Below are 115,343 nucleotides of genomic sequence, written 5' to 3' on the forward strand. Positions count from 1 at the left end.
GCGACTGCAACGCCGCTTGCAGGGTGTGCGCATCCAGCGGCGTGGTGTCGAAGCTGTCGCTGAGCAGATAGCGATACGGCAGCAGGCGCTCGGGGATCGCATCCAGCCCCGCAGTGCCGCCATTGCCGACCAGCTCGAACAGCTGCGGTTGTGCGGCCAGGGCCTGCTGCAGTGCCTGCGACTGCGCGGCCAGCGTGGCCGGGTCGCTGTTGGACAACGCCATCAGCAACAGGCGCGAGCCGGGGCCTTCGCCCAGTTCTTCGATCAGCAGTTTTTGCGCCGGCGTGCGCGGGGCGGGCATGAATTTGCGCAGATCACCGGTGACCTTGAGCGTCTCGCTCAACCAGAACCCGGCCACCGCCAGTAACGCCAGCCACAGCAGCGCCAGGCCGATGCGGCGGTTTGCGTTCAACTTAAACGCCATGCGCAAGCCTCGCTATGCCAGCGGAACGTCCACCGGCCGCGCGCGCGGCATCGGGCTGTGCGGGCGCCTTTGCGTTGCTGCGGGCGGGCATGAATTTGCGCAGATCGCCGGTGACCTTGAGCGTCTCGCTCAACCAGAACCCGGCCACCGCCAGCAACACCAGCCACAGTAGCGCCAGGCCGATGCGGCGGTTTGCGTTCAACTTAAACGCCATGCGCAAGCCTCGCTGGGCCAGCGGAACGTCCACCGGCCGCGCGCGCGGCATGGGATCGTGCGAGCGGCTTGCTTGCGCCGTGGGCGCCGCGTCACGCGCCCGATCCGTGGCATAGCGTGGTCAGCGCGGCCGCATCGGTCACGCTTGCGGCCGCGCGCGCCGCACCGGCCAGCAGCGTGCGTTGCACGTCGCCCTTGGCCGGCTGGCTCTCGATGCAGCGCAACTCGTCATTGCGCCCGTACAGCCGCAACTCGCGCACCTGCTTGGCCACGGCAGCGTCCTTGGGCTGCAGCGTCAGTTGCCAGGCCTGCGGCTGGCCCTGCCCGCTGATGCGGTAGTGCTGCTCCAGCAGCGCACGGTCGCCGGCCAGCAACGCGCCGAAGCCGGACTTCAGGCCGGCCAGCTCGGGCACCCGGCTCAGCGAAAAACGCCGCGGCGATTTGCCTTCGCGTTCCAGCACGCCCTCGTCGCCCTGCAACGTGGTGGTCTCGCGATACGGCGCGCTGACCTCGCGCACCAGGGTTTGCGCGTCCGGGCGACGGTAATGGCCCTGCACGCGCAGCGGCGTCTTCAGCAGCGCCGAGCCACGCAGTTCGACGAACTCGGTACTGACCGGTGCAGGGCGTGCCAGGCGCTGCAGCACCTGGCCGACGTCCAGCGTCTCAGGCGGTGCGGCGCATAGCGGTGCGGCGCTGAACAGCAGTATCAGCATCCACGGCAGGGTGCGGCACATCGGCATGGTGGGTGTTCCAGAAATCGTAGAAGTTGAACCAGTTGTACGGCGCATAGCGTGTGTAATGTTCCAGCCTGGCCGCGTAATCGCGCATGAGTACCGCCAGCACCGGTGCGCGCTGGCGACGCGGCACGTCCAGGCCCTCGCTGAAGGTCTCGAACGCCAGCTCGTAATGATTGCCGCCGCGGTACAGGCCGAACGCCAGCACCACCGGCACCTTCAGCGCTGCGGCGATCAGCCACGGCGAGGTCGGGAACATCGCGTTGCGGCCGAGGAACGTCGCCGGCAACGCCGGGTCGCCCTCGCGCGGGCGATCGATCAGCAGCGCCACCAGCGCACCGGCGTCGGTGGCGTCCTTGATCGCCATGACGATCGAGGTGGCGTCCATGCCGGCGTCGATGATGTTGGCGGCCAGCTGCGGATTCAGCGCGCCCAGCAGCTCGGTCATGGCGCGGTTGTGGGCCTTGTCCAGCACCACCTTGACCTGCACGTCCGGCCGCTCGGTGGCCAGCACGCGCAGCGCATCGAAGCTGCCCAGGTGCGAGCCGAAGATCAGCACGCCGCGGCCGCGATCCATCTGCGCATGCAGCTGGTCCAGCCCGGTGATGTCGACCCGGAAGCGCTGCATCTGCCCACACAGCATGTACACGCGGTCCAGAATCGTCGAAGCGAAGGTGTGGATATGCCGCGCCACATCGCGCAGCGTGGCCGGGTGCTCCAGCACGCGCGTCAGATAGGCACGCGAGGCGCTGCGCTCGGGCGCACGCACCAGCAGGAAGTACAGCGTGATCGGGTACAGCAGCGCGCGTCCCACCGCACGCCCGGCATGCTGGGCGATGCCGCGGATCAGCCACAGCGCGAAACGTCCGCCGCCTTCCGGGCGTTGCTTCCACTGACTGCTCATTGCGCCGCCTCCGCCACCAGTTCGCCGCTGACCAGCAGCTCGTCGGCGCGCTGCACGCGAAAGCGCCAGCGTGGGCCGGCGCCGTCCAGCATGACCGATGCCGTCTGCCCGGGCAGCAACGGCTGCACGAACTTCACCTGCGGCAGGCGTGCCGCCGCGCGTGGGCCATGTGCGGCCTCCACTGCCTGCAGCACATGGTCGAGCACGACCACGCCAGGCACCACGGGGCGCCCCGGAAAGTGCCCGGGCAGGCAGGGATGATCATGCGGCACGACGAAATCCATAAGCGGGCAACTCAAATCCTGGGTTGGAGCATCGCAGCCACGGCGTCATGTGCCTGCTTGGTCAATTGCTGGCGGTCCGGCGCATCCGGCCCGGTCACCGGGATCGGATCGCCGATACGTACCCGGATGATGCCCGGGCGCACCCTGAACACACCCTCCACCGGCAGCACCTTGCCGCAGCCATCCACTGCCACCGGCACCACCGGCACACCAGCATCGATAGCGGCCTGCAACAGCCCGGCCTTGAACGGCAATAATGCGCCGCTGCGGCTACGGGTGCCTTCGGGAAACAGACACAACTGCTTACCCTCGCGCAGCAGCGCGGCGGCCTGCCGGCGCACCATCGCCCCGGCACGCCGGCTGTCGCGGTCCAGGAACAGCATGCCGGTGGCCCGTGCATACCAGTTCACGAACGGCACCTTGAGCATTTCGTCCTTGAGCAGGAACCGCAGCGGCACCGGCAAGGCGTAGAACAACGCACAGATATCGATGATGGACTGGTGGTTGCTGACGAACAGGTAGTTCCTGGACCAGTCCACGCGCTCGCGGCCTTCCACGATCACCGTGGCGCCGGCACCGCGAAACAGCACCGGCGACCACATCCACGCGCCCATACGCAGCAGGCGGTCGGTGTCGCGCGTGATCGCCAGCAACGCCAGGCCATAGGCGATTCCGCCCGCGGTAAACGTCAGCGTGAAGGCCAGTTGCAGCAGATTGAACACGGCCCACGCCAGGCGCGACGGCATCCTTGCCAGCGGCATCTTTGTCTTGTCCCCGAAAATGTGCACGTACGTCGCTGCCCCTGGCCACGCACTCAGCGCAGCAGATCGCGCCAGAATTCCGGCCCGAGCCGCGCCATCTGGCGCAAGAAGTCTGGCAGATTACGATAGGGGCGCTGTGGAAACCAGCGGCCGCGCAATAGATATTCGCCTACAAAGAACCCGCCAACCACCCCGTACGCCAGCAGATTGGCGAACAACGATGCGCGCGCGTCGCTGATCGGCAGCGGCGAGGCATAGCCCAGTTGCGTCAGCACGCCACTGGGTTCGGCGCACAGGCCCAGCACCAGGTTGACCAGGGTCAGCGCGCACAGCAGCAGCGCCCAGGCCAGGGTGAGGCGGCGCGTGTAGCGGTACTGCTCCGGAGTGATCGGCATGCCGGCCTGGCGATACAGCCCCTCGACGATGCGCGTGATCAACGGCATGCGCCCACGGCGCAGGCTGCGACCGAAGAACCAGGCGACCCAGCCGGTGAACACCACCGGCGGCGCGGCCAGCACCAGCATCGCGTACGGCGAGTGCCACAACGCACTCAGGCCCAGCAAGGTCAGCACGGCCAGCGCCCAAGCCCAGGCACGGCGCGCGACCATCGGTTCGATCAGCACCATCAGCACCAGCAAGCCACCGGCGATGACGGCCAGCTCCGGGCGATGGCTGGCGTTGGCCCAGTGCGCCAGCGGCGAATACGCCACCGCCAGCAACACGCCCAGCCCCAGCACCCACGGGGGCGCATCGCCGGGCGCGGCGGTCGGGACCTCAGACGGTCTTGTTGGCTTCGACATGCGCCGACAATGCGCGCAGCGACGCGAAGATGCGACGATTCTCGTCATTGTCCGAGCGCAGCTGGAAGCCATAGCGCTTGCTGATCGCCAGCGCCAGTTCCAGCGCGTCGATCGAATCCAGTCCCAGCCCGGTATTGAACAACGGCGCCTCCGGGTCGATGTCGGCGGGCTGTACGTCTTCCAGGTTCAGGCTTTCGACCAGGAGTTCGGCCAGTTCACGTTCGGCAGCGGTTTGCGAGGACATCCAGAGAGCTTCCAGGTGAGGGTCGGGCGACAGATTCACAACGAAATTGCAGAACAACCACAGCGGCGCAGACAACCGTCAGGCCGGCATCGGCGATGCTGCAGGGCACAGACAGTGTACGTTGCCGTGCCGGCCGATTCCGAGCGCCCGCCGCACCGGCGTTGCGGCCGCATTGGCGAGGGTGTCGATCGGTCTGCAACAGCGAGTCGGCGGCCGGCATACCTGTCCGGGCCGCCGGTCAGGCTATCATGACTGCATGACGCTCGCCCGCTGCAGGTTCGTTCCAGGATGACTTCCACCGCTGTTGGCCCTACCCCGACCGCCAAGCCGGCAGCCGGGCCGGCCCCCGGACCCGAGTGTCCGGATGTCCTGATCATCGGCGGCGGGCCGGCGGGCTGCGCGGCGGCCATCGTCCTGGCCCAGCAGGGCTGGCAGGTGACCTTGCTGGAGAAGGCGCAGCATCCGCGCTTCCATATCGGCGAGTCGCTGCTGCCGATGAACATGCCGATTCTCGAACGCCTGGGCGTGTTGGAAGAGGTGCGCAGCATCGGTGTGCTCAAGCGCGGTGCAGACTTTCCCAACGACAGCGGCGGCTACAACACCTTCCGCTTCGCGCATGCGCTGGAGGCCAAGGCCGATTTCGCCTTCCAGGTACCGCGTGCGCAGTTCGACCAGGTGCTGTTCGAGCGCGCGCGGGCGGTGGGCGTGGATGCGCGCGACCAGGTCAAGGTCGAAGCGGTGGAGTTCGACGGGCAGCAGCCGGTACTGCAGGCGCAGGGCGTGGCGGGTGCGCAGCAGTTCCGCCCGCGCTATCTGCTCGATGCCAGCGGCCGCGACACCTTCCTGGGCAACCGCCTCAAGCTCAAGCGCGCCAATGCCAGGCATCAATCGGCCGCATTGTTCAGCCATTTCCGCGGCGTGACGCGCCGACCGGGCGAGGATGCCGGCAACATCAGCATCTATCGCCATGCGCATGGCTGGATGTGGCTGATCCCGTTGCCGGACGACATCATGAGCGTGGGTGCGGTCTGCTACCCGGAATACATGAAGACCCGCAAAGGCGACAGCGAGGGCTTTTTCATGCGCACGCTTGCGCTCAACACCGAGCTCAGCGCGCGCATGCTCGGCGCCGAACGCGTGGCCCCGGTGCATGCCACCGGCAATTACGCCTACGAATGCACGCGCATGTCCGGCCCGCGCTGGTTGATGCTGGGCGATGCCTACACCTTCGTCGACCCGATGTTTTCGTCCGGCGTGTTCCTGGCCATGCACAGCGCCGAGCGCGGTGCGGCGATGGTGGACCAGGCCCTGCGCATGCCGCAGCACGAGGCGAAACTGCAGCGCGCCTTGCAGCGCGAACTCAAGCGCGGCGTGGACGAGTTCAAGTGGTTCATCTACCGCTTCACCTCGCCGACCATGCGCGCCCTGTTCGCACAACCGCAGAACACCTGGCAGATCGAGGAAGCGGTGGTGGCGATGCTGGCCGGCGACGTGTTCGACAGCCCCAGGGTGCGCCTGCGTCTGCGCGCGTTCCGCGCCATCTATGCACTGACCACCTTGTCGATGATGCCGCGCGCCTGGCAGTCCTGGCGCCAACGCCGACGTCAGGCCACGCTCGGCTTCGATGGCGACACCTTGCAACGCGACACGCAACAACGAGACACACGATGACCGTTTCCCCGGCCCAGACCACGCACACCGTGCGCCATCCCCGCCTGCAGGTCGACTATGTCGATCAGACCGACCCGTCTGCACTGCTGGCCGACCCGCAGGTGCTGGCCGTGTTCGGCTTCGGCACGGCGGCGCCGCGCCTGGACGACCCCCGCTACCTGCGCGTGCCGCTGCAGCCGTACCACGCCGACGTACTGGAAGTGTGGCGGACCGACGCGGCGGTGCACAGCGGCCGCGATGGCAACATCGCCTGGGCCAGCGACGGCCGCCTGCAGTTCGGCGTGATCGAAATCGACGAGCAGGATGTCGATATCGAAGCCGCCGCCGCCAAGGCCTATGCGGAAATCACCGCCTTCGTCACCCGCAGCCAGACCCCGCGCCTGCTGCGTATCTGGAACTATCTGGACGCCATCACCCTGGGCAGTGGCGACCGCGAACGCTACCGGCAGTTCTGCGTGGGCCGTGCGCGCGGCCTGGGCGCCTTCGACAATGCGCAATTGCCGGCCGCCACCGCGGTGGGACGCTGCGATGCCGAGCGCATCATCCAGATCTACTGGCTGGCCGCCAGCGACGCCGGCACCCCGCTGGAAAACCCGCGCCAGGTCAGCGCCTACAACTACCCGCGCCAATACGGCCCGCAGCCGCCGAGTTTCGCGCGCGCCATGCTGCCGCCGGCCGGCAGCGACATGCCGCTGCTGCTGTCAGGCACCGCCGCGGTGGTCGGGCATGCCTCGATGCACACCGGCCAGTTGCTGGCGCAGCTGGAAGAGACCTTCGCCAACTTCGACGCCCTGCTGGGTGCCGCCCGCCAGCATGCGCCCGCCCTGCCCACGCAGTTCGGCGCCGGCACCCGCCTGAAGGTCTACGTGCGCGAGCAGGACGATCTACCCAGGGTGGCGCAGGCGCTGGACGCCCGCTTCGGCGATGCGGTGCCGCGTCTGCTGCTGCACGCGGTGATCTGCCGCGACGAGCTGGCGGTGGAGATCGATGGGGTGCATGGGTGAGCGATTGCGGGCATGAGTACTGATGCCCGCTGCAGCCACGCAGCAGCAATGCTCCGTGGCGAGGCCTGCGCTCAGCCGTTGAGCAAACCCAGCACCACATCGCGCGGCAGCTTGCCGGTTTCGTTGCGTGGCAGGGCGGCGAGTTTGCGCAGGCGGCGCGGCAGGAACACCGGGTCGACGCTGACGCGCAGGGCGGCGAGGATCTGCGCTTCGTCCAGGGTCGGGGCGACCACCAATGCGGCGATGCGGCCGACCGCCTGACCGGGCTCGGGTGCGAGCTGCACGATGGTGCCGTCGACGACGCCCGGGATGGCCAGCAGGCGACGGGTCAGATCGGCCAGCGAGGCGCGTTTGCCGGCGATTTCCAGCAGATCGGCCTGCCGGCCGCGCACCTGGAAGGTGCCGTCGGCAGCCACGTCCATCATGTCGGCCAGCAGCACCGGCGTGGCCAGATGCGGTGCGTGCACCAAGGTGCCTGCCGCCTGCGTTTCCAGGCGCACACCGGGCAGCGGTGTCCACGCCGCCTCCAGCGCGGTGCGGCGCACCGCGAACACGCAGGTTTCGGTAGAACCGAACATTTCGCGTACCTCGCCGCCAAACCGCGCTTCGGCGGCTGCGGCCACGTCCTGCGCCAACGGCGCGGTGGCCGAGACGATGCCGACCAGCGGCGGCAACGCCACGCCGGATTCGACCAGCGCGCGCAGGTGCACCGGCGTGGTCACCAGCACGCGCGGGGCAGGAATGTCCGACAGCGCGCGCGCCACATCGTCCGGAAAGAACGGGCGGCCCGCATGCACCGCAAGCTCGGTCACCATCGGCAGCAGCACCGACAGTTCCATGCCGTACATATGTTGCGGCGGCACCGTGGCGACCACATGCGGCACCGCATCGGTGTGCGCCCACAGGCTTTCCAGCGCGACCAGATCCTGACGCGTACTGGTCAGGAAGCTGCCCCAGGTCTTGGGGTTGGGCTGCGGGCTGCCGGTGCTGCCGGAAGTGAAGCCGATGGCCACCAGGGCATCGTCGGCCAGCTGCGGAATCGGGCCCGCGGCCTGCGGCAACTCGGCCGGCAGCTGCCAATAGCGCGGCGGTGCCAGCTCCAGTGCCAGATCGCCCAGGCAGTAGGCATCGGCATGCCGCGCCTGCACTTCGCCGACCACGGCCGGCGCGCGCGAGGACGGCAGCAGCGACACCTGACCGCGCAATGCGCACGCATAGAACGCGACCATGAAGCGATAGCGGTCTTCGCACAGATTCACCGCGTGGCGACCGTCCGGCAGTTGCTGCGCCAGGCCATGCACGTGTGCAATGAAGGTGGCCAGATCGACCGACTGCCCCGCGCGCCAGGCCAGCGGCCGGCCGGGCGCGCCGACGGCCATCGGGTGGGAAACGGCAGGAACAGGCAGGCTGGACATGAGAACCGGCAATCGCAAAAGCGCGCTAGCTTGGCCGCCACCTGCCCTGCTGGCAAGTCGGGAGGTTTCCGGCTGCGCCACGAGGGCTGCGGTCGGGAACCTTGGCAAGGCCCGTCCGCGAAGCACATTCCAACTCATTGCAGCTGGAGTGCATTGGCCGTCAAGCGCGTACGCCCGTGCGAGCCAACGCGCGCATAACCGCTTGTGGTCGCGTCCGCCACTCGTCCATGCCTTGCCTGTTCGATGACGCACTCGCCCCACCGCGCACATGACCTGTGGCCCAAGCCCCCGGCGGAAGCGAGCTGCTAGGCTTGTCCGCTCCTCGTTGCGTCCAGTTGTTACCGATGCCCAGATTGTTGCCGCTGTCCTTGTTGTTGCTGGCTGTCACCGCGCATGCGCAATCCGTTACACCGCTCACCATCGAACAGGTGATGGCCGATCCGGACTGGATCGGGCCGTCGGTGGATCAGGCCTGGTGGCAGTGGGACGGCAAACAGGTGCAATACCTGCTCAAACGTAACGGTTCCCCGGTGCGAGACACCTATCGCCAGGGCGCCGGCGGCGGCAGCGCCGAACGCGTGGCCGACAACGCACGCGCCGGCCTGGATGCGGATAACCCGAGCTACGACGCGACCCGCCAGCGCATGCTGTTCGCGCGCAATGGCGACATCTTCCTGCGCGATTTGCGTTCCGGCGCACTGACCCAGCTGACCCGCAGCAACGAGGTCGAATCGCGGCCGCAATTTGCCAGCGATGGCGGCGCGATCTGGCGCGCGGGCAACAACTGGTACCACTGGCGCGCCGACGGCGGCACGGCGCAGGTTGCAGTGGTCAAGGCCGAGCGCGATCCCAACGCTGCGCCCAAGGCCGATGTGTTGCGCGAGCAGCAGCTGGCCACGCTGGCCACGCTGCGGCGCGACCGTGAGCAGCGCGATGCGTTACGCACCCAGGAAGACGCCTGGCGCCGCGCCGATGCCACGCGTGCGGCAGCGCCGGTGTACCTGGGCGATGAGGTGGAGATCGTCGACAGCGCGTTGTCGCCGGACGGCCGCCACCTGCTGGTGGTCACCCAGGCCAAGGGTGCCGAAGAGGGCCAGGCCGGCAAGATGCCCAAGTACGTGACCGAATCCGGTTACGAGGAATTCCAGGAAGTGCGCACCCGCGTTGGTCGCAACGCACCGGTGGCGCATGCGCTGTGGCTGGTCGATGTCAGCGCCGGCACTGCAAGGCCGCTGTCCTTCGACACCCTGCCGGGTATCGCCACCGACCCGCTGGCCGCGCTGCGCAAGGCCGCCAAGCGCGACGCGCTCAAGGGCAACCGCGCCGTCCGTGTGGAAAGCGACGGCGACGGCAGCGGGCCGGCGGTGCACTGGAGTGACGACGGGCGCAACGTGGCGGTGGAGATTCGCGCGGTGGACAACAAGGACCGCTGGATCGCCAGCGTGGACCTGGCCAACGCCACGTTGCAGCCGCGGCACCGCCTGAGCGACAGCGCCTGGATCAACTGGGACTTCAACGATTTCGGCTGGCTGCCCGACAACCGCACGCTGTGGCTGCTGTCGGAAGAATCCGGCTATTCGCAGCTGTACACGGTGGAAGGCAACGGCAAGCCACGCCAGCGCACGCGCGGCAAGTGGGAAGTGTCGATGCCGGTGCCCAGTGCCGACGGCAGCAGCATGTTCTTCCTGTGCAACCAGAAATGGCCGGGCGATTACGAGGTGTGCAAGCTGGATCTGCGCAGCGACCAGCTCAGCGAAGTCACTGCGTTGAATGGCGTGGAAGGCTTCAGCCTGTCGCCGAACGGGCAGCAACTGCTGGTGCGTTACTCAGGCAGCTACCTGCCACCGCAGCTGGCGGTGGTGCCGGCCGCAGGCGGCCAGGCCACGCTGCTGACCGACACCCGCACGCCCGCCTTCAAGGCGCAGCCGTGGATCGCACCGCAGTATGTGCAGGTACCGTCCAGGCATGGCGCCGGCACGGTCTGGGGCAAGTACTACGGGCCGCAGAACCCCGAGCCCGGCAAGCAGTATCCGATCGTGATGTTCGTGCACGGCGCGGGCTATCTGCAGAACGTCTCGCAGCGCTACACGCCGTATTTCCGCGAGCAGATGTTCCACAACCTGCTGGTGCAGCAGGGCTACATCGTGCTGGACCTGGACTACCGCGCCTCGGAAGGCTACGGCCGCGACTGGCGCACCGCGATCTACCGCAACATGGGCCACCCGGAGCTGGAAGACTATCTGGACGGGCTGGAGTGGCTGGTGACGCAGAAGCAGGGCGACCGCGCGCGTGCGGGCATCTACGGCGGCTCGTACGGCGGCTTCATGACCTACATGGCGCTGTTCCGCAGCCCCGGCACCTTCAAGGCCGGCGCGGCGCTGCGTCCGGTCGGCGACTGGATGCAGTACAACCACGAGTACACCTCCAACATCCTCAACACGCCCGAGCTCGATCCCGAGGCCTATAAGACCTCATCGCCGATCAACTACGCCGACGGACTGCGCGACCATCTGCTGATCGCGCACGGCATGATCGACGACAACGTGTTCTTCAAGGACTCGGTCGACATGACCCAGAAGTTGATGGAGCTGCACAAGGACAACTGGCAGGTGGCGCCGTATCCGCTGGAACGCCACGGCTTTACGCGTGCCGATTCGTGGCTGGACGAATACAAGCGCATCCTCAAGCTGTTCAATGAGCAGGTGAAGCCGTAAGCCATGCCGCTGCGGCCGGGCGATGCGTGCTGCATCGCCCGGTCGATGACATCGCGCGTAGCGCCGGCATCCCCATGCTGCAGCAAGCGACAGATCGCCCAGGTTGCACGCGTGGTGCGCTGCCACGTTAGCCATCGCCATGCGTCACCCTGCGCGGCACTCACCTGCACGTACGCAACTGGCCCTAAGCTTGGCGCAGGATCGGCAGACCGCTGGCGCATTGCGCTCCCCTTTGCCGGCCCGCCGCCCGACCGGAGCGCCGCCGGCACCGCAGCGGTTTCCGATTCGCGGCGCGCAGAAGGTAATCGCGATGGGCCTGTGGGACCGTTTGTTTGGACGCAAGACCCCGGTGGCGAAGACGCCCCGAGCCGAACCGACCGCAGCGCCGGCAGCTGCAGCCGATGACACCGATACCGAGGTCCAGATCGACCCGGCACTGCAGTCCGCACTGAGCCTGTTCCAGCGCGGCGATCAGCTGGGCGCCTACAACGCTGCGCAAGCGCAGCTGCACCTGGGTGCCGACGCGCAACGTCTTTGCGCACTGGCATTGAGCGCGCTGGACCGCTATCGCGAGGCGTACCCGCACTGGCTGGCGCTGTACGAACTGGAGCCCACCGCGCACAACGCATTGCAGTTGGCGACCACCTCGGTGATGTGCAACGAGATCGATCGTGGCGAACAGTGGTTGCTGACCTTCGACGATCTGAATGCGCAGGAGCGCTCCACCTCGCCGGCCACCGCGCGCACCAGTTTCCTCACCGCGCTGACCCGCGCCGGCCACGGCGCGCACGCGTTGCCGCATCTGGAGTGGTTGCGCGAGGCCTACGCCGGCATGTCGATCACCGACAGCCACTTCCTCTACGTGCGCGGGCTGCCCTTCTTCGAAGCCTTCCTGGAGCGCAGCACACCGTTGTTGCGCCAGTGCCTGCCGGCCGACGCGCTGCCCGGTTGGTACGCGCAACTGCAGCCGGCCCTGGATCCGGCTGGCCAGGCCGCCGTGGCCGCCCATATCGCAGCGCTGCAATGAGCGCGCCGACACCGCGCCCTCGACCGCGCGGCGGCTTCGTCACGCCGCTGGCGTGGGTGTCCCTGCTGCTGGGTGTCGTCAGTGCGATGTCCAACCTGCTGCAGATCGCGATGATCGTACTGATGCCCGACGCGGCGGCGCTGGGCTTGCCCGAAGGGATCAGCCTGCCCACCTCGTTGCAGTGGTTGATCGATCATGGGTTGTCATTGTCCGTCGTAGGCGTGGTGCTGTCGGTGGCATTTGCATGGTTGAGCTGGGCCTTGCTGCAGCGACGCGAGTGGGCGCGGGTCGGGTTCGTGGCGGTGTTGCTGGTGACCGCACTGCTCAATGTCGGTGGCCTGGCGTTGATCGGGCCGCTGTTCGAGGGCGTGCAGGCAATGCTGCCTGCCGATGTCGTGCACAGCCCCGAGTGGCCGCAGCTGCAGGCGCGCCTGCAGGCAACCCGCCAGGCGGCGTTGCTGCTGACAGGCCTGGGCGTGCTGGCAATCGGCTGTCTCCACGCAGCACTGGCATGGCGGTTGTGCACGCCCGCAGTGCGCGCCGAATTTGCCGCCTCGCGCGGGCGCAACGCATGAGGGAATCTAGACGTCGAGCCGTGGCGACGGTTAGACACGGCACGAGGCTTGAATCACAAGCCCGGTGAGTCGAGGGCGCATGCCCTCAGCACTTCCGGAACACGCCGTGAATCCGTCTGTGGAGGCTTTCTGGCAGCATCCATGCCGCCGAGGGTCCCGGAACCGGTAAGGACACCACACCGGTTACCGGTTGCTCTGTCGAAACCATGCACACCCACCATCTCGACGGGTCCTTGTCCGCCCACCGTCGCGGGACCTTACGCGGCATGGATGCCGCGTAAGAGCCTACACGGACGTACTTGCGGCGTGTCCTGCGAGGGTGGGCGGGCAAGGGCCGTGCAGCCAGACCGCCGATCGCATGCCCTGCTTCTGCTTCTGCTTCTGCTTCTGCTTCCTCTTCCGCTTCTGCTGCTTCTGCCTCGCCCACACTGCCCGGTCCCAACTAGAAAACAGCCGGCATATGAATCCTGGCGTGGGACGACCCGGTAAAGCCCGGCTGGCCAAGCACCCGTTGCCTACACACCGCAGCGCCTCGCCCTGCGACAAACGGGCGCGTTTGCCCGACTGCATGAAGCGCGATGCACCGCTTAGAATCGTGGCATGAACGAATTCGACCGTGTACGCGATTATTTGACCGGCCTGCAGGACCGTATCTGCGCTGCCGTGGAAGCCATCGATGGCAGCGCGCGTTTTGCCGAAGACCTGTGGCAGCGCGAGGAGGGCGGTGGCGGGCGCACCCGCATCCTGCGCGATGGCGCGGTGTTCGAGCAGGCCGGCATCGGGTTTTCGGACGTGTCCGGCTCGCGCCTGCCGCCTTCGGCCAGTGCGCACCGGCCAGAACTGGCAGGGGCGACGTGGCGCGCCTGCGGCGTGTCGCTGGTGTTCCACCCGCACAACCCGCACATCCCCACCACCCACGCCAATGTGCGCTACTTCCGTGCCGAGCGCGATGGCGAGGTGGTGGCGGCCTGGTTCGGTGGCGGCTTCGATCTGACCCCGTTCTATCCGGTGGACGAGGACGTGCTGCACTGGCACCGCACCGCGCAGGCACTGTGCGCGCCATTCGGCGAGGAGCGCTATGCCGCGCACAAGCGCTGGTGCGACGAGTACTTCTTCCTGCGTCACCGCAACGAGACGCGTGGCGTGGGCGGGCTGTTCTTCGACGACCTGGGGCAGGATTTCGAACGCGACTTCGCCTACCAGCGCGCGGTTGGCGACGGCTTCCTGGATGCCTACCTGCCGATCGTCGAGCGCCGCAAGGACACGCCCTACGGCGAGCGTGAGCGCGAGTTCCAGCTCTACCGCCGCGGCCGCTACGTGGAATTCAACCTGGTCTACGACCGCGGCACCTTGTTCGGCCTGCAAAGTGGCGGGCGGGCCGAAAGCATCCTGATGAGCCTGCCCCCACGGGTGCGCTGGGAATACGGCTTTACGCCAGAACCGGGCAGCGCCGAGGCGCGGCTGATGGACTATCTGGTCCCGCGCGACTGGCTCGGTTGAATCGTCAATTAAAAAACGCAGCGCTAATGAAACGCTGTGTTGATCGATTGAGTTAATTCAACCCATTTAAATTTGTGATTTCCAGCGACGCCGGTGAAGCATGCAACACGATGAACCGGTTATGTTGCGTAGCAAAATAATTGCAGGCCGGAAATAAAAAGCCCCGCAGACCAGGGGGAGGTCGGCGGGGCCAGGGAACGGAAACTTGGGGAGTAGTTTCCGCTCCGAGATCTGCTCCAGGGGATGGGAGAGATCTGCCGACAGGCGTTGCGCCCGTCGAGGGATATAACACCATTTTCTACATTGATGGATCGTGAAGATAACTGTTAAAAATATGTAGAATTTAGCGGTTATTCATTCCATCGGCGCAGGCTCGATTCGTATTATGTCTGGTCTGCGCATTCAGCATATCTGCCTTATCTGCTGCGTCAGTGCGCCTCATCCCAGTTATCGCCAACGCCGGAATCGACCACCAGCGGCACGCGTAATTCGGCCGCGGCCGACATGCGCGTGGTCACTTCGCTCAGCAGCGTGTCGACGAAATCGGTCTCGGCTTCGAATACCAGTTCGTCGTGCACCTGCAGGATCATCAGCGCGCGCTCGGCGTGGTCGGCGATCCAGCCGTCCACGCTGACCATGGCGCGCTTGATGATGTCGGCCGCGGTGCCCTGCATCGGTGCGTTGATGGCGGCGCGCTCGGCGCCGGCACGCTGGCCCTGGCTGCCGGCGTTGATGAAGTCCAGATACAGCCGGCGGCCGAACACCGTCTCCACGTAGCCCTTGTCACGTGCCTGCTGACGGGTGGTTTCCATGAAGTCGCGTACGCCCGGGTAACGGCTGAAGTACAGCGCGATGTAGTCCTGCGCCTCGCCGCGGCCGATGCCGAGCTGCCGGGCAAGACCAAACGCGCTCATGCCGTACATCAGGCCGAAGTTGATCGCCTTGGCGGCGCGGCGCTCGTCAGCGCTGACGGTGTCGATGGTGCGGCCGAACACCTCGGCGGCGGTGGCGCGGTGCACGTCGGCGCCGGACTCGAACGCACCGACCAGGCCGGGGTCGCCGGACAGGTGCGCCATGATGCGCAGCTCGATCTGCGAGTAATCGCAGGCGATCAGCTTGCGCCCGGCCGGGGCGACGAAGGCGCGGCGGATGCGGCGGCCGTCTTCGGTGCGGATCGGGATGTTCTGCAGGTTGGGATCGGACGAGGACAGCCGCCCGGTGGCCGCGCCGGCCTGGTGGTAGCTGGTGTGCACGCGCCCGGACTGCGGGTGGATCATTTCCGGCAGCTTGTCGGTGTAAGTGCTGCGCAGCTTGGTCAGGCCGCGGTATTCCAGGATCACCCGCGGCAGCTCGTGCTGGTCGGCGATGGCTTCCAGCGCCTCTTCGTTGGTCGAAGGCTGGCCCTTGGGCGTCTTGACCACGGCGGGCAGCTTGAGCTCGTCGAACAGCAGCGCCTGCAGCTGTTTGGGCGAATCCAGGTTGAAGCTGCGCCCGGCCAGCTCGGTGGCCTTCTGCTGGGCGGCGAGCATGCGCTTGGACAGGTCCGCGCTCTGGCGGCGCAGTTCGGCCGCGTCCACGCACACGCCGTTGGCTTCGATGCGTGCCAGCACCTCCACCAGCGGCATCTCGATGTCGCGGTAGACCTGCTCCAGGCCCGGCTCGGCGGCCAGCCTGGGGCCGAGCACCTGGTGCAGGCGCAGGGTGATGTCGGCATCTTCGGCGGCGTAGCGGGTGGCGTCGTCCAGGCTGATCTGGGCGAACGGGATCTGCTTGGCGCCCTTGCCGCAGACGTCCTCGTACTTGACCGTGTCGTAGCCCAGATAGCGCTTGGCTAGGCTGTCCATATCATGGCGGGCGCTGCCGGAATTGAGCACGAAGCTCTCCAGCAGGGTGTCGTCGCTGTAGCCGGCCAGGGCGATGCCGTGGCGGCGCATCACGTGCAGGTCGTACTTGCCGTGCTGGCCGAGCTTGCGCACCGCAGGGTCGGTGAGCAACGGCGCCAGCTGCGCCAGCGCCTGGGCACGGTCGAGCTGGGCCGGGGCGCCGGGGAAGTTGTGGCCGAACGGCAGATACGCCGCCTGGCCGGGCTCGGCGGCCACGCTCAGGCCGATCAGGTCGGCCTGCAGCGGGTCCAGGCTGTCGGTTTCGGTATCGAAGGCGAACTGGCCGGCGGCGCGCAGGCGCGCGATCCAGCTGTCGAGCTGTTCCTGGGTCAGGATGGTCTCGTACTGGCCGGGCGCCGAGAGCGCAGGGTCCACGTCCACCGGGGCGCTGACCGGGCCGGACACGAAGCCGGTGCCGCGCGCGCGGCCGGGTTCGGTGCGGGCGTTGGCAGCGGCGGCTCCCAACGGCACCGGCTCGGTCAGCAGGCCGGCCTGGGCGGCTGCACCGCCGAGTTCGCGCAGCGCCTGGGTGAAGCCGTAGCGTGCGTACAGCACCGCCAGCGTTTCGGCGTTGGGCTCGCGCAGGTCCAGCGCGCGCGGGCCGCTGGCCAGGGTCACGTCGGTCTTGATGGTGACCAGTTCGCGGTTGAGCGGCAGCCGTGGCAATGCGGCGCGCAGGTTGTCGCCGATCTTGCCCTTGATCTTGTCGGCGTTGGCGATCACCCCATCGAGCGAGTCGTATTCGGCCAGCCATTTGGCGGCGGTCTTGGGGCCGCACTTCTCCACGCCGGGCACGTTGTCCACGGTGTCGCCCATCAGCGCCAGCAGGTCGACGATCTGGTCGGGGCGCACGCCGAACTTGGCGATCACCGCCTCGTCCGAATCCATGCGGCTGCCGCTCATGGTGTTGACCAGTTCGATGCCCGGGCGGACCAGCTGGGCAAAGTCCTTGTCGCCGGTGGAGATGGTCACGCTCAGGCCGTCGGCGGCGGCCTGCAGGGCCAGCGTGCCGATCACATCGTCGGCTTCCACGCCGTCGATGCGCAGGATGTCGATGCCCAGTGCATGCACGATGTCGCACATCGGCTGCACCTGCGCGCGCAGGTCGTCGGGCATCGACGGACGATTGGCCTTGTAGTCGGCATACAGATCGTCACGGAAGGTCTTGCCCGGCGCATCCACCACGAACGCGACATAGGCCGGGCGTTCCTTCAGGGTGGCGCGCAGCATGTTGACCACGCCGAACAAGGCACCGGTGGGCTCGCCCTGGGCATTGGTCAGCGGCGGAAGCGCGTGGAACGCGCGGTACAGGTAACTGGACCCGTCGATCAGGACTAATCTGCTCATGCGCCAATTCTACGCTGCACGCTCACGCCACACCGTGCCGGCGCATACTTGCCGACGACCTAGAACGGATGACGACGATGAAGAGAGCGAGTCTTTTGCTGCTGCCGTTACTGCTGCTCGGCGGCTGCGCCACCACCTCCGGCGGTACTGCCGGCGACGGTATCCCCGCCGGTGCCGATGTCACCAGCAAGACCATGGGCAACGGCGACAAGGTCGACGAGTACCGGGTCAACGGCCAGCTGGAAATGGTGCGGGTGACGCCTGCCCGCGGTGCGCCCTACTTCCTGTACGACCGCGATCACGACGGGCATACCGATGCGGAGAAGGACAAGGTCAATAAGGTGTATTGGAAGCTGTATAGCTGGTGATTCGGGAATCGGGAATCGTAGAGCGTAAGCCTCGCGGGTCTTGCGGCGCTGGTTTCGGTGACATCAGCCTAGTGCCGGGCGCGATGGCCCGCCGGTTTCGGTACGCCGCCGCATGGCGACAGGGATTGCCTGTGCTGTCGCCCTGCGGCAGCAGACGGCCGGCGGCGCTTGGCCGGCCCGATACTCCATCTCAGCGTTGCGCCACCGACGTCGTGGTTTCTGCGCTGGAGGTTGCGGCAAGCGCCTTGGCCGGGGCGACCAGTGCCAAGGTTTGGCGTGCGGCGCGCAAGGGTTGCTCGGCATCGCCATAGATGCCGGTCAGAATCTGCAATGCCTGCTGTGCGTGGTCACGCGCGGCGGCCAGCTGGCCGAGCCTGCGCTCGGCTTCGGACAGGCCGCGCAGGATCTCGGCGGTCTGTGGATGCGCACGGCCCAGTATCCGCATGGACGACGCCAGCGACGCGCGCTGTTCGGCCAGCGAGGCATCCAGCTGGCCGTTGTCCAATAGCCAGAACGCATGGTTGCTGCGATAGCCGATGGTGGCCGGCGCATCGTCGCCGAACAGGGTGCGCGCGCGCTCCAGGACGGCGCGGTAATGCGGGCCGGCGTCGGCCAGCTTGCCCTGCTGCCGCAATGCGTGCGCCAGGTTGCTTTCCACCATCAAGGTGTCGGCGGCGTTGTCGCCGTAGAGCTTGCGGGTGAGGCGCAGCAACGAGGCCAGTTCGGTTTCGGCAGCGGCAAAGTCGCGTTGCATCAGCAGGAACACCGCCAGGCTGTTGCGCATCGACAGCACCAGCGGGTGCTCCGGCCCGCGCATGGCGATACGCTCGCGCAGCAGGCTGCGCTGCAGGGCGATTGCCGGCAGCAGCTGGCCGACGTCGGCCAGCAGGCCGGCATAGACATTGCCGGCATCGATGCGTTGATCGGCGGTGCTGGCGCCGTTGGCCAGCGCGGCGACATAGGCATGCCGGCCCTCTGCCATGGCATCGGCCATGCGGCCCTGGTCGCGCAACGCCCATGCCAGCCGCGCGCGCATCTCGTTGCCCAGCGCCTGCTGTTCTGCATCGCCGCCTGCCGCCAGCGCGATGCTCTGGCGCAGCACATGCTCGGACTCGCTGGCCTTGCCGGCGCCGGTCAGCGCCTGGCCAAGCATCGAGGCCGCTTTCAGGGCCGGCACGCTGGCCGCGCCCATGTGCTGCCGCGCCAAGGTCTGGGCGATGCGCAGATGCAGCACCGCCTGCGGATAGTCGCCCAGCGCGATCAGCGTGCGGCCCAGGGTCAGCTCCACGTGCGTACGAGCATCCGGCTGCTCGGCCAACTCACGCGCGGCACGCTGCGAGGCCTGCTGCAGCACACGCAGCATCAGCGTCTTGTCCAGATCCTGCGCAATGCCCGGGTCCACGCTGGACAGCACCGAACCCATGAAGTCGCCGGTGACCTGCGCGCGCTGCGCATCGCGCGCAGCGTGTTGCAGCGACCACAGTGTTGCACCCAGGCCGGCAACCAGCGCGATCGAAACAAGTGCAGCAGCCAGCACGCCGCTGCGATGGCGCTGGGTGAACTTGCGTAGCCGCAACCAGCCGCCGGCCTGCGACGCGCCTGGCGGATAACCATCCAGCCAACGGTGCAGATCCTCCAGCAAGGCCGACACCGACGCATAGCGCGCGCCCGGCTCCGGCGCCAGCGCGCGCAGCACGATCGCATCCAGGCCATCGCGCAGCTGATCCTGCAGCTTGCCGTGGGTGGTCGAACGGGCCGCGCAGATCCGCGCGCGCGCATCGGCCGGCACTGCAGCCACCCGCTGCGATGGCGGCTGCGGCACGCCGTCGCGGTCTGCCACCGGGGCCAGCCCGCAACTCAGTTCGTAGAACATCGCGCCCAGCGCATAGATGTCGCTGCGTGCGTCCACCTCCGGCGCGCCGCGCGCCTGTTCCGGGCTCATGTAGCCGGGCGTGCCACGGCCATGCGCTGAGGTCATGCCGGGGTTGGACGCATCGACGGCGATGCCGAAATCGATCACGCCCGGCATCGGCCGCCCGTCGACCGCGCTGACCAGCACGTTGCTCGGTTTGAGATCGCGATGGATCACGCCTTTCTGGTGCGCGTGCTGCACCGCCTCGCCCACCCGCAGCATCAGCAGCACGCGCGCCTGCAGCGACAGCAGCTGCGCATCGCACCACCAAGTGATCGGCTCGCCGCGCAGATACTCCATCACCAGATACGGACGGCCGTGCGCATCGGTGCCCACGTCGTGGATCTGCGCGATCGCCGGGTGCACCATCTGCGCCAGCAGCCGGCATTCGAATTCGAACAAGGCGCGGCCCTGCGCATCCAGGGCTTCGGCGGCCACCAGCTTGATCGCCACCTCGCGCTCGTAGGCACCGTCGGCGCGATGGCCCAGATAGACCTGGCCCATGCCGCCGGCGCCGATCAGGCGGTCGATCGCCCAGGCACCAAAGCGCGTGCCGGCCGGCAGTTCCGGCAGCGGCGCGCGCAGTGCCGCGGCGGCCTGTTGCAACGGCGCACGCACGCGCAGCGTGGCCTGCGATTCCACCGCCAGCATCGCCAGCAACTCATCGCGCAGGACCGCATCGTCGCCGGCCTGCGCACGCGCGAATGCCTCGCGCGCCTCTACCGGCAGCTGACAGGCCTGATGGAACAAGGCCTCCAAGCGCTGCCAGGAGGTGGCGGCGCCGCTCACAGCTGCGCCGCCAGCCATACGCGCGCGAAGCGCAGATCGCGCTCCAGCGTCGGCACCGACACCTCCAGTTGCTCGGCCGCCTCGGCCACGCTGAAACCCACCAGCTCGGTCAGCGCGAAGGCCTTGGCCTTGCGCTCGTCCACGCGCGCCAGCTTGTCGAAGGCATCGGCGACCACCATCAAGGCCTCCGGCCGTGGCGTACCGTCGGACAGGCTGATCGTCAAGGTCACTGCCTGCCCCAGCCGCTTGGCGCTGGCATGGTGGCGCGCCAGATCCACCAGCAAATGGCGCATCTGCAGCGCCGCCACCGCATAGAAATGCGCGCGCGAGCGAAACGCCTGCTGGCCCTGCTCCAGCCGCATCCACGCCTCGTGCACCACCTCGGTCGCCTGCAGGCCAGCACGCACATCGCGCCGCAGCTCGCGCAACGCGGTGGCGCGCAGCACCTCGTAGACCTGCCGCGCCAATGCGTCGCCCGCGCCGGGCTCGTCGCGCTGCCAGGCCTGCAACAACTCGGTGATCGGCAGCTCGGACATCCGGTCCATCTCGCCTGCGTGGGAGCGCAGTATCCCGCATCGGCGACCGGGCAGGCACTTCAAAACCAAACGGTTTAGCTCGCCTGCCTGGTCCCCCGACCACGCGCGTCGGGCCGCCCGGGTCGGACAGCCACCACGGTGCGGGCTACCAGGTCGGCCCCTGACGGAAGAACGCCACGCAGCCCGCCACCGTCAAGAAGCCATCCGCCCCATGCGTGAGCGTGGCATTGCCGGTCTTGCCGGATGCCGGGCCGTAGATCGTGCCTTTCCACAGAGCCACGGCATCCACCAGTTCGCTGCGGATAGCGTGCCTTCCATCGGGTTGTTGCGCTTGCCCGGATACGGATTGACGATATCGCTCCTGGCGCTACAGGGTTTTGCTCCTCACGACCCGGTATTGCGCTCTTCCGGCAGCGTCTCCTGCGCTGCATGCCTTCCAGTCCTTCCCCGCTGATGGGAGAAGGTACTGGACCGTCACGGATCCAACAGTCCGCTTGATGTGCGGCATGTGAGCTCTGTAGATCCCCGCTCAAAAAAGACTAGCTCAAGTTCAATGTCGAACCTTCTGCACCGGCACGGAACTGCTGCGCGCCGCCGCCCACGGCGGTGTAGACGATGGCAAAACTCTTCTTGACGTTGGGATCTGGGTCCCCGCCGAACGTCGCGTTGCTCACCGGGATCGCTGTGCCGCCGTTGTTGAGCAGCCACTGGCAGATCGAGGTGACGTCGTAACCGTTGTTGCCGGTCCCGTACATTGCACGCACGACGGTAAAACTGGGGTTGCTAGGCACCGGAACGGGCGTACTGGCAGTAGGCGGATTAGGCACCAGATCGATCTGGCCATTTTCCGCACAACCGAGCGCAATGGGATTCCCATTGTTCAACGCCGGATTCTTGTAAAGAATCGCAAAATTTTTGACTGTGCCCGGATCGGGGTCGGTCCCGAAGAAGGTATTGCTTGCGGTGATATCGTCATTGCCTGTATCGACGCTACTCTGGCATAGCTGGGTGACATCGACTCCTGCATTGCCGGTACCGTATACAGCGGAAAGGATCGTGATAGCCATGATAAGTGCCCTTTTTTCGGGGCTGGGAAGGCTGCCCCGACTCGCCTCTCGCCATGGGCTGCCGGTCACCCGGCACCCTGGCACACCATTGACGCAGCCTGCAGCGACCCTGGATGCGCAACTCCGCATTCTTCATCGGGTTTCCAGGACATCGTGACGCGGGTGGTGGCAACAGACGTGGGACTGACGCACAACGCACCCGGTTTCGGTCTAGCGGCTCCTGCAGTGGCAAACAACCCTGAGTCGCTGGACGCCGCAGTCGTGAATGTCGCCAGAGCATGCACACCATTTGAGGCGGCGCCTGCACTCATGCCGCTTCCAACCTCTGCCACGTTCGCTCGACATCAGGGAGCAGATGGACACGCCCACCGAGACAACATTTCAGGTCCTTGCCGGGATCGAGATGCATTGACGCCGGCCGCAATCGCGGCGTTGCGGCCGGCGCCTGGCCGACGTCCGGCAATCAGCTGCCTTTGATAAAGGCAATCGCCGGATCACTCGAGTTGTAGCGGACGTAGTGATCGCCGTTGCGATAGGTGTTGACCTGATAGCTATCGCCTGTCTTGTCGTAGAAATAGTAGTCGTAGTGCTCGGTGTTGCTGAAATACAGGATGTAGGCCCAGGTTCCGCCGTAGGCTCCGAGACTGTAGCGAGGAATCGCAGCAATCGATTTGACCTCTGCGGTGGTATCGGTCCAGTTGTTTCCGGTCAGCGGCCAAGCAACCGCAATGCCGAAATCTTTCTTCGCTTCTTCACCTGCAGCATCGGCTGGCACCGGCTCCTGGTTGCTGCCGCGAAACCCGACCTGATAGGGAATGCCCTTGTCACTGACGGCGTCGGTCCATTCGATGCCGGATTCATCCTGCAGATGTGGCGATGCAATGCTCATTCTTTTTCTCCTGGTGGCAAACCAACACACTGTGTTCCGGCTGGAACACAGCTACGACCTGGAAACGACGACGCTGGCGCTGCCAACGCGTCCGGATTCCGGGTCAACGCCGGGCCGGCACGCCACGCACGGCGCGCTGCCTGGTGGCTGCGGGCAAAACGATTGAATCCCGCGAGCGGGCTGCCGACGCGACTGCACGCACGGAAGCTCCACGCGTGCGCATAGATCCGCTAGCCGCCCTATGTCCAGCGGCTGGCGACCCAGTCACGCGTCTGTTTCCAGGCATCTGTCTGCAGGTAAGCCTGGGTCTGGCTGGCCAGATCGGCGACATGCTTCCAGTCATCCAGTGCGTAGGGATGTTGCAGCTCGACATTGGCGCGCCTGAAGTTGCCGGCCAGCACCTGCTCGGCTTGGATGCTTGCAAGCTCGGCCGTCGCGTCCATGGTCAGATTCAGCAACGGCATGGCCGGGACCGGGCCGCTGGCCCAGGGATGCAGCCAGGACGTTGCGCCCCAGCCCAGCGGATTACCGATCGCGGCGGCCGGAATTCCTTGCGGGCTGCTGCCGGTTCCAAGCGACAGCAGCTGGATATCGCCGATGTTGGTCACCTGGCCGCTGGCGATGGCCTCGGCCACTGCGGTCATGGCCGGATTGTTGGCGAACACGCCGCCGTCGGCGAAGAAACCGTAATCCTCGTTCGTGTTGGCGATCCGATAAGGCGGGAAGTAGGTTGGCGCGGCAGACGTCGCCAATGCGGCATCGACCATGCTGATCTGCCTGTACGCATTGTTGGCGCCGTTGGAGAACGTGGCAGGCATCCAGTTTGCACTGCTCGCATCCCACAGGCGTGCGGCGTTGACGACGACGAGGCGCTGCACTTGTGCAAGTTGCGTTGTACCCAAGAGACCGCTTGCGATCTGGATCAAGCCATCATTCTTGTACTGACTGCTGAAGAAGCCCGGCCCGCTGCCCAGTGCCGCATCCACCCCTTGCCGTTGCACCTGCGCCTGTTGATCGAGCAACCACCCATTGGGTTCGAAAATGCTGGCGCCCTTGGTCATGTACATCTCGATGATCGTGCCGATCGGGACGTTTTTCACCAATGCCAGCGCAAGCAGGCCGCCAGTGGAAGTGCCGGCAAAGCAATTGGCGTGGCTGAGGATACTGCTGTGTTGATCCAGGTCCTGGATGAGGATCGCGGTGATCAGGCCGCGAATTCCGCCGCCATCGCAACTGATGATATTGAACGACATTGAAGTCTCCTGCAGAGCGGGCACTGGCTTGAAACGTGTGCGGCAAAGGCGCCAAGAACAAGCTGTCCGACTGCCCGTCCAGCGCGCGATACCGTTGGCTGTCGGGATCAATCGCAGGTGTGCGGAAGTGATTGCGACGGCTGTTGCGTCTACCGTTGCACCACCTTAGAAGCGGCTCCGCCCACCACCCGACAAATCGTCTCGCGACATCGAGCATGTGATCTGCGGCCGCTTTTGCTGCGGGTCGTCGGGCCGTGGTGCCCTCGGTATTCGCTTGGCGACCGGCATCGCGCTGCAGGACCTGTCCGTTCGACGCAGCGAATCAGTGCGACCCCACGCAACCCCGTGCCGGCCGTTGCCAGCCCAGATCTCGATGCGATGCCATTGGCTCCGCATCAGCCACCACACCGACGCGTAGGCCGGGCCAGGCGCTTCCAGTGTCGCGGTGCAGCGAGGAAAGGACCGGACGATCGATCTGGACTGCGGTCGATCGCACCAATGCGTGACGCAGCACCGGGTTCACGACAGGCAATGATGGGTTGGCGCCGCTTTTCTCGGTTGACCAGATGACAGGCCCCGGGGAGTGGGCCGCAGGCAGCACCCGCATGAGCAACACCAACTATTACGGCGCCATCGTCCCGCAGGCATCGGCATCGGTGCAGGCGCATGCGCCACTGATGAGCGGTCTGCTGGCCTACATCGAGCAGCACATCGGCGAGGCCGAGCTCGGTACCGAGTCCCTGCAGCAGGCGTTCGGGCTGTCGCGTGCGTCGTTGTACCGGCTGTTCCAGTCGCGCGGGGGCGTGGCCAGCTATATCCGCGAGCAGCGCCTGTACGCCGCGTACCTTTACCTGCAAGCCTACCCGGAGTGCAGCCTGACCTGGCTGCTATATGAGATGGGCTTTGCGTCGGAGCGGCAGTTCCAACGCTGTTTCCAGCAGCGTTTCGGCATGCCGCCGATGCACTGGCGCCGCCAGTGCCGCGCCGCGCCGCCGACGCATGCGCCACGCCGCGGACACTACATTCCGGTGGGGCGCTTCCTGCGCGAGCTCAACCAGCACGTACGCCGGGACGACGCGCCGGTGCGTGCCGGCCTGCCACCGGTGCGCCCCGCTCCCTTGCATACCGACGCGTTACGGCGTCTTGCACAGCCGGCACCAATGGAAAACTGACCTCCAATTCGCAATCCGCGTAGGAGCGCGCCTGAGCGCGATGAGGCTTTACCGATAACGCCCCGTCGCGCTCAGGCGCGCTCCTACGAGAGATTGTGCGACTTGGAACGTAGGACGCTTTGCATCTGCTCTGGCGCAGCAAAACATCCGGCGATCAGCGGATCACCAGCACCGGGATCGAACTGTGCGTCAGCACCTCCACCGTCTGGCTGCCGAGCAGCATGCGGCGCATGCCACGGCGGCCGTGCGAGGTCATGATGATCAGATCGCTGTTGCACTCCTTGGCGGTCTGCACGATACCTTCGGCGGCGAAGCGGTCCAGCACGTGGCGCGACGTGGCCTTGATATTGGCCGCAGCCGCCAGCTCCAGCGCCGGGCGCAGGATCTTCTCTGCGGCAGCTTCGCGTTCCTTGCGGTACTCCGGACTTGCCTCGTAGCCCACGCTCCAGCCCATCGCGTCGTACATGCCCATCGCCCACGGCTCGGACACGGTGACGATATCCACCTTGGCACCGGTGGCCTTGGCCAATTCCAGGCCTTGGAACAAACCGCGATGCGACAACTCGGATGCATCGATGGCGATCAGGATACGTTTGTACATGGTGACCTCCTTGGATGACCGGCCTGGCTGCCGGCGCACTCAGCCTGACAGTGCGCTGCGGTACACGCATTGATGCGCATCAATGCGGCCACGCGGCGTGCTGCAACACTCAGTCGGTTGGCGCGGCATCGGCAGCGTCGCGGCTTGCGCGTACGCGCGCCGGATTGCCCAGCGCGATCGCGCCGGCCGGCACGTCGCGGGTGACCACCGCACCGGCGCCGATCACCGCGCCGTCGCCGATGCACACGCCCGGCAGGATGATCGCACCGCCACCGATCCACACGTTGCGCCCGATGCGGATCGGCCGCCCGAACTCCAGCCCGCTGGCGCGGCCTGCCGCGTCGCGCGGATGGTCGGCGGCATAGAACTGCACCGCAGGGCCCACCTGCGTGCCCTCGCCGATGCTGACCTCGCAGACATCCAGGATCACGCAATTGAAGTTGAGGAACACGCCCGCGCCCAGACGAATGTTGTAGCCGTAGTCGCAGTGGAACGGCGGGCGGATCACCGCGCCTTCGCCCACCTCGGCCAACCGCTCGACCAGCAGCGCGTGCCGTTGGGCGGGCGGCTGCGCGGCACAGGCGTTGTAGCGCGCCATCCAGTCGGCGGCTGCAGCCTGGTCGGCCTGCAATTCGTCATCGGCAGCGTTATAGAGCTCGCCTGCCAGCATCTTGTGTTTTTCGGTGCGCATCGGGCCGTGGATCTCTGGACGTTCGATTCGAACGCAAGGGTGTCACGGATGCCGCGGGGAATGCATCGGGCGATGCACCAATACTGGCCAGCGGCGTGTTGGCGACGAACACGCCGCCCCGGCCGGATTCGGGCGCGTAATCCCTGCCGCGCATTGCCCGGCGATGCGACGCGGTTGCCGGCCTACACCACCGTCAGATTGGCGTATGCCATCACCAGCCACTTGGCGCCGACGTCGTCGAACTGCACCTGCACCCGCGCGTGCGCACCGGCGCCCTCGTAGTCCACGACCACGCCGCTGCCGAACTTGGGGTGTTGGACATTGGCGCCGAGCTTGATCGGCGCAGCTTCGACCACGCCATGCACCGGTCCGCCGCGGGCCGCGCCCAGCGAGGCGGTGCGTGAGACCTGCACTTTCGGGCGCACCTCGTGCAGCAGCTCGCGCGGGATCTCGCGCAGGAAACGCGAGGGCACGTTGTAGTTGTCCTGGCCGTGGATGCGCCGCGATTCGGCGTAGCACAGCACCAGCTTCTGGCGCGCGCGGGTGATGCCCACATAGGCCAGGCGGCGCTCTTCTTCCAGCCGGCCGCTTTCTTCCAGCGAACGCGCGCTCGGGAACAGGCCGTCTTCCAGGCCGACCAGGAACACGATGGGGAATTCCAGGCCCTTGGCCGAATGCAGCGTCATCAACTGCACGCCTTCTTCGCCGGCCTGGGCCTGGCCTTCGCCGGCTTCCAGCGAGGCGTAGGCCAGGAAGGCCACCAGCTCGGTCATGCCCTGGCTGTCTTCATCGTCGGGGCGGGTGAAGCGCGAAGCCACCGACACCAGTTCGTCCAGGTTCTCGGTACGCGATTCCGAATCCAGCCCGCTGCGGCTTTCCTTGGCCCAATGCTCGCGCAGGCCCGAGCGCATCAGCACATGGTCGATGCGTTCGGCCAGTTCCATGTCGCCGGTTTCGGCATGCAGCTGGCCGACCAGGCTCAGGAACGTGGCCAGCGCATTGCGGGCGCGGGCGGCCAGGGTGTTTTCCTGCGTGGACAGCATTGCCGCTTCCCACAGCGACAAGGCGTTGGCGCGTGCCAGGCGGCGCACTTCATCCAGCGTGCGATCGCCGATGCCGCGCGTGGGCGTGTTGACCGCGCGCTCGAACGCGGCATCGTCGCTGCGGTTGGTGAGCAGGCGCAGGTACGCCAATGCATCCTTGATTTCGGCACGCTCGAAGAAGCGCATGCCGCCATACACACGGTACGGCAGCTGCTCGGAAATCAGCGCTTCTTCCAGCGCGCGCGACTGCGCGTTGCTGCGATACAGCACCGCCACTTCGCCATAACTGCCGCCGTCGCGCACCCACTGCCGCGCGCGCTCGACCACATAGCGCGCCTCGTCGACCTCGTTGTAGGCCGCATACAGGTCGATCGGATCGCCGTCGCCGGAATCGGTCCACAGCTGCTTGCCAATCCGGTCCGGGTTATGCGCGATGACCGCATTGGCCGCGCCCAGGATATTGGCGCTGGAGCGGTAGTTCTGCTCCAGCCGCACGGTCTGCGCGCCGGGGAAATCCTTCAGGAAGCGCTGGACGTTCTCGACCTTGGCGCCGCGCCAGCCGTAGATGGCCTGGTCGTCGTCGCCGACCACGAACACGTGGCCGGTTTCACCGGCCAGCACGCGCACGAAGGCGTACTGGATGGCGTTGGTGTCCTGGAATTCGTCGACCAGGATCTCGCGGAAGCGCGCACGGTAATGCGCCAGCAAGGCCGGGGTGTCGCGCAGCAGTTCGTGCGCGCGCAACAGCAACTCGGCGAAGTCCAGCAGGCCGGAGCGGTCGCAACGTTCCTGGTAGGCGGCGTAGACCTGCCGGCGTACCTCGGTCCAGTCATCGTTGGGCTCGGGCTGGATATGCTGCGGACGGCGGCCTTCGTCCTTCTGCTCGTTGATCCACCAGCTCATCTGCTTAGGCGGATACTTGCCCTCGTCCAGCTCCAGCGCCTGCACCACGCGCTTGACCAGCCGCAGCTGGTCGTCGCTGTCCATGACCTGGAAGCCTTCCGGCAGCCGCGCATCCTGCCAGTGCAGGCGCAACAACCGATGCGCCAGCCCATGGAAGGTGCCAATCCACATCCCGCGGCTGCCGTTGCGCAGCTGCAGGTCGGTACGGTGGCGCATTTCGCCGGCGGCCTTGTTGGTGAAGGTCACCGCGAAGATGCCGTGGTTGGGCACGCCCTGGACTTCGTTGAGCCAGGCGATGCGATGGATCAGCACGCGCGTCTTGCCGGAGCCGGCGCCGGCCAGCACGAGGTAGTGCCCCGGCGGTGCGGAAACGGCCTCGCGCTGGGCGGGGTTTAAATGATCGAGCAAATGAGAGACATCCACCGCCGTATTTTACCGGTTGTGGCGTCGCTGCGGCTGAGATTGCGATGAAGCGGTTGGGAATGCGGGGTTTCGCACGCACCCTCATCCGCCCCTGCGGGGCACCTTCTCCCGGTGGGAGAAGGGAGTAAGCCCCTCTCCCATCGGCAGAGGGATTGGGGTGAGGGTACGGGGCGAAACCGTCGGTGCATCACTTCCGAAGGCGCGTGGCGACGCGTTTGTCATTGCAGGCACTGGTAGATGTCTGAGGCGCCCTCATCCGGCACTACGCGCCAGCGTCTCCCGGCGGGAGAAGGGACCAACGCCCCTCTCCCGTCAGATCTCGCGGCTGGCCGATCAATCGCCGCCTGGCAGCCCCAACACATCCCGCGCAATCGCCGCTGCCTGCTCACGCAGCTCCGGCACTGCCAGGCTCTCCCACAACGACCCGATCCGCAGGCTGCCGATCACTCGCATCCTGGGATCGGCGCGACCATCGGCATCGATCAAGCTGCCATCGGCAGCGGTATCCACCCCGATCCCGTGCGGCCCGGCCACCGCAATGCCCTGCCCCAGCAGTTGCTGCAGCAGCGGGTTGCGCATCGCCTGCACGCGCATTTCCACACCGGTGGCGTTGACCAGCGTATGCACATCCAGCTGCAAGGCATGCCCGGCACTGGCGCCGGCACTGAGCCGCACGCAGGCGCCGGCCTGGAACGCCACCTCCAGCCGCGCGCGGTGCAGCTGCAGTTGTCCGCGCGCGCGCATCGCCTGCAGTTGCGCATGCACCGGCGCGGCGATGCGGTGACGATGCACATCCCAATAGCGCACCACGTGGCGCAGGAAGCGGCGTTGGTCGGCAGCCGACAGCGTTTGCCACAGAGCCTGACTCAGCGGGCGCACACGCTCCATCACGCTCTGCCAGGGCAGGCCTTGCGCCATCGCCACCCGCGCATGCTGCCGCAAGCTGCGCATGCGCGCACGCAGCGACAGCGCCAGCAACGGCTGCGGATCGAAGTCCGCCGCAACGCAGTGCGCCTGCGGCAACGGCAGCAGCCCATGCCGCGACACCACGTGCACCGCCCCGCGATGCGCCTGCGCGGCCAGCGTCACCACCGTGTCGGCCATGCTCAGTCCCGAGCCGATGATGCACACCGCCGCGTCCTGCGGCAACGCGGCGACCGCCTCGGTATCCCAGGCTTCCACCCGCTGGGTTGCCGACAGGCCGGTGGCCCCGCGCAGCGGCAACGGCCGCAACGCATTGCCTACCGCCAACACCACGCTGCTGGCGTGCAGGGTCTGCCCATCGTCGAGCTGCAACCGCGCGCCGTCGGCATCGGCTTGCAGCGTCTGCACGCGGGCGCTGTGCACGGTGAGCGTCGCCGGGCTCTGCACGCGCGCGGCCTGCAGGCGTTCGCGCAGGTAGGGCGCGTAGTGTCGGCGCCCGACGAAAGCCTGCGGCAGCCGTGCGTCTTCCAGCTCCGGGCAGCAGGCGTGCGCACGCAGGTAATCGACGAAATCCTGCGGCGCCTCCATCAGCGCACTCATCCGCGCGGCGGGCACATTGAGCAGATGTTCGGGACGCGCGGTGGAGTAGGCCACGCCCTCGCCCAGCACCGGGTGCGGCTCGATCAGCACGATCTGCACCGGTGCCACGGCCTGACGCAACAGCTGCAGCGCCACCAGCACCCCGGATGCGCCACCGCCAACGATGGCGATCACTGCATCGCCGGGATCACGCAATTCATTCATCCGGCAATTGTAGGCGATGCGTCGCGTCGCACCGATGACAGCGGCCATGCCCGCCGCGATGGCGGGATAGCCCCGCGCGCACATGCCAGCGCGACGCACCCCGTCCAACAAAGCGGTCGCCGGACGCGTCCATTCGAGCGCGGGCGCGTTCGCATGCGGCGCGATCTTGCCGCCCCAGACGCGCCTCCTCCCACTTCACCTGCCACCGCAGGCATCGCGCTGCGCCACAACCGGCACTGCGCGCGCATGGCCCCCGCCCGCACTACATCAACGCATCGGCCAGCCGCGCAATGCCCTCGCGACTGCGGCGCCAGGCCGGGCGCGTGCGCCACTGCTCCAGCTCCAGCTGGCGTGCGTTGGCCAGGTAATCCTGCTCGATCGCACGCAGGCGCTGCACCACGCCCTGGTCGTAGCAGAGCATGCCGATCTCGGCATTGAGCGCGAACGAGCGGATGTCCAGGTTGATCGAGCCGACCAGTGCGATGTCCTCGTCCATGCTCAGGTGCTTGGCATGCAGGAAGTGCGGGCGATACAGCGCGATCTTGACCCCGCAGCGCAGCAGCTCCTCGAAATACGCCTCCTGCGCCCAGGCCGCCAGGATCTGGTTGTTGCTCTCCGACAGGATCAGCTGCACATCCACGCCCGACACCGCGGCAATGCGCAAGGCACTGAGCAAGGCCTCGTCGGGGACGAAATACGGTGTCACCAGCACCACCTTGCGCCGCGCCAGATGGATCACCGCGTTGATCGCATCGCGCGCATTCTCGAACGGATACGCCGGCCCGCTGGGGAGCAGCTGCGTGGCGATGTTGGCCTCGCACACCGGTGCGTCCGGCCATACGTCCAGGCGCTGCCCGGTTTCGGTGAACCAGTCGCTGGCGAACACCGCTTCCAGATGATTGACCACCGGCCCGCGCACGCGCGCCACCAGCTCGCGATTGGGCACCCCATCGATGAACCCGGCCTCGGCCAGGTTCTGCGAACCGACAAAGCCCACCTGGTTGTCGATCACCGCAATCTTGCGGTGGTTGCGCAGATCCATGCGCCCGCTGCGGCGCCAGCGCAGGCCGCCGGGCAACACCGCCAGCACGTCCACTCCACCGGCCTGCAGCTGCTTGCGGTAATGGCGCAGACCGCGCTTGGCGCCCACCGCATCCAGCAGCACGCGGCAGCGCACGCCGCGCGCACCGGCACGCAGCAGCGCGGCGACCACCGCGTCGCCCACCGCATCGTCGAACATCAGGTAATACAGCAGATGCACGCGCTTTTCCGCCATGTCGATCGCGGTGATCAAGGCCTGCAGCGACTGCGTGTAGTCGTCCAACAAGTCCACCGCATTGCCCAGCGTGGGCATGAAGTCGCCCTGGCGTTCGATCAGCGGCACCACCTCGGCGCTGCTGGTGTCCGCCTGCGGGGTCCAGCGCAAGGCATGCAGCGGCAGTTGCTGTTCGCGGATCACCTGCGAGGCAGTGGCCTGGCGTTCCACCCGCACCCGCGATAGCCACGGATGCCCGAACAGCAGATACAGCGGCAGGCCGACCACCGGCACGAAGCCGATCAGCAGCAACCAGCTGCGTGCCGCACCCGGCGTGGTGCGGGCCGGAATCCACAACAGCGCGGCCAGGCGAATCGCCCAGTCCAGTGCCAACAGCCAGGTCCCTTGCAACCAGTCAGGCAGCATCAGCGATCCGTTCTCAAGAAGGCTCCGATTCTGACCGCCCGGTGCGTGAACGCAACGGGGCGGGCGCGTCGATCGGCGCGCAATAGCGAAACGGCCCGCCCTGCGCATCGGCCGGCTGCACGCGCTCGGCACAGACCTGCCGCAGCGTTTGCACGAATGCGGACTGCGCGCGGGTGGGATGCCAGTCGCTGCGCAGCGTCATGCCGATCTGGCGGCGCAGCTGCGGCCCGGCGCGGCCGACCTCGCACAGCAAGCCGGCGCGGCGCTCGAACAGGAACTGGTCGCGCGACATCAGCGTGAGCCAGTCGCCTTCCAGCAGCAGCCCGCGGATGGTCAGCTCCGCGCCGCATTCGATGCGCAGCGCCGGCGGCTCGACGCCCTGATCGCGAAACATGCACTCCCAGCGTGCGCGCACCGGCGTGCCGGTGGTGGCGATCACCCAGGGGTACTCCAGCAACTGCGCGAACGCGTAGGCGCGCCCGGCCAGCGGGTGCCCACTGCGCGCCACGATCACCGGCTCGTCGTCGAACAACGGCTCCTGCAGCACATCGCGCACCGGCAACGGCTCGCGCAGCGCACCGATCAGCAGGTCCAGCCCGCCCTCGCGCAGATGCGCCAGCAATTCGTCATACGGGCCTTCGACCACGTTGACGCTGGCACCGGGATGCGCGCGCACAAACCGCGCCAGTACCTGCGGCAGCAGGATCGCCCGCGCCAGCGGCATCACTCCCAGTGCGATCCGGCCGGCGTGCTGCGAGCGCAACGCGCTCACTTCGTCCAGGCCAGCGCGCAATTCGGCCAGCGCCAGGCGCACCTGCCGCAGCAGCCGCGTGGCCACCGGCGTGGCCTGCATGGTCTTGCCGCGGCGCACCGTCAGCGGCACCTCGATCACATCGGCCAGCGACTGCACCGCGCGGTAGATGGCCGGTTGCGAGACCCCGGCGCGCGCCGCCGCCAGCGAATAACTCCCGGCCACATCCACCGCGACCAGCGCCTGCAGTTGCCCCAGCGAGACCCGTCGCTCCAGGCCGGGCCGGGCCGGCAACCGCAACGCCCGCCGCGCCACCCGGATGCCGCGACCCAGTTGCTCCAACGCCCGCGCGACGCGCGGCACCAGCAACTGCGTGGCCTCGGTGGCGACCATGCCGCCCGGATGCCGCTCGAACAGGCGCACGCCGAGCTGCTGTTCCAGCCGCGCCACCGCCTGGGTCAATGCCGGTTGCGACAGATTCACCTGCGGCGCGGCCGCGCTGATGCTGCCCAGCCGGTGCACCACCACCAGGGCGTAAAGATGGCGAAGGTTCGGCTCGGGAGTCGGCGGCATGCTCTAACTATAAGCAAAACCAATATGCATACCTCAAATGAATCTTGAGCCAGCAGGCGCTCGCCGCACAGACTCGGTGCACGCCTAACGAGGATGGATGGATGAGCCAGGTCGTCACCCGGATCGCGCGCACCCCGTTGGCCGTCGTCGACGGGCTTGCGCAGGCCGGCGTAGCCACCGTGCACGAGGCGCAGGGGCGCAGCGGCCTGCTGCACCATCGCCTGCGCCCGATCTACGCCGGCTGCCGCATCGCCGGCACCGCCGTCACCGTGTCGATCCCGCCCGGCGACAACTGGATGATGCATGTGGCCATCGAGCAACTGCAGCCCGGCGATGTGCTGGTGGTCGCCCCGACCAGCGCCTGCTGCGATGGCTATTTCGGCGACCTGCTCGCCACCTCGGCGCAGGCGCGCGGCTGCCGCGGGTTGATCATCGATGCCGGGGTACGCGATGTGCGCGACCTCACGGCGATGCAGTTCCCGGCCTGGAGCCGCGCCATCTGCGCGCAGGGCACCATCAAGGAGACGCTGGGCTCGGTCAATGTGCCGCTGGTCTGCGCCGACGCGCTGGTGCAGCCGGGCGATGTGGTGGTAGCCGACGACGATGGCGTGTGCGTGGTACCGCGCGCCAGCGCCGCCGCGGTGCTGGCCGAAGCGCAGGCACGCGAAGCGCGCGAACTGCGCAAACGCGAGCGCCTGGCACGCGGCGAACTGGGCCTGGACATCTATGCCATGCGCGAGCGGCTGGCGGCCAAGGGCCTGCGCTATGTCTGAGCAGGTCCGCGCGATGTGGATGCGCGGCGGTACCTCCAAGGGCGGCTTTTTCCTGGCCGACGAGTTGCCGGGCGAACGCGCCGCACGCGATGCCTTCCTGCTGCGCGCCTACGGCTCGCCGGATGTCCGCCAGATCGACGGCATGGGCGGCGCCGACCCGCTGACCTCCAAGGTCGCGGTGGTATCGCGCTCGGCACGCGCCGATGCTGACGTGGACTATCTGTTCCTGCAGGTGTCGGTGGGACAGGCACAGGTCAGCGACGCGCAGAACTGCGGCAACATGCTGGCCGGCGTTGCCCCCTTCGCGTTGGAGCGGGGCTTGTTGCCGGCACGCGATGGCGAAACCGAGGTGCGCATCTTCATGCGCAACACCGGCACGCTGGCCACCGCCAGCGTGCAGACGCCCGGTGGCCAGGTGCGCTACGACGGCGACGCCCGCATCGACGGCGTGCCCGGCACCGCTGCGCCGATTGCGCTGGCATTTGCCGACATCGCCGGCTCCTCCTGTGGCGCCTTGCTGCCGACCGGCAATAGCGTCGATACCCTGGAGGGCGTGGAGGTCACGCTGATCGACAACGGCATGCCCTGCGTGGTGCTGCGCGCCAGCGATCTGGGCATCAGCGGTTATGAAGACCGCGCCACCCTCGAGGCAAACGACGCACTGAAAACCCGCCTGGAATCGCTTCGTTTGCAGGCGGGCCCGTTGATGCAGCTGGGCGATGTTGCCGACGCCACCGTGCCCAAGATGATGCTGGTCGCCGCCCCGCGCCACGGCGGCGCGATCAGCGTGCGCTCGTTCATTCCGCACCGCTGCCACGCCTCGATCGGCGTGCTCGGCGCCGTCACCGTGGCCACTGCCTGCCTGCTGCCCGGCTCACCCGCGCATGCCCTGGCGCAGCTGCCTGGCGGCACCACCCAGCAGCTGGAGGTCGAGCATCCCAGTGGTGCGAGCAGCTGCGTGATCACAGTCGATTCGCACGGCGAGGTGGTGCGCACCGCCGTGCTGCGCACTGCACGCAAGCTGTTCGATGGGCAGTTGTATGGCTGAGCGGATGGATGCGCCACCACGCTGGATCGATCGCCATCGGCCATGCCCGGCCCACGACCTGCGCCTGCCGCGCGGCGTGGCCGACACCGCGTGCCGCAGCGACGTGCGCGTGAGCATCCATGCGCGCACCACACCCGACGTGGGCACCTGTAGGTTCCGCGCACCGGGCGGGTCAGCCTTTCGCGCGCGTGGCCGTTTGCTCACCGATCCCGCCGCCTCAACAAGACCCTTGCCATGATCATCGACTGCCACGGCCACTACACCACCGCGCCCGCGGCGCACGATGCCTTCCGCAAGGCGCAGATCGCGCAGTACGACGATCCGAGTTTGCCCGCGCCGGTGTATCCGTCCATCTCCGACGACGCATTGCGCGAAAGCATCGAACAGCACCAGTTGCGCCTGTTGCGCGAGCGCGGTGCCGACATGACGATTTTCTCGCCACGCGCCAGCACCATGGCGCACCATATCGGCGACGAAGCAGTCAGCCAGGTGTGGACGCGCCACTGCAACGACCTGATCGCGCGCGTGGTGCAGCTGTATCCGCAGACCTTCATCGGCGTGTGCCAGTTGCCGCAGTCGCCGGGCGTGCCGATCGCCCAGTCGATCGCCGAGCTGCAACGTTGTGTCACCGAACTCGGATTTGTCGGCTGCAATCTCAATCCCGACCCATCCGGTGGCCACTGGAACGGCGTGCCATTAACCGATCGCGCCTGGTATCCGTTCTTCGAAAAGATGGTCGAGCTCGACGTGCCCGCGATGGTGCATGTGTCGGGCAGCTGCAACGCCAACTTCCACGCCACCGGCGCGCATTATCTCAATGCCGATACCACCGCGTTCATGCAGTTTCTCCAAGGCGATCTGTTCGCTGATTTCCCGGACTTGCGCTTCATCATCCCGCACGGCGGCGGCGCGGTGCCGTATCACTGGGGCCGCTTTCGCGGCCTGGCCGACATGCTCGGCAAGCCACCGCTGTCCACGCATGTGATGCGCAATGTGTTCTTCGACACCTGCGTGTATCACCAGCCCGGCATCGATCTGCTGTTCGAGGTCATCGACATCGACAACATCCTGTTCGGCTCGGAGATGGTCGGTGCGGTGCGCGGCATCGACCCGCAGACCGGCCAGTATTTCGACGACACCAAGCGCTACATCGATGCCTTGGCGATTTCCGACGCCGACAAGCGCAAGGTATTCGAAGGCAATGCGCGACGGGTGTATCCACGCCTGGATGCGCAATTGCGTGCGCGCGGGCTGTAACTCTTTCTTATCTGCCCGAGAAGGTGCCCCGCAGGGGCGGATGAGTGGCGCCTCGCAGAGCGGTCACCGTCTGCGATGTCAAACGCGTCGCCACGCGCCTTCAGAAGTGAAACGCCGGCTGCTTCGCCTCGAACTGCCAGCGACTGACGGAGCGTGCAATCGGAAAAACGACGTTTCGCTTGCGAGTGGCCTCGCCCCGTACCCTCACCCCTACCCCTCTCCCGAAGGGAAAGGGGAGTGCACGCCGACCATTGTTGCGATCACCCCCGCAACACTCTTCAAACGCAAACACCCGCCTTGCGGCGGGTGTTTGCCTGGATGCAGATCGGGTAATCGGTGGATTACTTGATCTTGCCTTCCTTGTACATCACGTGCTTACGCACGACCGGGTCGTATTTCATCATTTCCATCTTCCCCGGAGTGTTCTTCTTGTTCTTGTCCGTGGTGTAGAAGTGGCCGGTAGCGGCCGAGGAAATCATACGAATCTTGTCACGCTTGCCTTTTGCCATGACTGCTTACTCCTCAGACCTTTTCGCCGCGCGCACGCAGCTCTTTCAGAACGGCATCAATCCCGTTCTTGTCGATGGTGCGCAATGCATGCGCGGAGACACGGAGCTTCACCCAACGGTTCTCGCTGGCGACCCAGAAGCGGCGCTCGTGCAGGTTGGGCAGGAAGCGACGACGGGTTCTGTTGTTTGCGTGGGAGACGTTGTTACCCGTCTGCACACGCTTGCCGGACACTTGGCATACGCGGGACATTACGCACCTCGATAAATGAATTGCCACCCATAGCCTGGGGAGCGGCGGCCCCGACAGCGTCAAGCTGCCACGCAACGTTGGGAATCAAGAACTTACGCTGGGAACAAGCCGGCAACCCCATCGCGCTGGGTGCCGCCATCCGGAGCGATCCGGGCACAGCGAGCCGCGCATTATGCACGGCTTTCCTATGTGCCGCAAGCACTTAGCCCGCACTCCCCGCCCGCTCGCGGTGCAGCCAGCGATACAGCACCGGCAGCACCAGCAGGGTCAGCAAGGTCGACGAGACGATGCCGCCGATCACCACCGTGGCCAGTGGGCGCTGCACCTCGGCCCCGGCGCCGACATTGAAGGCCATCGGCACAAAGCCCAGTGCGGCCACCAACGCCGTCATCAACACCGGGCGCAGGCGGCTCAGTGCGCCTTCGCGCAGCGCCTGCTCCAGCGACATGCCCCCGGCCCGCAGGCTGCGCACGAAGGCGATCATCACCAGGCCGTTGAGCACCGCCACCCCCGACAGCGCGATAAAGCCGACACCGGCGGAGATCGACAACGCCAGGCCGCGCAGCGCCAGCGCCACCACGCCGCCGGTCAGCGCCAGCGGCACGCCGCTGAACACCACCAGCGCATCGCGCAGCGAACCGAACGACCAGTACAGCAGCGCGAAGATCAGCAGCAAGGTGCCTGGCACCACCCAGGCCAGGCGCTGGCCGGCGGAGATCAGTTGCTCGAAGGTGCCGCCGTAGCCGATCCAGTAGCCGGTGGGCAGCACGACCTCGGCCTGCACACGCTGCTGCACCTCGGCGACGAATCCACCCAGGTCGCGGTCGCGCACATTGGCGGTGATCACGATGCGGCGCTTGCCGTCTTCGCGATTGATCTGGTTGGGCCCGAGCACGGTTTGTACCTTTGCGACCTCGCGCAGCGGCACCGTGGTCGGTTCGCCACTGCGCCAGCCGGCCGCGCGGCTGGATTCGTCGACATCGGCGCGCTCGCCATCGCCACGCAGCGGGATCGGCAGATCGGCCAGCGCCGTCGGGTCCTGACGCAGGCCTTCGGGCAGGCGCACCACGATGTCGAACCGGCGGTCGCCTTCGAACAATTGCCCGGCCGCCTGCCCGCCCACCGCCGCCGACACCGTGTCCTGCACCACGCCGGGATTGAGCCCGTACCCGGCCAGCGCGGCGCGATCGGGCACCACCGCCAGCATCGGCAGGCCGGTGGCCTGTTCCAGGCTCACGTCGGCCGCACCCGGCACCGTGCTGGCGACTTCCTGCACGCGCTGCCCCAGCTTGACCAGCGTGTCTAGGTCATCGCCGTAGACCTTGATCGCCACATCCGCACGCACGCCGGAAATCAGCTCGTTCATGCGCATCTGGATCGGCTGGGTGAACTCGTAGTTGTTGCCGGGCAGCTGCTTCACCGCTTCCTCGATCTCGGCCACCAACTGCGCCTTGGGTTTGCGCGGGTCCGGCCACCGCGCGCGCGGATGCATGATCAAGAACGTATCGGCCACCGACGGCGGCATCGGATCGGTCGCCACTTCGGCAGTCCCAAGCTTGCCGAACACATGCGCCACCTCCGGAAACTGCTTGATGCGTTTTTCCAGCGTGGACTGCATGGTGATGGCCTGTTCCAGGCTGGTGCCGGGAATGCGCAAGGCGTGCAGCGCGATGTCGCCTTCGTCCAGGTTCGGGATGAACTCGCTGCCCAGGCGCGTGGCCAACACCGCGCACAGCGCCACCGCCACCACCGCACCGACACCGACCCAACGGCCGTGTCGCAGCGCGCGATCCAGCAAGGGCGCATACACACCGCGCGCCCAGCGCATCGCGTGGTTCTCTTGCTCGGCCACCTTGCCGCCGAGCAACAAGGCGATCGCTGCGGGGACAAAAGTGAGCGACAGCAGCATCGCACCGGTCAGCGCCAGCACAACAGTGATCGCCATCGGATGGAACATCTTGCCTTCGATGCCGGTGAGTGCGAACACCGGCAGATACACCGCCGTGATGATGCCCAGGCCGAACAGGCTGGGCCGGATCACCTCTGCCGTGGCTTCGGCGGTCAGTTCGAAACGCTCGTCGCGCTCGAGCACCCGCCCCAGCCGCAATTGCGCTTGCCCGAAGCGGCGCAGGCAGTTCTCCACGATGATCACCGCGCCATCGACGATCAAGCCGAAATCCAGCGCACCCAGACTCATCAGGTTGCCGGACACGCCACCGCGCACCATGCCGGTGAGGGTGAACAACATCGCCAGCGGAATCACCGCCGCGGTGATCAGGGCCGCGCGCACATTGCCCAGCAGCAGGAACAGCACCACGATCACCAGCAATGCGCCTTCGATCAGGTTCTTGGCGACGGTGACGATGGTGCGGTCCACCAGCGCGGTGCGGTCGTAGACCGGCACCGCCTGCACGCCGGCCGGCAAACTGGCATTGGCCACTTCCAGGCGCTGCGCGGCGGCCTGCGCCACGGTGCGGCTATTGGCGCCGACCAGCATGAACACCGTGCCCAGCACCACCTCGGTGCCGTCCTGGGTGGCCGCACCGGTGCGCAACTCGCGCCCCTCGCCGACCTGCGCCACATCGCGCACCCGGATCGGCACGCCTTGGCGCCGATCCAGCACGATCGCCCCGATCTGCGCGATATCGTCCACCTGCCCCGGCACCCGCACCAGGAACTGCTGGCCGTTGCGTTCGATATAGCCGGCGCCAATATTGCGGTTATTGGCTTCCACTGCGCGGGCCACATCGTCCAGCGTGAAACCCAGGGCGACCAGGCGTGCCGGATCCGGGGTGATGTGGATCTGCCGCGCATAGCCGCCGATGGTATTGACCTCGGTGACGCCGGGCACATTGCGCAACTGCGGGCGCACCACCCAGTCCTGCAGGGTGCGCAGATCGGTGGCTGTCCACGCACTGCCATCGGGCTTGCGCGCATTCGGTTTGGCTTCGACCGTGTACATGAAGATCTCGCCCAGCCCGGTCGCGATCGGCCCCAGCTGCGGCTCCAACTCGGCCGGCAGTTGCGACTTGACCTGCTGCAGCCGCTCGGCCACCTGCTGCCGCGCAAAATACAGGTCCGTGCCATCGGCAAAGACCGCCGTCACCTGCGACAAGCCGTAGCGCGACAACGAGCGTGTGGATTCCAGCCCCGGCAAGCCCGCCAGCACCGTCTCCAGCGGAAACGTCACCCGCTGCTCCGACTCCAACGGCGAGTACCCCGGCGCGGCCGTATTGACCTGCACCTGCACATTGGTGATGTCCGGGGTGGCATCGATCGGCAGGCGCGAAAAACTCCACGCCCCGATCGCAATCAACACCGCCGTCAACGCCAGCATCAACCACCGCTGCGCGATCGCGAACCGAATGATGTTAGTGAGCATGACGCGCACCTCCGCGCACACTCGGCGCAATGGCGTGCGCAGCCACACCGATCAGTGCGTGCGTACGCACGCACGACGCCTGTGCAATCGCAGCGGGCTGCCGTCGGCCGACAGCAGCACCACAGAGAGGATCCCGACCTTCGCCGCTATCGCGATCGCCCCCGATGCATCCGACCTTCGCAGCGCAGACTCTCACGCTGTTGCTGGCGTGATCGCCGGCGCCGTGAGTGCGTGGATGACGTAAAAAACGTTTCACCGAAGAATGGATGAACTGTGCGCAAGCACGCGCTTGCGGTCGAGGCAGACGCAAACCGGAAGCGCAGCGATCAATGATCATGCGATGCCCCCGACTTCTCGATATCGGCCTTCACCAGATAACTCTGCACCACCACCACCGCGTCACCCGCGGTCAGACCCGACACCACCTGCACCTGCTGTGCATCGCGCGCGCCCAACTTCACCGGCCGCACCTCGTACACATCCCCCACCCGCACGAACACCACCTCCCAGTCGCGAAACTGCTGCAAGGCCCCCACCGGCACCACCATTGCCGCCGGCTGCTGCGCCACCGTCACCCGCGCCTTCACCGCCGAGCCCGGCCGCCACAGGCCATCGCTGTTGCGCAACACCGCGCGCGCCACCGTGCTCTGACTCGCGGTGGCCGTGCCCGGCAACACGCGCTCCAATGTGGTCTGCGCCACCACGCCATCGCTGATGCGGGTCACCGTCACCGGTGCGCCGGCGGTGATGTGCCCGGCATCGGCGCCGAAGATGTGCAGATCCACCCACAGGCTCGACAGGTCGGCAATCTCGAACAACGCCTGGCCTTCGCTGGCGTTGCTGCCCAGGCTGGCGTTGCGGGCGAGCACGGTGCCGCTGATCGGCGCGCTGACCGAATACGTGGTCAGGCTCAGGTTGCTCTCCACCGTGGCCAGCACCTGGCCGGCGCGCACCTGGTCGCCGACATTGACGCGCAGGCTGCGCACCGGCCCGGGGAAGCGTGCGGTGGCCTGCGCCTGCGCACCTTCTGCCGGCGTCAGCAGGCCTTGCACTTCGTGCTGGTCGGCGATGCTGCCGGGACCGACCGGCGCGACCCGGATGCCGGCGTCCTGCGCGATTTTCGCCGCGATGGTGGTGCGCCCTTCATAGCTGGGATAGGCCCAGCGATGCGACCTGCCCTGCACGGTGGCGCGTACTTCCACATCGAACGAATGCGGCTCGCCGACCGTGCTGTCGGCCAACAGGCTGCCATCGTCGCGTGCGCGCAATCGATGCACTTCGTTGGCGCCGCCGAGCCGGGTCAGGCGGACTTCGACACTGCCGGCGCTGGGCGGCAAGGGCTTGCCGTCGCGGTACAGCCAGGCGCGATAGGTCGGCGGTGTGCCGTCTTCGGCAATCGCCAGCTCCACGCTGTCGCCGCCCTGTTCGAGCAGGCGCCCGCCGTGCGCGCCTTTTTCGGCTTCCTCGCCATGTGCGTCGGCGTCGCCCTCGGCGCCGGGCGTTGCGTGGTCATGGGCTTCTTCGCTGTTGCCGCTGTTGCCGCCGCAGCCGCTTAGCAGCAGCGCCAGCACAAGCGGCACAATCAAAAAACTTTTCATCGAAATTGGTCCTGGTTGGCGCCGGCACAGTGCGTCGGGCGAACGAACGAAGATGGTCTGTGCTGGATCCGCGGTAGGCGCGGTAGGCGCGAGCAGCACTTGGCGACTGCTGGATGCCGATGCGGTTGCAAGCGTCGAGGCCGATACCGGCGCAGCAGATCCACGCGGATGCAGGCAGGCAGGGCGAAAACGCGCAGCGGAGGTAGCGCTCATGGCCCCACCTGCGCAGTGCTGTCGGCCACGAACGGCTGCCCGGTCAGGCGCTGGATCTCGATCAATGCGGTCTGCGCTTCCAATGCGGCGGCCAGTTGCTGCTGGCGTGCATCGCTGCGCTGTGCCTGCAGCTGCGCCCAGTCCAGATAACTGGTGGCGCCGGCGCGGTACGCGCGCTCGGCGGCGGCATCGGCGCGCGCAAGTGCGGGCAGCACATCGCTGCGCATGCGCGCCACTTCCAACTGCGCGGCGCGGTAGCGGCCATGCGCGTCGGCCAGCGTGGTGTAGAGCGCCAGTGCCTGCGATTGGCGTTCGATCTCCAGCAACGAAAGCTCCGCTTCGGCGGCGCGGATCTCCGGTTGCGCACGCGCGGCGCTGCCCAGCGCCAGCGAAACGCTGCCCAGCAGTGCGGTGGCATCGTTGGCTTCGAGCCGGCGCACGCCCACCTGCCAGTCCAGGTCCGGACGCGCCTGGCTGCGTGCCAGCCGCACCCGCGCCTCGCGCACGCGCTGCTCACCGTTCAAGCGCGCCAGTTCGGGGGTGGCATCGAGCAGCTGCGCCAGCACCTCGAACTCGGGAACCGCCGGCAGCTGCAATGGGTCGCCGGTGACATCGCCGAAGTCTGGCGTGCGCTGCCCCCACAACACCGCCAGCTGGCGGCGCGCGGCCAGCAGTTCCTGCTGCGCGCGATCGCGCTCCAGTTCCGCCCGCGCCTGCAGGGCCTGGGCGGTCAGCAGCACCGATTCGGGCGATGCGCCGGCCTGCAGACGCTGGCGCGCGGCACTGACGGTGCGTTGGCGCTGGGCCAGGGTTTCCAGCGCGGCCGCATGCCGTTGCGCGGCCATGCCGATGGCCAGATAGCGCCGGGCGACTTCGGCCAGCACGTCCAGCCGCGCCAGCGCCCGCTGCGGGGCGAGTGCGTCGATGCGTGCCTGGGCCAGGGTGCGGCGCGCGTCCAGCTTGCCGCCCCGTTCCAGCACGCCGGCCAGGGTGACGGTGAGTTCGGCCTGGTCCAGCGCGCGGGTCGGGCCGCTGCCGAACACGTTTTCCAGTTCGGCGCCGATGCGCAACGGCGGACGCAGCGCGTCGCGCTCGGCGTCGGCGGTGAGGACCGCGCGCTGACCATCGGCCAGGCGCAGGTCGGGGTGCTGCCGGGCGACGCGCGCAATGGCGTCGTCCAGCGTCAGCACGGGCTTGGGCGGTACGTCCTGCGCCATGGCGCACGGCACGACCGCGAAGACGGCAAGTGCCGTCAGTCGCAACCACATGAGGGTGTCTCCGGAATCGGGATCGATGGACAGGCCGGCAGCTGCCGGCGATGCATCAGGCCGCGATCGGGGGACGCAATCCGGTCTCGCTCAGGTGCGAGCGGTAGTACGCGAGCACGGCCACGGGCTGGGCCTGCGTGTGCGTGGACAACGGCAGCCAGGCCAGCGCCGGCAAGACGGCCGGATTCTGGCCGTGGCAGTAGCCGCTATGCATCAGGGCGTGCATCAGGCCGGCCCCATCGCGCTCGCCGGCATCGCCTTCGTCGGCGCCGTCATGGCCGTGCGGCGCGGTGTCTTCCAGGTGCATCTGGTCGTGCGCCAGCGCATGCACATCGCCCAGCGCGCAGGCCACCGGTGCGACCAGTACGCCCATGGCCAGCACCGCCAGCGCCATCAGGCGCAGCAAGGGGTGCAACAGGCGGGCGCGACGCAGCAGCATGGGCGCAGCCTATCGGGGCCAGGGCAGTTACACAATCGCATGCCTGCCGCGCAGCATCGCAGGAGCGGACCTGGCCGCGACGCCGTCCTGGTCAGCGCGATGGCACTTCGCCTACATGCTGGTTGATCGCAGACAGCGCCCCGGAGGGCGAGAAGCTGCCGACGATTACCTGAAACTGGGATCGAGGCCATGACGGCGCCGGGGTCGGGGACAGCGTCGCGGCCGGGTCCGCTCCTACGTGGAGCGGACCGTTTGGCCAGCGCCATCAGGCGCAACAGGCGGGCGCGACGCAGCAACACGGGCGGTTGTAGGAGCGGACATGGCCGCGACGCCGTCCTGGTCAGCGCGATGGCACTCCGCCTACATGCTGGTTGATCGCAGACAGCGCCCGGGAGGGCGAGAAGCTGCCGACGATTACCTGGAACTGGGATCGAAGCCAGGACGGCGCCGGCGCCGGGGTCGGGGACGGGGTCGGGGACAACGTCGCGGCCGGGTCCGCTCCTACGTGGAGCGGACCGGTGGCCAGGGTCAGGGCGCGGCAGCGCTGGGCTTGGACGTTGCCGGGCGCGCCTTGCTCTCGGCGATGAAGGCGCGCACCTGCTGCTCCAGCACCGGCAAGGTGACCGAACCCTGCTTCAGCACCGCGTCGTGGAAGGCCTTGATGTCGAAGCGGTCGCCCAGCTCCTGTTCGGCCTCGGCACGCAGCTTGACGATGCTGATCTCGCCCAGCTTGTAGCTCAGCGCCTGGCCGGGCCAGGAGATGTAGCGGTCCACCTCGGTGGTGACCTCGTGCTCGCTCAGCGCGGTGCGCTCGCGCAGGTAGGCCAGCGCCTGCTCGCGGCTCCAGCCGTCGTGGTGCACGCCGGTGTCGATCACCAGCCGGCAGGCGCGCCACATTTCGTAGGTGAGCCGGCCGAATTCCTCGTACGGGGTCTCGTAGATGCCCATCTCCTGGCCGAGCTTTTCGGTGTACAGCGCCCAGCCTTCGCCGTAGGCGGAGATATAGTTTTCGCGGCGGAACGCCGGCTGGTCGCCCTGCTCCAGCGCCAGCGAGCCCTGCAGCGAATGCCCGGGCGAGGATTCGTGCAGGGTCAGCGCCGGCAGGTTGTACAACGGCCGCGACGGCAGGTTGTAGGTGTTGACCCAGTAGGTGGTGGCGCCGCCGCGGCCGGCGGTCCAGAACGGGGCGATATCGTCCGGCACCGGCTTGATGGTGAAGCGCCCGCGCGGCAGCGTGCCGATGAACCTGCCGACCTGCCCGTCCACCCGCTTGGAAATCCACGCAGCGCGATCGAGCAGTTCCTGCGGGGTCTTGGCATAGAACTGCGGGTCGGTGCGCAGGAAGCTCAGGAACTGCGCGAAGCTGCCCTTGAAACCGACCTGTTTGATGATCGCGTCCATCTGCGCCTGGATGCGCGCCACCTCGTCCAGGCCGATCTTGTGGATCTGCTCCGGCGCCAGGTCCAGCGTGGTGTATTCGCGGATCTGCTGGCGATAGAACGCCTTGCCGTCGGGCAGCGCTTCGGCCGCCAGCGTGGTGCGCGCCTTGGGCATGTACTCGTCGCGGAAGAAGCTCAGCAGCTTGCTGTAGGCCGGCAGCACTGCATTGCTCAGCGCGGCCTTGGCCTGTTCGCGCAACTGCGCCTGTTCGGCAGCGGGGATCTGCGCCGGCAGCTGCTTGAACGGCGCGTAGAAGCTGGACGCGGTCGGGTCTTTGACATCGGCCACGGTGGCGATGGAAACGTCGCGGCCATCCAGCACCGCGCGCGGCACGCTGAACCCGCGCGCCAGGCCGGCGCGCATGTTGGCGGTCTGCTGATCGAAGTAGCGCGGCACATCGTTGAGGCGCGCGATATAGGCGCGGTACTCGGCAGCGGTCTTCATCGGCCGCTGCGCCATGAAGCCGAGATTGGACCAGAACGAGCTGTCCGAATTGAACGGCATCTCGTACAGGCGCAGGCGCACCTCGGCGGCGAGGTTTTCCACCTGCGGGCGGTAGATGGCGTAGTTGACCTGGTTGGCGGGCGAGAGCTGTTTCGGGTCGATGCCGTCGAGCTGCTTGAGCACGCCGTCCCATACCGCCAGGCGCGCCTGCTGCGCGGCCGGGCCGACATCGGGCAGATGGGTGTTGTCGCCGGTGGTGTCGCTGTCTTCGTCGGCCTGGCCGGTCTCGGCCTGGCGCCAGTTCCACTCTTTTTCGTAGATGGCGCGGAAGCGCGCATCGGCGGGGCGCTCGGCGGTCAGCGTGGCGGGCGCCGCTGGTGCCGGTGCGGCGGCCTGCGCCGAGGTGGCGGCGAAGCTTGCGCCCAGCAGGGCGAGCGAAAGTGCGGCGGCGAGAGGAGATGTCACGTGCGGGCGGCCTGCGTTCGGATCGAACGTTCGATCATGGCAGCCCGGGCCGCAGCTGCCATGGGCCGGAAGTCCCAGCGCGGGGATTGCGGGTCGCGGGTTACAGAGTGAATGCGCGCGACCGGACAGGCCGGCCGCTTCAGCCTGCCTTGCGCACCACCACCAGATGCCGCTCGCCGTCCAGGCCCGGCACCTGCAGCGGATGCACCTCGCCCACCGTCCAGCCGGCGGGCAGTGCGGCGATCTCGTCATGCGGGTAGACGCCCTTCATCGCCAGCAGGCTGCCGCCCGGGCGCAGCAGGTGGCCGCCGACGTCAATGATGCCGGCCAGCGTGTCCAGCGCCCGCGCGGTGAGGTGGTCGTAGGCGGCCGGCTCGTCCAGCGCCTCGGCGCGCGACTCGGCCACGCGTGCGTTGCCCAGCGCCAGCTGGCGCAGCGCCTCGCGCATGAAGCGGGCCTTCTTGCCGTTGCTTTCCACCAAGGTCACCTGCAGCTGCGGGCGGGTGATCGCCAGCGGGATGCCGGGCAGGCCGGGGCCAGTGCCCAGATCGGCCAGCGTGCCGCTGGCGATGTAGGGCTGCATGGCCAGCGAATCGAGCAGATGGCGGGTGACCATCTCGCGCGGGTCGCGCACGGCGGTGAGGTTGTAGGTCTTGTTCCAACGCACCAGCAGCGTCAGATAGCGCAACAACGGCGCGGCAAAGGCCGCATCCAGGGATTGGGCCTGCAGGCCGTTGGCCAGCGCAGCGGCTACATCGGGGGCAAGTGCGGCATCGTTCATGCCGCGATTATCGCAGCTGGCTGGCGTGCAGGTGCGTGCCGCGCAGGTTGGCGATGCGTGGCGCGTGAGCGCGTGGGCCGCAAGCCGACGTACGTGAACTTGCCCAGCACAACGTCCAGGCCTGCGGTGCCGCAATGCCTGCCACCCACCACAGCCGCCGCTGCACCGGCGTGTAGGCATCGCTGTGGGCAGGGTCACCCGCCGCGGTGGCACACCCGTATCCATGTCCACCATCCGCAGTCGATGACGCAGGTAAGCCTGCGCCGACAGCGACACCACTGCCGCTGCCATTGAACGGACATGCGCCCGTCGCACTATGGTCGCGTTCGCCAGATCGCCTGTATGCCCATGTCTTTGATCGACCCGTCTTCCGCATCGCCCCTGCCTGGCCCCGGCAACACAGCTGCCGCCGTGGATCACAGCCGGCGCCGTCTTCTCGTCGCCGGTGCCGGGCTGGCGGCCGCCGGGCTGCTCAGCCCGTTCGCACGTGCCAGCGGCAGCCCGGACCCGTTCACCCTGGGCGTGGCCGCGGGCGACCCGCTGGCCGATGGCTTTGTCATCTGGACCCGGCTGGCGCCACGCCCGCTGGAGCCGGATGGACGCGGCGGGCTGACCGCCCCGGTGCAGGTGCGCTGGCAGGTGGCCAGCGACCCGGGCATGCGCCACATCGTGCGCCAGGGTCAGACCGTTGCCAGCCCGGCCTGGGGCCATGCGGTGCATGTGGAGGTCGCCGGCCTGGCCGCCGATCGCCCGTACTGGTACTGCTTCCAGGCGCTGGGCGCGCGCAGCCCTATCGGCAGCGCGCGCACCTTGCCGGCGTCGCACCAGTTGCCGGATGCCGCACGGCTGGGCTTTGTGTCCTGCTCGCACTGGGAGCTGGGCTATTTCAGCGCCTACCGCCACCTGGCCGCCGAACAGCCGGACCTGGTGTTCTTCCTCGGCGATTACATCTACGAATACAGCAACCACGGCGAGGCAGCGAACAAGATCGTGCGCCCGCATGGCAGCGGCGAGTGCCTGGATCTGGCCGGCTACCGCAACCGCTATGCGCTGTACCGCACCGACCCCGACTTGCAGGCGCTGCACGCCGGCAGCGCCTGCGTGGCGACCTGGGACGACCACGAGGTGCAGAACGATTACGCCAACCGCTGGTCGCAGGACCCGTCGATTGCGGTCGACACCTTCCTGGCCCGGCGCGCGGCCGCCTACCGCGCCTTCTACGAACACTTCCCGCTGCGCGCACGCAGTCGCCCACACGGCGCCGACATGCGCATCTACCGCTCGCTGGACTACGGCCAGCTGGCGCGCTTCTACGTGCTCGACGGGCGCCAATACCGCAGCGAACAACCCTGCCCGCAGGCCAACGGCTGGCGCGGCGGGCATGTAGTGGACGACAGTTGCCACGAACGAACCGACCCACGCCGCAGCATGCTCGGCTGGGAACAGGAGCGCTGGCTGCATGGCGCCTTCGCACAATCGCCCGCGCGCTGGAACGTGATTGCGCAGGATCTATTGGTAGCACCGATGAACCAGCACGGCCGCGACGGCGTGTTCGGACACTGGACCGACGGCTGGGACGGCTACCCAGCCACGCGCACCCGCATGCTCGATGCAATTACCAAGACCCGGCTACGCAACCCGGTGTTCTGGGGCGGCGACATCCACTCGTACTGGGTCACCGATCTGAAGGCCGATCCGGCCAACCCCGACTCGCCGACGCTGGCCACCGAATTCGTCGGCACCTCGGTCACCTCCGACGGCCAGAGCAACGCCGAGCTGCAACAGACCATGGCGCTCAATCCACACGTGCACTACGCCGAAGGCGAAACCCGCGGCTATGTCTCGGTGACGCTGACACCGGGCCGGATGGAAACGCGCCTGCAAGGCATCTCCGACCGCCGCGACCGCCAGGCCACGGTCTCGACGCTGAAGCGCTTCGTGGTCGAGGACGGCAAGGCCGGTGCGTTGGAGGCGTGATCAACTACAAATGCCTGCATCGACAAGATTATGGGCCAGGATTGATCGATGCCTTCGAGCTCGCCCCTGTACCGTCAATTCGCCCGGCGAATTCAACTCTGATTCGCAACGCTGTTGAGGACCTCCTCGGAGAAGACTTCGAGGGGAGTTTTGAATCCGAGTATCTTGCGTGGGCGATTGTAGAGTCGCTGCTCGATCCATCGCAGGTGCGCATCGGTGATGGTGCTGAAATCGGTCTGTCGTGGCAAGTCAACCCGTTGGCATTTTTTTTGCTGCCTCGCTGCCATGCGCAGTACGGATCTGCAAAATAGAAATCGCTCTGCAGGCAGGCAGCAATGAGCTGATGATCGGCGAACTCCTTGCCGTTGTCGGCGGTGAGGGTGTGCACTGTATGGCCTAGGCCATACAGCCGCTGGACGATGGCGTTGCTCACGTTCTCGGCGGTGCCGTCAGGCGAGTAAGCAAGCAGATGCAGGCGACTGTGGCGTTCGGTGATGGTGACCACCACGGCCTTTCCGTGTGAGGCCCGAAGGGTATCCAGCTCCCAGTCGCCGATGCGGCTTCGCTGCTCCACTACGCTTGGGCGCTGTGTCCAGCTGCGCCGATGCGTCAGCTAGCTGCCTGCGGCCATCGCGCACGCCCCGCCGACGGCGCTTGCGGCGGCGCCTGCGTAGATGCGTGAGCAACTGAACACCGCGCTTCTGGTCGGCGTAGATGTGCCGATAGATCCATTCGGGACTGGCCAAGCCGGTGCGCTGGCAATCTGTTCCGGACTGAAATCCTCGCTCAGCAGGCCCTCGATCTGGCAGATGCGCTCAGCGTCGATGCGTAGACGCCAGCTAGCCTGCGCGCGCCGATGCTCGCTGATGCGCTGCGCGTGCTCTGGCAGATACTGCCGAGCGTGCTAGTTGCGGCGCAGTTCGCGGCTGATCGTGCTGGGCGCACGCTCCAACCAATCGGCGATGGTCCGCATCGACATGCCGGTTTCATACAACGCATGTAGACGGTATCGTTCTAGCAGGTTCAGGCGGCTGGATGACATGGGCAACTCCACTTGGCGGTGAAGTCGTTCAGGTCAGGTCGCCTGGGCCACTTCACAACCGTTGGTGTCGCGATCCGGAGCTGAAGCCGCGGCCATATGGCTCACATTAATGATATACCCTTAGAAATTACCTCATCCTAGTTGAGTCAATTTCAGACTTCCATTATCAAGATTTGACCACCGCGCACGCAGCACCTTAGTCACTGTCTCACGGCCACCCTCTAAATTGACTAGGAAATCAAGACTTTCCTTTTGGATACGCAATTCATTTTGCATGAGCTGACTTTCACAAACCATGCCCTCTAGGCGAGGATCATTAGGATCAATATCTTCTTGAAATTGCACAAATAAATCAACGGTATCTCTGGATAAAGATGCTACATCAATGAGCTGCATTGCTGTCGAGCTTGTTGTCGCATTTATAGTCATCGCTGTTGCTACAGCAGCGTCAAGTGCGGCGGATGTGTATAGCGAAGTAAAATCTTCTGTATCGGGCGCCTGCTTCTCACAAGCTTTTACTAGGGTAGCCGCCTCCTCATTTAAGTTACCGAATTCAATCCATTTCCAAATATAGTCTAAGGAATCCCTTAATACCGACGCATCACCAAAACCGGTCTCTTTGCTGAAATCAACGTAATTAGGAAACATCCTTTCACAACAGTAGGCCATAAAAGCTACACGCTTCCAGTCCGGCATGCCATTTATCCAAAGCAAAATTTTTGTTTCGTTGAAAATTTCCACTTCCAGCCTTCATTTATCTTTAATGGGAATTTCTAATTTTCTCATGGCTTCCTGACATCCTGAGCATGCCGTTCGACTCGGCGAGACGCTTGTTGGCGTCAATCCCATATCTCTAGCGGCATTGACTCCGTTCACCTCGGCGTGCGTGCGTGCGGCGCCTTTTCCAGCCACCTCGCCAACTTGTAGGGCTGCACGCTGCGCTGGACGCAACCTCCCTTCGCTTGAAGTGACAACGCGAACACCTTCCGCCGTCTCTGTTACAGCAGTCGTGACTTTGGACTGAGTTATAGGTTTTAGTGCGCCCTGGATTTCCCTTGCCCTGGTGAGGGCGCTTACTGCTTCAGCAGACTTCGCAACAACCCCGCCTACGCCTGCAGCTGCTCCGCCAGGACCATCACCAAACTGCGATAGGAACAGGTCCAACGCAACACTAAGTGTAACAGCAGCATGCTCACCCTGTGCTCGGTGGAAGTCATTGATAACGGCCGGGTCGCTGGAACCAAGTTTATTTTCCGCTGGAATTGTCTGCCTTCCATCCGGATCAGTGAACCGATACGGATTGTCATTAGCATACCAATAGCGATTGAATGCCCCTAAAGGATTGCCATAAGCCATCACGGGATCAACTGAAAGAAGTCTTCCAATCTGTGGATCGTAATACCGCTGCTGCATATAACTCAGCCCGGTCGCCGAGTCAGTCACATGCCCGGTAAACCCAGGTCCGTCCACTGCTGCCTTATTGACCATGCCGCCATACGGCTCATACACCGTCCGCTCGATCACATTGCCTGCGGCATCGGTGATCGCCACAGGTGAGCCCAAGGCGTCGGTGTGGATGTACTCCACCGTTTCGGCAAGACCTGTAGCCGGCCAGGCCAATGCCAACAGCAGCGCCGCACGACGCGAGATTCTCTTCAGCATCCTGGCATCCTCATTCCATCTCGCCCTGGGTCACCGGGAATGGTGGGCTCGACCATGCCGAACAGCCACCGGCGTTGCAGGCGCGCACCGTGTACTCGTAGGCGCAGTAGGCATTGCCGTTTGCACTGACATAGGTGCTGGGGCCGGTGTAAAGCGCATTGCCGCCACTGCTCTGCAATTGGTACTCCACTGCATCGGCGACCGCAGACCAACCGGCTTCGCACCAGACCTGCACCGGCGCGGTGCGCGTACTCAGCCAGTTCGCTGTCTGCATGGCCGGCGTCGCCGGTGGCGGAGAGACCGTCACCGTGACAATGCCCGAGGTCGGTCCGCAGCCGGCCATGTTGCAGGCCCTGGCGCGGTAGCCGTAGCTGCCCCTGCCTTTGCTGGTGTCAAAGCTGGTGGCAGCGCCCGCATATACCTGCACCCATCCTGCGCCATTACTGTCTTCTTCCAGCTGGAAGCTCTCGCTGCCGGATGGGGTGCTCCAACTCACCGTGTACGCGTTACCCGGCACCAGCGAGGGGGCCGACAGTGCGGGCTCCAGGGTGGGCGGGGCGACAACCTGCACCGTGACAGTGCCGGACCAGTTACCGCACCCGGCACGATTGCAGGCTGCCACCCGGTAGCCGTAATCGCCGGCAGTGCGGGCACCGCTCTCGAAGGCCTGTTGGGGGCCCTCCTGCAGCGTGGACCACGCTCCACCATTGGCACTTTCCTGCAGCACATAGTGAGAGGCCGCGCCTACAGTCGACCAGCTGACGGCAAAACCGCTCTGGGTGGCACGTGCAGGAGCACTCGTTGCGGGCGCACTGTCGGGCGGGTACACCACATTGACACTGGCGCTGGCGGAATAGGACGTACAGCCGATGGGATTGCAGGCGCGTACCCGATAGCCGTAAATCCCCGCCGCGCGTGCTGCAAAAGCCCTGGACAACTCTGCACCGGTGTAGCTTTGGCTCCAGGCACCATCGGCAACGCTCTCTTCCAGCTCATACCCGGTTGCACCCGAAGCGGCGGACCAGGCGATGCTGTAATTGCCGTTGTCGCCAAACTGAGGCACCGACAGGTCGGGCACGGTCGACGGTGGCAGCTCGATCGCCACTGTGGCGATGTTGCTCCAGCCTCCACAGCTGTCGCGGCATGCACGGACGCGATACTGGAAGCTGCCAGTCGATTTCCCGGTGACGGTGAACGTCAGCGCGCTTGCGTTGTAGATGCCTGTCCAGCTTCCGCCGCTGGCCGCTTCCTCCAGTTCGTAACGCGTTGCCGCGCCCACCGCGTTCCAGGTCAACGCGTAGTCGCCCTGATTGACGTAACCCGGGCCGCTCAATGCCGGAACATTCGGGGTCACGCTGCCCGACACCTGCGCCACCAGGCTGCCGTTGAGCTGGATGTAGTCCACGTCCTTGCCGGTGCGCTCATTGCGCTGCTGCCGCAGGACACCGGCATTGTCGTAGAACGAGTAGATCGCGCCGCTGGCGGAGGCCTGAGCGCGGATACGCCTTCCCTGCGCATCGTATTGATAGGTCTCCACTGCACCGACCTGACGCAGGCGGTTACCGTAGTCGAAATCGTAGGTTACGCCGTTGCGATTGTTTAAATTGCCCTGCACGTCGTAGCTCAATCCGACCAGCGTCGCTCCGCCGACGGCATCGACCACGTTGGCCAGGCGATTGTTGCCATCGTAAACATGCACGCGATCACGCGTTCCCACTTTGGCCGACTCCAGATTGTCCAAGGCGTCATAGTTGTAGCTGGCGTCACCAAAAGCAGCAGAGGTTACGGTTTTCAACCGATCCAGGCCGTCGTAGGTCATGTCGCGGCTGGTGTTGCCGCCCGTTACGCCATCGCTGATGGCCATCACATTACCCATGGCATCATAGTCATAGCCATCGTCGAGCACCGCAGTGCCACCAGCCAGATCGGTACTACGATCGGGGAAACCACGCACGTTCTGTCCCAATGTATGCACCACGCCATTGCCGTAGACGAACCGCGACATGCCGCCATTGGCGTAGTAGGTCACCTCGCTGGCAAAGTTGCCTGCACGGGTCGGGCGGCCCAATGCATCCGGCGCATAGTCCACAACACGCCCACTCGGGTAGGTATGGCCCGACAGCGCGCCATTCGCATCGTAGGCATAGCTCATGCTCCTGAGCCCAAGTTCGGCGTGCTGCTGAGACTCCAGAACCAGCAGGCGTCGGCGGTTGTACTGGTAGCTGCTGATCACCGGCAACGCGTCGCTGGTATTGGACGTGCTGATGGAGGCAGGCAGACCGTCTGGGGTATAGGACCAATCCTGATCGCCCCGACCATCAGGGAAGCGCAGTTGAAACAAGCGATTGCGCGCATCGTAGTTGCGCACCACGACACGGCCACTCGCTTGCGCCGCTTCGGTATCGCACTGGCTCGCGCTGGTCAGGGCGGTGCCCGATGCAGACCAGGCAAGATTGCCGGCTGCATCGTAGTCCTGCACGGTGGCGCCGGATTCCGGCTCGATGGTCTTGCACAGCTGGCGATACCCATCGTAGACATAGCGACGGGCCAGCTGCTGGCTGCCATCCCCGTTACGCCGGTTGATCGAGAGTGGAGTTCCGAGCGCATCGCGCTGGATCTCGGTAATCACGTCTTCGGGTTGGGAAATCGTCAACGGCATTTCGTACTCCGGCCCGGTATAGGCCAGATGCCGGGTCGTGGTGGAAAGACCTCGCGGATTGGTCACGCGGACGCTGAGATCGCCGATGTAATCGGTCGTGGTAACGAGCGGCCAGAGCTCCGATGCCTGCGTCATGCCGATCGGGCGCCCAAGCGCATCGTATGTATAGGAAGTGCCTGAGAGCGACTGGTTGACATCGTTCACTCCAAGCGACGGGTACGAGGTAAACGCCTTCTGGCCAGTGACGTCATAGCGAGTGACCACGGCGCTATCGGTCTGTCCTTGTGCCACCTCCGCAGTCAGTACAGGGCGAAATAACGCATCCAGATAGGTCTGGGTTGTGTGCCCGCCCTGCGTGCGGCTGTGCAGCCAATGCCCGGCAGGCAGGCCGAGATTGGCTGCCTCCATGCGTTGCAGCGCAAAGCTCACTGCATTCCATGCCGTGCTGTCGCCCTGCGGATATTGGATCGACGCCAATCTCCCCATGCCGTCGTAGGTGTAGTTGGTAGTGAACCCGTTCTCATCGGTAAGTGCGGCAATCCATCCGTTGTCGTCGATCACCACCGATCGCGTCGCGCCATTGGGCGCTTCAGCGGTGCCGGGAAACTTGATTTGCTGCGGTACACCGAACTTCCAACTACTGAGCAGGGTTGCATTGCCACGCCCATCGCTGACGCTGGCGACCGTTCCATCAGCGGCGTAGCCCACACTCTGGGCAAGCCGCCCAAATGCATAGAAACGCACTGGTAAGCCGCTTGCAGTATCAAACTCGGCGCGGCTGCGCTGGATATCGCCGACGGTCTCTTGCTGGTCCTGTCCCAACAACCACAATCCAGCGTCGTCGTAGTAGGCCTTGGAGATAGTTCTGCTCTGGCCGGCAGAGTTCGACTCCACTGCAGATCTCTCGCGGGCGAAAGCATCGAAGGCAGTAATCTGGCGGACAAACTGCACACCATCCTGGGTTGTGCTGGTGCTCTGCACGGGTCGGTTGCCATGCGACATGATCTCGTCACTTCCATATACATAGCTGGTACCAGCCAATGCCGGAAACGGTGCGTCTGCAAGCTGCGACTCTGTAACGTAACTGGTGGTCTCCACCTTGACATTGACATCGTTGCGCGTGGTCACGACGCCCAGCAATCGCCCATCGTTGTAGCGGACTTCCTTGCCGAACTCGTAACGCTTGACCGTGCCGTCGGGCCCGACTTCCACCGTGAATTTGTGTTCTGCGCTGCCTGCCGGATACAGCGGCCAGCTATCCACCGTGACGTCACGATCGTAGCGCCCACCTAAATTGAGATAGTCGTACTGCCATTGAGCAGGCGGCAGCGCAGGGCCGCTGATGGTCTTGGATTTGAGGGTGTAGGCATCGCGATATAGCGGCGTCTGGTTCCATCCATCCTCCAGCGTGGCGCTTTCCCCGTTTTCCTGACAATCGAAACGCACACCCATCCGACCGTGCCGGATCGGGCGCAGACTAAACGTTGCGACTGCTCCAGAAGGGTGGTTGACGGTATAGATCGCTTCGTTGTCGAGGAGGATACCCATTTTGGCGCACAGATCCATGCGTACACGATAATTGGATTCCGGCTCGTCCTGGGTTTGCCGCTGCTTGTATAGCAATGCCGGTGGCGTGATCGCATAGCCCCACGCTGTTCCATCCGGCAAAGTGACCGAGATCAGCCGGGAAGTAGTGCTGTCGTACTGGTAGCTCCACTGGCGCGTACCGCTGGTCATACTGGCGATGCGCCCCGCGTTGTCGTAGCCGAGCACAATGCTACGCCCATCGTTGGCATGGAGACGCTGCAGCTGCGCGCCACTCCATTCGTAGCGAACCCAGTTGCCGAAGCGGTCGACGATCTGGCTCGGATACAGAAATACCTTGTTGCGGCGGAGCACCGCATGCGTATCTGCCCCAAGGGTTTGCTTATGTGCCTGATCGTTATGGTCGCGCACCACCATCCAATCGAAATAATACTTGCTACCGTCGGGCGCATGCCCCACGAAGCCCTGCCCTACCTGCCCGCTCTTCAAGGCACCCAGGCATGAGAAGAACCAGCCGTCCTTGGTATTCCAGCGCACAGGCTCGGTAAACGTCGGCCTGACCTCGCGCGCATCCCCTGATGCGCCAAGCAGTTCGCCGCCCCCACCTCCGGGCAACGACAGCCGGTTGCCGTCCCAGTACTCGAAATCAGCAAAATCAATATCGAGGGTTCCGCGCACATTCCGGACCGTGACAGTCGGTGGTCCGCTCACGCTGTCACAGCGCTGCGCAGGCGCCCAACCGCCAGCAGCTGCCGTGGCCGCATCACCTCCAAAAACGCCTGAAAGAGAAGGGATATCCAGCTCCCAGTCGCCGAAGGCAAGATTGCTCTTGGGGTTGCTCGGGTCGAGCTTGCGTCCGATGGACACCGATAAGCCGCTATTTCCCGTCAACGACAGCTCGGTGGCAGAGAAGGACACCGACCCATCATAAAGATTGACCGACTCGCCAAAGATATCGCCCTTGAGCGGCTCGACCAGTTCCGCATATTTCAGCCGGTTGCCATATTCCTCATGCCAGCTTGGAATCTCCGCATACAGCGTCGAAGAAAAGCACGCGAGCGATAAAATCATTACCCCGAGTCTTGCGAGATCCGCAACAAACAGGCGACCAGTACCGCGAAGCCTATAAACCGGACAAAATTGACCACATTTGTCATCAGACACGCCATGCGTCCTACTCATCCCTGACCTCTGCGCTGTAGTGAATATCCACTCATGACCGCCATCCCAGCCAGTGAACCAGCTGGCGTTTCGCGCGATGACCTGTCCTTGGTGCCTCAGACGAGTCTGTTCCGCAACGGGAATACCGTCAAGAAAAATTCAAAGCCCTAAGCACGTTGGAAAAGCGAAAGACGCCCATGCAGCGGCACCTCAAGCGCTCACCACTTCATTGCCGGCAATGCAGCGCTGAGGGGGTGAATTCGAAATACTCCAATCACGTTGCTATGCCTGAAAGATTCGCCTAGCTATCGTCGCGCCAGACACGCGCCGGTAAGACTCATGCGCTAGATCTGGATGCCGGACCCAACTTGTCAAGGACATCCCATGACCGCCTCCGATCCCGCCCGCCGCCGCGTGTTGCAAGGGTTGGGTGCCGGCTTGTTGCTGCCGGCCACTGCCGGTTGGTCCACGCGCAGTCTGGCTGCGCCGTCCGGGCGGCCGCTGATCACCGATGGGGTGCAGAGCGGCGATGTCGTGGAGGGCCGGGCGTTGCTGTGGAGCCGCTGCGATCGGCCGGCGCGGCTGCGGGTGGAATGGGATACGCGCCCGAGCCTGCGTCAGGCGCGTCGCGTGGATGGGCCGGTGGCTTCGCCAGCGCACGATTTCACTGCGCGGGTGGATCTGGGTGCATTGCCGCGCGATCAGGACATCTTCTACCGGGTGCGCTTCGAAGATGCCGACAGCGGCGTCTTGAGCGCGCCGGTGCACGGCCATCTGCGCAGTGCGCCGCAGGCGCGTGGCGATGTGCGCTTTGTCTGGAGTGGCGACACCATCGGCCAGGGCTTCGGCATCAATCCGGACATCGGCGGCATGCGCATCTACAGCGCGATGCGCGAGCGCAACCCGGATTTCTTCCTGCACAGCGGCGACACCATCTATGCCGACGGCCCGATCCCGGCCGAGCTGATCGTGGAAGAGGGCAAGCGCTGGCGCAACCTCACCACCGCGGCCAAGAGCAAGGTGGCCGAAACGCTGGACGAATTCCGCGGCAACTACCGCTACAACCTGCTCGATGAGCATGTGCGTCGCTTCAATGCCGAGGTGGCGCAGGTCTGGCAGTGGGACGACCACGAAACCACCAACAACTGGTCGCCCGGCAAGCAGCTGGACGAGCGCTATCAGGTGCGCGATATCGGGGTGCTGGCCGGTCGTGCACGTCAGGCATTTCTGGAATACGCGCCGATGCGCGGCGTGCATGCCGATGGCAACGGGCGCATCTACCGCAAGATCAGTTATGGCCCGCTGCTGGATGTATTCGTGCTGGACATGCGCAGCTATCGCGGCGCCAACAGCGACAACCTGCAGCCGCAACCGGGCGCGGACGCGGCCTTTCTGGGCCCGCAGCAACTGGCCTGGCTGCAGCGCGAACTGGCCGGCTCACGTGCGCAATGGAAGGTGATCGCCGCCGACATGCCGATCGGCCTGCAGGTGCCCGATGGGCAGGACGCCGCAGGCCGCGCGCGCTGGGAGGCGATCGCCAACGGCGATCCGGGTGTGCCACGCGGGCGTGAACAGGAGATCGCCACGCTGCTGCGTTTCATCAGCACAGCGCGCATTCGCAACACGCTGTGGCTGACCGCCGATGTGCATTATTGCGCGGCGCATTACTACCACCCGGATCGGGCGGCGTTTCAGCAATTCGAGCCGTTCTGGGAGTTCGTGGCCGGCCCGCTCAATGCCGGGAGCTTCGGCCCGAATGCACTCGATGCCACCTTTGGCCCGACGGTGATCTTCCAGAAAGCACCGCCGGCACCCAACCTGTCGCCGCTGGCAGGATTTCAGTTCTTTGGCGAAGTGGAGATCGATGCACGCACCGGCGTGCTGACGGTGACCTTGCGCAATCTGGATGGGGTGGCGCAGTTCCGTCAGCCGATTTTGCCGCACGCTGCGACGCGGCCGGAACATGCCTGAGACGTCGGTCGGGCCAGCAACGCAAGCATCCATGTCCGGCACGTGCTGCACCCGGTCCAGGACGCAGCGCACATCTTCGCTGCACCACGCAGTAAAGCGATCGCCGCGCCTATTCGGCCGGCAACGGGTAGAACGCCAGCGCAGCGCGGCAATCCGGTGCAGCCCACCATTCGTGCAACTGCCATTGCGCGGCCTGGCCGAGCGCGGGGTCGCACCACTGCAACTGCAATGCGCCGTCGGGCGCCACTGCGTAGGCGAGCCGATGCAGGCCAAACGACAGGCCATGCCCGTACGCCTTGAGCAGCGCTTCCTTGGCGCACCACAGGCGGAAAAACAGCGCCTGTTGCGCGTCCGGCTGCAGGCCGGCCAGCACTGCGATTTCGTCGGCATGGAAGAATCGTTGCGCGATTTCCAGCAGACGTGGGCGCGCGCGGATGCGCTCCAGATCCACGCCCAGCCGCACGCCCTGCCCCAGGCCGACCAGCAGGTAGTCGCCGCTATGGCTCCAGCCGGTGTCCCGGTCGGGCAAGGCCGGCTGCAGCGACGGCCGCCCACGCTCGTCGCGCCGCAGCGGCACCTGGGCCGGTTCCAGCGCCAAAGCCTGGCCCAGCAACTCGCGCGCCTGCGGTTCGCCACGCTCGCCATGCCGGTGCGGACGCAGCCACAGCTGCACCGGGCCGATATGCCAGCTTGCGTGCGCTGTCACGCTGCGTGCACCAAGCACAACAGCCGCATGCGCGTGCGACCACGCTCGACAGTCACTTCACGCCGGTCTGCGTTGAATGGCGCCCATGCACTACTTCCGGTGCAATCGCATGAGGAGTTCGGCAACATGGGCATCATCATCTGGTTGATCGTCGGCGGCATCGTGGGTTGGCTGGCCAGCATCATCATGCGTCGCGATGCGCAGCAGGGCATCATTCTCAATATCGTGGTCGGCATCGTCGGCGCGCTGATCGCCGGGTTCCTGTTCGGTGGCGGTATCAATCAGGCCATCACGCTGTGGACCTTCGTGTGGTCGCTGGTGGGTGCGGTGATCCTGCTGGCAATCGTCAATCTGTTCACCCGTGGACGCGTGCGCTAAGCACGCATCCACTGATGGAACATTCAACGCCCGGGCTTGCCCGGGCGTTGTCGTTTCAGCCATCGACCGGAGCGCGATCAAGCGGATGGTGTACCCCATCTTCCACCGGCACGGCGATGTTCAACGCATAGGGATTGACGCCTTCCAGGCAGCCGACGTTGTAGCCATACTCGTTGGGATTGGAGCGCCGTCGGTGATGCGTGTAGATACCGCACACGCCGCAGAAATAATGCGCCGCCGCATGCGTGTTGAACTGATACAGCCGCAGCACATCCTCGCCCTGCAGCACGTGCAGGCCATCCAGCGTCACCGAGGCGACGATGGCACCACGGCGGCGGCACATCGAGCAGTCGCAACGACGTGGATCGAGCAGGCCGTGCGGCAGATCCAGATCGATCTGCACCGCGCCGCAGTGGCAACTCAGCCGATGCACCGGGCTGATCGTGACCTCGCCAACCTTGTAAGTGCTACGCCGCAGATGCCGCTCGCTCATGCGCCCGCCTCGGCCAGGCGTACCCAGGCCGGTGCATGGTCGCTGGGGCGCTCCCAGGTACGCGGTTCGCGGTCGATGCCCGCGTCCACCGCGCGTGCGCGCAAGGCCTCCGAGACCAGGGTCAGATCGATGCGCAGGCCCAGATTGCGGCGGAATCCGGCCTGGCGGTAATCCCACCAGCTGAACTGCTCGGCTTGCTCATGATGCAGCCGGAACGCATCGTGCAGGCCCAGCGCCAGCAGTTGTTCCAGCGCGGCGCGCTCGGCGCTGGAGGTGAGGATATGGTGCTCGTTCCACACTGCCGGATCGTGCACATCGCGCCCATCCGGAGCGATGTTGAAGTCGCCCAGCACCACCAGCTGCGGATACTTGTGCAACTCCTGCGCCAGCCAGTCGTGCACCGCGGCCAGCCAGCGCAGCTTGTAGGCGTACTTGTCGGTGCCCACGTCCTGGCCGTTGACCACATACAGGTTGACGATGCGCACGGCATCGACGGTGGCGGCGATCACGCGCTGCTGCACGTCGTCGAAACCGGGGATGCCCATCTGCACGTCCAGCGCCGGCGAGCGCGACAGGATCGCCACGCCGTTGTAGGTCTTCTGCCCGCAGAACACGCTGCGATAGCCGGCAGCGGCCAGCGCCGCATCCGGAAACTTGTGGTCTTCCAGCTTGGTTTCCTGGATGCCGACCACATCGGGTGCGAACGTGCCCAGCCACTGTTGCAGGTGCGGCAGGCGCACATTGAGCGAGTTGACGTTCCAGGAGGCAATCTTCATGGCGTGGCGCGGACCGTGGTTCAAACCGCCAATGGTACCGCGCCGCCGGAGTGTGCTCAGGGGCGTGGGGCGATGCGCACGCCGAGCTGGTTGGCAACCGGGCGTTCCCGCTCGGAATGCCGGTGTGGATGAGACGATTGAGCGCGTGCAGGCGCACCGTCCACGCGCACGGTCAGGGTGCTGGAGCCGCAGTCGGCGACCAGCATCTATCGCTACTTGCGCGCGATCCAGGCCAGCGCGCGGCGCGGTTGGGCGCCTCGCCGTAGTCGGCGCGGCTGGCCTCGCGTGGCTGGCGCTTGCCGTCGGCCATCTGCAGCTCGGCGGTGCAGGTCGAGCAGGGGGGCAGCAGGCCGCGGCCGGGAACACGGACAGGTGCGCAGGCGTGAGGCGGGATGACCGCTGATGACAGAGGCCGGCAATTCAATAACTTACTGTAAATTAATTATTTCGACCGGACCGGGTAAGCTGGCCCCTCCCCCGCGCCACCGCTCGCCATGCCGTCCACTGCCGCTGTCGCATTGCCGCCGCATGCGCCGAATTTCCCCGGGTTGAGCCGCAACGAGCGCGACATGCTCGACCACCTGCGCCTGGCCGGCGTGCTCACCCGCGCCGACCTCAGCCGCGGCACTGGGCTGACCGTGCAGACTGCGGTGCGCCTGATCGAAGGCCTGCAGGCGCGCGGCATGGTCCACATGGGCAGCGGCGTGGCACGTGCCGGCCGCGGAAAGCCGGGGGTGGCGGTGTCGTTGAATCCGGCGCACGGCCACACCTTGGGCGTCTCCATCGCCACCGACGCGCTGAGCCTGGCGCTGGTGGACTTCGCCGGCCAGGTACTGGCGGTCAGCGAGCTGCCGCTGGACGCGCGCAGTGCCGACGCGGTGTTGCTGCAGTTGCAGGCCGGCGACGCAGCGCTGCTGGCAGGCCTGGACCACGCGGTGGGGCCGCGGCTGGGGATCGGGTTGGCGATGAGCGGGTTCTTTACCGGCGAGGACGGGCGTATCAATCCGCCCGAGCCGCTGCGTGCGCTTGGCGAGTTCGCCCTGGCGCCGTGGCTGGCGCAGGCCTGCGCGCAGCCGGTGTGGATGGACAACGACGGCAGCGTGGCCGCCGCCGGCGAAGCGATGCTGGGCGTGGGCCGTCGACATCGCGACTTTGCCTACCTCTATCTCAGCTACGGGTTCGGCGGCGGCCTGGTCATCGACGGCCAGGTCATGCGCGGTGCGCGCGGCAATGCCGGTGAATTCGCCGGCATGCTGCCGGCGCAGAAGCTCGAACGCGCCACGCTGGAACTGCTGCGCGAACTGCTGGCCGACGACGGCGTGGCGTTTGCCGACGTGCGCAGCCTGCTGGCCGCCTACGACCCGACCTGGTCGGCGATCGCGCGCTGGATCGCACGCAGCGCGCCGGGGGTGTCGTTGATCGTCTCGGCGATCACCGCGGTGTGCGACCCGGAAGCGATCGTGTTCGGCGGCCGCCTGCCGGCCGATCTGGCCCGACGCCTGATCGCCGCCGTGCAGATCGACAACCTGCCGCGTCGCGGTCAGGGCAGGCCGATGCCGCTACTGCTGCCGGCCGAGGCACCGGCCGACGCCTGCGCGATCGGTGCGGCGACGCTGCCGTTGAAGGCGCGCTACTTCCGTTGACTGAAGGTGCCCCGCCCCTGTCGCGGGTGCTGACAGTCTGCGTTGCCGTTGGATAGGCGCTAGTTCGTGCGTCGCAGAACCGGCGTCAATCTGCGGTGGCAGCGCGCCCACGGCAGCAATAGCCGAACAACTCAACCGCCAGCTCACGTGCCTGTTGCTGCTGTTGTTGGGTGAGCGACTCCAGCAATTCGTCTTCTGCCTGCAACGGTGCCGATGGATCCAGCGCGTGGTCCGGCGGTTGGCGCGATGCCAGCCGCCACGCCGCCGCATACACCGGGTCGGGCGCATGCAACAACGGCGATTCCACCACCTGCGCCAAGGTGTCGATGGCATCGCGATGGCCCGCCAATGCCAGCGCTTCCAACTCGGCCACAATCGCGGCCATCTCCTGTTCGTCGCTCGCCGACAGTTGCGCAGGCATGCCGGCAGGTGCGCCGGCCACCGCACGTTGCAGCAACTCGGCCGCCCGCTGCGCAAGTAGATAGCGTTGCGCATCGGTATCGCCGTGCGCCGCGGCCGTGCGTAGCAGCGCCTCGATCTGCAGCTGCGTGCCGGCGACGCAGCGACGGCCCTCCAACGGCGGCACCTGTGCACCGCCGTGCGCGATCTGCGCGGCTCGCTCCTCACCCTGTTGACGACAGGCCAGCTGTTGCATGGCGCTGTCGAACAGGCCCTGACCGACGCGCGCCGGCAGCTGCGTCGATGCAACGCCGGCATGCACCGCAGGGCGCGCAGCGACGCCGCTCTGCGGGTGCAACGCAGCAGGCGTGCGCAGGCTCCACATTCCGGCGGCCGACATCGCTACGGCCACGCACACCGCGCCCGCCACCGACCAGCGCGACCGCCTCCGATGCCATGGCCGCGCGCCAACGTTCAGCGCAGGCGCCGGCATCAACGCAGCGCCGCTTCCAGTGCGGCGTGATCGAACTGCAACGGGTTGTCCTGGCGCAGACGTTCCAGCGCAGCGGTGGCGGCCTGGTCGCGCAATTGCACTTCGATCTGTCCGCGCGCTGTCTCCAGCGTGGCGGGTATGCGCGCATCCACACGGATCAGGTGATATCCCTCCGGCCCGCGGACGGGGGCCGAAACCTGCCCCACGCCCAGCCCCTGCACGGGCGCAGCAAAGACATCGGCCACGTTGCGCAGGAAGATCGATGACAGCTGGCCGCCCTCGGCCGCAGTGCTAGCGTCGTCGGATTCGCGCATTGCCAGTTCTTCGAAGGGCGTGCCGGCATCCAGCTGCTGCTTGAGCCGCTGTGCGCGTGCGAGCGCCTGCGCATCGGTCAACGGTGTGCCGCGCCGGGCATCGCCTTGGGGCTGCAGCGCCACGAAGAGATGGCTGAGGCGAACCTCGTCGTAATCGTGCGGATGCGCATCGAACTGGGCCTGCACCTGCGTGGCGTCGATAGACGCGGCATCGCGTGCGCGCCGCTGCGTTGCCTCGGCAAGAATGGCATCGGTGGCCTGACGGATGTGCGCGGCCACCACCGGGTCGTCTTGCAGATGCGCCTGACGGGCCTGGTCCACCAGCAGCAGCCGGTCGGCAAATTCGCGTACGAAACTCGGGTCGGCCGCAACGGCCGGATTGGCGTTCTGCGGCAGGTCGGCCAGGGCCAGCGCGCGATATTCCGGCGCACTGAAGGTCTGGTGTCCAATCTGCAGCACCTTTCCGGAAGCCGGGCCAGTGTGCAGGTGTGCATCGGGTGTGGCGGCCTGCGCCAGCGGTGTGGAGCAGGCAAGGCTCAACCAAAGCAGCCTGAAACAATGTGGTGTGGAAAACATGGGCAATCTCCGTCATGGCATGAACCGGCGGCGGCAGTGCCGCCGCCGGGACTGCCGGCCCGCACGGGCCGGCAACAGCTGCTGAGAGCGGCTAACGAAACGTAGCGAGCAGTCGTCAGGTGGGCGTGGGCGACGCGCAGGGACCGGCGTGTACGAGTGGTACATGAGGACTCCGAGCACCGGCCGCGCCCGCCTGGCGGCTGCGCAGTAGTTTCGTCAGTTGCTCTTAGTCGTGCTTGCCGCGCGCACGCAGGTAGGCGATGGCCGCTTTCGGGTCGTCGCTGGTGATCAGGCCAAAGGCCTCGTCGCGTACGATGAAATCCAGATTGCCGCGATTGTCGGCCGTGTCGCGGCCACCGCCGTAGGAGAAATACAGATCCGACAGCGCGTAGCAGCAGGCGCCGCTGTTTTGATAGAACTTGCCAGCAGACGGGCCATCCGGAATGGCCTGGAAGACGCCCACGCGATACCCACGCTCGCGAATGAAATCGGCATCGCTCTGCAGCAGGCCGCCGAGTTGCTTGACGTTGATCTCCATCGTCTGGTGACCGTTGTTCATCCATGCCGAAATCGTCTGGCGCACATTGATCTTGCCCAGCATGTTGGTGGTGAACACCGGTATGCCGACCATACCGCTGCCATCTGCACGATAGGCATCGCGACTGGTGTACAGCGTTGCGTTGACCTTGGCGGCCACATAGCTGCCCGATGCCGCGCCGAACTGGCTTTCGGCGGCCTTGCGCACTGCGCGTACCGTGGCCGCATCCTTGATGTCGAACACCATCGGCGTACGCAGGTTGTGCTGCTTGTAATAGGCAAACAGCTCATCCACACGCGGTACGTGATAGCCGGTGGTGGTACGACGATCAGGCGTCAGCAGGAACAACTGGCTGACCTGCGACCACGGGGTGACCAGAATCGACGGGTTGACGCCCTGGTTGGTGATCGGGTCGTACTTCACTCCGGGATGTTGCTGCCACACGGTGGTGGTGCGGCCCAGGTTGTAGTCGTGCAGCAATACCGGCACGCCATCGCTGGTGAGCTTGACGTCCAGCTCCACGCCATCCATGCACTGGTCGTTGGCGATCTGCAGCGAGCCGCGCGAGTTTTCCGGCATGTCGGCGATGCCGGCGTATTTACCCCATAAGCCACGGTGCGCCAGCACAACGGTATTGGAGGAGTTGAACAGGATGCGTTGCATCTTGATATCGGAGCTGTCGTTGCAGGCGGCCATCGCCAGCTGCGGCAGTGCAGCCAGCAGGGCCAGGGCGCCGAACAGGCGGCAGGCACGGGCCAGCGGATTTGGAGCGAGGAGGATAGGCATGGTCTCGGTGTCCCGGTTCGTAGGTACAGGAAGGGCAAGGGGTGGACGAGAGCCGACGGGTCGACGCAATCGGCGGACTCGCTTGCAGCGCACTCGCCAACCGGTCGATACCGGGGGAGAGGCCAAGCCGGGCGTGATCAGCGTTCGGCTTGCGGCCAATTTAGTCACCCTAGATGACTTAATTTCTTCGCTGGTGTTGCGGTTGTTCGCGATCGCGCAGGCATTGCGTGCAAAACGAAGCGGGCGATGCGATCGCATCGATGCCACGCAAGGACGCAGCGTTGTCGTGCACACGCGCGCAGCGCGTCGGGCGCCCGCGCACCGAGGTCTGATGGGGCGTTGCGCCCGGGTCGTCACGATGCTGGATCGCTGCCGGCACCGGCACGGTGCGCGCGCTCGACCGATACCCCCTCGGCCTTCGCGTCAGAAGACGATCGTAGGGGCGTGGCAACACAGACGCTGCCCGCTGCCAGCCTTGGCCAAAACGCAAAACGCCGGCACAAGGCCGGCGTTCTGCGACTGCGCAGTGACTGTACGTCAGTGACCCGACGCACCGCTGGCACCCAGGCCGGTTTCGGCACGGATCTGCTGCGCCTTGAACGCTGCACGTTCGTTGGCGGCCTGCGGGCTGTGATCCAGGATCGAGAACAGCCAGATGCCGACAAAGCCAATGGTCATCGAGAACAGCGCCGGCGAGGTGTACGGGAACGGCGCCGAACCGGCTGCGTTGCCCAGCGTGTCCACCCACACCGACGGCGACAGGATGGTGAGCACCAGCGACGAGACCAGGCCCAGGAAACCGCCGACCACCGCACCGCGGGTGGTGCAGTTCTTCCACAACAACGACAGGATCAGCACCGGGAAGTTGGCCGAGGCCGCGATGGCGAACGCCAGCGACACCATGAAGGCCACGTTCTGCTTCTCGAACACGATGCCCAGCAGCACCGCGATCACGCCCAGCACCAGGGTGGTGGCACGCGAGACCTTCAGCTCCGAACCCGGCGCCGGATTGCCCTTCTTGATCACCGTGGCGTACAGGTCATGCGACACCGCCGAGGCGCCGGACAGGGTCAGGCCTGCGACCACCGCCAGGATGGTGGCGAAGGCTACCGCCGAGATGAAGCCCATGAACACGTTACCGCCGACCGCATTGCCGACCAGCACTGCCGCCATGTTGGCCGCGCCCTTGCCGCCGTGGATGGTGCCGGTGGCGACATCGGCGAACTGCGGGTTGGTCAGCACCAGCGCGATCGCACCGAAGCCGATGATGAAGATCAGGATGTAGAAGTAGCCGATCCAGGTGGTGGCCCACAGCACCGACTTGCGCGCCTGCTTGGCATCGGGAACGGTGAAGAAGCGCATCAGGATGTGCGGCAGGCCGGCGGTGCCGAACATCAGCGCCATGCCGAACGAGATCGCCGAGATCGGGTCCTTCACGAAGCCGCCCGGCCCCATGATCGACAGGCCGGCCTTGGCCGCGTCCTCCGGCGATGCACCGCCATTGGCCGCGATCGCGGTCTTCACCCGCACGCCCTCGGCAAACAGCGCCTCGAAGCTGAAGTTGAAGTGCCACATGATCGCCACCGCCATGAAGGTCACGCCGGTCAGCAGCAGCACCGCCTTGATGATCTGCACCCACGTCGTGGCGGTCATGCCGCCGAACAGCACGTAGACCATCATCAGCACGCCGACCAGGGTCACCGCCACCCAGTAGTCCAGGCCGAACAGCAGCTTGATCAAGGCACCGGCGCCGACCATCTGTGCGATCAGATAGAACAGCACCACCACCAGCGTGCCCGACGCGGCAAAGCTGCGGATGGCGGTCGGCGCGAAGCGGTAGCCGGCCACGTCGGCGAAGGTGTACTTGCCGAGGTTGCGCAGCCGTTCGGCCATCAGGAAGGTCAGGATCGGCCAGCCGACCAGAAAACCGATCGCATAGATCAGGCCGTCGTAGCCATTGGCCATCACCGCCGCGGTGATGCCCAGGAACGAGGCCGCCGACATGAAGTCGCCGGCGATCGCCAGGCCGTTCTGGAAGCCGGTGATGCCACCGCCGGCGGTGTAGAAGTCCGAGGCCGACTTGGTCTTGGCCGCCGCCCACTTGGTGATCCACAAGGTGCCCAGCACGAAGAAGCCGAACATGCCGATCGCCACCCAGTTGGTGGGCTGCTTGTCGACCTGGCCCATGTCGCCGCCGGCGGCCAGCGCGATGCCGGCCGGCATCAGCCCGGCCAGGATCAGGAGAAGGCGCGAATACTTGCTCATTTGCGTGCGTCCTCGAGGATCTGCGCGGTCAGCTGGTCATAGGTGTTGTTGGCGCGGCGCACGTAGATGGCGGTGATGACGATGGTGAACACCATCACCCCGATCGCGATCGGGATGCCGATCGAGGTCACGCCGGCACCGATCGGCTTGGCGAGGAATTCCTTGTCGAAGGCGATCAGGCCGATGTAGCCGTAATAGGCCAGCAACATCAGCACGGTGAGGGTCCAGCCCAGCGCGTTGCGCTGGCGCTTGAGTGCGTGGTACTTCGGATTGGCATCGATCTTGGCGATCAGTGCGTCATTCGAGACGGTCATTGTCTGTCTCCTGGTAGAGCGCGGGTAAAACGACGGTGGCCTTGCCCGTCCCACCGCAGTGGAACGAGCCGCCGGTGGCAGAAACTAGAAGCTGTACTTGGTGGTGAATTGCAGGCGCGAAATGTCGCCGCTGTCGCCGTTCTCGGCTTCGCGACGGCCATACATCAGCTCCGCGCCCACATCGACCTTGGGCAGCGGCGAATAGAACACGTTGGCGCGGATGCTCTGCTGCGATTTGCTCGCAAGCGCGCCGGTATTGGCGATGTCGTGGTCGTAGTTCACCCGCGAATACATGATCGTGCTGCGCAGCTTGGCGTTGTAATCGTGGCGCCAGGCCACCCAGCCGGCGATCGTGCTGACGGTCTGGATATTGCCGTCCATGTCGATCTCCACATCCGAGCCGTTGCCCAGGCCCAGATAGCGCCCCAGGCCCTCGCCGTAGCTGAGCTGGTAGCGCAGATCGTTGTTGGAATTGATGATCCAGCGGCCGCCACCGGCAATCGCGCCACCGAAGTCTGTGTCGTTGGTCAGCGCGCTGCGCGTGCGGTACTGGCGCGCGATCGCCGACAGGCCGAACGTGCCCCAGGTGCCCTTCCAGTTGTAGCGCGCGGTCAGGTCCGGCATCGCACCGTGGTCGGAGGCCAGGATGGTGTTGCCGCCCTGGTAGGGCGTGGTCAGCGTCTCGGGATTTTCCGCCGACACGCTGAAGGCGCCACGGGTGTAGCGGATCTGGGTCTGGCGGCTGAACAGCGCGCCGTCGGTCGGCCCGACGATGTCGGCGGCCTCGGGCAGGATCGTGGAATCGATGAAGTTGGACCAGGTCTGGCCGGCCAGCCAGTTGTTCCAGCTCACGTAGGCGTGGCGCAAGGTGCCGCCGTACAGATTGTTGACCTGGTTAGCCAGCGCGTTGCCGAAGAAATCCAGTTCGATGAAGCCGGTGATCTTGTCACCGTTTTCGGTGACGGTGTCCACGCCCAGGTTGAAGCGTGAGAACTTGGCATGGAAGTCGGTATCGGTGCTCGAGGCCTGGCCACCGACCGGCGTCTGGGTCGGGATATACAGGTAACGGCCCACCGCGCCTTCGGGCAATGCGCCGTCGGAGGTGCGGGTGGTCATGAAGTCGGCCTTGATGAAACCACCGTAACGGAACGTTGTCCCCGCCGCTGCGTTCGGTGTGATGCTGGTCAGCTGGATCGGCCGCTTGCCGGCCGGCACTGCAGGCGCGGCCGGTGCCTGTGCCTGCGCGGCGCGCACCTCGGTCACCTGGGTCTGCGTCTGCGTGATCTGGCCCTGCTGTTGTTGCTGCGCCGACACCAGCAGCTGGACCTGACGCTCGAGCTCGGCAATGCGTGCTTCCAGCGCCTTTTCCTTGGCGGTCTGCGCGAACGCCACGCCCGGCAGGATGCTCGCCACGAACAAGGCAGCCGCCAGCGGATGGCGCACCAACGGTGCAGTACGGTGTGTCATGGACCCCTCTCCCCGATAAGGCCTCGCGCTTGATGGCGATGCTGTGCGGAGCGTGAGGCAGTCCGCGCTTTGGAGCCTATTCGCCTTTGGTCGTAGCTGCAACGCAGCATTCCGCAAGGTGACCGATCGTCGCACCAGGGCCGGCAACCGATTGCCGATCGCGCGCTGCGGCGGTTAAGACCAAGGTCTAAGGCGCGGTTGAACGCCGGGACAGAATGGATGCGGCACACTGATTGCCTACCGAGGGCAGCCGCAACGTCCTCTTCCGACAAGTTCATCGCAAGTGAGGGTGCCATGGCTGATGTTTATCCCGTCGATCCCGCGTTCGCCGCCGATGCGCGCATTACGCGCGAGCAGTACGCAACGCTGTACCGCGAATCGATCGAACACCCCGAGCAATTCTGGGGCAAGGCCGCGCAGCGGCTGGAATGGTTCAAGCAACCCACCCAGGTGAAGGACGTCAGCTACGCGCTGGACGATTTCCATATCCGCTGGTTCGGTGATGGCGAGCTCAATGCCAGCGTCAACTGCCTGGACCGCCAGCTGGCCACGCGCGGCGACAAGACCGCGCTGTTGTTCGAACCCGACAGCCCGGACGCGCAGTCCTACCCGGTCACCTATCGCGAGCTGTACGAGCGCGTCTGCAAGCTCGGCAATGCGCTGCGCAATCTCGGCGTCAAGAAGGGCGACCGCGTCACCATCTATCTGCCGATGATCGTCGATGCCGCCGTGGCCATGCTCGCCTGCGCGCGCATCGGTGCGGTGCACTCGGTGGTGTTCGGCGGGTTTGCCGCCAACTCGATCGCCGACCGCGTGGTCGATTGCCAGAGCAAGCTGATCATCACCGCCGACGAAGGCCTGCGCGGCGGCAAGAAGATTCCGCTCAAGGCCAATGTCGATGCGGCGCTGAAACTGCCCGGCACCAACACCGTGGAAACGGTACTGGTGGTGCGCCACACCGGCGGTGCGGTGGAGATGCAGGCACCGCGCGATCGCTGGTTCCACGATGTGGTCGACGGCCAGCCGGCCGGGTGCGAACCCGAGCGCATGAACGCGGAAGATCCGTTGTTCATCCTCTACACCTCCGGTTCCACCGGCAAGCCCAAGGGCGTGCTGCACACCACCGCCGGCTACCTGTTGTTTGCCAGCTACACGCATGAAGTGGTGTTCGACCTGCGCGAGGACGACATCTACTGGTGCACCGCCGACGTGGGCTGGGTCACCGGCCATAGCTACATCGTCTATGGCCCGCTCGCCAACGGCGCCACCGCAGTGATGTTCGAAGGCGTGCCGAACTACCCGAACGTGTCGCGCTTCTGGGAAGTGATCGACAAGCACAAGGTCAGCATCTTCTACACCGCGCCCACCGCGATCCGCGCGCTGATGCGCGATGGCGAGGAGCCGGTCAAGAAGACCTCGCGCAAGAGCCTGCGCCTGCTCGGCAGCGTCGGCGAGCCGATCAATCCGGAAGCCTGGCGCTGGTACTACGAGGTGGTCGGCGACAGCCGCTGCCCGATCGTGGACACCTGGTGGCAGACCGAGACCGGCGGCATCCTGATCTCGCCGCTGGCCGGCGCGGTCGATCTCAAGCCGGGCTCGGCCACCCTGCCGTTCTTCGGCGTGCAGCCGGCACTGGTGGATGCCGAAGGCAAGATCCTGGAAGGCGCCACCGAAGGCAACCTGGTGCTGCTGGATTCGTGGCCGGGCCAGATGCGCTCGGTCTATGGCGACCATCAGCGTTTCATCGACACCTACTTCCGCACCTATCCGGGCAGCTACTTCACCGGCGACGGCTGCCGCCGCGATGCCGATGGCTATTACTGGATCACCGGCCGCGTGGACGATGTGATCAACGTGTCCGGCCACCGCATCGGCACCGCCGAGGTGGAAAGCGCGCTGGTCTCGCACCCGAAGGTCGCCGAAGCGGCCGTGGTCGGCTTCCCGCACGACGTCAAGGGCCAGGGCATCTATGCCTATGTCACCCTGATCGCTGGCGAAACCCCGAGCGAGGAACTGCACAAGGAACTGGTGAGCTGGGTGCGCAAGGAGATCGGCCCGATCGCCTCACCCGATCACCTGCAATGGGCACCGGGCCTGCCCAAGACCCGCTCGGGCAAGATCATGCGCCGCATCCTGCGCAAGATCGCCGAAAACGCACCCGATCAACTCGGCGACACCTCGACCCTGGCCGATCCGTCGGTGGTGGATTCGTTGGTGAGCGAGCGGTTGGCGCGCTGACGCGCGTCGGAATGGGGAATCGGGATTGGGGAATGGTTAGAGCCGTTCCCTGAGGAGCGGGGAGTAAATGTTCGGATTGGGGACTCGTAAAAGCGGTCCCCGGTCCACTCCTCTCCAGTGAAGATCTTGATTTTCAACCCCGTCACACTGACGTCGCCATTACCTCGCCGTCGCCGTCTTGCTGTTGCTTGCCTTGCTGCCTTCGCTGTTGCCTTTGCGATTCCCCACTCCCAATTCCCGATTCCCAGCCCCTCAATGACCACCCTGCTGATCGCCGATGACCATCCCCTGTTCCGTGAGGCCTTGCGCGGGGCTGTGCAGCGCGTGATGCCGGGGGTGCAGTTGTTCGAGGCCGACACGGTGGATGCGCTGTACACCCTGGCCGATGCGCAACCGGATGCCGATCTGCTGTTGATGGATCTCAACATGCCGGGCGCGCAGGGATTCAGCGCGCTGGTGCATATGCGCTCGCTGCATCCACAGTTGCCGGTGGTGGTGGTGTCGGCACGCGAAGAGCCGACGGTGATGCGGCGTGCGATCGACCATGGCGCGTTCGGGTTCATTCCCAAGTCCGCCGATTCGGACACCATCGGCCGCGCCCTGGCCACGGTGCTCGATGGCGAGCGCTGGATCCCGGCCGAAGCGCAGAACCTGCCGCCGACCGACAGCGAAGAACGCGAAGTGGGCCAGCGCCTGCGTGATCTCACTCCGCAACAGTTCCGCGTGCTGCAGATGCTCGGCGCCGGGCGTCTCAACAAGCAGATCGCCTACGACCTGGGCGTGTCCGAGGCCACCATCAAGGCGCATGTCACCGCGATCCTGCGCAAGCTCGGCGTCACCAACCGCACCCAGGCGGTGCTGATGGCTGGCAAGCTCGCCATCGATGCCGACGGCATCGTGCTGCCGCCGCCCGAAGAAGACTGAGCGCGTTCGTCAGCCGGCCTGCGAAAACGAAGGCCGATCGCCGCAGCGAAGCGGCGCGTGAGGTCACCACCGCAGAGGACAATCAACGCAACGGCTGGCCCGTGCAGACCTTCGACGCGCTTTGCGGCGAGGGCACATGCCACACCGCGTTTTCGTTTTCGTCCTCGCCTTCATAGATCGCATAGCGCCCATCGTCCTGGCGATGCATGGTGGGGCTGAAGGTGACGAAATCGGTGCGGCCGTCGGGGCCGATGAAATGCATGTCGCCTCCGCACACGATATTGGAATTGGTTTCCGGCCCCAGGGCAGCGCAGGTGACCTGCGAGGTCTCCGCGCGCACCACGCGACTGACGCGTGGCCGAACCAGCCCGCGATCGGCGGCCTCGCAGAAGTAATCGGCAAGCACCGTGCGCATCTCACGCTGCGACGGCATCCAGGGCGGACAGCTGCTGTACGCATCGGCGGTGCAGCTTGAGACCACGGCGGCAGGCTGGCTGCGATCGGGCGCAGCAGCGAGGCTGTCTTGCAGTGGCAGCATCAGGCAGGCGGCGACAGCCAGCAGGGAAACGTAGGAAGGCATCGGAGCGTGGGATTGGAGTGCGCAGGGCGTGCGACTGTACGCCATGCACAGTTGATGCCATGCATGCCCGCGCTGCGGCATCGGCAGGTGCGTGGCATGCTGTGCGCCTGCGGCGCGTCGGTGCGTGCCAGTGCCAGGGGATCCATGCAGCCACTCTCTTTTCCGCGCGGCCCGCTCGGGTTGGTCCTTGCGCTGGCCGTATTCGGCTGCGGCAGTGCGCAGGCCAACGACAGCAGCTTCGGCGACGACAACGGCACCATCCGGCTGTTGCATCAGCCCGATATCAGCATGGACAAGGAAGCGCTGCTGCTCAGCGAGGAGCGCGTGCAGGTGGACTACGTGTTCACCAACCACAGCGCGCGCGCATTGAGCGTGCCGATCGCCTTCCCGATGCCGCCGATGTATTTCGGCATGGCCGATCACAGCGAACTGACCGAGTTCAACCTGTGGGTGGACGGCAAACCGGTGACCACCACGCGCAAGCTGGTGGTGTTGCTGGACGATGGCAGCGACATCTCCAAGGCATTCGCCGCCACCGGCTGGAGCACCGACGATATCGCCGCGTTCGCCGAATCGGGCAACGTGCCGACCGGGCGCACGCCGTTGCCGGCGCGCTGGATCGACCGGGACCAGCAACCGCGCTTCACGCTCAGCGAGTACTTCGTCTGGCAACAGGTCTTCCCGGCACGGGGCAGCGTGCAGATCCGGCATGCCTACGCGCCCAGCCTGTCCACCGGCGTGCCGCAGGGCAGCGCGTTCCTGCTGGAGTCGTATGCAAAGCGCACCTGCATCGAACCGGCCACCAAGGCCAGCATGCAGCGGCGCGAGGGTGCGCACGGCCTGGGCTGGGCCAACCTGCGTTATGTGCTGACCACCGGCAAGAACTGGAACGGCCCGATCAAGGACTTCCAGCTGACCATCCGCAAGCAGAACGCCAGCGACATCCTCAGCCTGTGCTTCGACGGCGCGCTGAAGAAGATCGATCCGCTGACCTTCCAGTTCAGGCAGGCCGACTTCGTGCCGATGCGCGATCTGGAGCTGCTGTTCGTGCGCGGCATCGAGTGACCGGCGGGGCCAGCACCCGCAGGCCGAACGCGCGTCTGCCTGCTGTCGGCGCGTTGCAGACGCGCTGCAGATCAGCGCTGGTTGATCGCGCAACCGCTTGTGTTCGCCTGGCGGCAGGGCGCCGCGTCATCGGTCGGCAATGGTCGGTGCCAGCGGCAAGAATCAGATGACGGCGGCAACGCTTGCAGCCACTGATCGCAAGGAACACGCGCAGTCATTGCAGGCACTGTTTTATCGATGGTTCGGATGGTGCTGCGTGCCACGCAGACACGGCGCACTGCGGTTGATCGACACACCACAGTTGCGCAATCGCTGCCTGCCGACCGCTGCGCCACTGGCAAGCCCAAGCGCAGCGGCGTGACCGCTTCCACACCCCCGCACCGCGCGACATCGCAGTTGTCGATATCACCATTGACCATCAGCTCATGCCTGGGCAAGGCTCGGGCTTGATGACGCTAACGGAGCTGGCATGGCGCGACGTTTCCCCTGGCTCTGGATCGGGCTGCTGATTGCCTGTGCATTGATCGCCGTGCTGGCATGGCAGAACAAGCAGCTGCGCGCGCAGCAGCAGTTGCTGCAGGCCCGCATCAGCGCGCCGTATGACGGCATGTACGTGCCGCGCATCGAAGTCACCGATACCGCCGGCCAGCGCCATCTGCTCGGCGTGCCGCAGGGACAGGCGCAGCTGCTGTTCTTCTTCACCACCACTTGCCCGTATTGCCAGCGCTCTGCCCCTACCGTGCTGCGTGCGGCGCAGCAGCTGCAGGCCAATCTGCCCGGCCGTCCGCAGTTGTTCGGCGTGTGCCAGTGCGATGCGACGCAGGCTGCGCGCTATGCGCATGTGCATGGCTTCGATTTCCCTGTGGTCACGTTGACCGATCGTCGCGCGTTGATGCTGTTTCGCGCGCGCAACGTGCCACTGCTGATGGCCATCGACGGGCAGGGGCGCGTGCGCCATTCCCGTCTTGGCGTCTTCGATACCACGGAGCAGGTGCAGGACCTGGTCGCCGCCTTGCGCCGCACGGATGCGCCAGCGGCTTTGGCAACGGTGAAGGAGTAATGCATGAAGAAGCGTTGGGGTACCTTGCGGACGGCGTTGATGGCGGCCACGTTCCTGGCCAGTACCGGTTTCGGTGCGTTCCAGGTGATGGCGGTCGATAACGCGCAGCCGAAGACCGAATCGTGTAGTGCGTGGGCCTGCAAAGCCGAATGTCCGGAGTTTGGCGGCGACCTGGGGCAGGGCAACGTCTGCTACTGCTGCGGCTGACAGCGGTTATCACACCTACTGCGCAGTTACGCTTGGTCGGTCGCTGTAGGTCTGACGGCGGGGTCCCCCCGGGCCCCGCCGTTTGCCGGCAGCACCGCGCTCAGCGCAGCGCGCGATAGCGGAAATCGCGCAACACCACTGCGCCCTGCTGTGCGGCGTAGATGCCGAGCTGCAGGCTCAGGAAGCCGCCGAATACGTTGTGGTGGAAGCCGGACATTTCCATGCGCGTCGGGTGGCGGATCCACTGCCGGCCATCGTCGAACGAATAGTCGAAGGTCACCACGTGCGCCTCGTTGCTCAGACGCAGGCGGATGCGTCGGTGCGTGTTGGGCGCGCGTGCCCACACCAGTTCTTCTGAATACTCGTAGGTCTTGATGGTGTCGGGCGTAACGCCGATGCCGACGAAGGCCTTGTGGTTGTAGAACAGCAACAGGCCGCCCTCGGCATTGCCGATGAGTTCCAGCGTGACCTCGGCGACGTAGCCGCGATCGGGCACGCCGCAGGTCAGTGGCGCGCTGTCGGCCGGCGAGCTGCCGGAACAGGCCAGCGTGAGCGACCGATCTGCCCGTTGCACGCGCGCCTGTTCGCCGGGCCCGGGCGCATGCAGGCTCCATTGGGTGCCGAACCTGTCGCTGGAAAAATCGTCCGACAAGGCGAAACCGCTGAGCGCCGCGTTGCCGGTGGCGTTTGCGCGTGCAGGCGTGCGCAATGGCCTGGACAGATCGCCACCGGTGGCGCGGAACCAGCCATCGGCGGTCCACTCGATCGGCTCCAGCAGGGTCTGCCGGCCCAGCGTGCGGAAGCCGTTTTCGTAGCCGTGATAGACCATCCACCAGTCGCCACGCGGCCCTTCCACCAGCGTGGCATGCCCGCGCGACCACCACGGCTCCTGTTCGGACTGGGTGCGCACCAGCGGGTTGCGCGGGCAGTGCTCCCATGGCCCATGCACCGAGCGCGCACGCGCGGCGATGACCATGTGCCCGGTGACCGGACCGGCGGTGCCGCCGACCGCGGTGACCAGGTACAGCCACCCATCGTGCCAGGTCAGCTTGGGGCCTTCGGGGGCAAAGTTCTCCACGATCCAGTCGTCGGGATAGCGCCAGGGCGCGTAGGCCGGTTCCACCTGCCCGTCGGTGGCCAGGCCGTCGTCGCGCAGGCGCACCTTGCGGATGCCGTTGACGAACAGGTAGCGCTTGCCGTCCTCGCCCAGCACATGGCCGGGGTCGATGCAGCCGGCGATCTGCAGATCGATCGGGTCGCTCCAGGGTCCGCGGATGTCGTCGGCCCAGATCACGAAGATCGACCAGCCGGTGTCGTCCGGATTGGCCGGGATATAGATGAAATAGCGGCCATCGTGCTTGCACAGGTCCAGTGCCCAGATCGTGCCCAGCTGCTTGCGCAGCGCCGGGCCGAGCGGCGTCCAGTTGACCAGGTCGGTGGAATGCCACAGCACGATGCCCGGATAGGAAAGGAACGACGAAAACGTCATGTAGTAGTCGTCGCCATCCTTGAGGATGGTGGGGTCGGGGTGATCTCCGGCCACGATGGGATTGAGGTAAGTGCCGTTGCCCAGGTCTGCCTTGCGCTGGCCTTCGATACCGCGCGCCCACAGCGGGGTGCCGGTGCAGGCCGCGCGCGCGTCGCCCGCCAGTGCGGCCGGCGACAGCGGGGCGACGACGGCGCCGGCGGCAAGCACCTTGAACAGGTCCCGGCGGGTGGTGGTTGGCATGGGTGCGCGTTCGTGCGGGACGGGCTGGTATCTAGCCCCAGGTATCGGACCGGGGCAACCGCGCAGGCGGCGTTATAGGAAGCGCTCATGCCAGCTGCGGATTTCGACATAGATCAGCTGCCACGGCGTGCGGAGCTTGCGCGCGGACAAGGTGCTGGAATCCATGCAGAACCCACGTGCTGAACGCCGCCAGCTACGATGCTGCACTGCAGCGTGATCTGTTCACTTATGATTGCGATATTCATATGCGAACAGTCCGGCACCGGCCGGCTGGTGGACGTTGCGATGCCCAGTGACTGCTTCAACGATTGCGTGAGCACCTGTTCGGCGACCGCCAGCTGCGCGGAGCGTGCAGCGTGACCCTTGCGCGGCAGCGTCTGGGCAAGACCGACGTGCAGCTCTCGGCACTGGGCTTTGGCGCCGCGCCGATCGGCAACCTGTATGCCGAGGTCGCTGAAGACCAGGCACTGGCCGCCGTGGCAGCGGCCTTCCAGGCCGGCATCCGCCATTTCGATACCGCGCCTTACTACGGCTATGGGCTGAGCGAGACCCGCCTGGGCCGTGGCCTGGCCGGCGTGCCGCGCGGCGCCTATACGCTGTCGACCAAGGTCGGCCGCTGCATCTACGACGATGCGCAGGCAGCCGCCGGGCGCGACGGCTTTGCGGTGGCGGGCCGCCGCGCCGAGTTCGACTACAGCGCCGACGGCGTGCGGCGCGCGTTCGCTTCCAGCCTGGAGCGCCTGGGCACCGACTACATCGACGTGCTGCTGCTGCACGACATCGGTGCGCTGACCCACGGCGATAACCACGCCAACGTGCTGCGCCAGGCCTTGGAGGAGGCCTTGCCGGCGATGGCGGAGCTGAAGGCGGCTGGTGCCTGCGGTGCGATCGGGCTGGGCGTCAACGAGCAGGACGTGGCACTGGAGGTGCTGCCACGCTTTCCGCTCGACTGCGTGATGCTGGCCGGCCGCTACACGCTGCTGGAACAGCACGGCGCCCGCGCCCTGCTCGAGCAGGCGCAGCAGCGCAACGTGGCGATCCTGTCGGCCGGCCCGTACAGCTCCGGCCTGCTCAGCGACGCACGCGGCCCCGGCGCCACCTACAACTACGCCCCGGTCGACGTCGCCACCCTGCAGCATGCGCAGCGCCTGTACGCGGCCTGCGCGGCATTCGAGGTGGATATCGGCGCGGCGGCGTTGCAGTTTCCGCTGGCACATCCGGCGGTGACCACGGTGGTGGCCGGCATGCGGACGGTGGCCGAGGTGCAGTCAGCCGCCGCGCGCCTGCAGGCGCCGATCGCACCGGCACTGTGGCAGCGCCTGCGCGATGGCGGCCTGCTCGACGCGGACCTGCCCACGCCATGAGCCGCATCGACGCACACCTGCATTTCTGGCAGCTGGCCCGTGGCGATTACCACTGGCTGACGCCCGAGCTGGCGCCGCTGTATCGCGACTTCGGCCCCGCCGATATCGGCCAGGCGCTGGACGCTGCCGATATGGAGAGCGTGGTGGTGGTGCAGGCCGCCGCGACCGAGGCCGAAACCCGTTACCTGTTCGAGCTGGCGCGCGCCGATGCGCGTATTGCCGGCGTGGTCGGTTGGGTCGATTTCGCCGCGCCCGATGCCGCCGCACGCATCGACGCGCTGGTGCAGGCCGGCGGCGGCGTGCTCAAGGGCCTGCGCCCGATGGTGCAGGACATCGCCGATGTGCAATGGCTGGCCCAGCCCGAACTGGATGCTGCCTTCGACGCCCTGCTCGCGCACGACCTGGCCTTCGACGCCCTGATCCGCAGCGTGCATGTGCCGGCGCTGCAGGCACGCCTGAAGCGCCATCCGCAGCTGCGCGTGGTCATCGATCACGGCGGCAAGCCGCAGATCGCCGCAGGCGAATTCGTCGCCTGGGCCGCAGGCATGGCCGCGCTGGCCCAGCATCCCAATGTGCACTGCAAACTCTCCGGCCTGCTCACCGAAGCAGCGCGCGGCGCCGGCGTGGAGGCGCTGGCACCGTATGTCGCGCATCTGTTCGCACGCTTCGGCCCGCAGCGTGTGCTGTGGGGCAGCGACTGGCCGGTGCTGACCCAACGTGCCGATTACGCGCAGTGGTTCGACATCGCACAGCAGCTGGTCGCCACATACGCCGACGGCCATGCCGGAGCAGTGTTCGGCGACAACGCACGCACGTTCTATCGTCTGCCACGGCCGGCGGCCCCCACCTACGGAACCTCTTCGGTATGACTGTCTCGATCCCTGCAACTCCCAACGACCGCCTGCATGGCAAGCGCTGCCTGATCACCGCCGCTGGCGCCGGCATCGGCCGCGAAAGCGCACTGGCCTGCGCACGCGCCGGTGCGCAGGTGATCGCCACCGATATCGACGCCGCTGCCCTGCAGGCGCTGGCGGCCGAATCGGAGGCCATCACCACCCAGCTGCTGGATGTCACCGACGCGGCGGCGGTTGCCGCGCTGGTCGCGGCGCACGGCCCGTTCGATGTGCTGTTCAACTGCGCCGGCTTCGTGCACCAGGGCAGCATTCTCGATTGCGACGAGCCGGCCTGGCGGCGCTCGTTCTCGATCAACGTCGATGCGATGTACTACACCTGCAAGGCGGTGCTGCCGGGCATGCTCGAACGCGGCCGCGGCAGCATCATCAACATGTCCTCGGTGGCCTCCAGCATCAAGGGCGTGCCCAACCGCTTCGTCTATGGCGTCACCAAGGCCGCCGTGATCGGCCTGAGCAAGGCCATTGCCGCCGATTACGTGGCCCAGGGCGTGCGTTGCAACGCGATCTGCCCCGGCACCATCAAGACGCCGTCGCTGGGCCAGCGCGTCAAGGCGCTGGGCGGCGACGAACAGGCGGTGTGGAAGAGCTTCACCGACCGCCAGCCGATGGGCCGCCTGGGCGACCCGCGCGAGATCGCACAGCTGGTGGTGTACCTGGCCTCGGACGAATCGTCGTTCACCACCGGCCAGACCCACATCATCGATGGCGGCTGGTCCAACTGAGCGCGGCAACGCACCGCCGTGCCGCGCACCGTAACGTGGGCGGCCAGTGCCGGATGCGACTTGTAGTGGCTTGATTTGAGCACGCCGTCCTTATCCACCCGATGCATGCGCGCTAGCGTTGCTGGCCGCTCCATTCCTCACCTGCAAAGGAAGACTGCATGAAACTCGTACGCGTTGGCGCCCCCGGCCAGGAACGTCCTGGCCTGATCGATGGCGAAGGCCGCATCCGCGATTTGAGCGGCGTGATCGACGATGTGGCCGGCGAGCACATCACCAATGCCGGCCTGGACAAACTGCGTGCGCTGGACGTGTCCACGCTGCCGCTGCTCGAAGGCGAGCTGCGCTATGGCGCCGCAGTGGGGCAGATCGGCAAGTTCATCTGCGTGGGGTTGAACTACGCCGACCACGCGGCCGAATCGGGCATGGACGTGCCCAAGATGCCGATCCTTTTCATGAAGGCCACCACTGCGGTGACCGGCCCCAACGACACCGTGATCATCCCGCGCGGCTCGGTCAAGAGCGACTGGGAAGTGGAACTGGGCGTGGTGATCGGCGATGTGGCGCGCGATGTGTCGGTGGACGACGCGCTGAACCACGTCGCCGGCTACGCGGTCATCAACGATCTGTCCGAGCGCGAGTTCCAGCTCGAGCATGGCGGCCAGTGGGTCAAGGGCAAGAGCGCCGACACCTTCGGCCCGATCGGCCCGTGGCTGGTCACCCGCGATGAAATCGCCGACCCGCAGAACCTGTCGATGTGGCTGGAGGTCAATGGCCACCGCTACCAGAACGGCAGCACCCGCACGATGGTGTTCGGCGTGGCCGAACTGGTCAGCCACATCAGCCGCTATATGACGCTGATGCCGGGCGATGTGATCAGCACCGGCACCCCGCCCGGCGTGGGCCTGGGCCAGAAGCCGCCGGTGTACCTGAAGCCGGGCGACGTGATGGAACTGGAGATCGAAGGCCTGGGCCGCCAGCGCCAGCCGGTGGTGGCGCATCCGCGTGATGCTGCCTAAAGCCCCTCTCCCACCGGGGCACTAAGGCACGGCTTGCGCGCCACTGGCGCGCGTGCGTTGGTGCGCCCGCGCCGCAAGCGCGGGCCTGGGTGCGTAGCGGGAGTTGGGGTGAGGGTACGTAGCGACATATCCAGGCAGTTCGTCGCAATGTGCGTTTGCCGTCAGGCGTGACATGTCGGCATGTGTGTTGATGTGTCATGCGCAAATTTTTCAAGCGGCGTGCGAGAGCGTTGAACTTCCAGGTGCTGTCGCGCGTTGGTATCCACACGCAGTTGGTCGTGCAGTGATGCGTTGATCTGTGTTGTTCGTTGATCTGTGTCGCAAGCGCATGCGTACCTGCAACGCTTCAATACAGTCGGCGCTTCGCGTCCGTATCCTCACCCCAACCCCTCTCCCGGGGGGAGAGGGGCTCTGGCGCCCGTCTCCGTTTCCGTTCTCCGTTTCCGTTTCCGTTTCCGTTTCCGTTTTATTTCGCGCGTTTTATTCCCGTTTCCATCGCCCAGGACTTCAATGAGCACCATCATCGCCCTCGACACCCACGACGTCCGCTTCCCCACCTCGCGCGAGCTGGATGGGTCGGATGCGATGAATCCGGATCCGGACTACTCGGCCGCCTACGTCGTGCTGCGCACCGATGCGTCGGATGGCCTGGCCGGCTACGGCCTGGTGTTCACCATCGGCCGCGGCAACGATGTGCAGACCGCCGCGGTGGCCGCACTGGCCGAGCACGTGGTCGGCCTGTCGGTCGAGGAAGTCATTGCCGATCTGGGTGCGTTCGCACGCCGGCTCACCAACGACTCGCAGCTGCGCTGGCTGGGCCCGGAAAAGGGCGTGATGCACATGGCGATCGGCGCGGTGATCAACGCCGCCTGGGACCTGGCCGCACGCGCGGCGAAAAAGCCGCTGTGGCGCTACATCGCCGAGCTCAGCCCGGAGCAGTTGGTCGATACCATCGACTTCCGCTACCTCACCGACGCGCTCACCCGCGACGAAGCGCTGGCAATCCTGCGCAATGCGCAACCGCAGCGTGCGCAGCGCATCGCCACGCTGATCGAACAGGGCTATCCCGCCTACACCACTTCGCCCGGCTGGCTCGGCTACTCCGACGAAAAGCTGGTGCGCCTGGCAAAAGAAGCCGTCGCCGATGGCTTCCGCACCATCAAGCTCAAGGTCGGCGCCAACGTGCAGGACGACATCCGCCGCTGCCGCCTGGCGCGTGAGGCGATCGGCCCGGACATCGCGATGGCGGTGGATGCCAACCAGCGCTGGGACGTGGGCCCGGCGATCGACTGGATGCGCCAGCTGGCCGAATTCGACATCGCCTGGATCGAGGAACCGACCAGCCCGGACGACGTGCTCGGCCACGCCGCGATCCGCCAGGGCATCACCCCGGTGCCGGTCTCCACCGGCGAGCACACCCAGAACCGCGTGGTGTTCAAGCAGCTGCTGCAGGCCGGCGCGGTGGACCTGATCCAGATCGACGCCGCGCGCGTGGGCGGCGTCAACGAAAACCTCGCCATCCTGCTGCTGGCCGCCAAGTTCAACATCCGCGTGTTCCCGCATGCCGGCGGCGTCGGCCTGTGCGAACTGGTGCAACACCTGGCCATGGCCGACTTCGTCGCCATCACCGGCAAGATGGAAGACCGCGCGATCGAATTCGTCGACCACCTGCACCAGCACTTCCTGGACCCGGTGCGCATCCAGCACGGCCGCTACCTGGCCCCGCAAGCCGCCGGCTTCTCCGCCGAGATGCACCCGGACTCCATCGCGGAATTCAGCTACCCCGACGGCCGTTTCTGGGTCGAAGACCTGGCCACGGCAAAGGCCTAATCCAACGCACCGCCTCACCTAATCCCAGGATGTCGTAGGAGCGGCTCAAGCCGCGACAGGCGTTCCCGATGGCCCGATCGCGACCGCTTCTGGTTGGCACATCTGCGATGCAGCCGTCACGCCTGCGCTGCGCCAATCACGCTGCGCCCGCAAAAGACACCTGTTTCGACGCCCGGCGGCAGCGGCAGCAAAGACACTCAAGACCAGCGCCCCACAACGGAGCCAACACATCCGCAAAAAACGCAGGCCAACACCCTAACCCTGCCCCGCTCCAACCGCCGCACTCAAGGCAAAGATCTGCCCGGCCTCGCGCCACTTCTCTCCCGGCGCACTGCCAGGCAACGGCTTTTGAAATCGCCACATCAAGTCTTCCCAGGCCTGGATGCGCGGATCGGCCGCATCCCGCGCCGCCTTGGCCGCCGGATCGTAGTCGTCACCGACCTCCATCAGCATCACCAGGCGGTCGCCACTGCGAAAGATCTCCAGCTCCTGGATGCCGGCCTGCTGCAGCGAGGCCACCACCTCCGGCCAGACCTCGCTGGGCCGATGCCAACGCTCGTACTCGGCGATCAACTGCGGATCGTCGTGCAGATCCAGCACATAACACAGACGCCGCGTGCTCATGCGCCCACTCCTGCAACCACCGGCGCAGCGCGGCGCGCACGCAACGCGAACAGCAGGATCACCGCAAAGCACCCACCCGGTACCACCATCGCCCAGTGGATACCGGCCATGTCCGACACCGCGCCCATCACCGCCGTCAGCAGCGCGCCACCGATGATGGACATCACCAGCAGCGACGAGCCCAGCTTGCGCGCATCGTCATGCATGCCATCCAGGCCCAGCGCAAAGATGGTCGGGAACATCACCGACATGAACACGCTGGCAGCCACCAGCGCGTACAAGCCGGTCCAACCCGGCAACGCGATGGCAACGGCGCACAACACCAGATTGATCGTCGCAAAACTCGCCAGCAACCTGGCCGGCGCCAGATAGCGCAACAGCGCGGTGCCGACGAAGCGGCCGGCCATGAACAGCACCAGCGAGATGGTCAGGTAGGTGGCGGCAGTTTTTTCCGGCGTGCCCGGCACCGCATCCTGCAGATAGCGGATCAGATAGCTCCAGATGCCGACCTGCGCACCCACGTAGAAGAACTGCGCCACCACCGAAAACATGAAGCGCCGATTGCGCAGCAGTTCGCCGAAGCGTGCACGCTTGGGCGCCACGCCGCTATCGCTCTCCGGCGCGCCGGTGGGAAAGCGCACCAGCGCGATCAGGATCGCCCACAGCACCACCACGGCGCCGATGATCAGATAGGGCGTCTGCACGGCTGAGGATTCGGCGGCAAAGAACGCCTCGCGCGCGGCTGGCGCCATTGCCGCCAGCTCGGCCGGCGTGTGCTCCACCCCGGAGAAGATGAAGTGCTGGCCGACCAGCACGCCGGTGATCGAGCCCAAGGGGTTGAATGCCTGGGCCAGATTCAACCGCCGCGCTGCGCCTTCTGCCGGGCCGAGCACGGTCACCAGCGGGTTGGCGGTGGTTTCCAGGAAGGCCAGGCCGCTGGCGATCACGAACAAGGCCAGCAGGAACAGCCAGTAGGTATGCACCTGCGCAGCCGGATAGAACAGGAACGCGCCGCACGCATACAGCAGCAGGCCCAGCACCACGGCCGCCTTGTAGCTATAGCGGCGCATGAACATCGCCGCCGGCATCGCGAACACGAAATAGCCCAGGTAGAACGCGCTCTGGACCAGCCCGGCCTGCAGGTCGGTCAGCTCGAAGGCCTTCTTGAACTGCTTGATCAGGATGTCGTTGAGGTTGTTGGCCATGCCCCACAAAAAGAACAGGCTCACGATCAACAACAGGGGAACCATGGCGGTACGCGCCAGGTTGCCGCGCGGTGACGCGGCAATGTCACTGTGATGCATGCGACCGATCCCCTCCCAAGGCTGTGGCGCTTGCGTTGCTGTGCGGCGAGCGTACTGCGCACGCCAGCGCCATGCAAATATAAAATCTTTGTTTATATTTGCACGCAAGCGCCACTTCTCACCGCTGCCCGCGATGCCTGTACCCTGGCGCGCCGCAGCCTTGCCTGGAGCCGCAAACGGATGAGCACCGAACCCGCCAAGTACCGCGCCCCCGCCCTGGACAAGGGCCTGGACATCCTCGAGCTGCTCGCCCGCCAGGCGCAGCCGATGAGCATGGGCGCGATCTCGCACGGCATCGGCCGCTCGCGCGGGGAGATCTTCCGCATGCTGCAGGTGCTGGAGGAGCGCGGCTATCTCACCCGCGACGGCGAGGGCGACTATGTGCTGACCAATCGGTTGTTCATGCTCGGCATGCAGCAGCCGCAGGTGCAGAGCATCAGCGAAGCGGCACTACCGGTGATGCGGCGGCTGGCCGATGCGATCTATCAGCCCTGCCACCTGGTGGCGCCGTCCGGCGACCAGATCGTGGTGATCGCGCAGATGGACGTGCCCAGCGACCTGGGCCTGGTGGTGCGCCCGGGCCACCGCCGCCCATTGACCCATTCCAGCTCCGGGCTGGTGCTGTTCGCGTTCCAGCAGCCAGAGGTGCAGGCGCGCTGGCTGGACATGCTCGACGCCAGCGAGGTGCCGTTCGAGCGTGCGCAGTTCCTCGCCGCCGCCGCGCAGGCGCGCAACGATGGCTACGCCATGCAACCCAGCGAAGCGGTGGTGGGCGTGGTCGACCTGACCGCACCGATCCTGCAACGCGGCAGTGCGACCTATACGCTCACCGTTCCCTTCGTCGCGCGCCGCCCGGAGTTGGTCGGCCCGCACGCGGCCTTGCAGGCCCTGTGTGCGGCGACGGCGGAGATTTCCGCCGCATTGATGTAGCCGCAGCCCGCGCCGGGAGTCTGCGTCGGCGCTGGTGTTTCTGTTGCTCGCTTCCGAAGGCTGACTTCTGCGGTCCTCCCGCAGCGCGGCCGGCCCTGTGCGTGGAGCGCAGCGCGCTCTTTCCGCAGTGCTGCGATGGCAGCCTGGCATCGCACTCCGCCCAACGGCTTCGCCAGCACCTGCGGCATCGCAAGCCGTGCAAATCGAGACGCCATGGAGATCGCGGCACCGTTGCCGATCGCTGCACTCCTGCACGACGTCTGGAAAGACAGCACGACGCAGGCGCTGGCTCACGCACGCGCAGCCAGCTATGACATTTCCATCTCGCACTGCTTGCAGCACACCCCACATCAGCAGCTTTCCCGGCGTTTTCGCTACCTGCTCCACCGGCATGCAGACCGTTGGTCGCTATAGCCAAGGCTATCGGGCGCCGCATCGCGCCGTTGCGTTGACATGCCTGCCTGGCTTTGACGCCTGAAAACAAGGCAAAAACCGCGTTACCCCTGCTCGCAATAGCCACGGCTATAAAGATCAGACCGACCTTCGCGTGCGCTGCAGACGCACCGGACGCGGCCATGCGTTGGTACACTGCGCGCCCCTTGGGGAGTAGCCTGCTTTCGCATCGTCGGAAGCGCCTGCATCAACATACTCGGCCGTTGCGCCGTGGTGCAGGCAACCAGTTCCGGTTTGGCGAGACCAGCGGCATGCGTGCACGACGACGGTTGGCGCGGGCGCATGTCGTTGTGACCGTGCCCAACCCGAGAATGTCGATGTCCCCTTTTTCCATTGTTTTGATCGGTTTCGCGATGTCGACCGATGCGTTTGCCGCGGCGATCGGCAAAGGCGCGGCGATGCGCAAGCCGCAGTGGCGCGATGCGCTACGCGCCGGCTTGATCTTCGGCTGCATCGAGGCGATCACCCCGGTGATCGGCTGGCTGCTGGGGCGCGCCGCGTCCAGCTATGTGTCCGACTACGACCACTGGATCGCGTTCGTGCTGCTCGGTGCGCTGGGCACGCACATGATCGTGGCGGGGCTGCGAAACGATGCGGACGACGCTGACGAAGCAACGTCCGAGACGCCGAAACGGCATGGCTTGCTCGCCCTGGCCACCACCGGTTTTGCCACCAGCATCGATGCGATGGCGGTCGGCGTGAGCCTGGCGTTCCTGGACGTGCATATCGGCGTGGTGGCGGTGGTGGTGGGGCTGTGCACCTTCAGCATGGTCACCGCAGGCGTCATGCTGGGCCGCGTGCTCGGCAACCTGATTGGCAAGCGCGCCGAGATCCTCGGCGGCTTGATCCTGGTGATCGTCGGCAGCGTCATCCTCTACGAACACCTGAGCGGCGCAGCCTAAGCACCTCCCCTCGTAGGAGCGTGCCTGCGCGCGACCGGGCGTTACCGATAAAGCTTCGTCGCGCGCAGGCACGCTCCTACGCTGCAGTCGCACCGCTCAGCGCGTTTTCGCATCGTGATGCGCGCTCAGAAACGCGCGTAACGAGGCCGGCTTCACCGGCTTGGTCAGCAGGCGGTAGCCACGCGCGCGCGCGAGCTGCTTGAGTTCGTCGCGGCCGTCGGCGGTGAGCAGGGCACCGGCAATCGGCGCGGTGGCGACGGCCTGCAGCGCATCCAGCGTGTCCAGGCCATCGAGCCGGTCGTGCAGGTGGTAATCCACCAGCATCAGATCCGGCTGTTCGCGCGCGCGCTCCAGCGCCTGATCCACGGTGCTGGCGGTGATCACCTCCACCTGCCAGCGACCGAGCAGCGCACGCATGCCGTCGAGGATCTCGCGGTCGTTGTCCACGCACAGCACGCGCAGGCCCGCCAGCGAATCGCCGCTGGGTAGCGCGCGTGCAACGGCCACCGGCAGCACCGGCGGCAGCGGGACCGCCGCCACGCGCGGCAGCAGGATCGAGAACATGCTGCCGCGGCCGACCTGGCTGCGTGCGCTCAGGTCGTGGTCGAGCAGGCGCGAGATGCGCTGGCAGATCGACAGGCCCAGCCCCAGGCCCTGCTCGCCCCAGTCGAACGGCTGCTGATAACGGCGGAATTCTTCGAAGATCTGCCGCATGTGGTGCTCGGGAATGCCCGGGCCGGTATCCCACACCTGCAGCTCCACGTGCGCACCGCGTCCGCGCATGCCCAGCACGATGCGGCCCTGGCGCGTGTAGCGCAGCGCATTGGCGAGGAAGTTCTGCATCACCCGTCGCAGCAGGCGGCGGTCGCTGCGCACCCACAACGGACGACTGTGCACCTGCAGCTGCAGGCCGCGGCTGGAAGCCACCGGCGCGTATTGCGCGGCCAGTTCGTGCATCAGCGCGCTGGCATCGAAATCCTCGGCCGTGGGCCGCAGGCCGCCGGCATCCAGCCGCGAGACGTCGAGCAGGCCATCGAGCAACTCCTCGGCCGCACGCAGCGAGGCATCCACGCGCTCGGCCAGATGGCGTTGTTCCTCGTTGTTCTGATGGCTCTCGCGCAGCGCCGAGGCGAACAGCCGCGCGGCATTGAGCGGCTGCAACACGTCGTGGCTGATCGCGGCCAGAAAGCGCGTCTTGGATTGCTGCGCCAGCTCGGCCTCGCGCGAGCGGTCGGCCACGCGCTGCTCCAGGTTCTCGTTGGCGTCCAGCAGCGCGCGTTCGGCACGCTTGTAGTCGGTGATGTCGTTGTAGCTGGTGACATAACCGCCGCCGGGCAGCGCCTGGCCGCGCATCTCGATCACCTTGCCGTCGCTGCGAGTGCGCTCGAACACATGCGGCGAGCCGGCGCGCATGTGGCGGATACGGCGATCGATCTGATCTTCGATATCGCCCTCGCCCAGCTCGCCGCGCTCGGCGTTGTAGCGGATCAGATCGGCCACCGGGCGGCCGACATACAGCATGCCGTCCGGGTAGCCGAATAGCTGCTGATAGCGGCGATTCCACGCAGTCAGGCGCATCTCCGGGTCGACCACGCTGACCGCGGCGCTGATGTTTTCCAGCGTGGTGGACAGGATCTCGCGATTGAAGCGCAGCTCCTGGCCGGCTTCGTCCAGCACCGCCACCACCTCGCCCAGGTCCATGCCCGAGCCGCGCAACAGGCTGGTCAGCACCAGGCGTGCGGAGGCCGCGCCGATCGAGGCGGCCAGCAGGCGTTCGGTGAACTGCACCCAGGCGCGATCGGCCACCACGGTGGGTTGCAGCTCGCGCTCCAGCAACACCGCCTGGTCGACGAAGGCGCGGTGCGCATGCCGCTCGCCCACCACGCGCTCGGCCAGGGCCTGCAGGTCGGCCACGCGCACATGCCCGGGCCAGTCGCCGGCCACCGCCGGCCGCTGTGCGTACGGGTCCAGGAAGGGCGCGGCGCGCAGGCGTTCGTCCACCCCAGGGCGCCAGCGTGCGGAGACCAGCATCATCGCGCCGACATTGATCAGCAGCGACCAGAACGTGCCATGCGCCAGCGGGTCCCAGCCGTGCATGCCGAACAGCTGCTGCGGCTGCAACCAGGCGATGCCGAACGGCCCGTCCACCAGCCAGTCCGGCTGCAGCCAGCCCGCGCGCGTGGCGGCCGGCAGCAGCAGCGTGTAGATCCAGGTCATGAAGCCCAGCACCATGCCGGTCTCCACGCCCTTGCGGCTGGCCCCGCGCCAGTACAACCCGCCGATCACGCCGGGGGCGAACTGCGCCACCGCCGCAAAGGCCATCAGGCCGTAGGCCGCCAAGGTGGTGTCGTTGGCCACGCTGCGGTGGTAGCCGTAGGCGATCAGCGCCAGCAACAGGATGGCGACGCGGCGGATCCACAACACCCGCGAGGCCACCGCCGCGCGCGCATCGGCACTGCCGCGGCGGCGCAGCAGCACCGGCATCACCAGGTCGTTGCTGACCATGGTGGCCAACGCGATGCTGGCCACGATCACCATGCCGGTGGCGGCCGAGAACCCGCCCACATAGGCCACCAATGCCAGCACGGTGTTGCCCTGGCTCAGCGGCAGCGCCAGCACCACCGCGTCGTCGACCACCGTGCTGCCCTTGCCGAACAAGGCCACGCCGGCCGATGCGATCGGCACCACCATCGCCGAGATGATCACCAGGTACGCACCGAACAACCAGCGCGCGCGACGGATGTCGCCGACGTCGCTGCATTCCACCACCGCCACATGGAACTGGCGCGGCAGGCAGATCACCGCCAGAAAGCTCAGCAAGGTCTGCGAAATGAAACCCACCGACGGAGTGTGCTCGAACAAGGTGCGCGCCGAGTCGGCGATGGGCACCTGGTGGTCACTCAGCCACACCCAGGCGAACAGGCCCACCGCGACGATGGCGATCAGCTTGATCACAGACTCCAGCGCGATCGCCAGCATCATGCCGCGGTGGTGTTCGGTGGCATCGACCTGGCGGGTGCCGAACAAGGTCGCGAACAAGGCCATCAACAGCGCCACGTACAACGCCGGATCGGCAAGGATGCCGCGCCCGGCACTGCTATGCCCGGTCAGCACCTCCAGGCTCATCGCCACCGCCTTGTACTGCAGCGCCAGGTACGGAACGATGCCGACCAGCGCGATCACCGCCACCAAGGCCGCCAGCCGCCGCGAGCGGCCATAGCGCGAGGAAATGAAATCGGCGATGGAGACGGTGTTTTCGGCGCGTGCGATCAGCGCCAGCCGCTCGATGATGCGCCAGCCGAACAGCAGCAACAGCAGTGGGCCCAGGTAGATCGGCAGATAGCCGATGCCGTTGCGCACCGCCGAGCCGACCGCGCCGTAGAAGGTCCACGACGAGCAGTACACCGCCAGCGCCAGGCTGTAGACCGCCGGCCGCAGCCACGGCCGCTCCGGGTACAGCGGACGACGGTCGCCCCACCAGGCCACGCCGAACAGCAGCACGGCATAGCCGACGGAGACCAGCAGCAGGATCCAGCTTGATACCAAGGGGCGTTCCTAGGCCAATGCGAACGGGGAGTTTACGCAGTGGGGAATCGGGAGTGGGGAACAGCCCGCCTGGCCGCACGTGCGTAGGAGCGCGCTCGCGCGCGACAGGGCACCGGCGGGAAAGCCTCATCGCCCGTAGGAGCGCGCCTGCGCGCGATAGGGCACTGGCGGGAAAACCTTATCGCGCGCAAGCGCGCTCCTACACCAGCTTGGCAGTTATCGCAGTTGCCCCAATCAGGCGCCGCACCTGGCGCGCCGCTCAGCCCGGTAGCCGCACCTGCACCTGGTACGTGCGTCCGGCGACAATGCCGTGCACGCGCTGGTCCGGGCAGGCGGTGCCATCCACCTCAACGTCGACGTGCGTGCGCCCCGGTTCACGCGTCAGCGTCACCTCGAACTGCGCGCCGCGGAACTGGCGCGTCACCCGGGCCTGCGGCCAGTGCGAGGGCAGCTGCGGGCGGATCGCCAATGCATCGCCTTCGCCGACCAGGCCGAACAACCCTTCCAGCACGCAGCGATACACCCAGGCCACCGTGCCGGTGTTGAACAGCTGGCTGGAACGCCCGGCCGTGCGCGGGTACTGGTGCCAGGCGCCGCGATAGTAGTTGGGCAGCGACACCGGCAGGTGGCCGCGCTGCAGCACGTCCTCGCGGGTGGGGCCGGGCAGCAGCGCGCGCAGGATCTCCCAGGCGCGGTCGGCTTCGCCGATCTGGTACAGGCTGTACAGGTAGAACGCCGCCGCATGGTTGTAGACCGCGCCGTTTTCTGCGGCGCCCGGCCACTTCTGCGTCAACCGGCCCACGTCATCGCGCATGTGCGTGTAGGCCGGGGCCAGCATCACCGGCCCGTACGGCGTATGCAGCTGCTCGCGCACCGCCTCCAGCAAGGCCGCGCGCTGCGCGCTGTCGGCGGTGCCGGCCAGCAGCGCAAAGCTCTGCGGATTGAGATAGATGCGTCCTTCCACATCCTCGGCGATGCCGAAGCGCACGCCATCGTCGGTGATGCCGCGCGCATACCAGTTGCCGTCCCACAGCTCGCGGTTGGCATCGGCGTTGATCGCCTGCACGGCCTGCGCAAATGTCTCCGCCTGCGCGCTTCGCCCATGCGCTGCGCAGATGCCCGACCACAGCCGCAATGCATACGCGGTGGCCACGGTGAGCCAGCCGGACACGCCCTTGCCGCGCCAGCCGACCATGTTCATCGGGTCGCACCAATCGCCCTGCGCGATGAAACTCAAGCCACGTGCATCGCGCGCGTCCAGCAGCCACTGCATCGCTGCATCCAGTCGCTCGGCCACGCTGAGCGCCTGTCCATCGTGCGTACGGACCACCGCATCGAGCACGCTGGCATCGCCGGTTTCGGCCAGATAGGCGCTCAGGAAGATCGGCAACCATACGCAGTGATCGGTATGCGGCACCTGGTTGATGTATTTGAGCTCGGCGCCTTCCACCAGCAGGATGCCATCCGGCATCGCACCGCTGGGCTCCTGCTGCGAGAGCGCGTGCAACAACGCCGCACGTGCGGTGGCCGGCTGCAGGTAGGCCATGCCCATGTGGTCCTGCAGATAGTTGCGCGTCTGCGGATCGGTGGTCAGGCGATTGACGTCGCCGTGATAGAACACCTGCCGCGGCAGCCAATGGTTGACCAGGTTGTCCAGGGCCGGATCGGGCGTGGCGATCTGCGCGCAACCCCGCCCGCCCTGCAGATACTGCGCGTAGTCGCGCGCGGCGGCGGCAAAGCCGGCTTCGGACAGATAACGCGCACGCAGCGCGGCGATCTCCGCATCGTCCTTGGCCGGCCCGAACGCGAAGCGGTAGACGCTTGCCGCATCGGCGTCCAGCGTCAGCCGATACTGCAACGCGGCGGCCGGGTTCTCGTAGTGCGCATCGCTGTTGCCCAGCTGCTCGGCCTGGATGGCCGAGGGCGCATGCAGGCCGCCCTCGCCTTCGAAGGCCATCTGCTGCGCATCCCAGGCCACCGGCGGCTGCTCGTGCAACAGGAAGGTGCAGTCCTTGAAATCGCGCTGACGGAAATAGTCGTCCACCTTCTGGTACGGCGCCACGCTACGGCAGACGATGCCGCCCAGCGCCGGCTCGTAAGCGCCGCCCTGATGCATCCACGACATGTAACCGATCGGGAAGTAGGGATACAGGCTGAGCCGGCGCGTACGCCCGGACTGGTTATGCACGCGGCATTCCCACAGCTCCACCGCATCGTCGGTGGGCAACGCCACGCACAGTTCCACCACGATGCCGTCGTGACGCACCCGCCAGCGCACATCGTGCTTGCCCGCGGAAAACGCGAACTGTTCCGGCGTTGCACGTACCGGTTCGTGCGGCACCGAATACAACGCGCCGCTTTCTTCGTCCTTGAGATAGAAGAAGCGCCCGGGATGATGCGCGTAGTACGGCTGCTCGGGCATCATGAAGTTGCGCGCTTCCAGCAGCGGCGCATGCGCGTACTTGGCCGGCTCCGGCTGCATGAACTGCCCGGTGGCGTAACCACGGCAGGTCAGCTGCAGCATCATGCGGCGGTTCCACAGGAACCCGCCCGCGTTCGGCATTGCGGTGGGGCTGTAGAGCGCATAACGCGTGCCGTCGGCGCTGGGCGCCAGCAACGCGGAAAGATCGTCGTCGGGCGTGGACGTGGAATCGGCGTGGGAGAGTGCAGACACGGTCAGCGGTGCTCCTGTTCGTCGCGCTTGCGCGCGGCCAGTTCGTGTTGGATGCGGCGCAACAGGCCATCATCGAGTGGATAGAAACGCATGGTCCAGGCTGCCAGCAGCGCCACCGCGCCCGGGATCACCGTCAGCAGCAGCACGATGCCGGTCAACGAGGCGGCCGACTGCGCGCTGTTGGCCACATAGCCCATGCCCGCCAGCACCCAGGCGATGCCGGCCGAAGCCAGCGCGCCACCGAGCTTTTGCGAGAAGGTCGCGGCGGCGAAGGTCATCGCGGTGGCGCGCCGGCCGGTGCGCCATTCGGTGTAATCGGCACTGTCGGCATACATCGAAAATGCCAGCGGCGACTTCGGCCCCAGTGCCAGCCCGATCAGCATGTTCAGCGCGAAGATCGCCCACACCGCATCGGCAGGAATGAAAAACATCAGGCAACTCAACACGCCCACCACCGCCATCAGCGCGGTCATCAACTGGCGCTTGTCCCAATGCCGTGTCAGCAACGGCGTGATCGCCGCGCCCACTGCCAGCGACACCGAATAGCCACCCAGAAACAGCCCGGTCAGGTCCGGCCGCTGCACGTAGTACTTGAGGTAATACACGCCCGCACCACCGCGCATGACAATGGTGATCATGATGATCAGCGACAGCACGAACAGCACGCACCACGGCTTGTTCTGCAGCAGGTCGGCGATATCCCGGCGGATCGGCGTGCGCTGTTGCGGCGGTGGCTGCACGCGCTCGCGCGTGGTCAGCGCCACGGTCACGAACGACGCCACCGCCACCGCGCCGTACAGCATCATGGTGCGCTGCCAGCCCAGTGCATCGTTGCCGGCACCGAACCAGGCCACCAGATCCAGCGTGCAGTAATTCACCAACGTGGTGCCGGCGAATGCGGCGATGAAGCGCAGGCTGATCAGGCTGGTGCGCTGGCTGCTGTCGGCGGTGATCACGCCGGACAATGCCGAGTACGGAATGCTCACCACCGTGTAGGCCAGCATCATCACCAGGAAGCTGATCGTGGCCCACCACATGCGTCCGTTCTGATCCAGCGCAGGCGTGGTGTAGGCGAGCACGCCGGTCACCGCCATCGGCACGGCGCCCCACAACAGATACGGGCGGAATTTGCCCCAGCGGCTGCGTGTGCGATCGGCCAGTGCACCCATCGCCGGATCGGCGATCGCATCGGCGATCTTGGTCAACAGGATCATCGTGCCCACCGCCGCTGCCGGCAGATGCATGGTGTCGGTGTAGAAGATCAACAGGAAGGCGGAGATGTTGGCCCAGTACAGATTCAGGCCCAGATCGCCGGCGCCGTAGCCCAGTTTTTCGCGCCAGCGCAGGCGCGCCGATGCAGGAGACGTTGCAGGCGATGACGGCATCGGCAGACCTTGGAGTGCGTTGAACCCGGCCGAGCGCGCCGTTACGCTGGGCGGCCCGCTCACCTGGCGAGGAGCGCCGACGCTACACCACGCATCGACTGCCGCCAACGTGAAATCCGGCAAAATGCCGAATCGATCCGGAGATATAACCTGACGTGATGGACACCGCCGCCCCCGCTACACCCGCGTCCGCTTCGCCCCTGGCCATCGTGGTGATGGGCGTTTCCGGCAGCGGCAAGACCACCATCGCGCAGGCGCTGGCAGCGCATTACGGCTACCGTTTTCTGGATGCCGACGACTACCACAGCGTGGCCGCACGCGCGCAGATGGCCGCCGGCCAGCCACTCACCGATGCGATGCGTCTGCCGTGGGTGGAGTTGCTGGCGGCCACCTTGCGCGACTGCGTACAGGCAGGCGAGTCGGTGGTGCTCGCGTTCTCGGGCTTGCGCGGCACGCATCGGCAATTGCTGCGCCGCAGCGGCATTCCGATCCGCTTCGTGTTCCTGCACGCGGCCCAGCACGTGATCGCCGCGCGCCTGAGCGCACGCGCCGGCCACTTCATGCCGGCCAGCCTGCTGGACAGCCAGTTGCAGACCCTGGAATTGCCGTTGGACGAAGCCGATGTGGTGTCGGTGGATGTGGACACCACGGTGGCGGAGGTGGTGCAGGATGCGATCGCGCAGTTGGCGCTGATCGCTCCCGCTGCAGTGCACACCGCCGTGCCCTCGCCGCAAAGCGCATAACGCGCCGGATAGCGCAGCAACATGGCTGTTTCCGTCTCCCTCCGGGAGAAGATGCCCCGAAGGGGCGGATGAGGGGACGTGCGAAGCCTCGTGCATTTTGACGACACAGAAGCTTCGCCCCGTGCCCTCACCCCAACCCCGCTCCGAGCCCCGGCCCGCGTTTGCGACGCGGGCGCTCCAAGGCACGCGCGCCAGTGGCGCGCAAACCGTGCCTTCTCGCCCCGCCGGGAGAGGGGCTGTGTTCGACACCGTGGCCAACCTCACAAGGTGGCGCAACATTTCCTGGTTACTTTTTGCAGACCATTGATTTGCATGCAAATACGCATGCATCGCGGCCAATCATTTTTTCTATCGCAGCGGCCGCCGATCGTGATGAATCATCAGCATTTGTGCGAATAGCGAACACGTTGAACGCAATTTTTTCGAGCTGGTGGCACCAGATGCGAGCGGACCCGACCGTTGAATGAATGCGGAAAAGTGCGTGTATTGCACGGTCGCCACAATCGGCCATCTTCACTCGGCAGATCCGGGGGGATCCAGCGCTTCCTTCCATCTATGGACATGCCGTGATGACAAATTCAATTCGCCGCTTGCGATTTCGCAGTTTGACGCTCGTTCCCTGCCTGCTTGCCAGCGCGGTGGCTTTCGCCCAGGCCGGCTCCGCAACCGCACAACAGTCGGTGTCGTCGCTGGATACCCAGGCTTTTGCACGCTCCGGCCAGATCTGGCGCAGCTTCGGCAATCAGCTGCCATTTGCCAGCCCCACCAGCTGGACCACCGCCGGCGGCGGCTACTTGAACCAGCGCTTCGCGCCGGGCGAGTGGAAGATCAACCGCACCACCGTCAAAGGCCTCAAGCCGGCCTGGACCCTGACCACCACCGGCGACATCTCGGCCACCCCGAGCGTGGAAGGTGGAACCTTGTATGTGCCCGACTGGGGCGGCACGCTGTATAGCGTCGACACCCAGACCGGCAAACCGAACTGGCAGGCCAAGTTGTCCGACTACACCGGCAATGCCAACTCGGTGACGCGCAACACGCCGGCCATCAGTGCCAACAGCATCATCGTCGGCGACCAGGCCGCCGGCACCGTGCTGGCGATCGACAAGAAGACCGGCAAGCTGCTGTGGAAGACCACCGCCGAAGCCAACCCGCAAGCGCGCATCACCTCCTCGCCGGTGATCTACGGCAACCGCGTGTACGTGCCCGTGTCCTCCGGCGACTGGGGCAACCTGGACCCGACCCACACCTTCAGCTTCCGCGGCAGCGTGGTGGCGCTGGATCTGAATACCGGCAAGAAGGTGTGGCAGTTCTACAACGTGCCCGAGGGCTATACCGGTGCATCGGTGTGGGGCCAGGTGGCGATCGATCCGATCAACCGCCGCCTGTATTTCGGCACCGGCAACAACTACAACATTCCCGCCAGCGTGGGTAACTGCGTGTCCAACGCACGCTCCTACCGCGGCAGCGAACTCACCGTGCAGGATGAACTGGCGTGCATGGCGCCGGACAACTACGTCGACTCGGTGATCTCGCTGAATCTGGACACCGGCAAGCTGGTCTGGGCCGACCGTGCACAAGGCTACGACGCCTGGAACCTGTCGTGCATCGTGGCGCCCACCAATGGCCTGTGCCCGAACACCCAGGCAACCAACCTGACCGGCCCTGATTACGACTTCGGCGGTGCCGGCGTGCAGCTGTTCACCGTGTGGCGCGACGGCAAGGCGCAGCAGCTGGTCGGCGCAGGGCAGAAGAGCGGCATCTACTGGGCCTTCGACGCCAAGACCGGTGCCAAGGTGTGGTCGACCCAGGTCGGCCCCGGTGGCACCACTGGCGGCGTCGAGTGGGGCACCGCGTTCGATCCGTACAAGTCGCAGGTCTATGTGGCCATCAACAACAGCTCCAACGCCACCTATACGCTGGGGCCTGCGAATACCCAGAGCCACAACGGCGGCTCGTGGGCAGCGCTGGATGCCGCCACCGGCAGGATCAAGTGGCAGGTCAAGGTGCCCGGCATCAACCGCGTGAATCCGAACGTGCCGGCCGGTGGCCAGGGCTCGCTGACGGTGTCGCCGAACCTGCTCTACGCCGGTTCGATGGCCGGCAACATGGTCGCCCTGGATACCGACACCGGCGCCACCCTGTGGAACCACGACGCCACCGGCTCGGTGATCAGTTCGCCGGCCATCGTGGACGGTGCGCTGTACTGGGGCGCCGGCTACGGCCGCTTCAACTTCGGCACTGCCGCAACGGCCAACCAGCTGACCAAGTTCGTGCCGGAGGTCAGCCCGGCCAAGTAAGCGTCAACCCCTGTGATCTGCGTCGAGCGACGCGCAATCACGGCATAACGACGGCGCCACCTTCGGGTGGCGTCGTTGTGTGTCACGCCGCTACAGCCGCGTGACCTGGCACAGGCGGATCTGCCCCGCCTCCAGCCCATGCGCCTCCGCCGCACGGCGGCGCAACGCGGTGACCAGCCCGGCGGCATCCAGCACGCCATCGGCAGGCACGTCCACGCTATGGGCCAGTTGCCCCCACAGCACCGGCCGACCGTCGCAATAGCCCTCGTAGTCGGCGAAGTAATGCAGCTGGCGCAGCTCAGGTACCGACGTGGACATCGCCCTGGATCTCCGTGCAGCCCAGATGTTCCAACGCGATTTCCAGCCCGAGCAGATAACTCTGCGCGCAGTAACCGCGCACCGTCGCAATGCGTTGCCCGAACCCCTCCGGCAGGCAACGCTCCGGACGGTCCACGCTATCGTCGTGAGCCTCCACGAACGGGTACGGCAACGCGCTGAGTACACGGTGCAGGCGCGCACTGTCCACGCAGCTGCCCGGATCGATCAACGCGATTTCCATCCGCGCCTGCCCGGCCACGCGCAAGGCGTCCAGCAGCTCCTGCTCCGACCCGCAGGCACGCAAGGCCACCGTCTTGCCCGCGTCGCCGGCACACTGCACGAGCTGCCGAATGACGGCCCGCGGCAACGGCTGCGGCCCACGCACCAGCGGCATCGCCGCCTCCGGCCCACGCACGATCATGATCGACATGGCGGCCTCCTCAGGCAGCGGCGCGCAAGGGCGCGCACAGCGACGGCAGGCAACGCGCCGCAATACCCAGCGACATCGCATAGGCGCGCGGCGCATCGTGCGGCGTAATCACCACCGCCAGTGGCGCATGCTGCGGATGCAGCCATGGCTCCAGTTCCTGGTCGGCATCGGTGTGCAGCTCGATATACGGCGCAGACAGCGCATCCAGTGCAGCACGCAAGGCTTTTGCATGTACCTGCGCACGCTCGGAGGCCGACAAATCGCCCGAATCCAGCAGCACCAGCTCCACCTCGGCATCGCCACCGGCGGCCTGCAAGCCGGCGATCAAACCATCGACATCGGCACACGCCAGCGTGCGCAGCGCGCGTCCGGCACACTCGGGCAGCTGCAGCGGCGCCACCTGCGCCGGATCGGCCTGCGGACCTTGCAAAATCAGGATACACATCGTGTTCGACTCAACGCACCACAGTGCGGGAGTGCCAAGGTAGGCCTGCCGAACGTAAAGGTGCCAGCCCAACACTGCCCCCCCGCATAAAGAGTCCGTAATGCTCCACCTTGCCGCTCGAATGGCTCGCGCGAAACTTCACGCTATGGCAACATGTCTCGAGTCGTTCAAGCGACGCGTCGGGGGACAACTGCAATTGAAGGCCTGAGTGAGAAACTCAGGTTTTTCATATTGTCTGGGGTGGATGCAAAAAGTCTTCAATGTCTCTAGCCGTCAATGCCGGGAGATCCATTGGAAGCACAAAAAACAGACTGCTTAATTTATTTAAATTAGATCAAGGGGGATATGGAATGAAGAAAATACTGTTCTTTTTGCTAATGCTGGTGAGCATCGACAGCTTCGCTGCTGCCTATACGATCGGTGGGAATACGATAAAGTCTCTGGCGACTGGCTGGGTCGGAGAAGGGTTTTTTGTCGATACAGAAGGTCCTCTGCCGAGCGGCGCCAACTGTGGAGCTGGAAATCGCTTCTTAATCCAGCCGACTACGCCGATGCAAAAAGAAATGGTATCCCTTTTACTGGTTGCATTACAGAACAAGTCGCCGATACTTCTATATGTCGACGGTTGCGAAGGCGGAGTAATGAAGTTGAAATCCGTGACTATTTCCAGTCAATGACAATCTAGTAACTGAGGCATTGGTCGATGGATATCGATCCGGGCTGTTGTTCTCAGCCAACCGGCAATTCAACGCCGACCGAAATTGGAGGTCGACGATTGCTATTGATCAAGGAACTTGGCGGGCGCTAGCCCGCCAAGCTGTCATGCGGCGTGAGTCGGTTGTAGTCGGCAAGCAAATGCTCGGTTCTCAGCCGTTCTGGCTAGACGAAGCATAAGGCCATACCCTCGCGCTCAGTCCATTCGGGAGGGTAGTGCGACGAATTCAGGGCAGTTGCTCAGGCGAAGGTTGCTCGGATAGCTGCGGCTGGCCGCGAAACGTTCCAACGCGCGGATCGCGCGAATAGCTGGAACATTGTGAGGTCGACCTGGACCGCCAACGTTTCCCGGATAAATGATAAATATCAGACAATACACGCGCCGGACCTTTTTGTGATTCCACACGCGTAAACGACGGCGGATGATCTGAAAATATTTTCCAAATCCATGCTCGGGAAAGCGCTCAGCCAATTCGGACAACGCAGTGACCTCCTCATTCCGATTAAGACGGCACTGACAGCGCGCCGTCGAGCGAGCCACGCTAACCACCGTATAGTCCCGGAGTTCGCTCTAGCCAGCGCTACGGAATGCCGACCAATACAACGTCATCTATTTATATCACTTGCCTTAATTAAAGCTTGCTCCCAACCCTCTCTCGTTCCCGCCCCAGCTCTATCTGGCAGCTCAGTCACATCCCCTAATAAGCTGATCTCGCCTACTTCATATCTGCGATAAAGGGGATCGACGCTTTTGCGAAAACGGCCCTGAATGCGAACATATCTATAACCAAAATTCCTGAAAACTTTTTCCTGAGTTGACTCGGGCCCACTAATTATAATCACGTTCCCTTGAAAAATCATGTGCGCATAATCAAGTTCATTAGAATAAATCGAAAGCGCACCGCGATCAACTACCAAGTAGCCACTAATTAGTATCACTTTACCATCATAGTCACCTGGCTTTTCTGACAATCTATCAAAGGTGGTGAAACATTTCTCCTCCCCTACTGCATTCACAATACAATCCGGCGGAATAATATTCGATATCCCTTCGTTTCTGCATGCAGAGATTGAAATTGAAATAAGAAATGTGATTACAAGCAAAACTGCAGAAATTTTCACTCTACCTCCTCCACCTTTTCACCACCACCAACGGATTTAAAAAGTCTCATCGAAGGAGTAGATACATAGCCAGTAGACCTCTGCCATCTGTAAGTTTGAATATCCCAATAAGAGAATGGGGAGTATTGATTTCGATTAAAATCTTCAAGCGGATGCGTATGCACATTGTAACCGGCTTCCGCCAAAGGTGATGCAGGAGCCATAAATCCAATCCCAGTTTCCTTATTGAAGACACGCCCAACTCCAAGGTCACGGAGGTACCATAGGCCTGCCAAGTCATTTGAACTAGCTTGCCTAACAATATTCGCAGAAAGTTCGACTCCGTAACGGTTAGAAACAGGCTGGAATACCTTCATAAAATAAATAGCCGCTGAATCTGAACTCCTAGAACCCACCGACTCAACCTTATCTCTCACCCTTTCTACAATTCTTAATGCCGCATTTAGTCGCCCCAGCTCAGTGCCTTTTGCAAACTTGCGAACACCGTCGTTTTGCAGATTATTTATTTCGCTTCCTGCAGAAACGCTACCATTGCTTCGACCGCCACCGCCGTATAGTATTTCAGAACTTGGCGCACGTCCATCCGGGTCAACATACGAATAGGGGCTATTATTAGCGTATGCGTACCTATTGAAGTTACCGCCATCATTGCCACTAGTCTGCATAGGATCAACACTCATGAACCTGCCTGTGGCTCCGTCATAATAGCGTTGTTGCATATATATCAAACCTGTAGTCACATCAGCAATGTGGCCGGTATAACCCACCCCTTCGGTGGCTGTTCCAATAGTCGATCCGTAAGGCTCATATTCTCGACGCTCAATTATATTTCGATTAGCGTCTGTTAGCACAGATACAGAGCCAAGACCATCTGTATGGACGTAACGAATTACCTGCGCTGATGCACTCGTATAGCAACAAACGCAGATTAAAGCCCCCGCAAAAAATCGCATGTCGGAGCGAAAGAAATTATTGACCATATGAGTCCCCACCCCGATATAAAAAAGTAACACTTGATTTGTAAATAAAATTTGGAATCATCCCCCTCGAGCCTTGCTCTATGGAAAAGATCTTGGTCATTCCGCATCCTGCACCACGCTGAGACACTCCAGTTATTTCTAAATAAAAATGCTCAGCCAACACTATATTTAGACAAGTAACCACATGCCCATGACAGCATATGGCGCCGCACATGCTTCATGATATAGAATTGAAGGCAACGCAAAACCCCAGAAGCAAACTTTCGGGATTTAATCACAGATATAGCATGTTAAATATCACCTTGAATTTTTAACTCTCTCGAATCAAAGTTCGCGCTAGTCAATTCAGCAAAAGCTGATAGAGCACAGGAACGATATCTACCGCGGAGCGCTTGGCATGTGACACTCCAGACAACGCAGTACATGCCCCACTCTGCGTACAGGCAAGCACACGATACGAATACGTTCCTGAGGGACGGGACAGCGAAGTCCACGTGGTCTGATCACCCTCGTAAACGGAAGTCCAGGTCAGCCCATCGATACTTTCCTCAACCACATAGCGCACGCTCCCCGGGCTTGCGCTCCAGGTTAGAGCGTCCTTCATCGCTGGCACTTGTCCAAATGACCACTCGACTTCCGCCACGTTGCTGCCGCCCAGTAAAACATATTCTGTCATTTTGGAACGGCGTTGATTCTTCTGAAAGCGCAAAACGCCAGATTGATCATACATCGACCCTACGGTGCCGCTCGATTGTGTTGCCTGGGTACGCCTACCGTTGCCGTCGTACCGATAGCTTTCTTTATTTATTGCCTCACGCAAGCGATTCCCGAAGTCGAAAACGTACCCCTGCCCATTCTTGTTGGTGAGATTACCCTGCAGATCGTATGCAAGACCGACAACAGTGCTTCCGGAGCACTCGTTAATCTTAATATTGGTGAGATGCCAATACGGATCGTAGCAATAGAAATGCTCGCGTCCAGGTGCTTTAACGTAGGTCAGATTATCCAGTGCGTCGTAGCGATACTCGGCGGTGCCGAACATTGGAGATACGGTAGATCTCAAACGATCCAGCCCGTCATATGTCATCGTTCGGTTACCGCGCTGATTGCGGCCAGTCGCCCCGTCTGTTATGGCTGCAACATTACCGTTTGCGTCATAGTCATAGCCATCACTTAATACGATATTGCCACCAAAAGCATCTTCGCTAGTGTCGGGCAGCTGTCGTGCATTCTGCACCATATTGTGAACAATGCCATTTCCATATGTAAACTGCCGAAGCGCTCCGTTTGGATAATAGCTAGCACCTGTCGCGTAGCTCCCGGCCTGCAGGGCTTGACCCAACGCGTTTGGCGCGTAGTCAACAGTCATACCGGTTGGATAACGTTGCATCGCTAGGTGACCGTTTGCATTGTAAATCGAGCTGATCGCCCAGGTTTCTCCATCAGCCTGCGCTTGGCTCTCTCCAACAAGAAGACGACGCCTGTTATAGGTATAGCTGTTGTAATTGGCTACGCCGCTGTTGATCGTCGTGATTTGCTTAACCAAGCCATCCGGCCAGTACGTCCAGCGCTGATTTCCGTTTCCATCAGGGAAAAGCAAGGAGCTTAAACGATTGCGAGAATCATAGGTTCGGTCTGCTCGACGGGCCGCGATCGCGGCACTTGTACCATTTGCGTCGCAACCCACATCCAAGGGAAGACCGGCAGCCGACCATTTTATGTTTCCGGCGGGATCATATCCCATCAGGGTGGCGCCCGTCTCAGGCTCCATTGAACGGCAAAGCTCTTGGTTGCTATTGTAGGCATAACTACGCGTTAGCACTTGAGATGAGTTAGCGTTACGCCGGGTTATCGACATTGGTTTACCAAATAGATCCCGGGCAATATCAGTATAGGTTCCTTCCGGATGCTGGATCCAAACAGGCTTGTCATAAGCGGGCTGATCGAAGACTTGATAGCCTGTAACAGTAACTTGTCCCCGTGGATTGGCGACGCTAGTTTGATTGCCGGCAAGATAACTAGTAACTGTGTTTAGTCGACCAAGCTCAGAGTCCTGGGAGGACAAGGTCATTCTTCCCAGCACGTCGTAGCCGTTCCGATAACCCGTGTTGAGCGCACTGCTGCTTCCCGCATACGAAGAAAATACCAATTGCCCCATACTATCGTATGAAAAACTCTGAAACCGCTGTGTACCAGACTCGTTTGCTGCGTCGTACTCCCGTGTCAGTAGCGGTTGCATCATTGCATCGAAATAAGTGATCTTGCGAGCGTTGCCGGTGGCTACCGTTTGGCGCCAATGACCTGCCGCAATGTCGTATTCCTGAGCACGCACTTGCTCGAAGGATTGCACGGTTGTATTCCAAGCAGAGCTATCGTTCGTAGGATAGGCAATTGCAGACAGGCGGCCCATCGCATCGTAGCTATAATTGGTTGTGTACCCATTCTGATCAGTCGCTGACGTTATCCAGCCACTGTCGTTGACGTTTGCAGAGATTGCAGTCCCATCCGAAAAACGAATCGACTGAGGTATACCTCTTTTCCATAATCCAAGCGTAGTAGAGTTATTATTTCCATCTATGAGGGAAGCGATTGTGCCATCGCTGTTATAGCTAATTATCTGCTTCAGTTTTCCGAAATTATTGATTAAAGTTGGCTGCGCATTGCCGTTATACGATATTTGCCTTTCGACTAGCCCGGTATCACTGTTCGTAGAGCTGGCCTCCTGGCCAAGCACCCATTTCTGAATATTGTCGTAATATGCTTTAACATCGGTTCGTCCGTACCACGGCGTATACCTTAAGACAGTAATCGGCCTCGCAAAAGTATCGTAGTTGCCCACTGAGTATGTGTAGGCCGTACCGTCTTGTCCGATTACTCTGGAACCGAGCGGGGAAACACGAGTCATTTGATCAGAATTTAAATTGGCAGCAAACCCTGTTCCAAGACGAGCTGGCCAAGGGCCATTAGTAGCCGAGACATACCAATTTTGTTCAGTCCTAACCAAATTTGTCCCGATAGCTCCCGAAAATTGCTCCAATTTAAGTAATTGGCTTTCACTTACATCAAATCTATTACTGTACGTGTAGCGAGTTGCGCTTCCGTTAGGTCCTATAACATCGGTCCAGACCGTCGAAGAGCAGCCGGCTCCACAGTCTTTGCTCCAGCTATTGTTTGGGGCCGAATAAGCGTATGACCATATCCGTGATGCAACGCCTGGCCCATAGAATTCTTTCTTAGCAAGCGTTCGAGAGACATATACATTGGGATGAACAAGCGTTCTTCGATTGAACGAGTTATCACATGTGTATGGAACATAAGAACGACCCCGAATGGTCGATCCTACCGTAAAGAGCCCCGTTAACCCGGACGGGTGGCGCATTGTGCCTGTAGCTGTCACCGTGCTTGGTTTGGTGACAAACGAACATCCATTATCAGTCGGATACGCAATAGCCGAGTAGGCAGGTGCAGTACCAAATGCTCCGACATCAAATGCCCATGACGAGCCATCTGGTTGCGTGACCGATACAAGATGGGTCCGCCCGTCTACAAGTACGCCATAACGGTATGACCAAGTCCTAGATGGGGTATCTGATGCTTGCAACACCGCGGAGGTAACACGACTCCCCCCTTCGGTGGTCCCTGTTGAAGCCCAACGTTGAGACCACGGCTCGTAAATCAATGTCAGCGAGCGGCCGTCGCTTGAAGAGATCCTGGTGAGGTTTCCGTCTGCATCATACTGATAAAAAAGCGAGTTTCCGAACCGGTCCTCCACTCTAGAGACAAGCCTCATCGCGATGCTGCGCGTCACTCCGTTTGGCTGACTGAAACCGACATTCGTATATGGCCTGGTGATGGACCAATCCATCCAGTACTTCGTTCCCTCAGGAGAAACCACGAAGAATCCATCGCCAGCTACACCATTCGCTGTTTTCTGCAGGCAACCAATGGCCCATTGGCTCTTGGTAGTTAAGGAGAAATCGATTGTGGCGCCATCTATGGGCATAGCTTGCGGGACGTTGCCATTCGCAGCATCTCTTTTCAATATTTCTTGACGACCCGCACCAGGAATAACAAGCTGATAGCCACCCCACCACTGCTCAGGAGGATAAAATATCGGGCTCGATGCTCCATTATTCAAAACAATTGTCGGGGCCGGAGAAATACCTGTGCACTTCAGCCCAAACCTTTCGGCGCCGATTATGGTTTCAATTTTTGGAACGTCTAGCCGCCAATCAGCAAACGCGCGCGAGGGTGCTTCCGCGAAACTGCGGTCATTAATTTCTAAAGTTCTCGAAAGCTCAATGGGAAGCCCCTGACCTTCTTGGACTATGTCAGTTTGCCGGAAAGAAATCGCTCCTGTGTAGAGGTCGATCAATTCGCCAAAGGGCTTTTCGCCAAGCGGCTGCACTGTTTTGGAACTGCGCACGCGCTTGTCGAACTCTGATTCAGGAGAAACCATTTGTGCTTGCAACGGCAGCGCAAAGAAAATGGCGCCTAATGCGATCAGGCTTTTATAGTTTTCGCCCAACATATATTTGCCTTGATTTATATTTTATAGATAGATGTATCGGCGGGCGAATAAGTAATGCGCAATCTTTCGTAAAAATCTTGATCGCACTTAAATGTCCCGCTTGGAGGACTGCCTTTAGAACCGATATTTAGACGTACCATTATTCTTCAAAATATAAAAACTTTCCCTTACAAGATTGATCATTATCATCAACTATGATCGTTATCTTCTTTCCGGCGGTCATTGCCGCAATCAGAATGGCATAGATCGCCTTGTTGTTTTCGGTGTTTGAATTCGACCAGTACACTGGCTTTCCGGCAGGACATACGGCATTTCCTTCGGTCAGGATAAATGGAATTTGCGTTGGCATATAAGTCGCCTCGACCCGAACTACGCGTCCGGTGATGTACTGCAATGCAGACGCAGGACCCGATATCGCAAACATTCCCAAAACCATGGCTAGTGCTGCAAAAATCTTCATTAATTCCTCGTGATTATTTGATTGACCATATCTGCTTGCAGAACGTCCTGTAAGTCGCCATGCATGCATTGATAAGCAGTGGAAGCGTCCTTGAGATGATCGTAGTAGGTGGCTTTCAATATCTGTCTGCGTCAACTCGTTGAAGACATCGCGTGCTAGCGACACTGGCGAAGCCGACTTGTATGAGCCGCAAGAACCTCCCGACCCGTGCTCCAGAAAATCCAATCGGCTGCGAGCTCCCGCAGATCATTTCGCGGACGCTGTTACTTTGCCAAACGCATCGCCAATATCTTGGTGCGCCCACCAAATCCACAGTCGCCTTTTTCTACAATCAGCTGCACATCAAGATCACGCGTATACGCTGTCAGAGCCATGGCAAGCAGCTCTTGGTATGCCGCATGGTTGCGATCAATAACGAAGTCGTTTGGACCAGCGCTGCAACCTGTGATCGACGCAGTGGAATGATGTAGAGCGATGCCCTCGCCATACCAGCCATTCTCTACGTAAGTGGTTTTTCCGGGGCCAGTTCCCTCGGCGGCCATCGTCGCACCAGACAATGACGCCATTAGCGCCAGCAAGTACTGCAAGCACGACCTTTTACCGAGATGCACCTTAGCTTCCCTTGCTATCAGCTATAAAACGATATCAACGGCCACAAATAGCGCCACGCATGTGCGCAGGCTAGTTAGTAGTTACGTTCCCCTGGTACCTCTGCACGACAAGCAGAGCTAGCCACCCCGGCAGAATGAACAGCCAAGTCAGCTTTGTCAATATGTGATGAAGAGCAAGCGGCGGGTTATTTTTCCCGCCGCCAGTTCACCGAGCCCTTGGTCTCTACCGTGCTGGATTCGGCTTCGATATCGAAGCCGCGGCTGAGCAGGTATTTGAGCGTCAGGACCGAGCCGCTGCCGACCATCGAGACGCCGTAGCCGACGTAGAGTTTCGGCGAGAGATACTTGCCGAAGCCCACCACCGAGCCGACGGTGCTGGATTCGCTCACGCCGGCTTCGTCCAGGCCGAGCTTGGCGCCAATCTGCGAGGCGATCAGGCTGCTGCCGGCCGACAAGGCGGCCGAGGCCGCGCTGACCTGCTGGGTTTCGTCGCTGCTGGCGGTGGACAGTCCGCGGCCGAGCACCAGGTACGACAGCGCTTCGGATTGCGACATCGCCGGTTCCGACCACACATCGGCGCGCGGTGATTCGGCACGGCCGCTGACGTCGATGCCGGCGGTGACATCGCCGACCTTGCGCTCGGCGCGCAGACTCACGCGTGGGTCGGAGACGATGTTGTTGTTCCAGGTCAGCTGGCCACGGCTGATGGTCAGGTCCTGGCCGTAGGCCTTGTAGCGGCCGCGCACGTCCAGCCCGCCGTTGGCAGTCATCTCGCGGCCCGGGCGGGCGCGGATCTGCATCTGCCCGCTCAGCCCGCCCTTCAGGCCGAAGCCGCTCATGTTGACCTTGTCGCCAAGCACGATGGCCAGATCCATATCCAGCGGCGAAGCGGGCGCTTCTTCCGGATCCACCGGGTCCAGCACCACCACGTCCTCGGATACCGAGGTGCCGCGATCCAGGCGTTCCAGGTCGATGTCGGCTTCGGGCACGGTGACCTTGCCACGCAGTTGCATGGTGTTGTCGGTGATGCCGAACTGCATGTCCGGGTTGGCGATGATGCGCAACTCGCTGGTGTTGTAGGCCAGCACGTTTTCGCCGCGGATATTCAGCAGCAACGGCGTGCTGGTGCCGAACCACGACAGCCCGCCATCGATGCTGAGCGTGCCCTGCCCCGACTTGGCAGAAGCAGTGATCTTGGCCGAGCCATCCGGTAGCGCGTCGAAGCGGCCCTTGCCCTCGCTCAGGGTCAAACCCATCGACGGATATTCGGCAGTGAAGTCGCTCAGGGTGGCATCGCCGCCCAGCAGCGGCTTGTCGCGGGTGCCGCGCAGGCTCACATGGCCTTCGACCAGACCCTTGGGCCGCACCACATCGGCCACCACCAGCTCCAGCCAGTACAGCCGCGACATGTTGAGATACAGCTCGCCGTTGAGCGGCGCATACGCATCCCAGCCGGTGTTGAACTTGGCATCGACAAAGCCGGCGCCCTGGAAGCCGATACCGAGCTTGGCCTGGATCTGCTGCGGGGTGAAATCGGCCTGCACGCTGAACTGGTCGTAGCGCAGCAACTCGCCGCGATTGGGGTTGCCGGCCACCGCCGCGTAGCGGGTTTCGCCCAGGCGAATGCCGCCTTCGGGCGAGGCGATGCGGAACGAGCCTTCCCAGGCATTGCCGCGCGGCTTGAAGCTGCCGTCCAGCGACAAATCGCCACGCAGATAGATCTGCCGCCCTTCCTGCTTGGGCAGCCACGGCTGCACCAGCGACAGCGGCAGTGCATCGCCATGCACCACCATGCCCTCACGTGGCCAGTTGGCGCTGGCGCACAGCGCGCCGCCGGTGGCCGCGCCCAGGCAGGTGTCGGAGAGGGTAAACGCGGCGCCATCGGTGCTGAACTGCGCCGGCTGGCGCAACGCCCAGGCATCGCCCTTGGCCGGTGCGATCCGCAGCGTGGCGACCTGGCCCTGCCAACGCTCGCCATTGCGACGGACATCGCCCTGCAGCGCGACGTTGGCCATGCTGTTGGCGATATCGGCATCCAGGCGCAGCGCTTCCACCGCACCGCGTGCCTGCATGCGCACGCTGTCCAGCACCACGCCGGCTTCGATCGCGGTGCCCTGCAAGGCCAGCTGCCCGTCGCTGCCGCGCCACGGCAAACGCCCGCGCAAGCTGATGCTCTGCGCGCTGTAGTCGTTCCAGCGCAAGCCGTTGCCGACCAGGTCGGCAGTGATGTCGGGCGCGTCGCGACGGCCGTTGACCTGCAGCTGCCCGCGCATCGTGCCGGTGGCGCCGGGCAAGACATCGTCCAGCTGCAGCGGCTGCAATTGCGCGGCGATATCCAGCTGGTCGCCGACCTTGCCCTTGGCAGTGATGCGGCTATTGCCCAGCGACAGCTGCAATTGGCCCTCGCCCTGTTCACCACGCAAAGCGAACTTGCCGTTGGCCGACAGCGCGCGTTGACGCAGCTGGCCGGTCAGGCTCGGGATATCGGCCGTGGCCTCGAAGCCCGGCGACACGCCACCGGCCGGTGCCGGCAACTGGCGGCCCTTGGAGGCGACCTTGCCGGAGAGATTGCCGTTCCAGCCCGGCGCGAAGTAGCCCGGATCGAACTTGGCCAGTTGGGCAGTGACATCCCACTGCAGCTCCGGGGTCCAGCCCACCTCACCGGTGAGATCCAGCGAGCCGCCCGGGGTCTTGGCCTGCACCTGCTTGAGCTGCGCACGTTGATCGTTGCCGCGGCTGTCGAACACCAGCGCGGCCTGCTGCCCGTCGCGCTCCAGCGTGGCGCGGCCGATCGCCGCCCACGCCTTCAGGTTACCGGCCACGCCCAGCCGCGCATCGACCAACTCCACCGGCACCACCGGCGCATCGGGGGTGGCCGGGTCCGGCGTCGGAGTGAAGCGCAGGCCGCTGGCGTTGACCGCAAAACGAAAGCTCGGATTCTGCGTGTCGCGGAAATCGGCAGTCCCACGCAACTGCGCGCGGCCTTCGAAGGCATCGATCACCAACGGTTCGACGGTGATGACCTGGTCCAGCAGGCTGATGTGCGAGGGCTGCAAGGTGGCGCTCAGCTCGCCCTGCTTGACGCTGCCTTGCAGGTCGGCGTTCCCGCCCTTGCCGGAGGCCTGCAGGTTCAGCGCGATCGGTGTGGCCGGGGCGGCGTACTCCCCATTGGTGGCCGGCGTCAGCAGCGAGGTATCCAGCGCGTCGGTGACGGCCTTGAAGGCCCAGGTCGGATCGTCACGCCCGGTGAACACCAGGCTGGCCTGCAGCGGTGCCGGCGCGCGGCCGGCGATGGCCACTTCCATCTTGTCCAGATCGCCGCGTGCGACCAGCCCCAGGCTGGCCGGGGTGCGCCCACGTGCGGCCGGCAGCACCGCGGTGGCGGTCAGGTCGGCGCGGTAATCGTCGTTGGGCACGTAGTCGCCGTGCAGGCGGAAGTCGCCCATGTCGGTATCGACCACCAGATTGCGCGTGCGCAATTCGCCGGTGGCCACTTCCAGTCCGCCCTGCACCTTGTGCAGGACGATCATCGGCTGCTGCAGCTGGGTGATGCGCAGATTCTCCACGGCGATCTTGTCGGCCTGGATCGCCAGCGGCACGTTGATCTGCGGCAGCGATTCGGGCCAGCTCGGCAGCGTGAACGGCTCCTCGCTCTTGCCCAGATTCAGGCTGGCATTGCTGACCTGCACCGCATCCAGTTGCAGCTTGCGCCCAAGCAAGGGGCGCAGGTCCGGTTCCAGGTACACACGCTCGGCGGTGAAGTGGATGTCCTGATAACGGAAATCGACATCGCGCAGGGTCAGTGGGCCGGCCACCGGGCCTTCGACCTTTCCGTAGGTAAAGGTGGCACCGACCGGCAGGCGCGCGGTCACCTGCGCCAGCAACACGTCGCGCCCGGCCACGGTCTGCAGCAGCCAGTACACCGCGATCAGCGCCAGCAACACCAGGCCCAGCACGGTCAGCCCCGAGCCCACCCAGAACCGGCGGCGGCGGTAGAAACGCGCGCGGCGCGGTGCGGGGGGTGGCGTAGGGGTCGGCGTACTCACAGGTTGGCCCCGATATCGATATAGAGCTGGAACTGCGAGTCGGGGTCGTTCAGGCCATGCGCGATGTCCACGCGCACCGGGCCCACCGGCGAGCGCCAGCGCAGGCCGAAGCCGATACCGGTGTGCCAGTCGGGCGTGTCGTCGAAGGCGCTGCCGCTATCGACGAACACCGCGCCGCCCCAGGGGCCGCCCTTGAGGTAATGCTCGTATTCGGCACTGGCGGTGACCACGTTCTTGGCACCGAGCGCGAATTCGTCCGGCTTGGGCGTGCGCGGGCCCACTTCGCGGAAGGCATAGCCGCGGATGCTGTTGGCGCCGCCGGCAAAGAAGCGCAGGCTCGGCGGCATCGCCACCAGATCACTGGTCCAGGTGGTGCCGCCTTCGCCGCGCAGGATCACCCGGCCGTTGTCGCCGGCTCCCAGGAACCAGCGCAGCTGGCCGTAGAGCTGGCCGAAATTGGTATCCGAGCCGGCGCCTTCTGCACCGCCGCGGATGAACGCCTGCCCGGACACGCCACTGCGCGGGAACAGGCGGTCGTCGACATTGACGTAATTGACCTGCAACTGCGGATAGATCAGCGTGGAGGTCTCGTAGACCGCATCGGTGAAATCGCTGCCGCTGCTGAACCGCCAGCGCTCGCGCAGGGTGTTGATCGAGGCGATCGCACTCCAGCGCTCGTTGATCTGGCCGCTGCGGCTGCCGGTGAGTTTGACGTTGCGCAGGTCGATGTACTCGGTCTGCTCGTCGTAGAGCCGCGCCGACGCGGTGTACCAGCCATCCAGCCAGCGGAACGCCGGCACGCGGTAGCTGGTGGTCAGGCTCTTGCGGTTCTGCGCGTAATCCAGCTGCGTGTCCATCTTGTGGCCGCGCGAATTGACATAGCGCCGCTCCACGCCGCCACGCACACCGGCGCCGCTCTCGCTGCCGTAGCTCAAGCCGGAGGTGTAGACGGTGCGCTTGGCGCGGGTGAGCTTCACATCCACCGGTACCCGGCCCTGGTCGTCGGCTTCTTCCGGCTTGGGCTGGATGTCGATGGTGCTGAAGTAATCCAGCTTGGTCAGCGACTCGCGCAGGCGATCCAGCTTGCCTTCGTGGTAGTAGCTGCCCTCGTCCCAATACACCAGCGGCTCGAACAGGCCGGGACGGAAGTAGTCGTAGTCGAAGCGCACCTTGCCCATGTCGTAGCGGCGGCCGCTGTCCCAGTTCAGATCGATATCGGCGGCGTGCTCGGCGCGCGTCACCGCGACACGGCGCTGGGTGAAGTCGGCATCGAAGTAACCGCGCTCGGCCAGCCGGCGGGTGATGCGCACCTTGCTCGCTTCGTACTGCGGATGGCTGAAGACCTGGCCTTCGCGCGGTTCGAACTGCTTGAGATCCTGGCCCAGGTAACGGTCCTGCTCGGCCCAGCCGGTGATGGAGATATGCGACTGCCGCACGCGTACCGGTTCGCCGCGCTCCACGGTGATCACCACGGTCACCTTGTCGCCGGTGCGCGGCGCGGCCAGCTCGATGGTCGGCGAGTAATAGCCGAACGGTTCCAGCGCCTCGCGCGTCTGCCGTTCGGCCTGCGCCAGCAGATACTCCAGCCGCGACTCGCCTTGCTCCTTGCCGACGGCCTCATACAGAGACAGGGAGACCTCGATGTTCTCGATCATCTCGGCGTCGGCGTCGTCGTCCAAGCCCTTGATTTCGATCTTGTCGATGGTCGCCCGGGCAACCGCTTGCAGCGGAACGAACAGGGTGCACAGCAGGGAGAGAGCAAACGCGGCTTTAAGCATCGGCAAAGGATACCCAGCCTGGGCGTGAAGGGACAAAAAAACTGAAGAAACACGCCTATACGGCATCGGATAGAACTCGGTACAGTCGGTACGTTGTTAACGTTTCGTTGACACCCATTGCGTGCGGCCCCCCGATTGCCGCGCGCCCGTTCATACCTTTGGAGAGAGAGGTGCGTTTCATGAAACGTCATTTGCTGGTCACCGCCGTGTGCACCGCCCTGACCATGCCATCGCTTGCGACGGCACAGGATTCAGGTGAAGTGACTCAACTGGACAAGGTCACGGTGACAGGGTCGTTGATTCCCCGGTCCCAGGTCGAAACCGCGACCCCGGTGTTTTCGATCACCGCTCAGGACATCCAGCGCCGCGGCTTCAAGGACGTCTACGACGTGCTGCGCTCGCAACCGATGGCCACCGGCTCGGTCCAGGACGGTCAGTTCAGTGGCGGCTTCACTGCCGGCGCCAAATCGCTGAGCCTGCTCGGCC

92 protein-coding genes, 1 other RNA gene, 2 pseudogenes and 1 riboswitch (2 of these 96 running past the window's edge) are annotated in these 115,343 nt (G+C 65.0%); of the genes and pseudogenes, 33 read left to right on the plus strand and 62 right to left on the minus strand.

Annotated elements, in window-relative coordinates; translation table 11 throughout:
• The 8 genes in view from ABQ039_RS18790 to xanC are tightly spaced (at most 53 nt apart) and all read right to left on the minus strand, a layout consistent with a single transcriptional unit that may run on beyond the window.
• On the minus strand, nt 1–424 hold the 5' portion of the coding sequence (locus ABQ039_RS18790; RefSeq protein WP_184611761.1) for an MMPL family transporter. The gene continues 1,943 nt to the left of window position 1, outside the view; the window shows 424 of its 2,367 coding nt (coding positions 1–424); the start codon lies at nt 422–424; the stop codon falls past the left edge of the window.
• A complete protein-coding gene (locus ABQ039_RS18795; RefSeq protein WP_184611759.1) occupies nt 414–689 on the minus strand; it encodes a hypothetical protein in 276 nt (91 codons plus the stop codon). Before ABQ039_RS18795 ends, ABQ039_RS18790 begins: the two co-directional genes overlap by 11 nt.
• Before the next feature lie 40 nt (nt 690–729).
• Nucleotides 730–1,377, minus strand: a complete 648-nt coding sequence (locus ABQ039_RS18800) for a LolA-related protein (protein WP_039814875.1) — start codon at nt 1,375–1,377, stop codon at nt 730–732.
• Nucleotides 1,301–2,275, minus strand: a complete 975-nt coding sequence (locus tag ABQ039_RS18805; RefSeq protein ID WP_184381467.1) for an acyltransferase — start codon at nt 2,273–2,275, stop codon at nt 1,301–1,303. The genes ABQ039_RS18800 and ABQ039_RS18805 overlap by 77 nt, the downstream gene beginning before the upstream one ends.
• Entirely contained in the window at nt 2,272–2,559 is a 288-nt protein-coding gene (locus ABQ039_RS18810) for a dehydratase (RefSeq protein WP_024937534.1), read from the minus strand. Before ABQ039_RS18810 ends, ABQ039_RS18805 begins: the two co-directional genes overlap by 4 nt.
• Before the next feature lie 11 nt (nt 2,560–2,570).
• The gene (locus ABQ039_RS18815; protein ID WP_024937535.1) at nt 2,571–3,320 is read right to left on the minus strand and encodes a 1-acyl-sn-glycerol-3-phosphate acyltransferase; all 750 of its coding nucleotides are present in this window, start codon (nt 3,318–3,320) and stop codon (nt 2,571–2,573) included.
• Nucleotides 3,321–3,373: 53 nt separating this feature from the next.
• On the minus strand, nt 3,374–4,057 hold the full coding sequence (locus ABQ039_RS18820; protein WP_184381551.1) for a ketosynthase: 684 nt from the start codon (nt 4,055–4,057) through the stop codon (nt 3,374–3,376).
• Between the two features lie 37 nt (nt 4,058–4,094).
• Nucleotides 4,095–4,364, minus strand: a complete 270-nt coding sequence (gene xanC, locus ABQ039_RS18825; RefSeq protein ID WP_011260626.1) for a xanthomonadin biosynthesis acyl carrier protein XanC — start codon at nt 4,362–4,364, stop codon at nt 4,095–4,097.
• A 288-nt stretch (nt 4,365–4,652) separates the two neighbouring features.
• On the opposite strand from xanC, the gene ABQ039_RS18830 reads away from it, so the two are divergent.
• Together ABQ039_RS18830 and ABQ039_RS18835 are read left to right on the plus strand one after the other, a co-directional pair.
• Nucleotides 4,653–6,035, plus strand: coding sequence for an NAD(P)/FAD-dependent oxidoreductase (locus tag ABQ039_RS18830; protein ID WP_184381466.1), 1,383 nt, complete (start codon nt 4,653–4,655; stop codon nt 6,033–6,035).
• Complete coding sequence (locus tag ABQ039_RS18835) at nt 6,032–7,039, plus strand: pteridine-dependent deoxygenase (RefSeq protein ID WP_181141124.1); 1,008 nt, start codon at nt 6,032–6,034, stop codon at nt 7,037–7,039. Before ABQ039_RS18830 ends, ABQ039_RS18835 begins: the two co-directional genes overlap by 4 nt.
• A gap of 71 nt (nt 7,040–7,110) precedes the next feature.
• Here the strand turns inward: ABQ039_RS18835 and ABQ039_RS18840 are convergent, their stop codons facing one another.
• A complete protein-coding gene (locus tag ABQ039_RS18840; protein WP_039521168.1) occupies nt 7,111–8,454 on the minus strand; it encodes an AMP-binding protein in 1,344 nt (447 codons plus the stop codon).
• Between the two features lie 353 nt (nt 8,455–8,807).
• On the opposite strand from ABQ039_RS18840, the gene ABQ039_RS18845 reads away from it, so the two are divergent.
• The 4 genes from ABQ039_RS18845 (at nt 8,808) to hemF (ending at nt 14,270) form a co-directional block, all read left to right on the plus strand.
• Nucleotides 8,808–11,168: a S9 family peptidase gene (locus ABQ039_RS18845; protein WP_184611909.1), complete on the plus strand. Its 2,361-nt coding sequence runs from the start codon at nt 8,808–8,810 to the stop codon at nt 11,166–11,168.
• 310 nt (nt 11,169–11,478) lie between these two features.
• Nucleotides 11,479–12,195: a hypothetical protein gene (locus ABQ039_RS18850; RefSeq protein WP_184519942.1), complete on the plus strand. Its 717-nt coding sequence runs from the start codon at nt 11,479–11,481 to the stop codon at nt 12,193–12,195.
• Nucleotides 12,192–12,770, plus strand: coding sequence for a hypothetical protein (locus ABQ039_RS18855; RefSeq protein WP_046345058.1), 579 nt, complete (start codon nt 12,192–12,194; stop codon nt 12,768–12,770). The genes ABQ039_RS18850 and ABQ039_RS18855 overlap by 4 nt, the downstream gene beginning before the upstream one ends.
• A gap of 600 nt (nt 12,771–13,370) precedes the next feature.
• A complete protein-coding gene (gene hemF / locus ABQ039_RS18860; RefSeq protein ID WP_024937543.1) occupies nt 13,371–14,270 on the plus strand; it encodes an oxygen-dependent coproporphyrinogen oxidase in 900 nt (299 codons plus the stop codon).
• Nucleotides 14,271–14,698: 428 nt separating this feature from the next.
• Here the strand turns inward: hemF and polA are convergent, their stop codons facing one another.
• Nucleotides 14,699–17,500: a DNA polymerase I gene (gene polA / locus ABQ039_RS18865; protein ID WP_184611753.1), complete on the minus strand. Its 2,802-nt coding sequence runs from the start codon at nt 17,498–17,500 to the stop codon at nt 14,699–14,701.
• A 77-nt stretch (nt 17,501–17,577) separates the two neighbouring features.
• On the opposite strand from polA, the gene ABQ039_RS18870 reads away from it, so the two are divergent.
• The gene (locus ABQ039_RS18870; protein WP_026064381.1) at nt 17,578–17,868 is read left to right on the plus strand and encodes a DUF2782 domain-containing protein; all 291 of its coding nucleotides are present in this window, start codon (nt 17,578–17,580) and stop codon (nt 17,866–17,868) included.
• A gap of 190 nt (nt 17,869–18,058) precedes the next feature.
• Here ABQ039_RS18870 and ABQ039_RS18875 read toward each other — a convergent pair whose 3' ends face one another.
• The 5 genes from ABQ039_RS18875 to ABQ039_RS18895 form a co-directional block, all read right to left on the minus strand.
• Nucleotides 18,059–20,587, minus strand: a complete 2,529-nt coding sequence (locus tag ABQ039_RS18875) for a tetratricopeptide repeat protein (protein WP_349778658.1) — start codon at nt 20,585–20,587, stop codon at nt 18,059–18,061.
• Complete coding sequence (gene ecfK, locus ABQ039_RS18880; RefSeq protein WP_046346102.1) at nt 20,566–21,105, minus strand: ECF-type sigma factor EcfK; 540 nt, start codon at nt 21,103–21,105, stop codon at nt 20,566–20,568. The genes ABQ039_RS18875 and ecfK overlap by 22 nt, the downstream gene beginning before the upstream one ends.
• A 145-nt stretch (nt 21,106–21,250) precedes the next feature.
• The gene (locus tag ABQ039_RS18885; RefSeq protein WP_349778657.1) at nt 21,251–21,385 is read right to left on the minus strand and encodes a hypothetical protein; all 135 of its coding nucleotides are present in this window, start codon (nt 21,383–21,385) and stop codon (nt 21,251–21,253) included.
• 259 nt (nt 21,386–21,644) lie between these two features.
• Nucleotides 21,645–22,172 (minus strand): hypothetical protein, encoded by a 528-nt coding sequence (locus tag ABQ039_RS18890; protein ID WP_104628246.1) that lies wholly within the window; start codon nt 22,170–22,172, stop codon nt 21,645–21,647.
• Nucleotides 22,173–22,635: 463 nt separating this feature from the next.
• Nucleotides 22,636–23,061, minus strand: a complete 426-nt coding sequence (locus ABQ039_RS18895) for a hypothetical protein (protein WP_046345062.1) — start codon at nt 23,059–23,061, stop codon at nt 22,636–22,638.
• Here ABQ039_RS18895 and ABQ039_RS18900 point away from each other — a divergent pair.
• Nucleotides 23,054–23,227 carry a hypothetical protein gene (locus tag ABQ039_RS18900; protein ID WP_349778656.1) on the plus strand — a complete coding sequence of 58 codons (174 nt, stop codon included), beginning with the start codon at nt 23,054–23,056 and terminating at the stop codon, nt 23,225–23,227. The genes ABQ039_RS18895 and ABQ039_RS18900 overlap by 8 nt on opposite strands.
• Before the next feature lie 73 nt (nt 23,228–23,300).
• Here ABQ039_RS18900 and ABQ039_RS18905 read toward each other — a convergent pair whose 3' ends face one another.
• Nucleotides 23,301–24,425: a patatin-like phospholipase family protein gene (locus ABQ039_RS18905; protein ID WP_349778655.1), complete on the minus strand. Its 1,125-nt coding sequence runs from the start codon at nt 24,423–24,425 to the stop codon at nt 23,301–23,303.
• 428 nt (nt 24,426–24,853) lie between these two features.
• Between ABQ039_RS18905 and tagK the strand changes: the two genes are divergently transcribed.
• Nucleotides 24,854–25,486, plus strand: coding sequence for a transcriptional regulator TagK (gene tagK, locus ABQ039_RS18910; RefSeq protein WP_349778654.1), 633 nt, complete (start codon nt 24,854–24,856; stop codon nt 25,484–25,486).
• Between the two features lie 154 nt (nt 25,487–25,640).
• On the opposite strand, the gene ABQ039_RS18915 is transcribed toward tagK, so the two are convergent.
• The 6 genes from ABQ039_RS18915 to ABQ039_RS18940 all read right to left on the minus strand — a co-directional run bounded on the left by ABQ039_RS18915 (nt 25,641) and on the right by ABQ039_RS18940 (nt 33,880).
• Nucleotides 25,641–26,087 carry a universal stress protein gene (locus ABQ039_RS18915; protein WP_016902734.1) on the minus strand — a complete coding sequence of 149 codons (447 nt, stop codon included), beginning with the start codon at nt 26,085–26,087 and terminating at the stop codon, nt 25,641–25,643.
• A gap of 109 nt (nt 26,088–26,196) precedes the next feature.
• Nucleotides 26,197–26,778: a sugar O-acetyltransferase gene (locus ABQ039_RS18920; RefSeq protein ID WP_126966205.1), complete on the minus strand. Its 582-nt coding sequence runs from the start codon at nt 26,776–26,778 to the stop codon at nt 26,197–26,199.
• Nucleotides 26,779–26,960: 182 nt separating this feature from the next.
• Nucleotides 26,961–29,147, minus strand: a complete 2,187-nt coding sequence (uvrD, locus tag ABQ039_RS18925) for a DNA helicase II (RefSeq protein ID WP_026064377.1) — start codon at nt 29,145–29,147, stop codon at nt 26,961–26,963.
• A 333-nt stretch (nt 29,148–29,480) separates the two neighbouring features.
• Nucleotides 29,481–30,875, minus strand: coding sequence for an FAD/NAD(P)-binding protein (locus tag ABQ039_RS18930; RefSeq protein ID WP_349778653.1), 1,395 nt, complete (start codon nt 30,873–30,875; stop codon nt 29,481–29,483).
• Between the two features lie 262 nt (nt 30,876–31,137).
• On the minus strand, nt 31,138–32,556 hold the full coding sequence (gene cls, locus ABQ039_RS18935) for a cardiolipin synthase (protein ID WP_039814846.1): 1,419 nt from the start codon (nt 32,554–32,556) through the stop codon (nt 31,138–31,140).
• 13 nt (nt 32,557–32,569) lie between these two features.
• Nucleotides 32,570–33,880 carry a LysR substrate-binding domain-containing protein gene (locus tag ABQ039_RS18940; RefSeq protein WP_184434943.1) on the minus strand — a complete coding sequence of 437 codons (1,311 nt, stop codon included), beginning with the start codon at nt 33,878–33,880 and terminating at the stop codon, nt 32,570–32,572.
• 101 nt (nt 33,881–33,981) lie between these two features.
• On the opposite strand from ABQ039_RS18940, the gene ABQ039_RS18945 reads away from it, so the two are divergent.
• From ABQ039_RS18945 to ABQ039_RS18955, 3 genes are all read left to right on the plus strand, one after another.
• Nucleotides 33,982–34,653, plus strand: coding sequence for a 4-carboxy-4-hydroxy-2-oxoadipate aldolase/oxaloacetate decarboxylase (locus ABQ039_RS18945; protein WP_047130083.1), 672 nt, complete (start codon nt 33,982–33,984; stop codon nt 34,651–34,653).
• On the plus strand, nt 34,646–35,701 hold the full coding sequence (locus ABQ039_RS18950) for a 4-oxalomesaconate tautomerase (RefSeq protein WP_349778652.1): 1,056 nt from the start codon (nt 34,646–34,648) through the stop codon (nt 35,699–35,701). Before ABQ039_RS18945 ends, ABQ039_RS18950 begins: the two co-directional genes overlap by 8 nt.
• A 234-nt stretch (nt 35,702–35,935) precedes the next feature.
• Complete coding sequence (locus ABQ039_RS18955) at nt 35,936–36,958, plus strand: amidohydrolase family protein (RefSeq protein ID WP_184458347.1); 1,023 nt, start codon at nt 35,936–35,938, stop codon at nt 36,956–36,958.
• Nucleotides 36,959–37,299: 341 nt separating this feature from the next.
• Here ABQ039_RS18955 and rpmG read toward each other — a convergent pair whose 3' ends face one another.
• The 8 genes from rpmG to rsmG all read right to left on the minus strand — a co-directional run bounded on the left by rpmG (nt 37,300) and on the right by rsmG (nt 47,747).
• Complete coding sequence (rpmG, locus tag ABQ039_RS18960) at nt 37,300–37,467, minus strand: 50S ribosomal protein L33 (protein ID WP_002809462.1); 168 nt, start codon at nt 37,465–37,467, stop codon at nt 37,300–37,302.
• Between the two features lie 13 nt (nt 37,468–37,480).
• On the minus strand, nt 37,481–37,717 hold the full coding sequence (gene rpmB / locus ABQ039_RS18965) for a 50S ribosomal protein L28 (RefSeq protein WP_002809459.1): 237 nt from the start codon (nt 37,715–37,717) through the stop codon (nt 37,481–37,483).
• A 202-nt stretch (nt 37,718–37,919) separates the two neighbouring features.
• Complete coding sequence (locus ABQ039_RS18970) at nt 37,920–41,099, minus strand: CusA/CzcA family heavy metal efflux RND transporter (RefSeq protein ID WP_349778651.1); 3,180 nt, start codon at nt 41,097–41,099, stop codon at nt 37,920–37,922.
• Between the two features lie 326 nt (nt 41,100–41,425).
• Nucleotides 41,426–42,697: an efflux RND transporter periplasmic adaptor subunit gene (locus ABQ039_RS18975; protein WP_349778650.1), complete on the minus strand. Its 1,272-nt coding sequence runs from the start codon at nt 42,695–42,697 to the stop codon at nt 41,426–41,428.
• Nucleotides 42,698–42,906: 209 nt separating this feature from the next.
• Nucleotides 42,907–44,178 carry a TolC family protein gene (locus ABQ039_RS18980; protein WP_349778649.1) on the minus strand — a complete coding sequence of 424 codons (1,272 nt, stop codon included), beginning with the start codon at nt 44,176–44,178 and terminating at the stop codon, nt 42,907–42,909.
• Between the two features lie 55 nt (nt 44,179–44,233).
• On the minus strand, nt 44,234–44,617 hold the full coding sequence (locus tag ABQ039_RS18985; RefSeq protein ID WP_016902720.1) for a hypothetical protein: 384 nt from the start codon (nt 44,615–44,617) through the stop codon (nt 44,234–44,236).
• A 528-nt stretch (nt 44,618–45,145) separates the two neighbouring features.
• Complete coding sequence (locus ABQ039_RS18990) at nt 45,146–46,966, minus strand: DUF885 family protein (RefSeq protein WP_349778590.1); 1,821 nt, start codon at nt 46,964–46,966, stop codon at nt 45,146–45,148.
• A 139-nt stretch (nt 46,967–47,105) separates the two neighbouring features.
• The gene (gene rsmG / locus ABQ039_RS18995) at nt 47,106–47,747 is read right to left on the minus strand and encodes a 16S rRNA (guanine(527)-N(7))-methyltransferase RsmG (protein ID WP_166764845.1); all 642 of its coding nucleotides are present in this window, start codon (nt 47,745–47,747) and stop codon (nt 47,106–47,108) included.
• A 348-nt stretch (nt 47,748–48,095) separates the two neighbouring features.
• Between rsmG and ABQ039_RS19000 the strand changes: the two genes are divergently transcribed.
• A complete protein-coding gene (locus tag ABQ039_RS19000) occupies nt 48,096–49,724 on the plus strand; it encodes an alkaline phosphatase (RefSeq protein ID WP_184611907.1) in 1,629 nt (542 codons plus the stop codon).
• A gap of 92 nt (nt 49,725–49,816) precedes the next feature.
• Here the strand turns inward: ABQ039_RS19000 and ABQ039_RS19005 are convergent.
• The 4 genes and pseudogenes from ABQ039_RS19005 to ABQ039_RS19020 form a co-directional block, all read right to left on the minus strand.
• Nucleotides 49,817–50,766, minus strand: a pseudogene (locus ABQ039_RS19005) (IS30 family transposase).
• A 132-nt stretch (nt 50,767–50,898) separates the two neighbouring features.
• A complete protein-coding gene (locus tag ABQ039_RS19010) occupies nt 50,899–51,507 on the minus strand; it encodes a DUF416 family protein (protein ID WP_184611727.1) in 609 nt (202 codons plus the stop codon).
• A gap of 9 nt (nt 51,508–51,516) precedes the next feature.
• Nucleotides 51,517–52,428 (minus strand): RHS repeat-associated core domain-containing protein, encoded by a 912-nt coding sequence (locus ABQ039_RS19015; RefSeq protein ID WP_184611725.1) that lies wholly within the window; start codon nt 52,426–52,428, stop codon nt 51,517–51,519.
• A gap of 10 nt (nt 52,429–52,438) precedes the next feature.
• Complete coding sequence (locus tag ABQ039_RS19020) at nt 52,439–57,703, minus strand: wall-associated protein (protein WP_349778591.1); 5,265 nt, start codon at nt 57,701–57,703, stop codon at nt 52,439–52,441.
• A 474-nt stretch (nt 57,704–58,177) separates the two neighbouring features.
• Here ABQ039_RS19020 and ABQ039_RS19025 point away from each other — a divergent pair, with 474 nt between their 5' ends.
• A complete protein-coding gene (locus tag ABQ039_RS19025; protein WP_184632951.1) occupies nt 58,178–59,764 on the plus strand; it encodes an alkaline phosphatase in 1,587 nt (528 codons plus the stop codon).
• A 109-nt stretch (nt 59,765–59,873) separates the two neighbouring features.
• On the opposite strand, the gene ABQ039_RS19030 is transcribed toward ABQ039_RS19025, so the two are convergent.
• Nucleotides 59,874–60,470 carry a 4'-phosphopantetheinyl transferase superfamily protein gene (locus tag ABQ039_RS19030; RefSeq protein ID WP_349778592.1) on the minus strand — a complete coding sequence of 199 codons (597 nt, stop codon included), beginning with the start codon at nt 60,468–60,470 and terminating at the stop codon, nt 59,874–59,876.
• A 126-nt stretch (nt 60,471–60,596) separates the two neighbouring features.
• Here ABQ039_RS19030 and ABQ039_RS19035 point away from each other — a divergent pair, with 126 nt between their 5' ends.
• On the plus strand, nt 60,597–60,848 hold the full coding sequence (locus ABQ039_RS19035; protein ID WP_016901812.1) for a GlsB/YeaQ/YmgE family stress response membrane protein: 252 nt from the start codon (nt 60,597–60,599) through the stop codon (nt 60,846–60,848).
• 55 nt (nt 60,849–60,903) lie between these two features.
• On the opposite strand, the gene ABQ039_RS19040 is transcribed toward ABQ039_RS19035, so the two are convergent.
• Together ABQ039_RS19040 and xth are read right to left on the minus strand one after the other, a co-directional pair.
• Nucleotides 60,904–61,341: a GFA family protein gene (locus ABQ039_RS19040; RefSeq protein WP_043087731.1), complete on the minus strand. Its 438-nt coding sequence runs from the start codon at nt 61,339–61,341 to the stop codon at nt 60,904–60,906.
• Entirely contained in the window at nt 61,338–62,117 is a 780-nt protein-coding gene (gene xth / locus ABQ039_RS19045) for an exodeoxyribonuclease III (protein ID WP_349778593.1), read from the minus strand. Before xth ends, ABQ039_RS19040 begins: the two co-directional genes overlap by 4 nt.
• A 494-nt stretch (nt 62,118–62,611) precedes the next feature.
• On the opposite strand from xth, the gene ABQ039_RS19050 reads away from it, so the two are divergent.
• On the plus strand, nt 62,612–63,760 hold the full coding sequence (locus tag ABQ039_RS19050) for an ROK family transcriptional regulator (protein WP_349778594.1): 1,149 nt from the start codon (nt 62,612–62,614) through the stop codon (nt 63,758–63,760).
• Between the two features lie 85 nt (nt 63,761–63,845).
• Here ABQ039_RS19050 and ABQ039_RS19055 read toward each other — a convergent pair whose 3' ends face one another.
• The 7 genes from ABQ039_RS19055 to ABQ039_RS19085 all read right to left on the minus strand — a co-directional run bounded on the left by ABQ039_RS19055 (nt 63,846) and on the right by ABQ039_RS19085 (nt 70,912).
• The gene (locus tag ABQ039_RS19055; RefSeq protein WP_349778595.1) at nt 63,846–64,559 is read right to left on the minus strand and encodes a hypothetical protein; all 714 of its coding nucleotides are present in this window, start codon (nt 64,557–64,559) and stop codon (nt 63,846–63,848) included.
• 92 nt (nt 64,560–64,651) lie between these two features.
• Nucleotides 64,652–65,542 (minus strand): peptidylprolyl isomerase, encoded by an 891-nt coding sequence (locus ABQ039_RS19060; protein WP_349778596.1) that lies wholly within the window; start codon nt 65,540–65,542, stop codon nt 64,652–64,654.
• Between the two features lie 89 nt (nt 65,543–65,631).
• A non-coding RNA gene (locus ABQ039_RS19065) (sX9 sRNA) lies at nt 65,632–65,707 on the minus strand.
• Between the two features lie 61 nt (nt 65,708–65,768).
• Nucleotides 65,769–66,776 (minus strand): glycerophosphodiester phosphodiesterase family protein, encoded by a 1,008-nt coding sequence (locus tag ABQ039_RS19070; protein ID WP_024937571.1) that lies wholly within the window; start codon nt 66,774–66,776, stop codon nt 65,769–65,771.
• A 627-nt stretch (nt 66,777–67,403) separates the two neighbouring features.
• The gene (locus ABQ039_RS19075) at nt 67,404–69,131 is read right to left on the minus strand and encodes a cation acetate symporter (protein ID WP_065033399.1); all 1,728 of its coding nucleotides are present in this window, start codon (nt 69,129–69,131) and stop codon (nt 67,404–67,406) included.
• The gene (locus ABQ039_RS19080) at nt 69,128–69,445 is read right to left on the minus strand and encodes a DUF485 domain-containing protein (protein ID WP_024937573.1); all 318 of its coding nucleotides are present in this window, start codon (nt 69,443–69,445) and stop codon (nt 69,128–69,130) included. The genes ABQ039_RS19075 and ABQ039_RS19080 overlap by 4 nt, the downstream gene beginning before the upstream one ends.
• Nucleotides 69,446–69,529: 84 nt before the next feature.
• Entirely contained in the window at nt 69,530–70,912 is a 1,383-nt protein-coding gene (locus tag ABQ039_RS19085; protein ID WP_039521213.1) for a DcaP family trimeric outer membrane transporter, read from the minus strand.
• Between the two features lie 294 nt (nt 70,913–71,206).
• Between ABQ039_RS19085 and acs the strand changes: the two genes are divergently transcribed.
• Together acs and ABQ039_RS19095 are read left to right on the plus strand one after the other, a co-directional pair.
• Nucleotides 71,207–73,150, plus strand: coding sequence for an acetate--CoA ligase (gene acs, locus ABQ039_RS19090; RefSeq protein WP_349778597.1), 1,944 nt, complete (start codon nt 71,207–71,209; stop codon nt 73,148–73,150).
• 255 nt (nt 73,151–73,405) lie between these two features.
• On the plus strand, nt 73,406–74,074 hold the full coding sequence (locus ABQ039_RS19095) for a response regulator transcription factor (RefSeq protein WP_016901792.1): 669 nt from the start codon (nt 73,406–73,408) through the stop codon (nt 74,072–74,074).
• Nucleotides 74,075–74,156: 82 nt separating this feature from the next.
• On the opposite strand, the gene ABQ039_RS19100 is transcribed toward ABQ039_RS19095, so the two are convergent.
• Nucleotides 74,157–74,735 carry a hypothetical protein gene (locus ABQ039_RS19100; protein WP_374057823.1) on the minus strand — a complete coding sequence of 193 codons (579 nt, stop codon included), beginning with the start codon at nt 74,733–74,735 and terminating at the stop codon, nt 74,157–74,159.
• Nucleotides 74,736–74,798: 63 nt separating this feature from the next.
• Between ABQ039_RS19100 and ABQ039_RS19105 the strand changes: the two genes are divergently transcribed.
• The 3 genes from ABQ039_RS19105 (at nt 74,799) to ABQ039_RS19115 (ending at nt 76,986) form a co-directional block, all read left to right on the plus strand.
• On the plus strand, nt 74,799–75,719 hold the full coding sequence (locus ABQ039_RS19105; protein ID WP_349778598.1) for a DUF4424 family protein: 921 nt from the start codon (nt 74,799–74,801) through the stop codon (nt 75,717–75,719).
• Nucleotides 75,720–76,215: 496 nt separating this feature from the next.
• The gene (locus ABQ039_RS19110) at nt 76,216–76,779 is read left to right on the plus strand and encodes a TlpA disulfide reductase family protein (protein WP_349778614.1); all 564 of its coding nucleotides are present in this window, start codon (nt 76,216–76,218) and stop codon (nt 76,777–76,779) included.
• Nucleotides 76,780–76,782: 3 nt separating this feature from the next.
• Complete coding sequence (locus ABQ039_RS19115) at nt 76,783–76,986, plus strand: hypothetical protein (RefSeq protein WP_016901788.1); 204 nt, start codon at nt 76,783–76,785, stop codon at nt 76,984–76,986.
• Nucleotides 76,987–77,086: 100 nt separating this feature from the next.
• Here ABQ039_RS19115 and ABQ039_RS19120 read toward each other — a convergent pair whose 3' ends face one another.
• Nucleotides 77,087–78,715 (minus strand): family 43 glycosylhydrolase, encoded by a 1,629-nt coding sequence (locus tag ABQ039_RS19120; RefSeq protein WP_349778599.1) that lies wholly within the window; start codon nt 78,713–78,715, stop codon nt 77,087–77,089.
• A gap of 356 nt (nt 78,716–79,071) precedes the next feature.
• Here ABQ039_RS19120 and ABQ039_RS19125 point away from each other — a divergent pair, with 356 nt between their 5' ends.
• The 5 genes from ABQ039_RS19125 (at nt 79,072) to ABQ039_RS19145 (ending at nt 84,561) form a co-directional block, all read left to right on the plus strand.
• Nucleotides 79,072–80,079 (plus strand): aldo/keto reductase, encoded by a 1,008-nt coding sequence (locus tag ABQ039_RS19125; RefSeq protein WP_349778600.1) that lies wholly within the window; start codon nt 79,072–79,074, stop codon nt 80,077–80,079.
• Entirely contained in the window at nt 80,076–80,948 is an 873-nt protein-coding gene (locus ABQ039_RS19130; protein WP_349778601.1) for an amidohydrolase family protein, read from the plus strand. The genes ABQ039_RS19125 and ABQ039_RS19130 overlap by 4 nt, the downstream gene beginning before the upstream one ends.
• Nucleotides 80,945–81,715, plus strand: a complete 771-nt coding sequence (locus ABQ039_RS19135; protein WP_039521219.1) for an SDR family oxidoreductase — start codon at nt 80,945–80,947, stop codon at nt 81,713–81,715. Before ABQ039_RS19130 ends, ABQ039_RS19135 begins: the two co-directional genes overlap by 4 nt.
• Nucleotides 81,716–81,873: 158 nt before the next feature.
• The gene (locus tag ABQ039_RS19140) at nt 81,874–82,731 is read left to right on the plus strand and encodes a fumarylacetoacetate hydrolase family protein (protein ID WP_053054220.1); all 858 of its coding nucleotides are present in this window, start codon (nt 81,874–81,876) and stop codon (nt 82,729–82,731) included.
• A 510-nt stretch (nt 82,732–83,241) separates the two neighbouring features.
• The gene (locus ABQ039_RS19145) at nt 83,242–84,561 is read left to right on the plus strand and encodes an L-fuconate dehydratase (RefSeq protein ID WP_349778602.1); all 1,320 of its coding nucleotides are present in this window, start codon (nt 83,242–83,244) and stop codon (nt 84,559–84,561) included.
• 255 nt (nt 84,562–84,816) lie between these two features.
• On the opposite strand, the gene ABQ039_RS19150 is transcribed toward ABQ039_RS19145, so the two are convergent.
• Nucleotides 84,817–85,185: an L-fucose mutarotase gene (locus tag ABQ039_RS19150; RefSeq protein ID WP_104575721.1), complete on the minus strand. Its 369-nt coding sequence runs from the start codon at nt 85,183–85,185 to the stop codon at nt 84,817–84,819.
• Nucleotides 85,182–86,489, minus strand: coding sequence for an L-fucose:H+ symporter permease (gene fucP / locus ABQ039_RS19155; protein WP_054591867.1), 1,308 nt, complete (start codon nt 86,487–86,489; stop codon nt 85,182–85,184). Before fucP ends, ABQ039_RS19150 begins: the two co-directional genes overlap by 4 nt.
• A gap of 180 nt (nt 86,490–86,669) precedes the next feature.
• On the opposite strand from fucP, the gene ABQ039_RS19160 reads away from it, so the two are divergent.
• From ABQ039_RS19160 to ABQ039_RS19170, 3 genes are all read left to right on the plus strand, one after another.
• Nucleotides 86,670–87,419 carry a helix-turn-helix domain-containing protein gene (locus tag ABQ039_RS19160; protein WP_349778603.1) on the plus strand — a complete coding sequence of 250 codons (750 nt, stop codon included), beginning with the start codon at nt 86,670–86,672 and terminating at the stop codon, nt 87,417–87,419.
• 135 nt (nt 87,420–87,554) lie between these two features.
• Complete coding sequence (locus ABQ039_RS19165) at nt 87,555–87,833, plus strand: hypothetical protein (protein ID WP_349778604.1); 279 nt, start codon at nt 87,555–87,557, stop codon at nt 87,831–87,833.
• Nucleotides 87,834–88,014: 181 nt separating this feature from the next.
• A riboswitch (yybP-ykoY riboswitch) is annotated at nt 88,015–88,177 on the plus strand.
• A gap of 12 nt (nt 88,178–88,189) precedes the next feature.
• A complete protein-coding gene (locus ABQ039_RS19170; RefSeq protein ID WP_154832895.1) occupies nt 88,190–88,774 on the plus strand; it encodes a manganese efflux pump MntP family protein in 585 nt (194 codons plus the stop codon).
• A gap of 96 nt (nt 88,775–88,870) precedes the next feature.
• Here ABQ039_RS19170 and ABQ039_RS19175 read toward each other — a convergent pair whose 3' ends face one another.
• From ABQ039_RS19175 to ABQ039_RS19185, 3 genes are all read right to left on the minus strand, one after another.
• A complete protein-coding gene (locus ABQ039_RS19175) occupies nt 88,871–92,320 on the minus strand; it encodes a PAS domain-containing hybrid sensor histidine kinase/response regulator (protein ID WP_349778605.1) in 3,450 nt (1,149 codons plus the stop codon).
• A gap of 259 nt (nt 92,321–92,579) precedes the next feature.
• Nucleotides 92,580–94,994 carry a GH36-type glycosyl hydrolase domain-containing protein gene (locus ABQ039_RS19180; protein WP_374057824.1) on the minus strand — a complete coding sequence of 805 codons (2,415 nt, stop codon included), beginning with the start codon at nt 94,992–94,994 and terminating at the stop codon, nt 92,580–92,582.
• A gap of 2 nt (nt 94,995–94,996) precedes the next feature.
• On the minus strand, nt 94,997–96,379 hold the full coding sequence (locus ABQ039_RS19185) for an MFS transporter (RefSeq protein WP_349778606.1): 1,383 nt from the start codon (nt 96,377–96,379) through the stop codon (nt 94,997–94,999).
• A gap of 158 nt (nt 96,380–96,537) precedes the next feature.
• On the opposite strand from ABQ039_RS19185, the gene ABQ039_RS19190 reads away from it, so the two are divergent.
• Both ABQ039_RS19190 and ABQ039_RS19195 read left to right on the plus strand, forming a co-directional pair.
• Nucleotides 96,538–97,122, plus strand: coding sequence for a gluconokinase, GntK/IdnK-type (locus ABQ039_RS19190; RefSeq protein ID WP_349778607.1), 585 nt, complete (start codon nt 96,538–96,540; stop codon nt 97,120–97,122).
• Nucleotides 97,123–97,691: 569 nt separating this feature from the next.
• Nucleotides 97,692–99,422, plus strand: a complete 1,731-nt coding sequence (locus tag ABQ039_RS19195; protein WP_349778608.1) for a PQQ-binding-like beta-propeller repeat protein — start codon at nt 97,692–97,694, stop codon at nt 99,420–99,422.
• Nucleotides 99,423–99,512: 90 nt separating this feature from the next.
• On the opposite strand, the gene ABQ039_RS19200 is transcribed toward ABQ039_RS19195, so the two are convergent.
• Genes ABQ039_RS19200 through ABQ039_RS19210 form a run of 3 tightly spaced genes read right to left on the minus strand, consistent with a single transcriptional unit; the run spans nt 99,513 to nt 100,615 of the window.
• Entirely contained in the window at nt 99,513–99,740 is a 228-nt protein-coding gene (locus ABQ039_RS19200; protein WP_016903869.1) for a hypothetical protein, read from the minus strand.
• A complete protein-coding gene (locus ABQ039_RS19205) occupies nt 99,721–100,170 on the minus strand; it encodes a 3-dehydroquinate dehydratase (protein WP_046345097.1) in 450 nt (149 codons plus the stop codon). The genes ABQ039_RS19200 and ABQ039_RS19205 overlap by 20 nt, the downstream gene beginning before the upstream one ends.
• Before the next feature lie 10 nt (nt 100,171–100,180).
• The gene (locus ABQ039_RS19210) at nt 100,181–100,615 is read right to left on the minus strand and encodes a hypothetical protein (RefSeq protein ID WP_184611708.1); all 435 of its coding nucleotides are present in this window, start codon (nt 100,613–100,615) and stop codon (nt 100,181–100,183) included.
• A gap of 260 nt (nt 100,616–100,875) precedes the next feature.
• On the opposite strand from ABQ039_RS19210, the gene ABQ039_RS19215 reads away from it, so the two are divergent.
• Nucleotides 100,876–101,292: a hypothetical protein gene (locus tag ABQ039_RS19215; RefSeq protein ID WP_184611706.1), complete on the plus strand. Its 417-nt coding sequence runs from the start codon at nt 100,876–100,878 to the stop codon at nt 101,290–101,292.
• A gap of 101 nt (nt 101,293–101,393) precedes the next feature.
• On the opposite strand, the pseudogene ABQ039_RS19220 reads toward ABQ039_RS19215, so the two are convergent.
• The 8 genes and pseudogenes from ABQ039_RS19220 to ABQ039_RS19255 form a co-directional block, all read right to left on the minus strand.
• Nucleotides 101,394–101,900: pseudogene (locus tag ABQ039_RS19220) on the minus strand (IS3 family transposase); the annotation flags it as partial.
• A gap of 35 nt (nt 101,901–101,935) precedes the next feature.
• Nucleotides 101,936–102,451 carry a hypothetical protein gene (locus ABQ039_RS19225; RefSeq protein ID WP_184611704.1) on the minus strand — a complete coding sequence of 172 codons (516 nt, stop codon included), beginning with the start codon at nt 102,449–102,451 and terminating at the stop codon, nt 101,936–101,938.
• Nucleotides 102,448–103,431 carry an RHS repeat-associated core domain-containing protein gene (locus ABQ039_RS19230; RefSeq protein WP_184611702.1) on the minus strand — a complete coding sequence of 328 codons (984 nt, stop codon included), beginning with the start codon at nt 103,429–103,431 and terminating at the stop codon, nt 102,448–102,450. The genes ABQ039_RS19225 and ABQ039_RS19230 overlap by 4 nt, the downstream gene beginning before the upstream one ends.
• A gap of 340 nt (nt 103,432–103,771) precedes the next feature.
• The gene (locus tag ABQ039_RS19235) at nt 103,772–107,962 is read right to left on the minus strand and encodes an RHS repeat protein (RefSeq protein WP_349778609.1); all 4,191 of its coding nucleotides are present in this window, start codon (nt 107,960–107,962) and stop codon (nt 103,772–103,774) included.
• 139 nt (nt 107,963–108,101) lie between these two features.
• On the minus strand, nt 108,102–108,422 hold the full coding sequence (locus ABQ039_RS19240; RefSeq protein ID WP_184611700.1) for a hypothetical protein: 321 nt from the start codon (nt 108,420–108,422) through the stop codon (nt 108,102–108,104).
• Nucleotides 108,423–108,685: 263 nt separating this feature from the next.
• Nucleotides 108,686–109,009 (minus strand): hypothetical protein, encoded by a 324-nt coding sequence (locus ABQ039_RS19245; protein ID WP_167706147.1) that lies wholly within the window; start codon nt 109,007–109,009, stop codon nt 108,686–108,688.
• A 209-nt stretch (nt 109,010–109,218) separates the two neighbouring features.
• Nucleotides 109,219–113,079: a translocation/assembly module TamB domain-containing protein gene (locus ABQ039_RS19250; protein WP_349778610.1), complete on the minus strand. Its 3,861-nt coding sequence runs from the start codon at nt 113,077–113,079 to the stop codon at nt 109,219–109,221.
• Nucleotides 113,076–114,857, minus strand: coding sequence for an autotransporter assembly complex family protein (locus ABQ039_RS19255; RefSeq protein ID WP_184611696.1), 1,782 nt, complete (start codon nt 114,855–114,857; stop codon nt 113,076–113,078). The genes ABQ039_RS19250 and ABQ039_RS19255 overlap by 4 nt, the downstream gene beginning before the upstream one ends.
• Before the next feature lie 224 nt (nt 114,858–115,081).
• Between ABQ039_RS19255 and ABQ039_RS19260 the strand changes: the two genes are divergently transcribed.
• Nucleotides 115,082–115,343 carry the 5' portion of a TonB-dependent receptor domain-containing protein gene (locus ABQ039_RS19260; protein ID WP_184611897.1) on the plus strand. It continues 2,444 nt past the right edge of the window, so the window shows 262 of its 2,706 coding nt (coding positions 1–262); the start codon lies at nt 115,082–115,084; its stop codon lies beyond the right edge, outside the window.

This window comes from Xanthomonas sp. WHRI 6108 (genome assembly GCF_040202385.2).
Classification (GTDB): domain Bacteria; phylum Pseudomonadota; class Gammaproteobacteria; order Xanthomonadales; family Xanthomonadaceae; genus Xanthomonas; species Xanthomonas arboricola.

What these genes read in the sequence shown, in the direction of transcription:
- ABQ039_RS18795 (WP_184611759.1), bottom strand. Translation starts at nt 689, where the DNA reads ATGCCGCGCGCGCGGCCGGTGGACGTTCCGCTGGCCCAGCGAGGCTTG.
- ABQ039_RS18800 (WP_039814875.1), bottom strand. Translation starts at nt 1,377, where the DNA reads ATGCCGATGTGCCGCACCCTGCCGTGGATGCTGATACTGCTGTTCAGC.
- ABQ039_RS18805 (WP_184381467.1), bottom strand. Translation starts at nt 2,275, where the DNA reads ATGAGCAGTCAGTGGAAGCAACGCCCGGAAGGCGGCGGACGTTTCGCG.
- ABQ039_RS18810 (WP_024937534.1), bottom strand. Translation starts at nt 2,559, where the DNA reads ATGGATTTCGTCGTGCCGCATGATCATCCCTGCCTGCCCGGGCACTTT.
- ABQ039_RS18815 (WP_024937535.1), bottom strand. Translation starts at nt 3,320, where the DNA reads ATGCCGCTGGCAAGGATGCCGTCGCGCCTGGCGTGGGCCGTGTTCAAT.
- xanC (WP_011260626.1), bottom strand. Translation starts at nt 4,364, where the DNA reads ATGTCCTCGCAAACCGCTGCCGAACGTGAACTGGCCGAACTCCTGGTC.
- ABQ039_RS18830 (WP_184381466.1), top strand. Translation starts at nt 4,653, where the DNA reads ATGACTTCCACCGCTGTTGGCCCTACCCCGACCGCCAAGCCGGCAGCC.
- ABQ039_RS18835 (WP_181141124.1), top strand. Translation starts at nt 6,032, where the DNA reads ATGACCGTTTCCCCGGCCCAGACCACGCACACCGTGCGCCATCCCCGC.
- ABQ039_RS18840 (WP_039521168.1), bottom strand. Translation starts at nt 8,454, where the DNA reads ATGTCCAGCCTGCCTGTTCCTGCCGTTTCCCACCCGATGGCCGTCGGC.
- ABQ039_RS18850 (WP_184519942.1), top strand. Translation starts at nt 11,479, where the DNA reads ATGGGCCTGTGGGACCGTTTGTTTGGACGCAAGACCCCGGTGGCGAAG.
- ABQ039_RS18855 (WP_046345058.1), top strand. Translation starts at nt 12,192, where the DNA reads ATGAGCGCGCCGACACCGCGCCCTCGACCGCGCGGCGGCTTCGTCACG.
- hemF (WP_024937543.1), top strand. Translation starts at nt 13,371, where the DNA reads ATGAACGAATTCGACCGTGTACGCGATTATTTGACCGGCCTGCAGGAC.
- polA (WP_184611753.1), bottom strand. Translation starts at nt 17,500, where the DNA reads ATGAGCAGATTAGTCCTGATCGACGGGTCCAGTTACCTGTACCGCGCG.
- ABQ039_RS18870 (WP_026064381.1), top strand. Translation starts at nt 17,578, where the DNA reads ATGAAGAGAGCGAGTCTTTTGCTGCTGCCGTTACTGCTGCTCGGCGGC.
- ABQ039_RS18875 (WP_349778658.1), bottom strand. Translation starts at nt 20,587, where the DNA reads ATGGCTGGCGGCGCAGCTGTGAGCGGCGCCGCCACCTCCTGGCAGCGC.
- ecfK (WP_046346102.1), bottom strand. Translation starts at nt 21,105, where the DNA reads ATGTCCGAGCTGCCGATCACCGAGTTGTTGCAGGCCTGGCAGCGCGAC.
- ABQ039_RS18890 (WP_104628246.1), bottom strand. Translation starts at nt 22,172, where the DNA reads ATGGCTATCACGATCCTTTCCGCTGTATACGGTACCGGCAATGCAGGA.
- ABQ039_RS18900 (WP_349778656.1), top strand. Translation starts at nt 23,054, where the DNA reads ATGCTCATTCTTTTTCTCCTGGTGGCAAACCAACACACTGTGTTCCGG.
- ABQ039_RS18895 (WP_046345062.1), bottom strand. Translation starts at nt 23,061, where the DNA reads ATGAGCATTGCATCGCCACATCTGCAGGATGAATCCGGCATCGAATGG.
- ABQ039_RS18915 (WP_016902734.1), bottom strand. Translation starts at nt 26,087, where the DNA reads ATGTACAAACGTATCCTGATCGCCATCGATGCATCCGAGTTGTCGCAT.
- ABQ039_RS18920 (WP_126966205.1), bottom strand. Translation starts at nt 26,778, where the DNA reads ATGCGCACCGAAAAACACAAGATGCTGGCAGGCGAGCTCTATAACGCT.
- ABQ039_RS18930 (WP_349778653.1), bottom strand. Translation starts at nt 30,875, where the DNA reads ATGAATGAATTGCGTGATCCCGGCGATGCAGTGATCGCCATCGTTGGC.
- cls (WP_039814846.1), bottom strand. Translation starts at nt 32,556, where the DNA reads ATGCTGCCTGACTGGTTGCAAGGGACCTGGCTGTTGGCACTGGACTGG.
- ABQ039_RS18940 (WP_184434943.1), bottom strand. Translation starts at nt 33,880, where the DNA reads ATGCCGCCGACTCCCGAGCCGAACCTTCGCCATCTTTACGCCCTGGTG.
- ABQ039_RS18945 (WP_047130083.1), top strand. Translation starts at nt 33,982, where the DNA reads ATGAGCCAGGTCGTCACCCGGATCGCGCGCACCCCGTTGGCCGTCGTC.
- ABQ039_RS18950 (WP_349778652.1), top strand. Translation starts at nt 34,646, where the DNA reads ATGTCTGAGCAGGTCCGCGCGATGTGGATGCGCGGCGGTACCTCCAAG.
- ABQ039_RS18955 (WP_184458347.1), top strand. Translation starts at nt 35,936, where the DNA reads ATGATCATCGACTGCCACGGCCACTACACCACCGCGCCCGCGGCGCAC.
- rpmG (WP_002809462.1), bottom strand. Translation starts at nt 37,467, where the DNA reads ATGGCAAAAGGCAAGCGTGACAAGATTCGTATGATTTCCTCGGCCGCT.
- rpmB (WP_002809459.1), bottom strand. Translation starts at nt 37,717, where the DNA reads ATGTCCCGCGTATGCCAAGTGTCCGGCAAGCGTGTGCAGACGGGTAAC.
- ABQ039_RS18970 (WP_349778651.1), bottom strand. Translation starts at nt 41,099, where the DNA reads ATGCTCACTAACATCATTCGGTTCGCGATCGCGCAGCGGTGGTTGATG.
- ABQ039_RS18975 (WP_349778650.1), bottom strand. Translation starts at nt 42,697, where the DNA reads ATGAAAAGTTTTTTGATTGTGCCGCTTGTGCTGGCGCTGCTGCTAAGC.
- ABQ039_RS18980 (WP_349778649.1), bottom strand. Translation starts at nt 44,178, where the DNA reads ATGTGGTTGCGACTGACGGCACTTGCCGTCTTCGCGGTCGTGCCGTGC.
- ABQ039_RS18985 (WP_016902720.1), bottom strand. Translation starts at nt 44,617, where the DNA reads ATGCTGCTGCGTCGCGCCCGCCTGTTGCACCCCTTGCTGCGCCTGATG.
- rsmG (WP_166764845.1), bottom strand. Translation starts at nt 47,747, where the DNA reads ATGAACGATGCCGCACTTGCCCCCGATGTAGCCGCTGCGCTGGCCAAC.
- ABQ039_RS19000 (WP_184611907.1), top strand. Translation starts at nt 48,096, where the DNA reads ATGTCTTTGATCGACCCGTCTTCCGCATCGCCCCTGCCTGGCCCCGGC.
- ABQ039_RS19015 (WP_184611725.1), bottom strand. Translation starts at nt 52,428, where the DNA reads ATGCTGAAGAGAATCTCGCGTCGTGCGGCGCTGCTGTTGGCATTGGCC.
- ABQ039_RS19020 (WP_349778591.1), bottom strand. Translation starts at nt 57,703, where the DNA reads ATGATTTTATCGCTCGCGTGCTTTTCTTCGACGCTGTATGCGGAGATT.
- ABQ039_RS19025 (WP_184632951.1), top strand. Translation starts at nt 58,178, where the DNA reads ATGACCGCCTCCGATCCCGCCCGCCGCCGCGTGTTGCAAGGGTTGGGT.
- ABQ039_RS19035 (WP_016901812.1), top strand. Translation starts at nt 60,597, where the DNA reads ATGGGCATCATCATCTGGTTGATCGTCGGCGGCATCGTGGGTTGGCTG.
- ABQ039_RS19040 (WP_043087731.1), bottom strand. Translation starts at nt 61,341, where the DNA reads ATGAGCGAGCGGCATCTGCGGCGTAGCACTTACAAGGTTGGCGAGGTC.
- xth (WP_349778593.1), bottom strand. Translation starts at nt 62,117, where the DNA reads ATGAAGATTGCCTCCTGGAACGTCAACTCGCTCAATGTGCGCCTGCCG.
- ABQ039_RS19050 (WP_349778594.1), top strand. Translation starts at nt 62,612, where the DNA reads ATGCCGTCCACTGCCGCTGTCGCATTGCCGCCGCATGCGCCGAATTTC.
- ABQ039_RS19055 (WP_349778595.1), bottom strand. Translation starts at nt 64,559, where the DNA reads ATGTCGGCCGCCGGAATGTGGAGCCTGCGCACGCCTGCTGCGTTGCAC.
- ABQ039_RS19060 (WP_349778596.1), bottom strand. Translation starts at nt 65,542, where the DNA reads ATGTTTTCCACACCACATTGTTTCAGGCTGCTTTGGTTGAGCCTTGCC.
- ABQ039_RS19070 (WP_024937571.1), bottom strand. Translation starts at nt 66,776, where the DNA reads ATGGCCGCCTGCAACGACAGCTCCGATATCAAGATGCAACGCATCCTG.
- ABQ039_RS19075 (WP_065033399.1), bottom strand. Translation starts at nt 69,131, where the DNA reads ATGAGCAAGTATTCGCGCCTTCTCCTGATCCTGGCCGGGCTGATGCCG.
- ABQ039_RS19080 (WP_024937573.1), bottom strand. Translation starts at nt 69,445, where the DNA reads ATGACCGTCTCGAATGACGCACTGATCGCCAAGATCGATGCCAATCCG.
- ABQ039_RS19085 (WP_039521213.1), bottom strand. Translation starts at nt 70,912, where the DNA reads ATGACACACCGTACTGCACCGTTGGTGCGCCATCCGCTGGCGGCTGCC.
- acs (WP_349778597.1), top strand. Translation starts at nt 71,207, where the DNA reads ATGGCTGATGTTTATCCCGTCGATCCCGCGTTCGCCGCCGATGCGCGC.
- ABQ039_RS19095 (WP_016901792.1), top strand. Translation starts at nt 73,406, where the DNA reads ATGACCACCCTGCTGATCGCCGATGACCATCCCCTGTTCCGTGAGGCC.
- ABQ039_RS19100 (WP_374057823.1), bottom strand. Translation starts at nt 74,735, where the DNA reads ATGCCGCAGCGCGGGCATGCATGGCATCAACTGTGCATGGCGTACAGT.
- ABQ039_RS19105 (WP_349778598.1), top strand. Translation starts at nt 74,799, where the DNA reads ATGCAGCCACTCTCTTTTCCGCGCGGCCCGCTCGGGTTGGTCCTTGCG.
- ABQ039_RS19115 (WP_016901788.1), top strand. Translation starts at nt 76,783, where the DNA reads ATGAAGAAGCGTTGGGGTACCTTGCGGACGGCGTTGATGGCGGCCACG.
- ABQ039_RS19120 (WP_349778599.1), bottom strand. Translation starts at nt 78,715, where the DNA reads ATGCCAACCACCACCCGCCGGGACCTGTTCAAGGTGCTTGCCGCCGGC.
- ABQ039_RS19130 (WP_349778601.1), top strand. Translation starts at nt 80,076, where the DNA reads ATGAGCCGCATCGACGCACACCTGCATTTCTGGCAGCTGGCCCGTGGC.
- ABQ039_RS19135 (WP_039521219.1), top strand. Translation starts at nt 80,945, where the DNA reads ATGACTGTCTCGATCCCTGCAACTCCCAACGACCGCCTGCATGGCAAG.
- ABQ039_RS19140 (WP_053054220.1), top strand. Translation starts at nt 81,874, where the DNA reads ATGAAACTCGTACGCGTTGGCGCCCCCGGCCAGGAACGTCCTGGCCTG.
- ABQ039_RS19145 (WP_349778602.1), top strand. Translation starts at nt 83,242, where the DNA reads ATGAGCACCATCATCGCCCTCGACACCCACGACGTCCGCTTCCCCACC.
- ABQ039_RS19150 (WP_104575721.1), bottom strand. Translation starts at nt 85,185, where the DNA reads ATGAGCACGCGGCGTCTGTGTTATGTGCTGGATCTGCACGACGATCCG.
- fucP (WP_054591867.1), bottom strand. Translation starts at nt 86,489, where the DNA reads ATGCATCACAGTGACATTGCCGCGTCACCGCGCGGCAACCTGGCGCGT.
- ABQ039_RS19160 (WP_349778603.1), top strand. Translation starts at nt 86,670, where the DNA reads ATGAGCACCGAACCCGCCAAGTACCGCGCCCCCGCCCTGGACAAGGGC.
- ABQ039_RS19165 (WP_349778604.1), top strand. Translation starts at nt 87,555, where the DNA reads ATGGCAGCCTGGCATCGCACTCCGCCCAACGGCTTCGCCAGCACCTGC.
- ABQ039_RS19170 (WP_154832895.1), top strand. Translation starts at nt 88,190, where the DNA reads ATGTCCCCTTTTTCCATTGTTTTGATCGGTTTCGCGATGTCGACCGAT.
- ABQ039_RS19185 (WP_349778606.1), bottom strand. Translation starts at nt 96,379, where the DNA reads ATGCCGTCATCGCCTGCAACGTCTCCTGCATCGGCGCGCCTGCGCTGG.
- ABQ039_RS19190 (WP_349778607.1), top strand. Translation starts at nt 96,538, where the DNA reads ATGGACACCGCCGCCCCCGCTACACCCGCGTCCGCTTCGCCCCTGGCC.
- ABQ039_RS19195 (WP_349778608.1), top strand. Translation starts at nt 97,692, where the DNA reads ATGACAAATTCAATTCGCCGCTTGCGATTTCGCAGTTTGACGCTCGTT.
- ABQ039_RS19200 (WP_016903869.1), bottom strand. Translation starts at nt 99,740, where the DNA reads ATGTCCACGTCGGTACCTGAGCTGCGCCAGCTGCATTACTTCGCCGAC.
- ABQ039_RS19205 (WP_046345097.1), bottom strand. Translation starts at nt 100,170, where the DNA reads ATGTCGATCATGATCGTGCGTGGGCCGGAGGCGGCGATGCCGCTGGTG.
- ABQ039_RS19210 (WP_184611708.1), bottom strand. Translation starts at nt 100,615, where the DNA reads ATGTGTATCCTGATTTTGCAAGGTCCGCAGGCCGATCCGGCGCAGGTG.
- ABQ039_RS19215 (WP_184611706.1), top strand. Translation starts at nt 100,876, where the DNA reads ATGTCTCTAGCCGTCAATGCCGGGAGATCCATTGGAAGCACAAAAAAC.
- ABQ039_RS19230 (WP_184611702.1), bottom strand. Translation starts at nt 103,431, where the DNA reads ATGGTCAATAATTTCTTTCGCTCCGACATGCGATTTTTTGCGGGGGCT.
- ABQ039_RS19235 (WP_349778609.1), bottom strand. Translation starts at nt 107,962, where the DNA reads ATGTTGGGCGAAAACTATAAAAGCCTGATCGCATTAGGCGCCATTTTC.
- ABQ039_RS19240 (WP_184611700.1), bottom strand. Translation starts at nt 108,422, where the DNA reads ATGAAGATTTTTGCAGCACTAGCCATGGTTTTGGGAATGTTTGCGATA.
- ABQ039_RS19255 (WP_184611696.1), bottom strand. Translation starts at nt 114,857, where the DNA reads ATGCTTAAAGCCGCGTTTGCTCTCTCCCTGCTGTGCACCCTGTTCGTT.